This is a genomic window from Nocardioides baculatus, assembly GCF_016735675.1.
In the GTDB taxonomy this organism is placed as follows: Bacteria; Actinomycetota; Actinomycetes; order Propionibacteriales; family Nocardioidaceae; genus Nocardioides; species Nocardioides baculatus.
This window is the reverse complement of the sequence record NZ_JAERSG010000003.1, coordinates 513,091-625,296: the sequence shown is the minus strand read 5'-3', so window position 1 is coordinate 625,296 and position 112,206 is coordinate 513,091. Positions and strand designations below refer to the sequence as shown.

111 protein-coding genes and 1 pseudogene (2 of these 112 cut by a window edge) are annotated in these 112,206 nt (G+C 72.2%); 51 read left to right on the top strand and 61 right to left on the bottom strand.

The window, feature by feature from the left end; translation table 11 throughout:
• Nucleotides 1-457, bottom strand: the 5' portion of a protein-coding gene (locus JI751_RS12675) for a response regulator transcription factor (protein WP_201936779.1). It extends 245 nt beyond the left edge of the window; only the first 457 of its 702 coding nucleotides appear in the window; the start codon lies at nt 455-457; its stop codon lies beyond the left edge, outside the window.
• 101 nt (nt 458-558) lie between these two features.
• On the opposite strand from JI751_RS12675, the gene JI751_RS12670 reads away from it, so the two are divergent.
• From JI751_RS12670 to JI751_RS12630, 9 genes are all read left to right on the top strand, one after another.
• Nucleotides 559-987, top strand: coding sequence for a hypothetical protein (locus JI751_RS12670; protein WP_201936776.1), 429 nt, complete (start codon nt 559-561; stop codon nt 985-987).
• Nucleotides 988-1,061: 74 nt separating this feature from the next.
• Complete coding sequence (locus tag JI751_RS12665) at nt 1,062-1,670, top strand: hypothetical protein (protein ID WP_201936774.1); 609 nt, start codon at nt 1,062-1,064, stop codon at nt 1,668-1,670.
• Nucleotides 1,671-1,717: 47 nt separating this feature from the next.
• The gene (locus JI751_RS12660; RefSeq protein ID WP_201936772.1) at nt 1,718-3,064 is read left to right on the top strand and encodes a glutamine synthetase family protein; all 1,347 of its coding nucleotides are present in this window, start codon (nt 1,718-1,720) and stop codon (nt 3,062-3,064) included.
• Nucleotides 3,065-3,072: 8 nt separating this feature from the next.
• Nucleotides 3,073-3,786, top strand: coding sequence for a type 1 glutamine amidotransferase (locus JI751_RS12655; protein ID WP_201936770.1), 714 nt, complete (start codon nt 3,073-3,075; stop codon nt 3,784-3,786).
• Nucleotides 3,783-6,752, top strand: coding sequence for a bifunctional [glutamine synthetase] adenylyltransferase/[glutamine synthetase]-adenylyl-L-tyrosine phosphorylase (locus JI751_RS12650; RefSeq protein ID WP_201936768.1), 2,970 nt, complete (start codon nt 3,783-3,785; stop codon nt 6,750-6,752). The genes JI751_RS12655 and JI751_RS12650 overlap by 4 nt, the downstream gene beginning before the upstream one ends.
• A 43-nt stretch (nt 6,753-6,795) precedes the next feature.
• A complete protein-coding gene (locus tag JI751_RS12645; RefSeq protein WP_201936766.1) occupies nt 6,796-7,443 on the top strand; it encodes a SatD family protein in 648 nt (215 codons plus the stop codon).
• A gap of 24 nt (nt 7,444-7,467) precedes the next feature.
• Nucleotides 7,468-8,202, top strand: a complete 735-nt coding sequence (locus JI751_RS12640; RefSeq protein WP_201936764.1) for a hypothetical protein — start codon at nt 7,468-7,470, stop codon at nt 8,200-8,202.
• Nucleotides 8,203-8,288: 86 nt separating this feature from the next.
• Nucleotides 8,289-9,560: a hypothetical protein gene (locus JI751_RS12635; RefSeq protein WP_201936761.1), complete on the top strand. Its 1,272-nt coding sequence runs from the start codon at nt 8,289-8,291 to the stop codon at nt 9,558-9,560.
• Between the two features lie 418 nt (nt 9,561-9,978).
• A complete protein-coding gene (locus JI751_RS12630) occupies nt 9,979-10,545 on the top strand; it encodes a TerD family protein (RefSeq protein ID WP_201936759.1) in 567 nt (188 codons plus the stop codon).
• 12 nt (nt 10,546-10,557) lie between these two features.
• On the opposite strand, the gene JI751_RS12625 is transcribed toward JI751_RS12630, so the two are convergent.
• Nucleotides 10,558-11,469, bottom strand: a complete 912-nt coding sequence (locus JI751_RS12625; RefSeq protein ID WP_201936756.1) for a glutaminase — start codon at nt 11,467-11,469, stop codon at nt 10,558-10,560.
• Nucleotides 11,466-12,728 carry a sulfatase family protein gene (locus JI751_RS12620; protein WP_201936754.1) on the bottom strand — a complete coding sequence of 421 codons (1,263 nt, stop codon included), beginning with the start codon at nt 12,726-12,728 and terminating at the stop codon, nt 11,466-11,468. Before JI751_RS12620 ends, JI751_RS12625 begins: the two co-directional genes overlap by 4 nt.
• Before the next feature lie 34 nt (nt 12,729-12,762).
• Between JI751_RS12620 and JI751_RS12615 the strand changes: the two genes are divergently transcribed.
• The 3 genes from JI751_RS12615 to JI751_RS12605 are packed head-to-tail and all read left to right on the top strand — an operon-like array spanning nt 12,763 to nt 15,639.
• Entirely contained in the window at nt 12,763-14,316 is a 1,554-nt protein-coding gene (locus tag JI751_RS12615) for an adenylate/guanylate cyclase domain-containing protein (RefSeq protein WP_201936752.1), read from the top strand.
• 10 nt (nt 14,317-14,326) lie between these two features.
• Nucleotides 14,327-15,304: a hypothetical protein gene (locus tag JI751_RS12610; protein WP_201936750.1), complete on the top strand. Its 978-nt coding sequence runs from the start codon at nt 14,327-14,329 to the stop codon at nt 15,302-15,304.
• Nucleotides 15,292-15,639, top strand: coding sequence for a hypothetical protein (locus JI751_RS12605; protein ID WP_201936747.1), 348 nt, complete (start codon nt 15,292-15,294; stop codon nt 15,637-15,639). Before JI751_RS12610 ends, JI751_RS12605 begins: the two co-directional genes overlap by 13 nt.
• 169 nt (nt 15,640-15,808) lie before the next feature.
• Here JI751_RS12605 and JI751_RS21855 read toward each other — a convergent pair whose 3' ends face one another.
• Genes JI751_RS21855 through JI751_RS12590 form a run of 3 tightly spaced genes read right to left on the bottom strand, consistent with a single transcriptional unit; the run spans nt 15,809 to nt 17,074 of the window.
• Nucleotides 15,809-16,228, bottom strand: a complete 420-nt coding sequence (locus tag JI751_RS21855) for an aldolase/citrate lyase family protein (RefSeq protein ID WP_201936744.1) — start codon at nt 16,226-16,228, stop codon at nt 15,809-15,811.
• A complete protein-coding gene (locus JI751_RS21850) occupies nt 16,147-16,533 on the bottom strand; it encodes an HpcH/HpaI aldolase family protein (protein WP_201936741.1) in 387 nt (128 codons plus the stop codon). Before JI751_RS21850 ends, JI751_RS21855 begins: the two co-directional genes overlap by 82 nt.
• Before the next feature lie 13 nt (nt 16,534-16,546).
• The gene (locus JI751_RS12590; protein WP_201936739.1) at nt 16,547-17,074 is read right to left on the bottom strand and encodes a bifunctional adenosylcobinamide kinase/adenosylcobinamide-phosphate guanylyltransferase; all 528 of its coding nucleotides are present in this window, start codon (nt 17,072-17,074) and stop codon (nt 16,547-16,549) included.
• A 53-nt stretch (nt 17,075-17,127) separates the two neighbouring features.
• Here JI751_RS12590 and JI751_RS12585 point away from each other — a divergent pair, with 53 nt between their 5' ends.
• A complete protein-coding gene (locus tag JI751_RS12585) occupies nt 17,128-17,397 on the top strand; it encodes a hypothetical protein (protein WP_201936737.1) in 270 nt (89 codons plus the stop codon).
• 40 nt (nt 17,398-17,437) lie between these two features.
• On the opposite strand, the gene JI751_RS12580 is transcribed toward JI751_RS12585, so the two are convergent.
• Genes JI751_RS12580 through JI751_RS12570 form a run of 3 tightly spaced genes read right to left on the bottom strand, consistent with a single transcriptional unit; the run spans nt 17,438 to nt 19,728 of the window.
• Nucleotides 17,438-18,202, bottom strand: coding sequence for an adenosylcobinamide-GDP ribazoletransferase (locus JI751_RS12580; protein WP_307814165.1), 765 nt, complete (start codon nt 18,200-18,202; stop codon nt 17,438-17,440).
• Between the two features lie 10 nt (nt 18,203-18,212).
• Nucleotides 18,213-19,244, bottom strand: a complete 1,032-nt coding sequence (gene cobT, locus JI751_RS12575) for a nicotinate-nucleotide--dimethylbenzimidazole phosphoribosyltransferase (RefSeq protein ID WP_201936734.1) — start codon at nt 19,242-19,244, stop codon at nt 18,213-18,215.
• A 28-nt stretch (nt 19,245-19,272) separates the two neighbouring features.
• Nucleotides 19,273-19,728 (bottom strand): VOC family protein, encoded by a 456-nt coding sequence (locus JI751_RS12570; protein WP_201936732.1) that lies wholly within the window; start codon nt 19,726-19,728, stop codon nt 19,273-19,275.
• A 102-nt stretch (nt 19,729-19,830) separates the two neighbouring features.
• On the opposite strand from JI751_RS12570, the gene JI751_RS12565 reads away from it, so the two are divergent.
• Genes JI751_RS12565 through ctlX form a run of 5 tightly spaced genes read left to right on the top strand, consistent with a single transcriptional unit; the run spans nt 19,831 to nt 23,717 of the window.
• Complete coding sequence (locus JI751_RS12565; RefSeq protein WP_201936730.1) at nt 19,831-20,817, top strand: helix-turn-helix transcriptional regulator; 987 nt, start codon at nt 19,831-19,833, stop codon at nt 20,815-20,817.
• Between the two features lie 14 nt (nt 20,818-20,831).
• Nucleotides 20,832-21,353: a 2'-5' RNA ligase family protein gene (locus JI751_RS12560; protein WP_307814163.1), complete on the top strand. Its 522-nt coding sequence runs from the start codon at nt 20,832-20,834 to the stop codon at nt 21,351-21,353.
• A gap of 24 nt (nt 21,354-21,377) precedes the next feature.
• Entirely contained in the window at nt 21,378-21,581 is a 204-nt protein-coding gene (locus JI751_RS12555) for a hypothetical protein (RefSeq protein ID WP_201936726.1), read from the top strand.
• 13 nt (nt 21,582-21,594) lie between these two features.
• A complete protein-coding gene (locus JI751_RS12550) occupies nt 21,595-22,689 on the top strand; it encodes a threonine aldolase family protein (RefSeq protein WP_201936725.1) in 1,095 nt (364 codons plus the stop codon).
• Nucleotides 22,686-23,717: a citrulline utilization hydrolase CtlX gene (ctlX, locus tag JI751_RS12545; protein ID WP_201936723.1), complete on the top strand. Its 1,032-nt coding sequence runs from the start codon at nt 22,686-22,688 to the stop codon at nt 23,715-23,717. The genes JI751_RS12550 and ctlX overlap by 4 nt, the downstream gene beginning before the upstream one ends.
• Before the next feature lie 17 nt (nt 23,718-23,734).
• On the opposite strand, the gene JI751_RS12540 is transcribed toward ctlX, so the two are convergent.
• From JI751_RS12540 to JI751_RS12530, 3 genes are all read right to left on the bottom strand, one after another.
• The gene (locus JI751_RS12540) at nt 23,735-25,537 is read right to left on the bottom strand and encodes a bifunctional metallophosphatase/5'-nucleotidase (protein WP_201936717.1); all 1,803 of its coding nucleotides are present in this window, start codon (nt 25,535-25,537) and stop codon (nt 23,735-23,737) included.
• Between the two features lie 62 nt (nt 25,538-25,599).
• Entirely contained in the window at nt 25,600-26,403 is an 804-nt protein-coding gene (locus JI751_RS12535) for a ceramidase domain-containing protein (protein WP_201936715.1), read from the bottom strand.
• A 19-nt stretch (nt 26,404-26,422) separates the two neighbouring features.
• Nucleotides 26,423-28,429: a PhoX family protein gene (locus JI751_RS12530; RefSeq protein ID WP_201936713.1), complete on the bottom strand. Its 2,007-nt coding sequence runs from the start codon at nt 28,427-28,429 to the stop codon at nt 26,423-26,425.
• Nucleotides 28,430-28,519: 90 nt separating this feature from the next.
• Here JI751_RS12530 and JI751_RS12525 point away from each other — a divergent pair, with 90 nt between their 5' ends.
• Nucleotides 28,520-29,113, top strand: coding sequence for a DUF6198 family protein (locus tag JI751_RS12525; RefSeq protein ID WP_201936711.1), 594 nt, complete (start codon nt 28,520-28,522; stop codon nt 29,111-29,113).
• A 55-nt stretch (nt 29,114-29,168) separates the two neighbouring features.
• On the opposite strand, the gene JI751_RS12520 is transcribed toward JI751_RS12525, so the two are convergent.
• Nucleotides 29,169-29,600: an Hsp20/alpha crystallin family protein gene (locus tag JI751_RS12520; RefSeq protein ID WP_201936709.1), complete on the bottom strand. Its 432-nt coding sequence runs from the start codon at nt 29,598-29,600 to the stop codon at nt 29,169-29,171.
• Between the two features lie 112 nt (nt 29,601-29,712).
• On the opposite strand from JI751_RS12520, the gene JI751_RS12515 reads away from it, so the two are divergent.
• Entirely contained in the window at nt 29,713-30,024 is a 312-nt protein-coding gene (locus JI751_RS12515) for a MerR family transcriptional regulator (protein WP_201936707.1), read from the top strand.
• On the opposite strand, the gene JI751_RS12510 is transcribed toward JI751_RS12515, so the two are convergent.
• From JI751_RS12510 to JI751_RS12485, 6 genes are all read right to left on the bottom strand, one after another.
• Entirely contained in the window at nt 29,972-30,970 is a 999-nt protein-coding gene (locus tag JI751_RS12510; RefSeq protein ID WP_201936704.1) for a 5'-3' exonuclease, read from the bottom strand. The two genes, JI751_RS12515 and JI751_RS12510, sit on opposite strands and share 53 nt — an antisense overlap.
• 29 nt (nt 30,971-30,999) lie before the next feature.
• Nucleotides 31,000-31,698: a glycosyltransferase family 2 protein gene (locus JI751_RS12505; RefSeq protein ID WP_201936701.1), complete on the bottom strand. Its 699-nt coding sequence runs from the start codon at nt 31,696-31,698 to the stop codon at nt 31,000-31,002.
• Nucleotides 31,695-33,005 (bottom strand): bifunctional PIG-L family deacetylase/class I SAM-dependent methyltransferase, encoded by a 1,311-nt coding sequence (locus JI751_RS12500; protein WP_201936698.1) that lies wholly within the window; start codon nt 33,003-33,005, stop codon nt 31,695-31,697. The genes JI751_RS12505 and JI751_RS12500 overlap by 4 nt, the downstream gene beginning before the upstream one ends.
• Nucleotides 33,002-34,051, bottom strand: coding sequence for an acyl-CoA dehydrogenase family protein (locus tag JI751_RS21845; protein ID WP_201936695.1), 1,050 nt, complete (start codon nt 34,049-34,051; stop codon nt 33,002-33,004). The genes JI751_RS12500 and JI751_RS21845 overlap by 4 nt, the downstream gene beginning before the upstream one ends.
• Nucleotides 34,044-36,116, bottom strand: coding sequence for a catalase (locus JI751_RS12490; RefSeq protein WP_201936692.1), 2,073 nt, complete (start codon nt 36,114-36,116; stop codon nt 34,044-34,046). The genes JI751_RS21845 and JI751_RS12490 overlap by 8 nt, the downstream gene beginning before the upstream one ends.
• A 102-nt stretch (nt 36,117-36,218) precedes the next feature.
• Nucleotides 36,219-37,760: an AAA-type ATPase lid domain-containing protein gene (locus tag JI751_RS12485; RefSeq protein ID WP_201936690.1), complete on the bottom strand. Its 1,542-nt coding sequence runs from the start codon at nt 37,758-37,760 to the stop codon at nt 36,219-36,221.
• 174 nt (nt 37,761-37,934) lie between these two features.
• On the opposite strand from JI751_RS12485, the gene JI751_RS12480 reads away from it, so the two are divergent.
• The 6 genes from JI751_RS12480 (at nt 37,935) to JI751_RS12455 (ending at nt 42,635) form a co-directional block, all read left to right on the top strand.
• Nucleotides 37,935-38,978 carry an amidohydrolase family protein gene (locus JI751_RS12480; RefSeq protein ID WP_201936687.1) on the top strand — a complete coding sequence of 348 codons (1,044 nt, stop codon included), beginning with the start codon at nt 37,935-37,937 and terminating at the stop codon, nt 38,976-38,978.
• Nucleotides 38,978-39,787 (top strand): iron-sulfur cluster assembly protein, encoded by an 810-nt coding sequence (locus tag JI751_RS12475; RefSeq protein WP_201936685.1) that lies wholly within the window; start codon nt 38,978-38,980, stop codon nt 39,785-39,787. The genes JI751_RS12480 and JI751_RS12475 overlap by 1 nt, the downstream gene beginning before the upstream one ends.
• The gene (locus JI751_RS12470) at nt 39,784-40,821 is read left to right on the top strand and encodes an NAD(P)-dependent alcohol dehydrogenase (RefSeq protein WP_236666082.1); all 1,038 of its coding nucleotides are present in this window, start codon (nt 39,784-39,786) and stop codon (nt 40,819-40,821) included. The genes JI751_RS12475 and JI751_RS12470 overlap by 4 nt, the downstream gene beginning before the upstream one ends.
• A 12-nt stretch (nt 40,822-40,833) precedes the next feature.
• Nucleotides 40,834-41,337, top strand: a complete 504-nt coding sequence (locus JI751_RS12465; protein WP_201936683.1) for a DUF1097 domain-containing protein — start codon at nt 40,834-40,836, stop codon at nt 41,335-41,337.
• A 34-nt stretch (nt 41,338-41,371) separates the two neighbouring features.
• Nucleotides 41,372-41,695, top strand: coding sequence for a putative quinol monooxygenase (locus tag JI751_RS12460; RefSeq protein WP_201936681.1), 324 nt, complete (start codon nt 41,372-41,374; stop codon nt 41,693-41,695).
• Between the two features lie 67 nt (nt 41,696-41,762).
• The gene (locus JI751_RS12455) at nt 41,763-42,635 is read left to right on the top strand and encodes a universal stress protein (protein WP_201936680.1); all 873 of its coding nucleotides are present in this window, start codon (nt 41,763-41,765) and stop codon (nt 42,633-42,635) included.
• A 13-nt stretch (nt 42,636-42,648) separates the two neighbouring features.
• Here the strand turns inward: JI751_RS12455 and JI751_RS12450 are convergent, their stop codons facing one another.
• A complete protein-coding gene (locus JI751_RS12450; protein WP_201936677.1) occupies nt 42,649-43,626 on the bottom strand; it encodes a zinc-binding dehydrogenase in 978 nt (325 codons plus the stop codon).
• Between the two features lie 126 nt (nt 43,627-43,752).
• On the opposite strand from JI751_RS12450, the gene JI751_RS22075 reads away from it, so the two are divergent.
• Nucleotides 43,753-44,127, top strand: coding sequence for a DUF3253 domain-containing protein (locus JI751_RS22075; protein WP_372440566.1), 375 nt, complete (start codon nt 43,753-43,755; stop codon nt 44,125-44,127).
• Nucleotides 44,128-44,585: 458 nt separating this feature from the next.
• Here JI751_RS22075 and JI751_RS22070 read toward each other — a convergent pair.
• From JI751_RS22070 to JI751_RS12400, 9 genes and pseudogenes are all read right to left on the bottom strand, one after another.
• Nucleotides 44,586-44,954 (bottom strand): annotated as a pseudogene (locus tag JI751_RS22070) (mechanosensitive ion channel family protein); the annotation flags it as partial.
• Nucleotides 44,955-45,163: 209 nt separating this feature from the next.
• Nucleotides 45,164-45,901 carry a TetR/AcrR family transcriptional regulator C-terminal domain-containing protein gene (locus tag JI751_RS12435; protein WP_201936672.1) on the bottom strand — a complete coding sequence of 246 codons (738 nt, stop codon included), beginning with the start codon at nt 45,899-45,901 and terminating at the stop codon, nt 45,164-45,166.
• Between the two features lie 57 nt (nt 45,902-45,958).
• On the bottom strand, nt 45,959-46,252 hold the full coding sequence (locus tag JI751_RS12430; protein ID WP_201936668.1) for a hypothetical protein: 294 nt from the start codon (nt 46,250-46,252) through the stop codon (nt 45,959-45,961).
• Nucleotides 46,253-46,275: 23 nt separating this feature from the next.
• The gene (locus JI751_RS21840) at nt 46,276-47,124 is read right to left on the bottom strand and encodes a PaaX family transcriptional regulator (RefSeq protein WP_307814160.1); all 849 of its coding nucleotides are present in this window, start codon (nt 47,122-47,124) and stop codon (nt 46,276-46,278) included.
• A complete protein-coding gene (locus JI751_RS12420; RefSeq protein ID WP_201936664.1) occupies nt 47,112-49,481 on the bottom strand; it encodes a bifunctional salicylyl-CoA 5-hydroxylase/oxidoreductase in 2,370 nt (789 codons plus the stop codon). Before JI751_RS12420 ends, JI751_RS21840 begins: the two co-directional genes overlap by 13 nt.
• On the bottom strand, nt 49,478-51,121 hold the full coding sequence (locus JI751_RS12415; protein WP_201936662.1) for an AMP-binding protein: 1,644 nt from the start codon (nt 51,119-51,121) through the stop codon (nt 49,478-49,480). The genes JI751_RS12420 and JI751_RS12415 overlap by 4 nt, the downstream gene beginning before the upstream one ends.
• Entirely contained in the window at nt 51,118-52,050 is a 933-nt protein-coding gene (locus JI751_RS12410) for an acyl-CoA thioesterase (RefSeq protein WP_201936659.1), read from the bottom strand. Before JI751_RS12410 ends, JI751_RS12415 begins: the two co-directional genes overlap by 4 nt.
• Nucleotides 52,047-52,532 carry a cupin domain-containing protein gene (locus tag JI751_RS12405; RefSeq protein WP_201936655.1) on the bottom strand — a complete coding sequence of 162 codons (486 nt, stop codon included), beginning with the start codon at nt 52,530-52,532 and terminating at the stop codon, nt 52,047-52,049. The genes JI751_RS12410 and JI751_RS12405 overlap by 4 nt, the downstream gene beginning before the upstream one ends.
• Nucleotides 52,533-52,552: 20 nt before the next feature.
• The gene (locus JI751_RS12400) at nt 52,553-53,221 is read right to left on the bottom strand and encodes a fumarylacetoacetate hydrolase family protein (RefSeq protein ID WP_201936652.1); all 669 of its coding nucleotides are present in this window, start codon (nt 53,219-53,221) and stop codon (nt 52,553-52,555) included.
• Nucleotides 53,222-53,278: 57 nt separating this feature from the next.
• Here JI751_RS12400 and JI751_RS12395 point away from each other — a divergent pair, with 57 nt between their 5' ends.
• The gene (locus JI751_RS12395; RefSeq protein ID WP_201936648.1) at nt 53,279-53,710 is read left to right on the top strand and encodes a RidA family protein; all 432 of its coding nucleotides are present in this window, start codon (nt 53,279-53,281) and stop codon (nt 53,708-53,710) included.
• 3 nt (nt 53,711-53,713) lie between these two features.
• Here the strand turns inward: JI751_RS12395 and JI751_RS12390 are convergent, their stop codons facing one another.
• Complete coding sequence (locus JI751_RS12390) at nt 53,714-55,150, bottom strand: short-chain fatty acid transporter (protein ID WP_236666081.1); 1,437 nt, start codon at nt 55,148-55,150, stop codon at nt 53,714-53,716.
• A 38-nt stretch (nt 55,151-55,188) separates the two neighbouring features.
• Between JI751_RS12390 and JI751_RS12385 the strand changes: the two genes are divergently transcribed.
• The 4 genes from JI751_RS12385 (at nt 55,189) to JI751_RS12370 (ending at nt 59,231) form a co-directional block, all read left to right on the top strand.
• Nucleotides 55,189-56,796: an amidohydrolase gene (locus JI751_RS12385; RefSeq protein ID WP_201936645.1), complete on the top strand. Its 1,608-nt coding sequence runs from the start codon at nt 55,189-55,191 to the stop codon at nt 56,794-56,796.
• Between the two features lie 72 nt (nt 56,797-56,868).
• Nucleotides 56,869-57,483, top strand: coding sequence for a ClpP family protease (locus JI751_RS12380; protein WP_201936642.1), 615 nt, complete (start codon nt 56,869-56,871; stop codon nt 57,481-57,483).
• Nucleotides 57,480-58,082 carry a ClpP family protease gene (locus JI751_RS12375; RefSeq protein WP_201936639.1) on the top strand — a complete coding sequence of 201 codons (603 nt, stop codon included), beginning with the start codon at nt 57,480-57,482 and terminating at the stop codon, nt 58,080-58,082. The genes JI751_RS12380 and JI751_RS12375 overlap by 4 nt, the downstream gene beginning before the upstream one ends.
• Before the next feature lie 39 nt (nt 58,083-58,121).
• Nucleotides 58,122-59,231, top strand: coding sequence for a hypothetical protein (locus JI751_RS12370; RefSeq protein ID WP_201936638.1), 1,110 nt, complete (start codon nt 58,122-58,124; stop codon nt 59,229-59,231).
• A gap of 10 nt (nt 59,232-59,241) precedes the next feature.
• Here JI751_RS12370 and JI751_RS12365 read toward each other — a convergent pair whose 3' ends face one another.
• Nucleotides 59,242-59,529, bottom strand: coding sequence for a helix-turn-helix domain-containing protein (locus JI751_RS12365; protein ID WP_201936636.1), 288 nt, complete (start codon nt 59,527-59,529; stop codon nt 59,242-59,244).
• A 90-nt stretch (nt 59,530-59,619) separates the two neighbouring features.
• Here JI751_RS12365 and JI751_RS12360 point away from each other — a divergent pair, with 90 nt between their 5' ends.
• Entirely contained in the window at nt 59,620-60,216 is a 597-nt protein-coding gene (locus JI751_RS12360) for a hypothetical protein (RefSeq protein ID WP_201936634.1), read from the top strand.
• Between the two features lie 7 nt (nt 60,217-60,223).
• Here the strand turns inward: JI751_RS12360 and JI751_RS12355 are convergent, their stop codons facing one another.
• From JI751_RS12355 to JI751_RS12345, 3 genes are read right to left on the bottom strand one after another with little or no spacing between them, the layout of a single operon-like run.
• Nucleotides 60,224-61,669 (bottom strand): protein adenylyltransferase SelO, encoded by a 1,446-nt coding sequence (locus tag JI751_RS12355; protein WP_307814157.1) that lies wholly within the window; start codon nt 61,667-61,669, stop codon nt 60,224-60,226.
• A 31-nt stretch (nt 61,670-61,700) separates the two neighbouring features.
• Complete coding sequence (locus JI751_RS12350; protein WP_201936632.1) at nt 61,701-63,266, bottom strand: peptide chain release factor 3; 1,566 nt, start codon at nt 63,264-63,266, stop codon at nt 61,701-61,703.
• 9 nt (nt 63,267-63,275) lie between these two features.
• Entirely contained in the window at nt 63,276-63,575 is a 300-nt protein-coding gene (locus tag JI751_RS12345) for a sigma factor (RefSeq protein ID WP_201936630.1), read from the bottom strand.
• 109 nt (nt 63,576-63,684) lie between these two features.
• Between JI751_RS12345 and JI751_RS12340 the strand changes: the two genes are divergently transcribed.
• Nucleotides 63,685-64,125 (top strand): MarR family winged helix-turn-helix transcriptional regulator, encoded by a 441-nt coding sequence (locus JI751_RS12340; RefSeq protein WP_201936626.1) that lies wholly within the window; start codon nt 63,685-63,687, stop codon nt 64,123-64,125.
• Nucleotides 64,122-64,472 carry a DNA polymerase ligase N-terminal domain-containing protein gene (locus JI751_RS12335; protein WP_201936625.1) on the top strand — a complete coding sequence of 117 codons (351 nt, stop codon included), beginning with the start codon at nt 64,122-64,124 and terminating at the stop codon, nt 64,470-64,472. The genes JI751_RS12340 and JI751_RS12335 overlap by 4 nt, the downstream gene beginning before the upstream one ends.
• Nucleotide 64,473: 1 nt before the next feature.
• Here the strand turns inward: JI751_RS12335 and JI751_RS12330 are convergent, their stop codons facing one another.
• Complete coding sequence (locus JI751_RS12330; protein ID WP_201936622.1) at nt 64,474-65,676, bottom strand: thiolase family protein; 1,203 nt, start codon at nt 65,674-65,676, stop codon at nt 64,474-64,476.
• Between the two features lie 81 nt (nt 65,677-65,757).
• Between JI751_RS12330 and JI751_RS12325 the strand changes: the two genes are divergently transcribed.
• Nucleotides 65,758-66,969 (top strand): glycoside hydrolase family 16 protein, encoded by a 1,212-nt coding sequence (locus JI751_RS12325; protein ID WP_201936621.1) that lies wholly within the window; start codon nt 65,758-65,760, stop codon nt 66,967-66,969.
• A 3-nt stretch (nt 66,970-66,972) separates the two neighbouring features.
• Here JI751_RS12325 and JI751_RS12320 read toward each other — a convergent pair whose 3' ends face one another.
• Complete coding sequence (locus tag JI751_RS12320) at nt 66,973-67,284, bottom strand: hypothetical protein (protein ID WP_201936619.1); 312 nt, start codon at nt 67,282-67,284, stop codon at nt 66,973-66,975.
• Between the two features lie 95 nt (nt 67,285-67,379).
• Between JI751_RS12320 and JI751_RS12315 the strand changes: the two genes are divergently transcribed.
• Nucleotides 67,380-67,850, top strand: a complete 471-nt coding sequence (locus JI751_RS12315) for a hypothetical protein (protein ID WP_201936617.1) — start codon at nt 67,380-67,382, stop codon at nt 67,848-67,850.
• Nucleotides 67,851-67,861: 11 nt separating this feature from the next.
• On the top strand, nt 67,862-68,395 hold the full coding sequence (locus JI751_RS12310; protein WP_201936615.1) for a DUF1990 domain-containing protein: 534 nt from the start codon (nt 67,862-67,864) through the stop codon (nt 68,393-68,395).
• A 106-nt stretch (nt 68,396-68,501) separates the two neighbouring features.
• Here the strand turns inward: JI751_RS12310 and JI751_RS12305 are convergent, their stop codons facing one another.
• The 5 genes from JI751_RS12305 to JI751_RS12285 form a co-directional block, all read right to left on the bottom strand.
• Complete coding sequence (locus JI751_RS12305; protein WP_201936611.1) at nt 68,502-68,651, bottom strand: hypothetical protein; 150 nt, start codon at nt 68,649-68,651, stop codon at nt 68,502-68,504.
• The gene (locus JI751_RS12300; RefSeq protein WP_201936609.1) at nt 68,648-68,890 is read right to left on the bottom strand and encodes a DUF1801 domain-containing protein; all 243 of its coding nucleotides are present in this window, start codon (nt 68,888-68,890) and stop codon (nt 68,648-68,650) included. The genes JI751_RS12305 and JI751_RS12300 overlap by 4 nt, the downstream gene beginning before the upstream one ends.
• A 4-nt stretch (nt 68,891-68,894) precedes the next feature.
• A complete protein-coding gene (locus JI751_RS12295) occupies nt 68,895-70,181 on the bottom strand; it encodes an RNA polymerase sigma factor (RefSeq protein WP_201936606.1) in 1,287 nt (428 codons plus the stop codon).
• Nucleotides 70,182-70,195: 14 nt separating this feature from the next.
• Nucleotides 70,196-70,543, bottom strand: coding sequence for a YciI family protein (locus tag JI751_RS12290; protein ID WP_236666079.1), 348 nt, complete (start codon nt 70,541-70,543; stop codon nt 70,196-70,198).
• Nucleotides 70,544-70,652: 109 nt separating this feature from the next.
• Nucleotides 70,653-71,288, bottom strand: coding sequence for a DUF4396 domain-containing protein (locus tag JI751_RS12285; protein WP_236666078.1), 636 nt, complete (start codon nt 71,286-71,288; stop codon nt 70,653-70,655).
• Nucleotides 71,289-71,401: 113 nt separating this feature from the next.
• Here JI751_RS12285 and JI751_RS12280 point away from each other — a divergent pair, with 113 nt between their 5' ends.
• Entirely contained in the window at nt 71,402-72,928 is a 1,527-nt protein-coding gene (locus tag JI751_RS12280) for an ArnT family glycosyltransferase (RefSeq protein WP_201936602.1), read from the top strand.
• Nucleotides 72,925-74,148, top strand: coding sequence for a polysaccharide biosynthesis protein (locus tag JI751_RS12275; RefSeq protein WP_201936599.1), 1,224 nt, complete (start codon nt 72,925-72,927; stop codon nt 74,146-74,148). The genes JI751_RS12280 and JI751_RS12275 overlap by 4 nt, the downstream gene beginning before the upstream one ends.
• Here the strand turns inward: JI751_RS12275 and JI751_RS12270 are convergent.
• Genes JI751_RS12270 through JI751_RS12255 form a run of 4 tightly spaced genes read right to left on the bottom strand, consistent with a single transcriptional unit; the run spans nt 74,129 to nt 77,707 of the window.
• Complete coding sequence (locus tag JI751_RS12270; protein ID WP_307814156.1) at nt 74,129-74,851, bottom strand: class I SAM-dependent methyltransferase; 723 nt, start codon at nt 74,849-74,851, stop codon at nt 74,129-74,131. The genes JI751_RS12275 and JI751_RS12270 overlap by 20 nt on opposite strands.
• Nucleotides 74,848-76,011, bottom strand: a complete 1,164-nt coding sequence (rffA, locus tag JI751_RS12265; RefSeq protein WP_201936596.1) for a dTDP-4-amino-4,6-dideoxygalactose transaminase — start codon at nt 76,009-76,011, stop codon at nt 74,848-74,850. Before rffA ends, JI751_RS12270 begins: the two co-directional genes overlap by 4 nt.
• Nucleotides 76,008-76,763 (bottom strand): sulfotransferase domain-containing protein, encoded by a 756-nt coding sequence (locus JI751_RS12260; RefSeq protein ID WP_201936594.1) that lies wholly within the window; start codon nt 76,761-76,763, stop codon nt 76,008-76,010. The genes rffA and JI751_RS12260 overlap by 4 nt, the downstream gene beginning before the upstream one ends.
• A 5-nt stretch (nt 76,764-76,768) precedes the next feature.
• Nucleotides 76,769-77,707: a glycosyltransferase family 2 protein gene (locus JI751_RS12255; RefSeq protein ID WP_201936592.1), complete on the bottom strand. Its 939-nt coding sequence runs from the start codon at nt 77,705-77,707 to the stop codon at nt 76,769-76,771.
• Between the two features lie 116 nt (nt 77,708-77,823).
• Here JI751_RS12255 and JI751_RS12250 point away from each other — a divergent pair, with 116 nt between their 5' ends.
• From JI751_RS12250 to JI751_RS12240, 3 genes are read left to right on the top strand one after another with little or no spacing between them, the layout of a single operon-like run.
• Nucleotides 77,824-80,898: an FtsX-like permease family protein gene (locus JI751_RS12250; RefSeq protein WP_201936589.1), complete on the top strand. Its 3,075-nt coding sequence runs from the start codon at nt 77,824-77,826 to the stop codon at nt 80,896-80,898.
• On the top strand, nt 80,898-81,740 hold the full coding sequence (locus JI751_RS12245) for an ABC transporter ATP-binding protein (protein WP_201936576.1): 843 nt from the start codon (nt 80,898-80,900) through the stop codon (nt 81,738-81,740). The genes JI751_RS12250 and JI751_RS12245 overlap by 1 nt, the downstream gene beginning before the upstream one ends.
• On the top strand, nt 81,737-82,405 hold the full coding sequence (locus JI751_RS12240) for an ABC transporter ATP-binding protein (RefSeq protein ID WP_201936573.1): 669 nt from the start codon (nt 81,737-81,739) through the stop codon (nt 82,403-82,405). Before JI751_RS12245 ends, JI751_RS12240 begins: the two co-directional genes overlap by 4 nt.
• Nucleotides 82,406-82,411: 6 nt before the next feature.
• Here the strand turns inward: JI751_RS12240 and JI751_RS12235 are convergent, their stop codons facing one another.
• From JI751_RS12235 to JI751_RS12175, 13 genes are all read right to left on the bottom strand, one after another.
• The gene (locus tag JI751_RS12235) at nt 82,412-83,164 is read right to left on the bottom strand and encodes an energy-coupling factor ABC transporter ATP-binding protein (RefSeq protein WP_236666076.1); all 753 of its coding nucleotides are present in this window, start codon (nt 83,162-83,164) and stop codon (nt 82,412-82,414) included.
• Complete coding sequence (gene cbiQ, locus JI751_RS12230) at nt 83,161-83,841, bottom strand: cobalt ECF transporter T component CbiQ (protein ID WP_201936570.1); 681 nt, start codon at nt 83,839-83,841, stop codon at nt 83,161-83,163. Before cbiQ ends, JI751_RS12235 begins: the two co-directional genes overlap by 4 nt.
• Before the next feature lie 2 nt (nt 83,842-83,843).
• Nucleotides 83,844-84,173: a PDGLE domain-containing protein gene (locus JI751_RS12225; protein ID WP_201936568.1), complete on the bottom strand. Its 330-nt coding sequence runs from the start codon at nt 84,171-84,173 to the stop codon at nt 83,844-83,846.
• Nucleotides 84,170-84,853, bottom strand: a complete 684-nt coding sequence (locus JI751_RS12220; protein ID WP_201936567.1) for an energy-coupling factor ABC transporter permease — start codon at nt 84,851-84,853, stop codon at nt 84,170-84,172. Before JI751_RS12220 ends, JI751_RS12225 begins: the two co-directional genes overlap by 4 nt.
• An 85-nt stretch (nt 84,854-84,938) precedes the next feature.
• Nucleotides 84,939-86,516 carry a HoxN/HupN/NixA family nickel/cobalt transporter gene (locus JI751_RS12215; RefSeq protein WP_201936565.1) on the bottom strand — a complete coding sequence of 526 codons (1,578 nt, stop codon included), beginning with the start codon at nt 86,514-86,516 and terminating at the stop codon, nt 84,939-84,941.
• Nucleotides 86,513-87,820, bottom strand: coding sequence for a tetratricopeptide repeat protein (locus JI751_RS12210; protein ID WP_201936563.1), 1,308 nt, complete (start codon nt 87,818-87,820; stop codon nt 86,513-86,515). The genes JI751_RS12215 and JI751_RS12210 overlap by 4 nt, the downstream gene beginning before the upstream one ends.
• Nucleotides 87,821-87,938: 118 nt before the next feature.
• Nucleotides 87,939-89,441: a DUF4331 domain-containing protein gene (locus tag JI751_RS12205; RefSeq protein WP_201936560.1), complete on the bottom strand. Its 1,503-nt coding sequence runs from the start codon at nt 89,439-89,441 to the stop codon at nt 87,939-87,941.
• Nucleotides 89,442-89,589: 148 nt separating this feature from the next.
• The gene (locus JI751_RS12200; protein WP_201936557.1) at nt 89,590-93,012 is read right to left on the bottom strand and encodes an error-prone DNA polymerase; all 3,423 of its coding nucleotides are present in this window, start codon (nt 93,010-93,012) and stop codon (nt 89,590-89,592) included.
• A gap of 12 nt (nt 93,013-93,024) precedes the next feature.
• Nucleotides 93,025-94,602: a Y-family DNA polymerase gene (locus tag JI751_RS12195; RefSeq protein ID WP_201937172.1), complete on the bottom strand. Its 1,578-nt coding sequence runs from the start codon at nt 94,600-94,602 to the stop codon at nt 93,025-93,027.
• A 5-nt stretch (nt 94,603-94,607) separates the two neighbouring features.
• Nucleotides 94,608-95,285 (bottom strand): DnaE2-dependent mutagenesis accessory factor ImuA', encoded by a 678-nt coding sequence (gene imuA', locus JI751_RS12190; protein ID WP_201936555.1) that lies wholly within the window; start codon nt 95,283-95,285, stop codon nt 94,608-94,610.
• Nucleotides 95,286-95,316: 31 nt separating this feature from the next.
• On the bottom strand, nt 95,317-95,937 hold the full coding sequence (locus tag JI751_RS12185; protein ID WP_201936554.1) for a 2'-5' RNA ligase family protein: 621 nt from the start codon (nt 95,935-95,937) through the stop codon (nt 95,317-95,319).
• A 94-nt stretch (nt 95,938-96,031) separates the two neighbouring features.
• The gene (locus tag JI751_RS12180) at nt 96,032-98,050 is read right to left on the bottom strand and encodes a sensor histidine kinase (protein ID WP_201936551.1); all 2,019 of its coding nucleotides are present in this window, start codon (nt 98,048-98,050) and stop codon (nt 96,032-96,034) included.
• The gene (locus JI751_RS12175; protein ID WP_201936549.1) at nt 98,047-98,925 is read right to left on the bottom strand and encodes a response regulator; all 879 of its coding nucleotides are present in this window, start codon (nt 98,923-98,925) and stop codon (nt 98,047-98,049) included. Before JI751_RS12175 ends, JI751_RS12180 begins: the two co-directional genes overlap by 4 nt.
• 110 nt (nt 98,926-99,035) lie before the next feature.
• Between JI751_RS12175 and JI751_RS12170 the strand changes: the two genes are divergently transcribed.
• A complete protein-coding gene (locus JI751_RS12170; RefSeq protein ID WP_201936548.1) occupies nt 99,036-99,386 on the top strand; it encodes a response regulator in 351 nt (116 codons plus the stop codon).
• A 181-nt stretch (nt 99,387-99,567) separates the two neighbouring features.
• Here the strand turns inward: JI751_RS12170 and JI751_RS12165 are convergent, their stop codons facing one another.
• Genes JI751_RS12165 through JI751_RS12155 form a run of 3 tightly spaced genes read right to left on the bottom strand, consistent with a single transcriptional unit; the run spans nt 99,568 to nt 102,679 of the window.
• Nucleotides 99,568-101,211 (bottom strand): ABC-F family ATP-binding cassette domain-containing protein, encoded by a 1,644-nt coding sequence (locus tag JI751_RS12165; RefSeq protein ID WP_201936544.1) that lies wholly within the window; start codon nt 101,209-101,211, stop codon nt 99,568-99,570.
• A gap of 33 nt (nt 101,212-101,244) precedes the next feature.
• Nucleotides 101,245-101,691, bottom strand: a complete 447-nt coding sequence (locus tag JI751_RS12160; RefSeq protein WP_201936542.1) for a pyridoxamine 5'-phosphate oxidase family protein — start codon at nt 101,689-101,691, stop codon at nt 101,245-101,247.
• 10 nt (nt 101,692-101,701) lie between these two features.
• Nucleotides 101,702-102,679: an Acg family FMN-binding oxidoreductase gene (locus JI751_RS12155; RefSeq protein ID WP_201936539.1), complete on the bottom strand. Its 978-nt coding sequence runs from the start codon at nt 102,677-102,679 to the stop codon at nt 101,702-101,704.
• A 192-nt stretch (nt 102,680-102,871) separates the two neighbouring features.
• Here JI751_RS12155 and JI751_RS12150 point away from each other — a divergent pair, with 192 nt between their 5' ends.
• From JI751_RS12150 to cydD, 7 genes are all read left to right on the top strand, one after another.
• Nucleotides 102,872-104,635 carry a GAF domain-containing sensor histidine kinase gene (locus JI751_RS12150; RefSeq protein WP_201936536.1) on the top strand — a complete coding sequence of 588 codons (1,764 nt, stop codon included), beginning with the start codon at nt 102,872-102,874 and terminating at the stop codon, nt 104,633-104,635.
• A gap of 184 nt (nt 104,636-104,819) precedes the next feature.
• Nucleotides 104,820-105,041: an MBL fold metallo-hydrolase RNA specificity domain-containing protein gene (locus tag JI751_RS12145; RefSeq protein WP_307814154.1), complete on the top strand. Its 222-nt coding sequence runs from the start codon at nt 104,820-104,822 to the stop codon at nt 105,039-105,041.
• Nucleotides 105,042-105,145: 104 nt separating this feature from the next.
• Nucleotides 105,146-106,087, top strand: a complete 942-nt coding sequence (locus JI751_RS12140; protein WP_201936534.1) for a universal stress protein — start codon at nt 105,146-105,148, stop codon at nt 106,085-106,087.
• A gap of 22 nt (nt 106,088-106,109) precedes the next feature.
• On the top strand, nt 106,110-107,060 hold the full coding sequence (locus JI751_RS12135) for a universal stress protein (protein ID WP_201936532.1): 951 nt from the start codon (nt 106,110-106,112) through the stop codon (nt 107,058-107,060).
• Between the two features lie 129 nt (nt 107,061-107,189).
• Nucleotides 107,190-108,629 (top strand): cytochrome ubiquinol oxidase subunit I, encoded by a 1,440-nt coding sequence (locus JI751_RS12130; RefSeq protein ID WP_201936530.1) that lies wholly within the window; start codon nt 107,190-107,192, stop codon nt 108,627-108,629.
• An 18-nt stretch (nt 108,630-108,647) separates the two neighbouring features.
• Nucleotides 108,648-109,661, top strand: coding sequence for a cytochrome d ubiquinol oxidase subunit II (gene cydB / locus JI751_RS12125; protein ID WP_201936528.1), 1,014 nt, complete (start codon nt 108,648-108,650; stop codon nt 109,659-109,661).
• Nucleotides 109,658-112,206, top strand: partial view of a thiol reductant ABC exporter subunit CydD gene (gene cydD, locus JI751_RS12120; RefSeq protein WP_201936526.1) — the 5' portion only. It continues 763 nt past the right edge of the window; only the first 2,549 of its 3,312 coding nucleotides appear in the window; the start codon lies at nt 109,658-109,660; its stop codon lies beyond the right edge, outside the window. Before cydB ends, cydD begins: the two co-directional genes overlap by 4 nt.

Genomic DNA, 112,206 nt, shown 5'->3' with positions numbered 1-112,206 from the left:
TCAGCTCGACCTCGGCGCCGTCGAGGTGCACCCGCCGACCGGTCAGGTCGACCGACAGCCCGCCGACGGTGAGGGTGGAGGGTCGCTCGCGCCCGGCGGCCGTACGCCGGAGCACCGCACGCACCCGGGCGTCGAGCTGGGCGCTGGTGAAGGGCTTCACGACGTAGTCGTCGGCACCGGCGTCGAGCGCGCCGACGAGCGACGGGTCGTCCGCGCGGGCGCTGGCGATGATCACCGGCACCGCGCTGACCGCGCGCAGCATCGACAGGACCTGGGTGCCGTCGACGTCGGGCAGGCCGAGGTCGAGCACGACGAGGTCGGGGGAGGAGTCGACGGCGAGCTGGAGGCCGCTCATCCCGGTCGGCGCGGAGGTGACCGTGTGGCCGCAGTCGCGCAGGCCACGCACCAGCAACGGCCGGATCCGGTCGTCGTCCTCGATGATCAGCACCTCGGCCACGCGGTGACCGTACCGCCCGCACCAGCCGCCGCTGCCCGCCTTATCCATCCCTTAACCACCTCCTGACCTCACGCTGAGCCGAGACGCGGCACGATGGTCCGGTGAGGCGTCGGATGATCTATGTGGGCCTGTGGGCCGCGACCACGGCCGTGGCCGTGCTGGTCGGCGTGCTCGCGGTGTCCACGGTCGGCGCGACGATCCGTGACCGCGGCCCGGTCGGCGCCGAGGTCATCCGCGACACCGACACGGACCGCACGTCGGTCCCGTCGCCCGACGGCCCGGCCGTCCGTGACGAGATCGCCGGCGAGTGGGGGGCCTTCGACGTGGAGTGCCGCGACACGTGGGCCTACGGCGTCGGCGTACGCCCCGACGAGGCCAACGGCTGGCGGATCGTCAGCTGGGAGAAGGGGCCCGACGACGACGTGGACGCGGTCTTCAGCGACGGCCAGAACTCGGTCGACCTCGAGGTGTTCTGCAACCGCGGTCGGCCGACGCTCGCCGAGCTCGAGCGGAACACGCTGGGCGACTAAAAGTCCGTTGCAACCTGCGTGAGGGGGATGGCGTCCTTGTCATCGACACCCACCTCACAGAGAAGCAGAGAACCATGTTGATCCGCACCACCGCCCTTGCCGCGCTCCTCGCCGGACTGCTCGTCCCGAGCGCGTCCGCCGCCGCGCCGACCTCCGCCTCGACCGAGCGCAGTGCCCAGCCGCGTACGGCCCTCACCTTCACCGTCGACGACTGCGAGGGCTGCGAGGTCCAGCTCTCGAGCGCGCTCGGCACGTACCCCCAGGCTGACGCCGGCAAGGTCGACTTCTGGAACAGCAGGGTGAAGGAGGTGGAGGGCGGCGCGGTCACCTTCCGCGTCCCGACCCGGCGCACGGCCGGCATGTCCGTCGCGATCGAGGCGCCGTGGGAGGGCCACACTGGCTACCGCACGACCCTGGCGTGGCGCTACAACGGCATGCACGTCGGCGACGAGATCACCCTCGACGAGGCGATCACCAAGACGAAGGCCTCGGCCTGCTGGGAGGGCGTGCGCAGTCGCGAGGTCACCGTGCCGATCGTCGTGGAGAAGGTCCGGGTCCGCGGTGTGAGGAAGATGGTCGACGGGAGCATCGCCTTCGTGCCCACCACGCAGAGCTGGCTCAGGCCGATGCGCGAGGTCTGGGACGGCGTCCTGGGCTCGCAGGACGTCAACATCTGCCACTGAGCGAGCGGTGTCCGGGAAGGCCTCTTGCTTGCCCCTAGGCTGGTGCCATGGGCAAGCAAGAGGACTTCGTACTCCGCGCGCTCGAGGAGCGTGACGTCCGGTTCGTCCGGCTCTGGTTCACCGACGTCCTCGGCTTCCTCAAGAGCGTGAGCGTCGCGCCGGCCGAGCTCGAGAACGCCTTCGACGAGGGCATCGGGTTCGACGGCTCGGCCATCGAGGGCTTCGCCCGGGTCTACGAGTCCGACATGCTCGCCCACCCCGACGCGTCGACGTTCCAGCTCCTGCCGTGGCGCACGGGCGACGACGGCGGCCCGGCCACGGCCCGCATGTTCTGCGACATCGTGATGCCCGACGGCAGCCCGTCCTACGCCGATCCGCGCCACGTCCTCAAGCGCACGCTGAGCGCGGCGGCCGACAAGGGCTTCACCTTCTACACCCACCCCGAGATCGAGTTCTACCTGTTCAAGGACGTGCCCGGGAAGGGCGACGAGCCGGTGCCGGTGGACCGCAGCGGGTTCTTCGACCACACCGCGCAGTCGCGCGGCGCCGACTTCCGGCGCGAGGCGATCACGATGCTCGAGGCGATGGGCATCTCGGTGGAGTTCAGCCACCACGAGGGCGGTCCGGGCCAGCAGGAGATCGACCTGCGCTACGCCGACGCGCTGACCACCGCCGACAACATCATGACCTTCCGCACGGTCATCCGTGAGGTCGCGCTCGGCCAGGGGATCTGGGCGTCCTTCATGCCCAAGCCGTTCACCACGCACCCCGGCTCGGGCATGCACACGCACGTGTCGCTCTTCGAGGGCGACCGCAACGCGTTCTTCGAGGCCGGTGCGGAGTACCAGCTGTCGAAGACCGGGCGCCAGTTCATCGCCGGCATCCTGCGCCACGCCAGCGAGATCAGCGTCGTCACCAACCAGTGGGTCAACTCCTACAAGCGGCTGCTCGGCGGCGGCGAGGCGCCCTCCTCGATCTGCTGGGGCCACAACAACCGCTCGGCCATGGTGCGCGTGCCGATGTACAAGCCCAACAAGGGTCAGTCGACCCGCATCGAGCTGCGCACGATCGACGCCGCGTGCAACCCCTACCTCGCCTTCGCCGTGACGCTCGCGGCCGGCATGAAGGGCATCGAGGAGGGCTACGAGCTGCCCCGCGAGGCCGAGGACGACGTCTGGTCGCTGACCGAGCGCGAGCGCAAGTCGCTCGGCATCTCACCGTTGCCCAAGAGCCTGCACGACGCCATCGGCGTGGCAGAGGAGTCCGAGCTGCTCGCCGAGGCCCTGGGCGAGCACGTCTTCGACTTCTTCCTGCGCAACAAGCGCTCGGAGTGGGAGGAGTACCGCACCCAGGTCTCCGCCTACGAGCGCGACCGGATGCTCCCGGTTCTCTGAGCCCACTCGTGAGCGCCCGGATCCTCGTCGTCGAGCACCAGGCGTCGTGCCCGCCGCACCTCGTCGGCCGCTGGCTGGAGGAGGCCGGCTGCACGCTGTCGGTGTGCCGGCCCTACGCCGGTGACGCGTTCCCCGCCGTGACGGCGTACGACGCCGTGCTGGTGATGGGCGGCGACATGGGGGCGTACGACGACGACCGGGCGCCGTGGCTGCCCGCGCTCAAGGCCCTGCTGCGCGACGCGGTCGCCGCCTCGGTGCCGGTGCTCGGGATCTGCCTGGGCCACCAGGTGCTGGCGGTCGCGCTCGGTGGCGAGGTCGTGAAGAACCCGCGTGGCCAGACCGTCGGGCTCCAGCCGGTGGGCTGGAGCGCGGACGCCGCCGACCTGCTCTTCGGTGCCCACGCCGGCGGCGAGGCGGCGATCCACTGGAACAACGACATCGTCGCGACGCTCCCGGACGACGGGGTGGTCCTCGCCCGGACACCCGGCGGTGAGGTGCAGGTGGCTCGCTTCGCGCGACTCGCGTGGGGCGTCCAGGCGCACCCCGAGGTCGACACCGACGTCGTCACAGGCTGGGCGGCCGAGGACCGCGACGACCTCGTCGCGCTGGGCCTCGACGAGCACGTCGTGCTCGCGGAGATCAAGGACGCCGAGCAGTCGCTCGAGTCGCACTGGCGGCCGCTGGTCCAGCGGTTCGCGGAGATCGCGAGGGACGAGCGATGACCACGACCAGCGGGGACTTCGTACGGATCGGCTTCGTCGACGGGCCGGCGGCCAAGCAGGGCATCGAGCGGCTCGGTGCCGCCGCGAAGCCGCTGACCGCCAAGCTGGCCGTCACCGCCGACCCGGACGCGGCGCTGGAGGGGCTGCTGCGGCTGGTCGACGCCCAGTCCGAGGCGGACGGCGCCACGATGCTCGCCGCGCTCGCCGACGACGAGGGCACGGCCATGCGGTTGTGCACCGTGCTCGGGGCGAGCGCCGCGCTGACCCAGCACCTCGTGCGACACCCCGGGCACTGGCGCGAGCTCACCGACCCGACGCTCGGCAGCACCCGCGCGGCGGCGTACGCCGTCCGGGAGTCGATGCTGACCGCGGTCGGCGCGGACGCGCGCGCGGACGTACCCGTCTCCGAGATGGCCGACGCCGAGGCGGTGGACGCGCTACGGGTGGAGTACCGCCGGATCCTGCTCCGCCTCGCCGCCCGCGACCTCGCCCACCACGTCGGCGTCGACGACGCCGCCGCCGAGATCTCCGACCTCGCCGCCGCCACCCTGGAGGCGGCACTGGCCATCGCGCGCGCCCGCGTGGAGTCGTACGACTCCGTCCGGCTGGCGGTGATCGCGATGGGCAAGTGCGGTGGGCACGAGCTCAACTACGTCTCCGACGTCGACGTGATCTTCGTGCACGAGGCCGTCGACGGAGCCGACGAGGGCACCGCGCTGCGCGCTGCGACCCAGCTCGCGTCACACCTGATGCGGATCTGCTCCGACCACACCCGCGAGGGCACGATCTGGCCGGTCGACGCCAACCTGCGGCCCGAGGGCAGCCAGGGACCGCTGACCCGGACCCTCGGCAGCCATCAGGGCTACTACGAGAAGTGGGCCAAGACCTGGGAGTTCCAGGCGCTGCTCAAGGCACGCCCGGTGGCCGGCGACCTCGCGCTCGGTCGCGCGTACGTCGAGATGGTCGAGCCGCTGGTGTGGAGCGCCGCCGAGCGCGACGGCTTCGTCGGCGACGTGCAGGCGATGCGGCGCCGCGTCGTCGACAACATCCCGGCCGCGGAGGCCGACCGCCAGATCAAGCTCGGCTCGGGTGGCCTGCGCGACGTCGAGTTCGCGGTCCAGCTGCTCCAGCTCGTGCACGGTCGCGCCGACCGGACGCTCCGCGCTGGGGCCACGCTCAGCGCGCTGGCCGAGCTGATCGACGGCGGTTACGTCGGCCGTGAGGACGGCGAGAAGCTGCACGAGGCCTACTCCTTCCTCCGCACCCTCGAGCACCGGATCCAGCTGCACCAGCTGCGGCGTACGCACGTGCTGCCCGCCGACGACGCGTCGCTGCGCCGGCTCGGACGGTCGCTCGGGCTCTTCTCCGAGCCGGCCGTCCAGCTCGACAAGCAGTGGAAGTACCACCGCCGCGAGGTCCGTCGGCTCCACGAGAAGCTCTTCTACCGGCCGCTGCTCGGCGCCGTGGCCAAGCTCCCCGGTGCCGAGGCGCGGCTGTCGCTCGAGGCGGCCGAGGCCCGCCTGGCCGCGCTGGGCTACCTCGACCCGAAGGCCGCGCTGCGGCACCTCGAGGTCCTGACGAGCGGGGTGTCGCGCACCTCCGACATCCAGCGGACGCTGCTGCCGGTGCTCCTCGAGTGGTTCGCCGACTCGCCCGACCCCGACGCGGGCCTCTTCGGCTTCCGCCGGATCAGCGAGAGCCTCGGCCGGACACCGTGGTACCTCACGATGCTGCGCGACGAGGGGGAGGTCGCCCAGCGGCTGGCCCACGTCCTTGGCACCTCGCGCTATGCCACCGACCTGCTCGAGCGCGAGCCGCAGGGCGTGAAGATGCTGGGGGAGTCGCTCGTCCCGCTGAGCGCCGAGGCCGCGCTGGCGGAGATGCAGGCGCTGACCGTGCGGGCCGAGACGGCGGAGGCCGCGGTCGTGGCGGTGCGGGGCGTACGCCGTCGCGAGCTGCTGCGGATCGCGTGCGGCGAGCTGGTGGCCGGGACCGACGTGGCGCTGGTCGGGCAGGGGCTGAGCCGGCTGACCGATGCGACGCTGCAGGCGACGCTCGACATCGCGTGCTACGCCGTCCGGACGCAGCGCGGGCTGGAGTCGGACCCCGCACGCCTCGCCGTGATCGCGATGGGTCGCTACGGCGGCTTCGAGCTGTCCTACGGCTCCGACGCCGACGTGATGTTCGTGCACGAGCCGGTCGAGGGCGTGGAGCCGCAGGTCGCCTCGTCCTTCGCCACGGCGGTCGTGGCGGAGGTCCGGCGGCTGCTGTCGCTGCCGGCGAGCGACCCGCCGCTGGAGGTCGACCCCGACCTGCGCCCGGAGGGCAAGAACGGCCCGATGGTGCGCACGGTCGAGTCCTACGCGGCGTACTACGAGAAGTGGTCGCACGTGTGGGAGTTCCAGGCACTCCTGCGTGCCGATCCCATCGCCGGCGACGCGGACCTGCGGGCGCGGTTCACCTCGCTCATCGATCCTCTCCGTTTTCCGGTCGAGGGGATCTCGCAGGACGACGTGATCGAGGTACGCCGGATCAAGGCGCGCGTCGACAACGAGCGGCTGCCGCGTGGGGCCGACCGGCAGACGCACCTCAAGCTCGGTCGCGGGGGACTGGCCGACGTCGAGTGGACCGTCCAGCTGCTCCAGATGCGGCACGCCGGCCGGGTCGAGGAGCTGCGGACCCCGCAGACGCTGCCCGCCCTGGAGGCCGCGGCCGAGGCGTCGTTGATCTCGTCGGACGATGCGGCCACGCTCGCCGAGGCGTGGCGGCTGGTGTCGCGGGTGCGCAACGCCGTGACGCTGGTCCGGGGCAAGCCGGCCGACCAGCTGCCGCGCGACGCGCAGGAGCGGGCGGCCGTGGCGCGGGTGCTCGGCTACCCGCAGGGCTCGTCGGACCAGATGGTCAACGACTACCTCCGCACCACGCGGCGGGCCCATGCGGTGGTCGAGCGGGTGTTCTGGGAATGAATCTCATCGCTTCATCTGATCTGAAATAAGTTATGCTCTTCATATGGATGAAGTGAAGACCGATGCTTCAGTCACCGTGATCGGTGACCTGGTCGGTTCGCGCCGCAGCGTCGACCGGCCGGCCATCCACGCGCGCTTCGAGCAGGCGGTGGCGTCCGTCAACGAGGCGTACGCCCCGCCGGTGCCGCTGCGGATCGGCACGGGCGACGAGTTCCAGGGCATCTTCGCGACGCTCGGCGACGCGATCGCGGCAACCCTGCGGATCCGGCTGGCGCTGCTGCCGCACGTCGACGTGCGCCAGGGCATCGGCTGGGGTCGGGTGCTCGTGCTGGCCGAGGAGCCACGCGTGGAGGACGGTCCTGGCTGGTGGGCCGCCCGGGCGGCGGTGGAGGTCCTCGAGGGCTACGAACGCAAGGCGCCGCTGCGCGCCGTGCGGACGGCGTACGTCGCCGCGGACGGGGAGCCGGGGCCGTCACCCGAGCTGGTGAACGCTGCGCTGATGGCGAGGGACCAGATCGTCTCCGGCCTGTCGGAGCGGTCGATGTCGGTACTGGATGGTCTGCTGAGGGGGCGGATGCAGCAGGTGATCGCCGACGACCTGGGCATCAGCCCGTCAGCGGTCTCCCAGCGGATCCGGGCGGACGGGATCGGTGTGGTGCTGGCGGTCGACGAAATGGTGCAAGGACTGTGAGAGGACTGTGACGAGGGTGATGCGATGAGCTGGCTCGGGATCCTGCTGATCGGCTTCGCGGTCACCGACCTGGTGCACTCCGCGCGCAAGGTCAAGCTGCTGCCGCAGATGATCGGTGCGCTCAGCGTGCTCGTGCTCGGCATGCTCGCGGACATGACCTCCGGGCGCGACGTGGTCGCGCTCCTGGTGATCGCGGTCGTCGTGCTGGCGTGGGGCTTCGCGGTGACGTGGGGATTCGGTCATCCCGCGCAGACCGCGGCGTGGGTGCCGCTGGCCCTCTTCGGCGTCGCGCTCACGGCGGGCGTCGCCTGCTCCGGCCTCGCACCCGCGGCCGACGGTCCGCTGGACAGGTGGCTCGGCTCGATGTCGTTGCCGGCCGTCGACGGACTCAGCGCCGACAGGTTCCTCCTGCTGCTCGGCGCCTTCGGTCTCCAGCTCTCCACCGGCAACGTGCTCGTCCGGCTGGTGCTGAAGTCGACGGGCACGATCAACCCCGGCAAGGACGGCGCGATGCCGGAGACCAAGCTCAAGGGCGGCCGCCTCCTCGGCCCGCTCGAGCGCGTCTTCATCCTCGCCCTCGCCATGGGCGGGCAGGTGACGGCGGCCTCGATCGTCGTCGCGGCCAAGGGGTTGCTCCGCTTCCCCGAGCTCTCCTCCCGCCAGGAGCAGGCGACCGTCCACGAGATGACGGAGTACTTCCTGCTCGGGTCCTTCATGTCCTGGCTGGTGGCGCTGGGCTCCTACGTCCTGCTGGTGTAGCACGGACCCCGCTCCCGTCAGCAGGTCGTCACAACCTTCTGGGTCGACGCCTCGTCATACTGGTTCGTCCACGATCAAGGGGAACCATGAGGACCATCAGTCTGCCCGCCGTCGCGCTCCTGGGTGCGGCGCTGCTCGCGCCAATGGGCACGGCCACCGCTGCGGGCGAGACATGTGAGGGGCAGGCGGCGACCATCGTCGGGACGCCCGGGGGCCAGGTCACCGGAACGGAGGGCGCGGACGTCATCGTCACGAACGACGCGACGCGAGTCGACGCGCTCGGCGGCGACGACCTCGTGTGCGCGACCGGCGAACGCAGCAGCTACGACTCCGCCACGGGCACCTCCACTTTCGTCCCCGCCGTCCTCGGCGCGGGGGCCGACACGTTCATCCCCTCCGAGCGCGTCGGATACACGGTCTACGCGGGCACCGTCGATGGCACCGACACCGAGGCCGACGTCATCCGCCTCAGCTGGACCGGTGGCCTCGTCATCTCCGGCATGCCAGGCCAACCGAACGCCGACGTCATCGACCTCGGCGTCTTCGGCGACGTCAGGTGGAGCGGTATCCACACCGCCCCGGCCGCGGTGTCCGCGGCCAGCAACGGCATCGGCAGCCTGAGTGTTCGATCCGCCAACGGCGACGTCACCATGGACGCCAGCGGCACGGTGACGGGGGTCGACACCGCGCTCACCTGGACGGGCCGGTTCGCCCGGCTCGGGTTCACCACGTCGGCCAAGCACGGACGGTTCACGTTCCGCGGAACCGACCGCATTGAGCACATCAAGGTCGACGCGCCGAGGACGTATGACCGCGACATCACGCTCGGCAGCGGCAACGACCTCTACGAGTCGAACAGCCTGGGCGGAAAGGCGACGCGGATCAAGGGCGACATCGGGCGCAACACACTGCTCCTCGACCTCAAGAGCCACGACCGGGTGCGCGCCGACCTGAGCCGTTCTCGGGTGACGGCCACCAAGGGGGGCGTCGAGGACTCGATCCGCGTCAGCGACTTCAGTGGCCTCGCCGTGACCGCCAAGCGCGCCGTCGTCATCGGCACCGGCCGCACGGACTACATCAGGGTCGCCGCGTGCCGGACGGCTATCAAGGGAAAGAAGGGCGGGGACCTGCTCTACGTCGACTACCAGCGCAAGAGCTATGGCGCAGACTCCTTGACCCCGCCTCGGTGCTCCGACCACGAGGCCACGATCGACGGCGGCCCTGGCAACGACTTCATCACCGGGAACTACGGCGATGACCGCCTCGTCGGCGGCCCGGGCAGGGACAACGTGAACGGTAAGAAGGGGCGCGACGTGTGCCAGGGCGAGACGATCCGGCGATGCGAGAAGCGCATCTGACCGCACGGAGCATGCTGCGACGCGACGGCGTATACCTGTTTGCGCTGCCTGGGGTGGGGCTGACGAACGAGCCGCGCCGGGTACGCGGTCACCCAGGTCAACAGTTCCCGGGCGAGGCCGTGGTGCGGAAGGCCACTTACCCGCTGCCTCCAACGTCCGGATCTGCCGCAATCAGTGCGGTAGCTGTGGTGCGGCTGGTGAACCGAGGCAACCGCACAGCGCCACCGAGCTGACGTCCGGATCTGCCGCGATGAGGGCGTTCATGCGCGCGCCTACCTGAACAGCGTGTTGATCTCAGGCGGGATAGAGGTCGACTCACATTGGTGCGTTCGCCGACGCTCCTCGCACCTCGACCACTGAGGACTGCGGGGGCGGGGATGTACCTTCGACACCGACCAGTCCAGCGAGGGGAGCGACCGTGATCGAGCTGACCGAGGGCCAGGAGCTGACCCTCGCCGCCGACGCCGACAAGCCGCTGGGCATGGTGCGGATGGGTGTCGGGTGGGACCACGCGCCCACGGCGGGTTTCATCGGGAGCGGGGCGGCGCCGATCGACCTCGACGCCTCGGCCGTGCAGTTCGCGGGCGGCCAGCTCTTCGACCTCGCCTTCTTCAACAACCTCGCCACCCGCGACGGCTCGGTGGTCCACCTGGGTGACAACACCACCGGCAAGGGCGACGGCGATGACGAGGTGATCACGGTCGACCTGACCAAGGTCTACGCCAGGGTCGACTCGATCCTGTTCCTGATCAGCAGCTACCAGGGGCACTCGCTCGAGTACATCCGCAACGCCTACTGCCGGCTCGTCGACGACGCCGACACCGAGCTGGCCCGCTTCACCATCACCCTCGGGGTCCAGAACACCGGGCTCGTCATGGCCAAGCTGTTCCGCGACGGGACCGACTGGAAGCTCGCCGCCATCGGCACCGGCGTCGCGTTGCGGACGCCGACGGACTCGATCGACGCGCTGCTGCCGTTCGTCTGAGACGCCGAGGCGTCAGAACACCGTCCAGTCGGAGTACGTCGTGAACGCGTCGAGCGCGGCGAGCCCGGCAGCCGACGAGCCCGACGGCCCGAGCGCGGGGCTCCAGACGCAGGCGACGCCGCGGTCGGGGATGACGGCGAGGATGCCGCCGCCGACGCCGGACTTGGCCGGTACGCCGACGCGGTAGGCGAACTCGCCCGCGGAGTCGTACGTCCCGCAGGTGAGCATCACGGCGTTGACCCGCTTGGTCTCGCGCGGGCTGAGCAGCGGGGTGCCGTCGGAGAGGACGCCGTCGCGGGCGAGGAAGAGCCCGGCGAGGGCGAGCTCGCGGCACGTCATCGACAGTGCGCACTGGGCGACGTACTCGTCGATCACCTCGTCGACCGTCGACTCGAGGTTGCCGTAGCTGGCGAGCAGGTGCGCGACGGCCAGCGTGCGGTGGCCCGCTTCGCGCTCCGAGCGCGCGACCTCGGGATCGCTGTCGACGGACGCGCGGCCGCTCTCGCGCCGCATCAGGTCGCGCAGGGTGCCGCTGGCGTCCCCGCTGAGCGACTGGAGCCGGTCGGTCACGACGAGGGCGCCGGCGTTGATGAACGGGTTGCGCGGGCGCCCGGCCTCCTGGTCGAGCTGGAGGAAGGAGTTGAACGGGTTGCCCGACGGCTCGCGGCCGACGCGCTTCCAGATCGCCTCGCCCTCGGCGGCGATGACCAGCGCGAGCGTGAAGACCTTGCTGATGCTCTGCACCGAGAACGACACGTCCGCGTCGCCGATGACGTGCACCTCCCCGTCGCACGACGCAATCGCCATCCCGAACTGGTGCGGGTCGACGTTGGCCAGGCTCGGGATGTACGTCGCCAGCTGGCCGCGGCCGACCTCGGGCGCGGCTGCCTCCTGCGCGCGCCGCAGCGCATCCTCGATCCTCACGAGCGCTCGAGCCTGCGCAGCGCACGACCCCGCGAGCCGACGAGCTCGCCGGTCTTCCGCGCCCACGCCGTCACGTCGGCGTCCCCGATGCTTGCCAGCTGGTGGGGGTCGGTGTCGAGGTCGTAGAGCTCCCACTCGCCCGCGGCGTCGCGGTGCTCGATGTAGGCAATCGAGCCCTCGCGGAGCATCGCCCAGTCGAGGTGGGTGTTCTCGACGAGCAGGCGCTGTCGCCAGTCCGACCAGTCGCCGGTCCTCAACGGCTCGAGCAGCGAGCGTCCGTCGAGCTCGCGACCGGCGTCAGGGTCGAGGCCGGCGATGTCGAGGGTGGTCGGCATCAGGTCCACCTGCGAGACCAACGCGTCGGAGGTCGCCGGCGCGACACCGGGACCGCGCACCACGAAGGGGACGCCCGCTGCCTCCTCGTAGGGCTGGCTCTTGCTCAGCAGGCGGTGCTCGCCCAGCAGGTAGCCGTTGTCGGAGACGAAGAAGATCCAGGTCCGCCTCAGCTGGCCGGTAGTCCGGAGCACGTCGAGGACGCGGCCGACCTGGTCGTCGACGTCCTGCAGCTCCTCGAGCTTGCCCTCGTAGATCTTCTGCATCTTGCGCCGGTCCTGGGGAGGCAGGTCCTGCAGCCACGTGGGCTTGTCGGCCATGTCCGCCTCGTTGAACGACGCGGGATCCCACTCCACCCCGTCGAAGTCGTCGGCGTGCTCGGCGCTCGGTGTGTACGGCCCGTGCGGGGCGGTCGGCGAGAAGACGGCGAACCAGGGAGTGTCCTCGTGGCGACGGATGAACCGGCGCAGCCGCTGGGCGGCGAACCGGTCGAACGCCCGTTGCGACGCGACCTTCCGGACCTCCCCGTCGACGCTGACCCGCGGGTCGTCGATCATGCCGTCGAGCAGCGTGACCCAGCGGTCCCAGCCCGGGGCGACGTAGGTCGGGTCCTGGCCGATGCCGTTCATGTACTTGCCGAAGTAGCCCGTGTCGTAGCCCGCGCCCTTCATCCGGGTCGCGGCCGTGTCGCGGTCGAGGCCCTGCGCCACGAAGGGCTGGTGGGTCATGTTGGTGTCGCACCCGTGGTTGTGCGGGTAGAGGCTGGTCTGCATCGACGCACGCGCGGGACCGCACAGCGGCATCGCGCTGTAGCCGTTGCGGAAGCGCACCCCCTTCGTCGCCAGCCGTCGCCAGGTCTGCTCCATCGACCTCAGCGTCGAGCGCATCTGGTCGTCGGTGATGATCCACAGGACGTTGTCAGCCACGCGCCCGACCCTACGGGCCACTACGCTCCGGCCCATGGCTCGACGCTGGCGGACCCGCGCGCCGTACGGCTCCTGGGTCCTCGGCCGCCCCGGTCAGTCGCCACGCGCTGTACGCATCCGGGTGCAGCTGCTCCTGACCGCGCTGCTCGTCGTCACGAACCTCGTCGGCGCCGGGGTCGTGGTGGTCATCGCCACCGTCGTCCTGCCGCTCCCGCCAGCCAGCGGCTCGATGGTGGTCGCCACGGCGGTGGCCGTCCCGATCTACGTCGGCGTGGCGATCCTGCTCGGGACCTGGATCGGCACCGCCTCGTCGTTGCGCGCGCTGCGCTGGCAGTACGACGACGAGCCGCCGGACGCGCGGACCGTACGACGTACGCTCCGGGTCCCGCTGCGGCTGACGGTCCTGCAGTTCGCGCTGTGGGCCACCGCCACCGTCCTCTTCACCTTGCTGGCTGCGATCCTGCAGCCGGAGCGCGCACTCGGCGTCGGCCTGACGGTCGGCACGGCCTCGATCGTCGTGTCGGGCATCGCCTTCCTGCTCTCCGACTTCGCACTGCGACCGCTGGCCGCGCGTGCGCTGGCCGGGGCGGACCTGACCCGGCGACCCAGCCTGGTCGGGGTCAAGGCGCGCTCGGTCATCTTCTGGGTCGTCGGCACGGCCGCGCCCGTCGTGGCCCTGATGGTCGCCGGCGTCGTCGCTCTCGTGGACGACACCGTCACCGTCACCCGGCTCGGTGTCACCACCATCGTCGTGGGTGCCGTCGTGCTCGTCTTCGGCCTGCTCGTCACGGTGCTGTCGGCGGGCGCCGTGGTCGACCCGGTCCTCGCGGTGCGCGACGCGCTGCTCGACGTCGAGCGCGGCCGGCTCGACCGGGAGGTCGTCGTCTTCGACGGCACGGAGGTCGGCCTGCTGCAGGTCGGCTTCAACCGGATGGCGACCGGGTTGCGCGAGCGCGAGCAGCTGCGCGACCTCTTCGGACGCCACGTCGGTCGCGAGGTGGCGCAGCGTGCCGCGGAGACGGCCGGGGAGGTCGAGCTCGGGGGAGAGGCACGCGAGGCCAGCGTCCTCTTCGTCGACCTCGAGGGCTCCACGACCTACGCCACCGAGCACGAGCCCGCCGAGGTCGTCGCGCTGCTCAACCGGTTCTTCGCCGTCATCGTCGAGGAGGTGGACCGACGCGGTGGGCTGGTCAACAAGTTCATGGGCGACGCCGTGCTCGCGGTCTTCGGCGCCCCGGTCCCGGTCGAGGACCACGCCGGCCACGCCCTCGGTGCCGCCCGCGCGATCGCCCAGCGGCTGGCCGAGGACGTCCCGGAGCTGTCGGCCGGGATCGGGGTGGCCACTGGCGAGGTGGTCGCCGGCAACGTCGGTCACGAGGAGCGCTTCGAGTACACCGTCATCGGCGACGCCGTGAACTCCGCTGCCCGGCTCACCGACCTCGCCAAGTCGGAGGACGGCCGGGTCCTCGTCTCCCTCGCCAGCGTCGAGGCGGCACACCACGACGAGGCCGGGCGGTGGGTCGAGCACGGAGCGGTCACCCTCCGCGGCCGTGCCGGGGAGACCGCGCTGGCCGTGCCGCGCCGGTAGCGTGCCACGCATGACGGGGGTCGGGAGGATCGCGGCGGCGGCGGCCCTGCTGCTCGCGAGCGGGTGCACGATCCCGCGCTACGAGCCCGACCCCGTGCCGCTGAAGGGCTGCGGACCCGTGGGGTACGCCGACGTGATGGGGCATCGGCCGCCCTACGGAGCGGTCCAGCTCGCGTCGTTCTCCAACGACCACGCGATGTGCGCCGGCCGCTGGGTGCCGGGCGCGGACGAGTGGCTGGTGCCCCAGGGGATGACGATCGCGGGCGGGACGGCCTACGTCGCGAGCTTCGACGGGACCAAGCTCGCCGGTCAGCGGCTCTGCACGATGCAGTCGATGGACCTGAAGTCCGGGGAGCTGATCAGGGCGAGGTACCCGGTGGTCGGCCGGGTCGGGCCGCGGAAGCCGACCGAGTGCCGGCACGGCGGGGGAGTCGTCGTCGACGAGCACGGCGTGTGGCTCGCGGAGACGCTGCGGCTGTGGCTGCTCGACCCCGAGACCCTCGAGCCGAAACGTGGCTGGGCGCTCACCGACCCGGTGCGCGGGTCGTTCGCCGTGTTCGGCAAGGACGGCCGGCTGGGACTGGGACGCTTCCGGGCGGACAACCCCGCCCGGCTGTGGTGGTTCGACGTCGACGCGATGCTCGCCTCGTCGGCGTACGTGCTGGACGAGGGGGACGCCGTCGACGCGGTCCGGATCCCGCCCGACACCCAGGGCGCGCTGTGGGCCGAGCTGGGCGGCGTCGGTCCCGGCCTCTGGCTGGCGCGGTCGAACACGTCGTGCGGGGTGCTCGTCGGGCCGGACGGGATCAGCCGGGGCTTCCTGCCGGGCGCCGAGGGCATGGCGCTCACCGGCCCCGACCACCTGTGGGTCGTCAGCGAGTCTGGGTCGCGGCTCTACCAGGAGAAGGGGCGACCGATGACGCCGATGCTGGCGCGCTTCGACACCTCGGAGATCTCCGAGTGGCGGGAGCCGACGTGCAGTCCCTGATCTCACGGCTGCCCGTGGCCCTGGCGCTCGCGGTCTTCGCGGCCGCGATGTGGTTCGTCTGGTTCGGCTGGGACGACGTGCCGTACGACGTGTGGCAGGTGCTCGGCTGCGGGCTGTGCGTGGTCGCCGGCTCGGTCGCCGCGCTCACGCGTGCCGGCAGGGGCGTCGTGCTCCTCGCAGCCGCGGCGACCGTCGGCTTCGCCGTGCCGTGGGCGGCGTACGCCTCGTCGTCGGACGACTCCGGACTCTGGGTCGTCGGGCTCGTGCTGCTGCTCGCGGGCGTGTTCCCCGGGCTGGTGGTCGTGCTGACGATCGCTCGGCTCGTGCGCCGCTGACCCGGCGACATGTCGGAGCGGTGCGTTCACCGAGCTACGGCCACCAACGTCGTACACGTGTCCGCGATGTTGCCCTCGATCGGTCGGAACGAGGGCAACATCCCGGACACGTGTCGAGGTGGGCCGCGATGAGCGCGCATCGGGCGTCGGCCGCCTTCCCAACGCAAAGCTAGGAACCCCCGCGCTCCCGAGCGAGGTCGAGGTGGCGGGACATGGCGTCGCCGAGCGTGACCGTGTCGACCGCGACGGTGACGAGCGTGGCGCCCTCGTCGGCGTACGCGCGGGCGTCCTCGCCGCTGTAGGCGTGGACGCCGACCGGGACCCCGGCGGCGACCGCCCGGGCGATGATCGACGACAGGACCTCGCGGAACTCGCCGCGGTGCTCGTCGCCGCTCAGCCCGAGGGACAGCGACAGGTCGCCGGGGCCGACGTAGATGCCGTCGAGCCCGTCGACCGCGAGCAGGGCGTCGAGGTCGTCGAGCGCGGTCGCCATCTCCACCATGAGGATCACCAGTGGGACGTCGGCGCTGCCCACGAGCCTGCCGATCGAGCGAGTGCCGTCGGGTGCGTACCTCGCCGAGTCGACCACCTCGCGGGCGTGCTCGGCGTCGCGGACGTTGGGGACATCACCCCGTGCGCGCCGAGGTCGAGCGGTCGGCCGACGTCCGGGAAGGACGAGCTCCGGGTGCGCACCAGCGGCACCGCGGCCGCCGCACGGATCGCTGCGGTGATGCCGGGCAGGTCGGCCTCGCCGACCGCACCGTGCTGGAGGTCGACGACCACGTGGTCGGCCCCGGTCCGCGCGAGGACCTCTGCGGTCACGGCTCCCGGGAGCAGGCTCCACAGACCGTGGGTCGGGCGGCCCTCGGCCCAGTGCTGGCGCAGGTCTTTCACGGCAGGAGTCCTCTCAGAGCCGGAGCACGCGGCCGGCGACGACGAGGTGCACCTCGTCGCAGGCGGCGCCGACGCGCTGGTTGACGATGCCGAGGAGGTCCCGGAAGAGCCGGCCGGAGCGGTGCTCGGGGACGATCCCGAGGCCGACCTCGTTGGTGACGACCACGACGTCGTGGTCGCACGCGCGGAGCGCCTCGACGACCTCGTCGGTGCGGGCGACCACCATCTGGTGGACGGTGTCGCTGTCCTGCTCCCAGGCGGCTGCATCGTCGACCAGCGCGGTGAGCCAGGTGCCGAGGCAGTCGACGAGGACGGGCAGGTCGGCGTCCCGGAGTGCCGTCGCCACGTCGCGGGTCTCGAGCGTCGACCACGACGCCGGACGCCGGGCGAGGTGGGCGGAGATGCGAGCAGCCCAGTCGGGGTCGGCCTCGGCGTCCGGGGTGGGTCCGGGCGCCACGTAGGTGGCGGGCTCGTCGCCGAGGAGGGCCTCGGCGTGGGTGGACTTGCCGGACCGGACGCCGCCGGTGACCAGGATCCGCATGGTGCCGATCCTGTCAGAGGCGGATGGCCGTCCGACGGGCGCACACTGGAGGGATGGACGACGACCTCGACGAGATGACGCGCGACCAGCTGGTGGCGGAGGTGGTGAAGCTGCGCACCGCGGTGCGCGCCCACCGTGACACCTCCGGGCACGACCTCTGCTGGCACCACCCGGACCTCTGGGACACGCTGCCCGAGCGGACCGCCCCCGACATCGCCGTGCCACCGTGGCCACGCTTCATGCGCGGGTGTGTCGCCTACCGGCAGTCGCTGGACGAGCAGGCGCCGGACGCCCGGACCCACGATGCGGAGTACGACGCCTGAGGTCTCGGCACGCCCGTGTTCCTCGCGGCCGCTCGACCGGCTAGCTGGTGGCGGCCGCCAGCACGAGCACCGCGAACGAGACCTCGACCGCGGCGCCGAGGACGTCGCCCGTGATCCCGCCCAGACGGCGTACGCAGCGGAAGACCAGCGCGACGACCGCCGCCAGCATCAGCGCCAGGCCGACGAGCAGGGGCCACACCGACCCGAGGACGAAGCCGGCCAGCGCCACGAGCACGATCGTGAGGGCGAGCGAGAGGAGTGCGCCGACGTCCGGGACCGAGCCGATGTGGGTCGCGCCGAGCCCGTCGGCGCGGGCGGCGGGGACGCCGCTGACGCAGGCGATCGCCAGGCAGGCGCGGGAGGCGCACACGAGGAGGCCGACGGCGACCCAGCCGTGCTCGTGCCGGATCACCGATGCGAGGGCCGCTGCCTGGAGGCCGGCGACCAGGACCACCGCGACCACCCCGGCCGGTCCGACGGGTCCGGTGCGCATCACCTCGAGCGAGCGTTCGGGGGAGTAGGACGCGGTCAGGCCGTCGGCGGTGTCGGCGAGGCCGTCCCAGTGGAAGGCTCGCGTGCCGAGCGCGAGGGCAAGCAGGACGACGTACGCCGTCGCGAGCGGAGCGAGGCCGAACCGGTCGCCCAGGAGGGCGAGGATCGCAGCCACGACGGCGAGTGGCAGGACGGCCACCGGTGCGAGGACCATCGCCAGGCCGGCCACCGGGCGGTCGACGCGCGACGGCGGCGGCACGCGGACGGCTGTCAGGGTGCCGGTCGCGAGGAGCCAGGCGTCGCGCAGGATCACGGAGGCAGCCTCACTCGGGGAGGATCTCGGACAGCAGCGCGACGTCGCGCATCACGGCGATACCGGAGCGGAGAAGCGGAAGGGCGGCGACTGCACCGGAGCCCTCCCCGAGCCGCATGCCGACGTCGAGGAGCGGTTCGAGGCCGAGGGACTTGAGCGCGTGGGTCTGGGCGGGCTCGGTCGAGCGGTGCCCGGCGACCCACCAGGCGGACGCGCCGGGCGCGAGGGCCTCGGCCACCACGGCGCACGCGACGGACATCAGGCCGTCGAGGACGACGGGCGTGCCCCGGCGGGACGCCTCGACGAGGAGGCCGACCGTCCCGGCGAGGTCGGCGCTGCCGAGCGCGGTGAGCAGGTCGACCGGATCCGCGGCGCGGCCCGAGGCGCGCGCCAGCGCCGCCGCGACCACGTCGCGCTTGCGGGTCCAGCCCGCGTCGTCGACGCCGGTGCCGCGCCCGGTCACCTCGTCGGCCGGCAGCCCCAGCGACGCGGCAACCAGGGCTGCGGCGGGAGTGGTGTTGCCGATCCCGAGGTCACCGGTCATCAGCACCTGGGCGCCGTCGTCGACCAGCTCGGCCGCGACCGACGCCCCGAGGGCCACGGACTGCGCGGTCTCGTCCGCGGTGAGCGCGTCCTCGAGGTGGATCGCCCCCGACCCGCGGCGGACCTTCCGCGCGGTCACGGCAGCGGGGAGGTCGGAGAGGTCCGCGTCGACCGCCACGTCGAGGACGGTCACCGAGACGCCGTGCTCGCGCGCCAGCGCCGAGACACCTGCGCGGCCGGCGACGATCGTGCGCACCATCGCCTCGGTGACGGCGGCCGGGTAGGCCGACACCCCGTGCGCGGCCACGCCGTGGTCGCCGGCGAGCACCACGAGGCGTACATCCGTCAGCGGCTCGGGAGGCACCGCACCCTGGGCCGCCGCCAGCCAGACGCCGAGCTCGCCGATCCGGCCGAGTGCGCCGGGCGGCGTGGCGAGACCCACGAGTCGCGCACGGGCGAGAGAGAGGACGTCGGGGGAGGGCGGTGCTATGCGGTCCATGGCGGCGCCAGCCTAGGGGGCCGTGCGATCAGCCGGCGGTGACCCCGACGCTCCACGTCACGCCGAAGCGATCGGTCAGCATGCCGAACCCAGGGCTCCACGCTGACGCGGCGAGCGGCTCGACGACCGTCCCGTCGGCGGCGAGCGCGTCGAAGTAGCCCTGCGCCTCGTCGAGGGTGTCGGCGCTGATCGAGACGAAGAGCGCTTGGTCGGTGAGCGTGGTGCCGTTGTCGCGGCGGGTCGACGACCCGCCGACCAGCGTGCCGCCGGTCTCCCCGGGGACGTCGTACGCCATCACACGGAAGCCGGAGTCGGACGCGACGAGGCCGAAGACGACGCGGTCCGCGCCGGGCACGTCGGCGGGCATCCCGAAGTCGGCGTAGGTGTTGATGACGAGGTGCCCACCGAACACGGACTGATAGCTCTCGAGCGCAGCACGCGCATCGCCGCGGAAGTTGAGGTGGATGGTCGTCTGGATGGTCATGACGTGCTCCTCGTGGTCTGCGCGGCCCGGATGGCCTCGCACGACCCACCGTCGCAGCCGAGTAGGACCGTTCCTGTCCGGGACTGCGACTAGCCTCGAGACATGTCGAACACGTTGCGGTTGCTCGAGCTGCTGTCGCTGCTGCAGGCGCGACGCGACTGGCCGGGCCCGGTCCTCGCCGAGCGCCTCGGCACGACCGACCGCACGGTGCGGCGCGACATCGAGCGACTCCGCGAGATGGGCTACAGCATCCGGACGACCATGGGGCCGGACGGCGGCTACCGGCTCGGCGCGGGAAGCGAGCTGCCGCCGCTGCTGTTCGACGATGACCAGACGGTCGCCGTAGCGGTAGCGCTGCAGACCGCCCCGGCTGCGGGAGTCGGGATCGAGGAGGGCGCGATCCGGGCGCTCGCGACGATCCGGCAGGTGATGCCGTCGCGCTTGCGGCACCGGCTCGACGCCCTCGAGGTCACCGCGATCACGGGACGGGCCGGCAGCGGGACGCCGGGCCTCGTGGCCGCCGACGTCCTCGTCTCGCTGGCCAGCACGATCCGTGCGCGCGAGGTCCTGCGCTTCGACTACGCCGCGCGCGACAGGGACCCGGACTCCGGTCCGATGCCGGACGACCCGCCCCGACGGGCGGAGCCACACCACATCGTGACCTCGTCGGGCCTCTGGTACCTCCTCGCCTGGGACCTCGACCGCGACGACTGGCGTCTCTTCAGCGTGGACCGGGTCACCCCGCGCACGCCCACCGGTCCTCGCTTCGCGCCGCGCGAGGTGCCTGGAGGTGACGTGCACGAGTTCGTGTCCGCACGGTTCAAGGGGCGCGACGTCAACGAGTGGCCGTGCCGGGGGACCGTGATCCTCGACCTGCCCGCCCGCGACGTCCTGCCCTTCGCCGGCGACGGCACGGTCCGGCGCGTCGACGCGCACCGCACCAGCCTCGAGGCGGGAGCGTGGTCATGGCGGGCGCTCGCCGCGTCGTTCGGACGCTTCGACGTCCCGATGGAGGTGGTCGGCCCGCCCGAGCTCACCTCTGCGTTCGCCGAGCTGGCGGCGCGGTACGACGTCACCGCCCGTGGATGACGCATCCTTGGCCCGTGCCCGGTCACTCCGTCCTGCAGCTGCCGGTCCCGGAGCTGGAGGACTGGGTGCAGGCGAGGACGGCGCACTACGACACGGGTTTCGTGTCGACCGACCCGCGCTTCGGGCACGCGCACATCACGGCACTCGGGCCGTTCGACCCTGATCCGTCCGAGACGACCCTGGCCGTCGTGGCGGACATCGCGAGGACGACACCAGCCGTCCGCACGCGGCTCCAGCGCCTCGGCCAGTTCCCCAACGGGATCATCCACCTCGTCCCGGAGCCCGCCGAGCCACTGCGGGCCCTCACGCAGCGGCTGGTCGCGGCCTTCCCCGGCTTCAGGCCGTACGCCGGCGAGTTCGGCGACGACGTGCAGCCGCACCTCACCGTCGACGCGGCCTCCGACACGGTCAGCCTGGCGTCGACCGCCGAGCTGCTCCGCGACGTCGTGCCCGTCGACGTGGTGCTCGACCGGCTCCAGCTCGCGTGGTGGGAGTCGGGTCGCTGCCACGTCAGGGAGGAGTGGGCGCTCGGCTGAGTGGCGGCATGGCAGGATCGCGGCATGGCTGCATGGGCACACCTCGAGATCACCGTCGACGACCAGGGCAACGTGGAGGTCGGCGGCTACAACGCCGACCCGGAGGCGCTCGTCGCCGACACCGAGTCCTGGGAGGACCTGCTGACCTCCCTCGGCCAGCACGGCTGGGAGCTGGTGCAGGTCATCGCGGGCGTCGAGACGACGTACTGGTTCAAGCGCCAGATCTGACCGGGCCGGTCCGATGAGCGAGCTCCACGACCGCTTCCGGGCGGCGATGGCGGGCGCGGAGACGATCTTCTGGCGACCGCAGTCGTCGCCGGCGGAGATGTTCCGCGACCTGGCGGCTCACGCCGAGGAGCACGGGACCGAGTGGGACAGGTACGGCGAGCGTGGGCCGGTCGCGGAGCTCGAGGGCCGGGTCGCCGAGCTGCTCGGCAAGCCCGCCGCCGTGATGTTCCCCAGCGGCGTGATGGCGCAGCAGGCGACGCTGCGGGCGTGGTGCGACCGCTCCGGCTCGCGCCGCGTCGCGCTGCCCGACCTGTCGCACCTCCTCCTCTACGAGCAGGACGGACCCCGCCGGGTGATGGGCCTCGAGCTCGAGCCGCTCACCCACGGCCGTGAGACGCCCACCAAGGAGGCGCTCGACAAGGTCGGTGGCCGGCTCGGTGCGGCAATGGTCGAGCTGCCGCTGCGCGACGCCGGCTGCCTGCTGCCGACGTGGGACGAGCTGGTCGAGCTGTCCGGAGCCGCCCGCGAGCGCGGCGTGCCGCTACACGCGGACGGCGCCCGGATCTGGGAGTCCGTGCCCCACTGGGACAAGACCCTCGCCGAGGCGGCCGACCTCTTCGACTCGATCTACGTCTCGCTCTACAAGGGTCTCGGCGGCTCGAGCGGCGCGCTCGTGGCCTGCCCCGAGGACCTTGCCGGTGAGCTGCGATCGTGGCGCCAGCGGATGGGTGGCACGCTCTTCTCGATGACCACCGCGGCGGTGGGCGGGCTGATCGGGCTCGACCAGCACCTGACGAGGTTCGGCGAGTATCGCCAGTGGGCGATCGACGTCGCCGCCGAGCTCAACGCGAAGGGCATCCGCACCTTCCCCGAGGTGCCGCACATCGCGACCTTCCTGGCCTACGCCGAGGGCACGGTCGACGAGGTCAACGAGCGGGTCGTCGCCTTCACCGAGCAGCGCGGCGTCGTGCCCTGCGGCCTGTGGCAGTCCGCCGAGGTGCCGGGCTGGGTGGTGACCGAGCTGACCTGCTACGACACCGCCGTCGACAAGGACCCTGCCGAGGTGGCCGGGCTGGTGGCCGACGCACTCGCTATCGTCCTCCCGTGAGTGCACAGGCCCCCTCCGCAGTCATCCTCGTCCGCGCGACCAGCTTCGTCCCCAATCCGGCGACCGCCGCGGACAACGCGTTCCAGTCCGACGCCCCGGACGGCCAGTCCGACGAGGCGACGTCGGCCAAGGCGCTGGCCGAGATGGACGCCCTCGCGGCGGCCCTCCGCGCGGTCGGCGTACGCGTCCACGTGTTCGACGACGACGACCACACCCGCCCCGACAGCGTGTTCCCCAACAACTGGCTCTCGACCCACGCCGGCGGCACGGTCGCGGTCTACCCGATGTATGCCTCCAACCGGCGCCACGAGCGCCGTCTCGACGTGCTGGAGATGCTCAAGTCGGAGTACCGCGTCCAGGCGATCGTCGACTACTCCGGCCTCGAGCCCGACGGCATCTTCCTCGAGGGGACCGGCGCGATGGTGCTCGACCACGTCTCCCGGGTGGCCTACACCGCGCGCAGCCACCGTGCCGACGTCGCCGTGCTCGAGCGCTTCTGCACCGACTTCAACTACGAGCCGATGGCCTTCGACGCGGTCGACTCCGACGGCGTGCCGGTCTACCACACCAACGTCATCGCGTGCGTCGGCACCGACGTCGCGATGATCGCCCTCGAGATGATCCCCGACGAGGTCCGCCGCGAGCAGGTGCGCGAGCGCCTCGCCGTCACCGGCCGCACGATCGTCGAGCTGACCGAGGAGCAGATCCGCCAGTTCGCCGGCAACGCGGTCGAGCTCTGCGGACGTACGCCGGAGGGCAAGCGCCGCTACGTGATGGCGATGTCGGCCCGGGCGAGGGCGTCGCTGCGCCCCGACCAGGTAGCGGCGATCGAGGAGTCGTGCGAGATCGTCGCCGTCGACATCCCCTCGATCGAGCTCGCCGGCGGGTCGGTGCGCTGCATGATCGCCGGGGTCCACCTCGACCACCGCCCCGAGAAGCTGCCCGAGCCCGGCGAGAACGTCGTCGCGATCAACGAGGACAACCCGGTCACGCCCGACGGGCGCTTCGTGGCGAAGGACTACGCCTAGCCCGAGACCCGCCCGCGTCAGCCGACGGTGATCGGCTGGCCGCCGGAGACCAGGCGCCAGTCGACCGAGGCGAACTGCGCCGGGTCGATGACCCCGTGCTCGGTCACCCAGTCGATGATCAGCTGGCGGATCTCGTTCTGCCGGTTGTAGACGACCGGCGCCGTGCTGACGTGCGGGAAGCCGCCGCCGCCGGACTGCCGGTAGTTGTTGACCGCCATCGCGAACTCCTGGCCCGCCGCGACCGGCACGCCGTCGTAGGCGAGCCCGACGATGCGTGAGCCGGCCGGCTGCGCGACGTCGATGTCGTAGGTCAGGGGGGCGTCGAGACCGGCGACCGAGTCGAAGTTGTAGTCAGGGATGCTGGGGGTGCCGGCGTTGGTCAGGTCGGCCATCGTGAACGGGCCGGTGCCGGAGACATGCTTGAAGTAGCGGACGGAGTACTCCAGGTAGTCCTTGACCTGCGCGCCGGTGACCTTCACCCCGAGCAGCGTGTTGTCGTAGATGTATAGACCGGCCACGTCGCGCACCGACACCTGGCCCGCGGGGAAGGACGCCGAGCGGTTGAAGGGCGCCGCGATCGACAGCACCGGGAGCGCTGCGTCGGCACCGGTGAGGCCGGCCTTGACCGCGTCGGCCTGGACGTACTGCACGAAGTCGATGATCGGCACGTCCTCGACGACGGCGCGTGAGGCGGAGAGCGCCGTCGTGGAGGTGCCGATGGGCGAGTTGACGTAGGTCACGACCGTGTCGTGCTGCTTGCGCACGGCGGCCAGGACGGCGGCGTCGCCCGACACGGTGCTGGAGTCGAGCAGCTGGCCGGCCGATCCGACGACCTTCCAGCGACCGCGGTCCAGCTCGAGGTCGAGGTCCATGACCGCGACCCGCATGCCCCAGTAGAGCGGCTCGACGAGGAGGACGTCCCGCTCGGTCTTCTCGTTGGTCGCCGTCGCGACGAGGTCCTTGTGGGCGTGCCCGACGAGGATCGCGTCGATGCCGGGGACCTGCTCGGCGAGCAGCGTCGACGCGTTCTCGACGTAGGGCAGCGCGTCGCCGTAGGACGAGCTGCCGTCCGTCCCGCTGTGCGCGCTGACGACGACCACGTCGCACCCGCGCCTCCTCAGCTCGGGGACGAACTTCTTCGCCTGCTCGACGAGTCCGGGGAACTCGAGCCTGCCCTCCACGTTGGCCCTGTCCCAGATCGCGATGCCCGGGTTGGTGAGCCCGAGCACGCCGACCTTCAGGTCGGGGCCGCCGCGCATCTTGTAGCGCTTGATGATGTAGGGCGGGAACACCGGACGACCGGTGGCGGCGTCGACGGCGTTGGCGCCGAGCAGCGGGAAGTCGAGCTGGGACTCGAACGTGCGCAGGGTGTCGAGGCCGTAGTTGAACTCGTGGTTGCCGAGCGCGGCCGCGTCGTAGCCGACGAGGTTCATCGCGTTGGCCATCGGGTGGATCGAGCCGCCGGTGATCGGGTCGATGCGCGCGTAGTAGTAGGCGAGCGGGGTGCCCTGGATGGTGTCGCCGGCGTCGAGCGTGAGCATCAGGTTGTCGGGGTGCTGCGCGCGGTGCGCCTTGATCAGGGTGGCGGCCTTGGCGAGCCCGATGTCGTTGTGCTTGGAGTCGTCGTACTCGACGTTCTTGAAGTAGTCCCAGTTGAAGACGTTGCCGTGCAGGTCGGTCGTCCCGAGGACGGTGAGCCGGGTCTGGCGCCGGCCGGGCTTCGCGAGGGCCGGGAGCGGCTGGGCCACGAACCCGGCGGCGGCGAGGGCGGCCGCGCCGGTGAGCACGGTGCGACGGGAGGTGTGGGGCTGCGAGGTCATGCGGGAACCACTTTCCGAGAGAGATCCGAGAGCGTCCGGTCACCCGGAGCCGGTCCATCTACCTACACGACGGTGGGTCTGGTCAACCTCGCCGGGGTGGACACCGCACGACTTTCCGAGGCATACATCCGGAACAGCCAGTAGGCCGACACCGCGCACAGCAGGTGCCACACGGCGTGCCCCTGCAGCTGCGAGTGCGGGTCGCACATGCCGGCGTTGGTGAGCAGCCAGATCGTGAAGGCGACGAGCATCGCGACGAGGGCGACGACGCCGTGGCGGAAGACGATCGAGGTCTCGCCGCGCCTCCAGAGCACGGTCTCCAAGGCCACGGCCGCGACGAGCAGCAGGCCGAAGGCGAGGTTGCCGGAGTAGTGCACGACGGGGACCGGCTCGGGCCAGAGCCCGACGAGCTCGCAGGCGGCCACGCAGGCGACGTACGCCGTCACGAAGGCGGTGGTGCCACGACGGGCCCAGCGGACCCAGGCCCACGCCGCGGCGAAGCCGGCGACGAGGTACATGCTCAGCATGTCGAGGTGGCCGCCCCACTCGCTCTGCGTGGCGTGCATGGCCGCCGACGCGGGCCCGAGGAGCACGACGACGCAGACGAAGAAGGTGGCGACGGTCGGCGACATCACGGCGTCGGCGGGCAGGCGTCCGGCCCGGCGCGCGACCAGGAGCCCGGCCACCACGAAGCCGAGGTTGGAGAAGGTGTTGGCGGGCTGGCGGACCAGCCCGTCGCGCGCGGCCTCGCAGAAGTTCGCGCCGCGCCCGACGTCCGGACCGAGCCAGCCCTGCGCGACGGCGACTGCGAGCAGGACGACCGAGCCCGCCGCCACTGCGCTGGCAGTGGCGACGGGGCGGGTCATGTGCCGATCGTAGGGACCCTCAGCGTCGCGTCACCTGCACGACCGTGGGGCGCGGTCCGGCGAACTGGCCCGCGGACGCCGTGCTGCCGGCCGGGACGAAGTCGGGGAAGCGCGACTGCGGTGCCGCCCACGAGCCGTCCTCTCCGGGGTGCTGGACGGCCACGAAGACCGACCCGTCGCGGTCGTGGACGACCGGGCCGCAGGTCTCGGCGCCCGACGGCACGGCGAGGAACTGCTGCACGTGGCCGCGCTCGGCGCCCTCGACCGGCACCTTGAAGAGACCGTCGCTCTTCTTGATCGCGCTGGGCTGGCCGTCGGTGGAGACCCAGAGGTTGCCCTCGCTGTCGAAGGCGACGTTGTCCGGGCAGGAGATCGGGGACACGGGCCCGGTCCAGCCGCCGAAGTAGCGACCGGCGGACGCCTCGTCGCCGCAGATGAGGAACAGGTTCCAGGTGAACGTGTCGCGCCTGTGGTCGCCGCCGTCGGGCACGAGCTCGACGACGTGGCCGTCCTTGTTGGCCGGTCGCGGGTTGGCCTCGTCGACCTGGAGCGCGGTGCGCGCGGTGTTGTTGGTGCACGCGACGTAGATCCGACCGTTGTGCAGGCTGGGCTGGACGTCCTCGGGGCGGTCCATCTTGGTGGGCTGCACGACGTCCGCGGCCAGGCGCGTGTAGACGAGGACCTCCTCGGTGCTGAAGCCCGGCACGACCGACTGGCCGTCGCGGGTCAGCGGGATCCACTGGCCGGTGCCGTCGTTGACGCCGTCCTCGGCGCCGTCGCCGGTGAGACGGGCGACCGACAGGTCTCCGGCGCTCAGCAGGCCGAGGTTGTGTGCGCGCGCCTTGCGGCTGTTGCCCGGGCGGAACGTGTCGCGGGAGACGAAGCGGTAGAGGTAGTCGAAGCGCTCGTCGTCGCCCATGTAGGCGACGACGTGTCCGTCGTCGTTGATGATGACGTTGGCGCCCTCGTGCTTGAAGCGGCCCATCGCGGTGTGCTTCACCGGCGTCGACGTCGGGTCGGTGGGGTCGACCTCGACGACCCAGCCGAAGCGGTTGGGCTCGTTGCGGTAGTCGGCGGTCGTGGCGTCCCACCGCGGGTCGATCGAGCGCCAGTTGCGCGAGTCCTGGTTGGCGGCGAGCCCGTAGCGCGACTCCGTGCGGTCGGTGCCGGTCGCGCGGAAGTACTGGTTGAAGTTCTCCTCGCCCGACAGGACGGTGCCCCACGGCGTCGTGCCGCCGGAGCAGTTGTTCATGGTGCCGCGCACGGTGCGGCCGGTCGGGTCGGCGGCGGTCTTCAGCAGGTCGGAGCCGGCCGCGGGACCGTCGACGGCGAACGGGGTGTCGAGGGTGATCCGGCGGTTGAGGCGGGCACCGGGGACGTACGTCCACGCGTCCCCGCGCTTGCGGCGGGTCAGCTCGACGACGCTCATGCCGTGCGCCGCCCACACCGTGCGGATGACGGTCTCGGCAGGGGTGCCGGGCGGGAACATGATGTTCTCGTTGGTGTACTCGTGGTTGCACACGAGGAGTGCGCTCGTGCCCGAGCGGCTGGTCTCGATGATGTCGAGGTAGTCGTTGTTGTAGCCGAACTGGCCGGCCTGGGCCTCGGGCGTCTGCCGGGTCGCGTCGAAGGCCGGGGCGCCGGGCAGGATCGGGTCGCCCCAGCGCAGGATCGCGTCCCAGCGGTAGCCGGCGGGCACGGTCACGTCGTCGACGGTGGTGGCCACGGGGCCGATCGGCGCGAACGGGAGGGCCTCGGGCCTGCCGCGGCGTACGGCCCTGGCGGGTGCTGCGGCGACCGGGCTCGAGGACACCGCGGCGAGCGCGGCGACCGTCAGGCCGGTGCCGACGACCGAGCGGCGACTGAGCGCCGTGGCGGCGACGTCGCGGAAGTACGACGTGTCGGTGGTGTTGGGCGCGGCGATCGAGCACGCGTCGCCGCAGCGCAGGTGGCAGGTGACCGCGCTGCGGTTGCCGTGGGTCTTGCCGGCCATCGGGAGGAGGGGGAGGTCGAGACGTGGGGTCATGCGCCCGACCCTCGTCCCGCTGGTCGCCGCGCAAGGGGCCGGCAGGTGGCCGGCGGATGAACGGTCGCCGACTGCTGAGATGCTGGCGCGGTGATCCCCAGCCCTCGCCGTACGGCGATGCTCCTGCTCGGCTGCGTCGTCCTCGGGACGGGAGTCGCGATGCTGCTCGCCGCGGACCTCGGTTCCGACGGCTACTCGACCTTTGTCAACGGGATCTCGCTGACGTCCGGGACGGAGTTCTGGATCGCGAACGCCATCGTGGGCGCGGTCCTGGTGGTGCTCGCCGCGCTGCGGCACGTCCGGCCCGGCGTCGGCACGGTCGTGCAGGTCGTCCTCGTGGGCGTGGTCGTCGGCGTCGTCCTCGACCTGCTCGAGACGCCTGATGCGCTCGTCTGGCGCGGGGTGCTGCTGGTGGCGGCGTTCCCGGTCATCGCGATCGGGATCGTGCTCTACCTCGGCAGCCACACCGGCGCCGGTCCGGCCGAGGCCGCGGCACTCGCGTGGGACCCCCCGGTGCCCTTCAAGTGGAGCTACAGCGTCGTCCAGGGCGGGGGAGCGCTGGGCGGGTGGCTGCTCGGCGCCACGATCGGCGTCGGCACGCTCGCGGTGATCTTCCTCCTCGGTCCCGCGGTGGACCTGACGGCCCGGATGTTGCGGGTGGACCTCCACCAGGCGGACACGTAGGCCGCGAGGTCGCAGCGCACTGCGCAAGGGCTGCGACCCCGCGACCGGGTGGGCGTCAGCTGGTCAGCTCGGCGTGCTGGCCGGCCCCGCTCGTCCCCTTGATCTCGATCTTGCGCGGCTTCGCCTTCTCGGCGACCGGGACCACGAGCCTGAGCACGCCATCGGTGTAACCGGCCTCGATGCGCTCGAGGTCGAGGTTGTCGCCGAGCACGAGCTGGCGGCTGAAGGCACCGCGCGGGCGCTCGGAGGCCAGCGGCTCCCAGTCGCCGTTGCGGGCGACCCGCTCGGCGCGCACGGTCAGCACGTTGCGCTCGACGTCGAGGTCGATGCTGTCGGCGTTGACGCCCGGCAGGTCGAACTCGATGACGAAGCGGTCGCCCTCGCGCCAGGCGTCCATCGGCATCACCGCGGGACGGTTCGTCGTGCCCATGAGCTGCTGGGTCAGGCGGTCGAGATCACGGAACGGGTCGGTGGTTCGAAGCAACATCGTCTCCTCCTGGTTCAGCCGGGTGGACCGGAACCGGTCCACGACCTGTATTGATGGTTACAGGTTTCTTATAGCCAATCGATCAGGCAAGATCAAGGCCGTGGAGCGAGAAATGTCGACGGTCGGTGTCTACGCCATCTCGGTGGCCGCAACGATGGTCTCGATGGAGATCCAGAACCTGCGCGTCTACGAGCGCCGGGGGCTGCTGACGCCCGACCGCACCGACGGCGGCACCCGCCTCTACAGCCCTGACGACGTCGACCGGCTCGGGCGGATCCGTGACCTCCTGGCCGAGGGGCTCAACCTGGTGGGCATCGCGCGCGTGCTGGAGCTCGAGGACGAGGTCAGCGACCTGAAGGCTCGACTCGAGGTCAGCGCGACGCAGGGAGGCTCGTCAGCACGCGCACCGCGAAGTCGGTCGTGAAGTCGTTGTCGAGGAACCGGACGACGTTGGTCACCCGCTCGACGTCGAGCGGCAGCAGCCCCCGCGAGCCGGGGACGTCGGGTGTGAGGCCGAGGTCGAGGTCGTGGCGGCCCGACATCATCGTCACGTTGAACTCGTAGCGCTCGCGCGCGCCGTCGGCCTGCAGGCGGCGTACGACGGTGGGGCCGATGCGGCGACCGCCGGTCTCGGTCGCCCAGTCCTCGAAGGCCCCGAGCAGGGCCTCGCCGCCGTTGTGGTCGATGTCGGCCCAGACGGCGTCCATCGAGCCGGCCACGTCCAGCAGGACGGCGGCGGTCTTCTCGCCGATGCCCTGCACGCCCGGGAGGTTGTCGCTGGAGTCCCCGCGCAGGGCGGCGAAGGCGAGGTAGTTCGTCGCGCGGACGCCGTACATGTTGAAGAGCCGCGCGGGGTTGAGCATCGGGGAGCCGTGGATGCCGCCGTCGATCAGGCGCAGCACCTGCGTGTGGGGGCTGATGTGGGCGAAGGCGTCGCGGTCGGAGGTGATGATGACGCAGTCCCAGCCGTTGGCCTCGGCCCAGGTCGCGCCGGAGGCGTTGACGTCGTCGGCCTCGAGCCCGGCCGGGGTGACCGTGTGGAGCCCGAGCGCCTGGAGCAGCGCCTCGGCCCGCTCCAGCTGGTCGACCAGCTCGGGGTCCTTCTGGGCGCGCCCGGCCTTGTAGTCGGGGTAGAAGTCGCGGCGCACCGATCCCGTGCGGTCGTCGAGGCCGAACACCACGGCGTCCGGGGCGAACGAGTCGATCGACTCGAGGATCTGGCGCAGCATCCCGTGCAGCGCCCAGATCGGGCGACCCTGCCGGTCGCGGAGCTGGGTGTGCGCCCGTGCGTGGTGGTTGCGGTGCAGCAGCGACGGCGCGTCGACGACGAGCAGCAGGCGGCGGGGGTGGGTCTGGGTGCTGGTGGCCATGGTGATCGCCGCCAGCCTAGACGGCCCGCTCAGGCGCCCATGTCCTCGAGGTAGCCGGCGAAGCCGCCCGGCGTACGACCCGCGCGGCGCCCCGATGTCGTCACCTCGATCCGACCGGATGCGATCCACCGAAGGCCCGCGCGCCGCATCGCCGTGACCAGCTCGACGTCCTCGTGCTCGACGATGGGGGCGAACCCGCCCACCGACTCGTAGGCGTCCCAGGCGAACCCGAGGTTGGCGCCGTGGACGTGGACGTGGCCGTCGACCGAGCTGTGTCGCTCGCGCCAGCGCTCGAGGTCCTCCGCGCTGAGGTCGCCGGGCCGGGGCCGGACGGTGCCGATGACGAGGTCGTGTCCAGCTGCTGCCAGCTCCACCTGGGTGCCCAGCCACGAGCGGGGCACGGCGCTGTCGCCGTCGGTGCAGGCGACCCAGAGCGAGCCACCACCGGAGCCCGCGGCCCAGTCCGCGGCCGCGGCCACCCCCGCTGCGCGGGCCACGCCGACGTTGCCGGCACGGGTCACCACGGCGGTGACACCCCGCCACGAGGCGACGACCTCGGACGAGCGGTCGGTGCAGGCGTCGAGCACCACGAACACCCGGGCCGGCAGCCCCGGGTGCGTCTCGGAGAGGGCGACGACGGCGTCAGCGAGCGAGTCGAGGCAGGCGGGCAGCAACGCCTCCTCGTCGCGCACCGGGACCACGACCGCGAGCGCGGTGGGCCGCGTCATGCCGGCCGGCCGAGGACGTGGAGCAGGAAGTCGGGCTCGTGGTGCTCGACCAGGACGGGTGCACCGGTGGTGAGGAAGGCGTCGTGCACGGCGGGTCCGGCCAGCGGCCAGCCGACGGGCTGGTGCCGCCAGTGGCACAGCAGCAGGTGCCCGTCGTCGGTCAGGGAGCCGAGGGCGAGCGCGACGACCTCGTCGAGCTCGTGGGGGCTGAGGAAGTAGCCGATCTCGGAGATGCAGACCAGGTCCCGGGACCCCGACGGCCACTGCCACGGCACGCGCGCCAGGCTGACGGCGAGGTCGGCGATGCCGGACGTACGCCGCTGGGCGAGCTCGACGGCGGCCGCGCTGGCGTCGATCGCCAGCAGGCGGTCGCAGCGCGCGGAGAGGTCGACGGCGAGGGCGCCGATCGAGCAGCCCACCTCGAGGGCGTCCCCGTAGTGCTCGCGCGGCAGGCTCGCTAGCGTCAGGGCGCGCTTGCGGCGCTCGTAGGCCGAGTCGACCCGCCACGGGTCGGGCTCGTCCCGGTGCACCCGGTCGAGGGCGTCGTCCTCGGGCGGCGTGGCGTCGCTGAGGAAGACCTCGTCGGCGCGCTCGAAGTGGGCGAGCAGGTCGGGGCCGAGCATCACCTCGTCGCCTGGCGCCTCCGACAGGGCACCGACCTGGCTGGCATGCGCAGCGACGGCCGCCTGCTTGGCGGCGCGATCGGCGGCCTCGAGCGGCAGGCGTGACGCCGGGACCGGGAGCGCGCCCGGACTGCCCCAGTGCCACCACCAGACGGGGTACTCCCAGAGCACCGCGTCCGTGCGGGCCGCGGCGACCGCGGCCGCCCGGCCAACCGCGTCGTGGTCGGGGTGTCCGTCGCCGCGCCACGGTGCGCAGAGCACCACGTCGTCGCCGTCCGTGCCGATGGTCTCGACCAGGGCGGCGACGACCTTGTCGACGTGGGCGGCGACGTCGCCGTCGGGGACGTCCAGGCACCGCACGTCCGCGTCCGGAGCCAGCTCGCCGATGGCAGCGCGCAGCTCGGCGCGACGGACGTCGGCCAGGACGTCGCGCGGATGGGTGGGGGACGACGGGTGGGACCCTTCACCGGCTGTCGCGGTGACGACCTGGATCCGACCCCCGCCGAGGCCGACGCGGCGGATGAGCCCGCCGGCGCCCAGCGTCTCGTCGTCCGGGTGGGCGCCGGCCACCACCAGTCGGGATCGCGACGTCAGCAGCTCCAGTACCGGTAGCGCGGCGACGGTCGCGTCCCACGCCGCCGCGGGGGTGCCGACGCGGTCGTGGCGGAAGTCGGGCGCGCTCACCACCCGCGCGCACCGTGCTGGAGCAGCTGCTCGCCCAGCGCGGCCTGGTCGCGCTCGGCGTGCCACTGGCGCAGGTAGAGCTGGAGGTCCGCGACCCGGCGGGCGTGGTCCTCGTCGGTGGCCAGCGGGCCGGGGCCGAGCCCGTGGGCGGCACGGGACAGCACGTCCTCCGCAGCGAGAGCGACGACCTCGCGCACCCGCAGCGCCGCGCGCCATCCGTCGGCGCCGGTGAGCCGGCCTGCGTCGACGTCGTGTGCCGCACGGGCGAGCACGCTGCCCGCCGCGTGCAGCGCGGCGTCGGCCGCGCCGAGGTGCATCAGTGCCACCTGGTCGGGCAGCCGGGTGCCTGCGGCCCGCACCATCCGCCGGGCGACGCCGACGGCGCCGCCGAACCAGACCGCGGCCACGCCGATGCCACCCCACGCGAAGCCCGGCCGCTCGAGGTACCACCCGGGCTCGCCCACGGCGTACGCGGTCGCGTCGGCGAAGTCGATCGGCCCGGAGTCGACCGCGGTGAGGCCGCGGGCCACCCAGGTCCCGGCCACGGCGGTGGCGCCGGGCTGCGTGAGGTCGACGGCGAAGAGCTGTCGCTCGTCACCCACCCACGCGCTGACCAGCGCCCGGTCGAGCGAGCCACCGAGGGAGCACCAGTGCTTGCGGCCGTCCAGGACGTGGTGGTCGCCGCGTGGCTCCGCGCGCAGCGGCTCGCCGGGGCCCTCGGCGGCGAAGACACCCCACGTCCCGGGCTCGGGCGTGCGACCGGCCTGGTCGAGGATCGCCAGCGCGTCGAGGTGCGGCTCGAGCGTGCGGGCCACCGTGAGGTCGACGGCCGCGACGCTCGCCAGCGCCGACCACAGGTGGGCGGTCCCACCGGATCCGGGGACGGGCAGCTGCATGCCCACCGACCCGGCGAGGTCGAGCGCGGCGGCGGCGTCGCCGCTCGCCTCCACCGCGCGGTCGACGAGGTCGGCGAGCTCGTCCTGCTCGTCGTCACGGTGCTTGTCGTCGCTGTGCCCGCCGAGCAGGACGGGTCCGCGGTCAGGCACGGACGGCACGCTCCCAGTGGCGCAGCGAGGCGCACCGGGTGACGAACACCGTGGCGTCGTCGGCCGACGCGAGGTCCACGAATCCCTCGTCCGGCTCCACGCCCGCCGCGGCGAGGAGGGCCGTCGCGTCGGCCCCCGTCCCGACCAGCTTGTGGTGCGCGAACGCGTCGCTGACGAAGTCCTGCGCGCTGGCGCGGGTGGCGAGGTCGGCGGCACCGTCGGCCGAGGGGAGCAGCGCCACGGCGTCGAAGAGCACCGACGGCCCGCCGTCGATCGCGTGGTCGGGGGTCAGCGTGCCGCCGCCCCGGAGCTTGATCGGCCCGATGGCCGGGGCGACGTACTCCACGACCGCACCCGCGTCCTCGAACGCCGACGCGACGGCTCGTACGACGGCCTTGTCGCTGCCGTCGGTCACCAGCACGCCGAGCTTGCGTCCGGCGAACGACTCCGGGCCGTTGCGCAGGATGCTCAGCGCGGGCGACTCCGGCAGGTCCGTGCGCGTCGGCACCGCGGCCTCGGAGGCCTCGGGCAGCGGCGTCGCGAGCTTGTCGGCCACGGACTGCGCGAGGTCCTCGTGGACGTTGCGCAGGTTGCCCAGCATCCGGGTGCGGATCTTGGGGTCCTCGACCTTGGCGAGCTCGAAGGAGAACGCGTCGACGATGTGGCCCTGCTCCACCTCGGTCTGGCTGAGGAAGAACTGACGGGCCTGGCTGTAGTGGTCGGCGAACGACTCGGCCCGCAGACGACGGGTCGGACCGGCCTCCTCGCGCATCACGCTCTGGTAGCCCTGGACCACGTCGGCCCGCGGACCGCGGTCGTCGCCGGTGAGGGAGTTGGGCTCGTAGGTGCCGCGGCCGAGCTGGGGGTCGGTCTGCATGTGCCCATCGCGCTGGAAGTGCATGACGGGACAGCGTGGGGCGTTGACCGGCAGCTGGGTGAAGTTGGTGCTGCCGAGCCGCTTGAGCTGGGTGTCGAGGTAGGAGAAGTTGCGGCCCTGGAGCAGCGGGTCGTTGCTGAAGTCGATGCCCGGGATGACGTTGTGGGTGCCGAAGGCGACCTGCTCGTTCTCGGCGAACATGTTGTCGACGTTCCGGTCGAGGGTCAGCCGCGCGATGATCCGCACCGGCAGCACCTCCTCGGGGATCAGCTTGGTCGCGTCGAGGACGTCGAAGTCGAACTCGTCGGCGAAGGTGTCGTCGAAGACCTGCACGCCGAGGTCCCACTGGGGGAGGTCGCCGCTCTCGATCGCGGCGTGGAGGTCGCGGCGGTGGAAGTCGGGGTCAGCACCGTTGATCTTGAGCGCCTCGTTCCACACGACCGACTGCATGCCCTGGCGCGGCTTCCAGTGGAACTTCACGAACGACGCCTCGCCGTCGGCGTTGACGAAGCGGTAGGTGTGGACGCCGAAGCCCTCCATGAAGCGGAACGACCGGGGGATCGCGCGGTCGCTCATCGCCCACAACAGCATGTGCGTCGACTCCGGCATGAGGGACACGAAGTCCCAGAAGGTGTCGTGGGCCGAGGCAGCCTGCGGCCAACCGCGGTCCTGCTCCTCCTTGACCGCGTGCACGAGGTCGGGGAACTTCATCGCGTCCTGGATGAAGAAGACCGGGATGTTGTTGCCGACCAGGTCCCAGTTGCCCTCCTCGGTGTACGTCTTGACCGCGAAGCCGCGCACGTCACGGGCGAGGTCGGGGGAGCCGAGGTTGCCGGCGACGGTGGAGAACCGGACGAAGGCCTCGGTCTTCTTGCCCTTGCGCTGGAAGGGCGCGGCCCGGGTCAGGTCGGGGATGGCGTCGAGGCACTCGAGCGTCGCGTGGGCGCTGTAACCGCGCGCGTGCACGACCCGCTCCGGGATCCGCTCGTGGTCGAAGTGGAACATCTTGTCGCGGAAGGCGAAGTCCTCGAGCAGCGTCGGCCCGCGCTCGCCGACCTTCAGCGAGTTCTGCCCGTCTCCCAGCGGCGTACCGGTCGCGGTGGTCATCCGCTCGCCGCGCTTGACGCCCTGGTGGAGCTCGTCGCCCTCGCCGCGCTCGTCGTTCGTCGTGCTCGGTCGTGTGGCCATGGAGGCTCCCAAGAAGGTGGGCGGGACGCCGTGTTGCGCCCGCCTGTCGACGCTAGGACGGGTCGCCGGGGTGCGGTCACCTCCCGAAGGGCGATCGGGCAGTCAGGCCCCGACCCGCGGGACGTGGATGTCGTACTGGGCGATCTTGCGGTAGACCGTCGACCGGCTCATGCCCAGCTCCTCACCGGCCTCCTGCATCGAGATGCCGGGCCGGGTGAGCACCCGGACGATCTCGTCCCGTTCGAAGGCCTCGATCCGGGTCAGCCGGCGGGAGGTGCCGGAGAGCACGTCGGCGGACAGGTGTCGTACGTCGAGCACGTCGCCGTGGCCGACCGCACGGGTGACCTCGTCGACGAGCTGGCGGACGTTGCCCGGCCAGCCGCAGCCGCGCAGGGCGGTCTCGGCGGCGCCGGCGATGGTCACGTCGCGCCCGCGTGCCCGTCGAGCGACGTGGTGGGCGATCGGCATCACGTCCTCGAGGCGCTCGCGCAGCGGCGGCACGGCCACCACCACTTCGACGAGCGGGGCGAGGGCTGCAGGGATGGACTCGAAGCGGCTCGCGGTCACGCAGAACGGCACGCCCTCGGCCCCGGCCGCGCGGACCCTGGCCTGCAGCACCAGGTCGCGGATGTGCTCGGTCACCCAGGCCGGCAGCCGGTCGACGTCGCGGACGAGGATGCCGGTGTCGGGCTTCCCGAGCTCGGGGGTCCACAGCCCGATCCAGGCCTCGCTGTCCTGGGGCGCCGGCGGTGACGCCGCCAGGATCCGTTCACGGGGGTACTGCTGACGCATGGCCTGGGCGAGCAGCGTGGCCCGACCAGTGCCGTCCTCGCCCACGGCGGCGACGATGCGGCCGGCGGCGATCGCGGCGCCCGCCTGCCCGAGCGCGTCGGTCCAGGCAGGACCGAGCGTGGTGAGCGTCCCCGACCCAGGCTCCAGGCGTGGCGTCTCCACCCGGAAGACCTCGCCCCGCTGGGCCGGCCGAGGCCGCTGCCCTCGCGAGCGTGCCAGCATCAGGGCCGAGGTGTTGCTGGCGGCCGACTGGGCCAGGGCCAGCAGCAGGTCGCTGGACTGGCTGGACCAGGTCGTGAGGTTGACGCAGCCTTCCAGCTGACCGGTCAGCGGATCGAGGACCGGCACGGCGGCGCAGGTGTAGGTGGTCAGGTTGAGGGCGTAGTGCTCCTCGGCCCGCACGACCGTCGGCACGCGGTCGGCGATGGCGAGCCCGAGCCCGTTGGTGCCGACGGTTCGCTCGGCGTAGGCGAAGCCCGGTGCGAGGTGGACCGCGTCCAGTGCCCGCAGCAGCGCCGCGTCCCCGCTCATCCGGTTGAGCACCAGTCCGTCGGCGTCGGTGAGCATGAGCGAGACAGGCTCGTTGGCCAGAGTCCTGTGCAGCCCGCTGAGCACCTCGCGCCCGCACTCGAAGAACAATGACTCGTTGTCGAAGGTGCCGACGAACGACGGGTCGATACCCTCCAGCGGCACGCCGTAGTCCTCGCTGCGCTGCCAGGACGCGACCAAGCGGTTCGACAGTCGTGCGGGCGCATGGGGCAACGGTCCGCCGACCCGCGCCTGCTGGAGCTCCCGGTGCCGCCGGACGCGCTCAGGGACAGCCTCGGCCGTGGGGTGCACCCCCTTCGTCATGTGACCGACGTTACATCCGCGGGCCGGTTCCAAGGGGCCCGGTGGCGTCCCAAATTGGGACGAGCCCAGATCTCAAAGTGGGACGTCGGCGAGGGCGGCGACGGCCACGTGACGGCCTAGCGTCGAGAGCCGGACGTGACCCCCGTCACTCGACTGCCAGCACCGGAGGACCACATGTACAGCAAGGACGGCGAGAACTACTTCATCGTCGACGCCCACATCGCCCTGTGGGACGCGCGGCCCGAGAACATCAAGAACGTCCAGGGCCAGCAGTTCATCGACTGCTTCTACGACTACCACCGCAACCTCTCGCCGGAGTCCGAGGTGTGGTCCATGGAGGACTACGCCTACCAGGGTGGCGAGCGGCTCATGAAGGACCTGTTCACCGACGGCTACGTCGACCACGCGATCTTCCAGCCGGCCCACCTCGGCGAGTTCTACCACCGGGGCTTCGGGCAGACCGAGGAGGCGTCGGCGCTCGCCGCGAAGCACCCGGACAAGCTGACCTACAACCACAACTTCGACCCCCGCAACGGCGAGGCCGGCCTGGACCAGCTCCGGGCGGACGCGGAGCGGTTCGGGCTCAAGGGCGTGAAGCTCTACACCGCGGAATGGCACGGCGACTCACGCGGCTGGAAGCTCGACGACCCGATGGCCTACCGCTACTTCGAGCTGTGCCGCGAGCTGGGCATCACGAACATCCACATCCACAAGGGCCCGACGATCCGCCCCCTCGACCGGGACGCCTTCGACGTCGCGGACGTGGACCACGTCGCGACCGACTTCACCGACCTCAACTTCGTCGTCGAGCACGTCGGTCTGCCGCGCCTCGAGGACTTCTGCTGGATCGCGACGCAGGAGCCCAACGTGCACGGTGGCCTCGCGGTGGCGATGCCGTTCATCCACACGCGGCCGCGCTACTTCGCGCAGATCATCGGCGAGCTCCTCTACTGGATCGGCGAGGACCGCATCCAGTTCTCCTCTGACTACGCCCTGTGGACCCCGCGCTGGCTGATCGAGCAGTTCGTCGACTTCCAGATCCCGGAGGACATGAGCGAGTACGCACCGATCAGCACGGACACGAAGAAGAAGATCCTGGGCCTCAACGCCGCCAAGATGTACGACATCGAGGTGCCGGCCGAGCTCCGGCTGCCCGAGGCCGACGAGACCGAGACGGGTCCGCGCCAGCCCGAGGCCGCCGACCTGGCGAGCGTGTGATGACCACCCTCGCCGCGGCCCCGGCCCACGAGGTGACGCAGGACGCCGTACGCCGCGCGCTCGACGTGGTGTTCGACCCCGAGCTCGACGAGCCCATCACCGACCTCGGCTTCGTCCGGTCGGTCGACATCGTCGGCCGCGACCTGGAGGTGCACCTGCGCCTGCCGACGTCGTTCTGCTCGCCGAACTTCGCCTACCTGATGGCATCGGACTCCCAGGACGCGTTGCGCGCGCTCCCGGGCGTCGGTCGGGTCGTGGTCGAGCTCGACGACCACCACGACTCGGCGATCATCAACCACGGGCTGGCCACCGACGCAGGCTATCGGGGCACGTTCCGGCACGAGGCCGAGGACAGCCTCGACGAGCTGCGGCACACGTTCCAGGTCAAGGCCCACACGGCCGCGATGGAGCGGTGCCTGACGGCGCTGCTCCGATCCGACGTCGACCTCACGGAGGCCGAGCTCGGGCGAGTGGTGCTGGCCGACCTGCCGGACGGGCACGAGAAGGAGTCGCTGCTGCGGCGACGCACGACGCTGGGCCTCGGCTGCCAGGCGTCGGCGCAGGTCATGGTCGACCAGCACGGCGTCGGCTACGAGCCCCGGCAGGTGCCGATGGCGCTGCGGCGCGCGAGGTCCACCCGGATCTCGATCGACGGCAACGCTCACTTCTGCCGCGGCCTGCTCCGCACCCGCTACCCCGGCTCGGGTGACGACCAGACCCGTCGCGCGGACGGCGAGGAGCCGTCGGACCCCACGTTCGTCCCCCTTTCAGCGCTGCTGCCCCGATCCCAGAAGGAGTCAAGCCCATGAGCACGAAGATGCGAGCCGTCCAGGTCGTCGGCTACCACCAGGACCTCGAGATGCACGAGGTCGACGTCCCCGAGGCCACGGGACCCTTCGACGTGATCGTCCGGATCGGCGGCGCCGGCGTCTGCCGCACCGACCTCCACATCCTCGAGGGGCAGTGGGAGGAGAAGTCCGGCGTCACGCTGCCCTACACGATCGGCCACGAGAACGCCGGTTGGGTACACGAGGTCGGGTCGGCGGTGACCAACGTCCGCGAGGGCGACAAGGTGATCGTGCACCCGCTCATCACCTGCGGGCTGTGTCGCGCGTGCCGCACCGGCGACGACGTGCACTGCGAGAACAACCAGTTCCCCGGGATCAACACCGACGGCGGGTACGCCGAGTACCTCAGGACCTCGGCGCGCAGCGTCGTACCCATCGACGACTCGCTCGAGCCCGCCGACGTGGCAGCACTGGCAGACGCCGGCCTCACGGCCTACCACGCGGCCGCCAAGGCCGCGCGCCGGCTGACGCCGCGCGACACGTGTGTCGTGATCGGCGCAGGAGGCCTCGGCCACATCGGGATCCAGGTGATGAAGGCGCTCTCCCCGGCGAACCTGGTCGTCGTGGACCGCAACCCCGATGCCCTCAAGCTCGCCCTCTCGATCGGCGCCGACCACGGCGTCGTCGCCGAGGGCAAGCAGGTCGAGGAGGTGCTCGAGATCACCCGCGGCCTCGGCGCCGAGGTCGTCATCGACTTCGTCGGCGAGGGCGGCTCGACCGCCCAGGGCCTCGCGATGACCCGCCAGGCCGGTGACTACCACGTCGTCGGCTACGGCGAGAACATCGACGTCCCCACCATCGACCTCATCTCGGCCGAGAAGAACATCATCGGCAACCTCGTCGGCTCCTACAACGACCTGTGCGACCTCATGGCCCTCGCCGCCCGCGGCGCGGTCACCCTCCACACCCAGAAGTACGCCCTCGACGACTTCCAGTCGGCCATCTCGGACCTCGACGCCGGCCGTGTCCGCGGTCGCGCGATCCTCACCCCCTAAGGAGCACCCCCCATGAACGCTGTGAAGCCCTTGTTGGGCATCGGGATCTCGGTCGGCGTGCTCGCCGGCATCTGGACCTTCGCGAGTGTCGAGCTGACCCTCATCACCTGGGTCGCCTTCGTCGCCTGGGCCTGCTTCTTCGCTTCCGGCGGAGGCACCACCGGCCTGGCCAAGGGACTCGCCGCCAACCTCGCGGGGATCTTCTGGGGCTGGGCGATCAGCCAGGGCCTCGAGACGATCGGCGCCTCGACGCTCGCGCTGGCGCTGATGGTGACCGTGGTCGGCTTCGTCCTGTGCGTCGAGGCGGCCCTCCCGCTGCTGTCGTTTATCCCCGGAGGGTTCGCAGGCACCGCCGTCTTCTTCGGCACCGGCTTCGACCTGTCGGGGGTGCTGGTCGCAGTGGTCGCCGGGGCGGTGCTCGGTATCGTCTCGGAGCGGCTCGGTGCGATGGTCCAGTCGGCGATCGACGGGTCCTCGCACCCGGCCCGCACGGCTGACGCGGCACCCGCCAGCTGACCCGGCACCACCCGACGATCCACGAGGAGACACCTTGATCTTCATCACCGCCAAGTTCGCCATCAAGCCGGAGCACGCGGAGGACTGGCCCGATATCTCGCGAGCCTTCACCGAGGCCACCCGCGCGGAGGAGGGCTGCCTGTGGTTCGAGTGGTCGCGCAGCCTCGACGACCCGAACGAGTACGTCCTGGTCGAGGCGTTCCGCGACGGCGACGCCGGCGGCGCCCACGTCTCGTCGGACCACTTCAAGGCCGCCCAGTCCGAGCTGCCGCCCTACCTCGCGTCCACGCCGAAGATCGTCAGCCAGTCCGTCGACCAGGACGGCTGGAACGAGCTGGGCGAGATGAAGGTCGACTGACGCAGGTCCCGCGGCGCCGGGACCAACGACCCTGCCGTCGGGCGGTCGACGCCACCACGCTGGAGGCATGACCACGACACTGCCCCTCCTGCTGGCGTACGACGGCTCGGTCGACGCGCGACGCGGCCTGAGCTGGACCGCCCACGAGTCCCTCCGCACCGGCCTGCCCGTGCACGTGATGGCTGTCGACGAGATCGCACCGCAGATGTGGGGCGGGCTCGGCGGGATCGGAGCGGTCGGCGGCACGATCGTGGTCACCGAGGGCTACGTCCTCGACTGCGCCGCACTGCTGGACGAGGCCGCCAAGCTGCTGGCCGACGAGGGCGTGGCCGACGTGACGACCGAGAAACGCGCCGGCCCGGTGGTGGCGGAGCTCGTCCAGGCCTCGGCCTCCGCATCGATGATGGTCGTCGGCAGTCGCGGTCACGGGGCAGCGGGGGAGGCGCTGATCGGCTCGGTCAGCCAGCACCTGGCCCGGCACGCGGCCTGCCCGGTCGTCGTCGTCCGCGAGCCGCGCGATCCCGACGCGCGACGCATCGTCGTCGGGATCGACGGCTCCGGCTCGAGCGAGGCGGCGCTGGAGCAGGCCTGCCGGCGTGCCGAGGTGACCGGCGAGACCGTGCTGGCGATCCACGGGTTCCACGCGCACGTGCCGTCCACCGACGTGTGGGCGGCCGCGCCGCGGAGCGTGGACACCGCGGACCGTGAGCGCCTCCTCGCCGAGGCGGTCGCCGGCATCCGTGAGGACCACCCCGACGTGCACCTCGAGCAGGAGGTGGTCGCGGTGCCGCCGGAGCGCTGCCTGGCGGACGCCTCGGCCAGCGCGTCGCTGGTCGTGGTCGGCTCGCGCGGACTCGGCTGGTTCAGCGGCCTGCTGCTCGGCTCGGTGAGCCAGGCCGTGCTGCACCGCGCGGAGTGCCCGGTCCTCGTCGTGCGCTGACCGCTGTCGCGGGTCAGGGGCGCAGCAGGACCTTGCCGCGGCGACCCGGCTCGGCGCTGGCGCAGGCCGCGTCGGATATCTCGTCGAGCCCGTAGACCTTCTCGACCGGCAGCGTCAGCGTTCCGCCAGCGATGCCGGACACGAGCTCGCCCATCAGGCGGGCGCGCTTCTCGTTGTCCATGGCGGGGAAGACCTTGCTGCCCCAGAAGCCCTTGACCACGACCTGCTTGAAGATCACGTCGCCCGACGAGATCTCGAGGGTCGGCGAGGCCATGGCGCCGAAGACGACGAGCAGGCCGTCCTCGGCGAGCAGCGAGACGACGTCGCCCGCGGCCGAGCCGCCGACCGAGTCGACGCCGGCGACGATCGGGGCGTCGCCCACGATCTCGCGGACGCGGTCGCGCCAGCCGTCGTCGTCGGTCGCGACGACGTCGCCGATGCCATGCTCGGACAGCTCGGTGACGCCGTCGGCGCGACGCACCAGCCCGAGGACGCGTACGCCACGGGCGACCGCGAGCTGCGCGACGAGCCGGCCGACGGCACCGTTGGCGGCGTTCTGGACGATCCAGTCGCCCTCGGACACCTCGAGGAAGTCGAGCAGCGCGATCGCGCTGAACGGCATCGACACCAGCTGTGAGGCGGCCTCGTCGGAGATCGCGTCGGGCACCGGGACCAGGCCGGCAGCGGGCGCCACGATGAGCTCCGCCCACGCACCGAACGATCCGCCGGTCGCGACCCGTTGGCCGACCTCGAGGTGCTCGACGCCCTCACCGATGGCCTCGACGACGCCGACCGCCTCGGTGCCCGCGCGGGCAGGCATCTCGGGCTTGAAGCCGTAGCTGCCGCGCACCGTCCAGAGGTCGTGGTTGTGGATCGGCGAGAGCAGCACGCGCACGAGCGCCTGGCCGGGACCGGGCTCGGGGGCCGGGACGTCCTGGACCGAGAGGACCTCGGCCGGGTCACCGAACCGGGGCTGGACGAGTGCGCGCATGGGGGTGCCTTTCCATCGGGTGTCTGGGTTGCTCCCGGCACAACGGTCATGGACCGCCGACTATGCCGTGAACCGTGCCGATGAGCGTGAGGTCACAGGTCAGGGAGCGGGCGGCACACTGGTGACATGCCTCCCGAGCCCAAGACCTGCCAGTCCTGCGGGCGCACCATCGAGTGGCGCAAGAAGTGGGAGCGCGACTGGGACCAGGTGCGCTACTGCTCGACCTCGTGCCGCAAGCGCGGCGTGAGCGACGTCGACCGCCGCCTCGAGGCGACCATCCTCGACCTGCTGGCCCAGCGCGCCCGTACGGCCACGATCTGCCCCTCCGACGCCGCCCGGGCCGTCGGCGGCGACGACGAGGAGACCTGGCGTGGGCTGATGGAGCCGGCCCGCCGTGCCGCGCGGCGCCTCGTCGACCGCGGCGAGGTCGTGATCACCCAGAAGGGCAAGGTCGTCGATCCCTCGACAGCGAAGGGCGCGATCCGGATCAGGAAGGCGTGAAGGGGCGCTCCGGACCGGAGCGCCCCTTCACCATGCGGATCGATCAGTACGTGCCGGTCGTGCCACCCGAGGCCAGCGGGGTGGTCGAGGTGCTGCTGGTCGCGTGGGCACCGGCCTGGCGGGCCTGGTCCGTCACGCTCGGCGCGTTGGCCGCGTGCTCCTTGATGCGGGGTGCCTCCTCCTCCGCCTTGGTGAGGTATCCCTCCCAGGTGCTGCATCGGCTTGATGAGCCCGCCGCCCACGCCGACGATGATCACGCCGGCCACGGTGGCGAGGATGGCGACGAGCACCGGGGTGGTCACGGTCGTGGCGACGCCGACCTGGTTGAGCGCGGCGACGATGCCGAGGAACAGGATGAAGATCGAGGCGATGTTGGCCAGCGTCCGGCCGTACGACAGCCCGCCCAGGGTGTTCTCGACCAGGACCTTGACGGCTGCCGCGATCGCCGAGGCGACGACGAGGATGATGATGCCGACCACCAGGCTCGGGATGAACCGGATGACCTCGGTCAGCAGGTCGCTGATCGGGTTGGGCCCGAAGACGCCGAAGGCGAGCTGCAGCACGAAGAGGGCGAGCGCGTAGTAGACGAGCTTGGCCACGATGTCGCTGGCGTCCATCTTCGATCCGGCCAACGCCTTCTTGACCCCGCCCCGCTCGACGGCGCGGTCGAATCCGGCCTTCTCGAGCAGCGCGTTGGCGGCCTTGCTGATCGCCTTGGCGATGAGCAGGCCGATGATGAGGATGACCAGGAAGAGCACGAGCTTGGGCAGGAACGCTGCGATCGTGCTGATGCCGTCGCGCAGGCCGTTCTCGAGGTTGTTTCTCATGTGGTGCGGTCCTTCTCTATTCGGGTCCGGGCAGCACGCAGCGCGGCATCCGGGCAGGCCGAAGTGCGCGCGGACATCCCTCGCGTGGCGCCCTGGACCGTGTCACTGGAGCGGGATGTTTACGTTGTAAACGTAGGGCGGGCCGGAGGGGATGGGAAGTCGGGCACACCCCTTGGAGTGGCCTGCGGGGTCCCGGGATCGGGCGGGTGTCAGCGCTCGAGGTGTTCGGTGCGCACCAGGGTCAGCCGGTCGAGCAGCGACTCGAGGGACTCCTCGAACTCGACCGACGCGCGGTCCTCGGACAGGCCCGGGCGCAGTCGTCGTACGAGCGGGAAGCCGTCGAGCGACGCGTCGTCGTCCGCCGGCTCGAGGACGTCCAGGGGACCGACGTCGGCACCCCGCAGCGAGACCTCGAGCAGCAGGTGGCCGAGGAGGAAGCTGGTGAAGGCGCGGTAGGCCGCGACGGCTGCCTCGTCGGTGAAGCCCTCCTCGGTCAGGCCGCGGAGGAAGACCTCCACCCAGTCCAGGCTGCGCAGCGGAGGTCGCAGCCACGGTGCCTCGGTCGGTCGGGAGGCCACCAGCGGGAACGCCTTCGGGTGTGCGAGGGCCACCCGCCTCACCCCGTGGGCCAGCCGCTGGAGGAAGTCCTGCCAGCCGTGGACCGGCTCCTGGGTGATCTCCTCGTCGCGCCACATGCTCGCCATCAGGTGCTCGACGACCGCGTCGAGCAGCTCCTCCTTGCCGGCGACGTGGCGGTAGAGCGCCATCGCCTCGACACCGAGGGTGGAGCCGAGGCGCCGCATGGACAGTCCGGCGAGACCTTGCTCGTCGATGTGGGTCAGCGCCGCGTCGACCACGCGCTCACGGTTCAGCCGCTCGGTGTGGGACGGCGGCTTCTGGCCGGCGACGAGCGCCGCGTCGGCGTCGACCACGTCGTCGTCAGCCACGTCGACCCTTCCTCCGCCCTCGTCGTCCAGGAGCACCACCGTAGCGAGCCCGGACACTCAGCCGTCGAACAACCGGTCCTCGGCCTCGGCGGACGTGACCTCCATCCGCAGCCGCATCACCATCTCCGGCGGCACGTTGAGCCGGGTCAGCATGGTCTGCACCTGCGGCAGGACCCAGGCGTACGACTCCACGGCGACGCGCGACGCCTCGTCCTTCACACACACCCAGACCACCGGTTCGCCCGCGCGGTCGGGCAGCCAGTGCGCCGAGATCACGCCGGCGGGGCCGAGCGAGGCGACGATCGGGAGCATCGCGGCGTCGACCGCGCTCCGCAGCTGTTCCTCGCCCATGTCCCGACGCTACGCCCAGCCTCCTAGGCGGGTGACCAGTGCGCCCGGGCGTGGTCGAGCGCAGGTGCCTCGAGGCCGGCCACCAGCCGCTCGAAGACCGACACCGCCCGGGGTGCGGCCCAGTCGGGGGCCAGCACCTCGGCGGGCAGGCCCGGGTCGCGGAACGGCAGCCGGCGCCACTGGTCGAGGATCGCGAGGTAGGTCGGAAAGGCCTGCGCGGGTGCGGGTCGTTCACGCTCGACCGAGGTCGCGAGCTTCTCGTGCGCGGAGACGAAGTCGCGGTAGCTCCGGTCGATCCCGGCCAGGTCCCAGCTGTCGTAGAGCAGGCCGGTGAGGTCCTGGGTGCCGTGGTAGTCCCCGACGAACACCGCCGTGTGGGCCTCCAGGTCGAGCTCGGCGACTGCGCGCTGCGCCGCGTCGCGCATGCGGGCGGGGGCGATCCACAGTGCGGTGCCGACGTTGCCGAACCCGAGGTGGGTGAGGTGGGCGCGCAGCTGCTGCCGCTTGGACCGCATCGACTCGGGCACCCCGAAGTGGACGATGCACCACCCGTCGTCGAGCACGGCCGGCGTACGGGCGTGCCAGATCACCTCGTCGCCGGCGGCGAGCGTCTCCAGCGCGGCGGCGGTGAGGGCGTACCCCCGTGCCCCGTCGCGCGCCTCGGACTCGAGCCACCCGTTGCCCTTGAGCCGGTGCACGGCCGTGCGGACGCTCGGTGCGTCCAGCCCGGCCTGCACGAGCAGGTCGACCGCGCCCGCGATCGGCATCCAGCTGCCCATCGGTCTCACGACGGCGCCGAGGAAGGTCACCACGGTCGTGCGCGACTGCCGGTTGTGCGTGCCCGACGGCCCGGTGTCGATCACGGCGTCCACCGGACGTGCACGTCGTCCGCCACGCCCTCGCGCAGGAGCTGGAGGCGCGGCGGGACCTTGTCGGTGCGCGAGGTGGGCGGCTTGCGGCGCCCCGCCTCCCACGGCGTCGGCCAGTCGGCGCCGGGGCCGGCGTAGTCCTGCTCGGCGGCGGCGTGCAGGGTCCAGCTCGGGTCGTAGAGGTGCGTACGCCCGAGCGCGCAGACGTCGGCGCGACCCGCGAGCAGGATCGAGTTCACGTCGTCGTAGGAGGAGATGGCTCCGACCGCGATCACCTTCGCGCCCGCCGGATCGGCGACGCGGTGGCGGATCTTGTCGGCGAACGGGGTCTGGTAGGACCGGCCGAACGCCGGCTTCTCGTCCTTGCCCACCTGGCCCGACGACACGTCGATGGCGGCCGCGCCGTGCTCGATGAAGGCGCGCGCGATCTCGACGGCGTCCTCGTCGGTGTTGCCGTCGGGCAGCCAGTCGGTGGCGGAGATCCGCACGGTGACAGGGATCTGGTCCGGTACGACGGCGCGCACGGCGTCGAAGACCTCGAGCGGGAACCGCAGCCGGTTGTCCAGCGAGCCCCCGAGGTCGTCGGTGCGACGGTTGGAGACCGGCGAGAGGAACGAGCTCAGCAGGTAGCCGTGGGCGGCGTGCACCTCGATCAGGTCGAAGCCCGCCTCGACCGCGCGCCTCGCTGCGTCGGCGAAGTCGGCGACGACCTGGTCGAGATCGGCGCGGGTCGCCTCGCGGGGCACGTGGCAGTCGTCGCCGTAGGCCAGGGCGGAGGGGCCGATGACCTCCCAGTTGCCGTCGTCGAGCGGCTCGTCCATCCCCTCCCACATCAGCTTGGTCGAGCCCTTGCGACCGGAGTGGCCCAGCTGCATCCCGATCCGCGCGGTCGACCTCGCGTGCACGAAGTCGGTGACGCGCTGCCAGGCGTCGCGCTGGTCGTCGGTCCAGATGCCCGGGCAGCCGAGGGTGATCCGGCCCTCGGGGGACACGCAGGTCATCTCGGTCATGACCAGACCGGCGCCGCCCAGCGCCTTGCCGCCGAGGTGGACGAGGTGGAACTCGTCGGGCATCCCGTCCGTGGCGACGTACATGTCCATCGGGGACAGCATCACGCGGTTCTTGAGCTGGAGCTCCCCGATGCGGATCGGCTGGAACATGGCGGGTGCGGTCTCGTCGCCGCCCTGCGAGCGGCCGAACTCGGCCTCCATCCGCGCAGCGAACTCGGCGTCGCGCTCGGCGAGGTTGTCGAAGGTGATCCGGCGCGATCGCGTGAGCAGGTTGAAGACGAACTGCGCCGGCTCCTGGTCGGCGTACATGCCGATGTTCTCGAACCACTCCATCGAGGCCTGCGCCGCTCGCTGCGTCGACTCGACGACCGGCTTGCGCTCGGTCTCGTAGGCCTCGAGCGCGTCCTCGAGGCTCGGGTGCTCGTGCAGGCACGCGGCCAGCGCGAGGGCGTCCTCCATGGCCAGCTTGGTGCCGGAGCCGATGGAGAAGTGGGCGGTGTGCGCGGCGTCGCCGAGCAGCACCACGTTGCCGTCGTGCCAGTGCTCGTTGCGCACGGTGTGGAAGTTGAGCCACTTGGAGTTGTTGGTGAGGACCTCGTGGCCCTGGAGCTCGTCGGCGAAGATCTCCGTCACGCGCTCGACCGCGTGGTCGTCGGAGACCCCGGGCGGGAAGGTCTCGCCCTCGGTCCGGTCGAAGCCGGCACGGCGCCACACGTCCTCGTGCATCTCGACGATGAAGGTGGAGCCCGCGTGCGAATAGGGGTAGCCGTGGATCTGCATCGTGCCCCACTCCGTCTGCTTGACGAAGAACTGGAACGCCTCGAACACCAGGTCCGTGCCGAACCAGATGTACTTGTTGTCGCGGCGGTCGAGCGACGGGCCGAACTGGTCGGCGTACTTCGTGCGGACCTGGGAGTTGAGCCCGTCGCACGCCAGCACCAGGTCGTACGACCCCCGGAGCTCGTCGGGATCGGGCGCGGCCGTGCTGAAGTGGACCGTGACGCCGAGCTCCGCCACGCGCTCCTGCAGGATCTGGAGCAGCTCTTTGCGCGACATCGCGGCGAAGCCCTGGCCGCCGACGGTGAACGCGTGCCGCTCGCCGTCGCGGTCCGTGAGGGCGACGTCGATGTCGGTCCAGCGGGCGAAGCTGCGCTCCATCCGATCGTGGACGACGCGGTCGGCGCCCTCGATGCTGCCGAGGGTCTCGTCGGAGAAGACCACGCCGAAGCCGAAGGTGTCGTCGGGCGCGTTGCGCTCCCACACGGTGATCTCGTGCGCCGGGTCGAGGGTCTTCATGAGGGTGGCGAAGTAGAGCCCGCCCGGGCCGCCGCCGACGATCGCGATCCTCATGAGCCGGCCTCCGCTTCCGCGATCTTCCTGAGCTTGAAGTGCTGGAGCTTGCCGCTGGTGTTGCGGGGGAGTGCGTCGACGAAGCGCACGGCGCGGGGGTACTTGTAGGGCGCGAGCCGGCCCTTGACGTGGTCCTGGAGCTCGGTGACCTTGGCGGCATCGCCCTCGACGCCCTCGCGCAGCACGACGAACGCGCACACGATCGACCCACGCTGCTCGTCGGGCGCGGCGACCACGCCGACCTCCGCGACGTCGGGGTGCGTGCCGAGCGCCTCCTCGACCTCGGGCCCGCCGATGTTGTAGCCCGACGAGACGATCATGTTGTCGGTGCGCGAGCGGTACCAGTAGTAGCCGTCGTCGTCGCGCAGGAACGTGTCGCCGGTGACGTTCCACCCGTTGACGACGTAGCCGCGCTGGCGCTCGTCGTCGAGGTAGCGGCAGCCGACCGGGCCGATCACGCCGAGCCGGCCCTCGACGCCGGCGCCGACCTCGTTGCCGTCGGCGTCGAGGATCGCGGCGCGGTAGCCCGCCACCGGCTTGCCCGTCGCGCCGGGGCGGATGTCGTCGCCGGCGGCGGAGATGAAGATGTGGAGCATCTCGGTGGCGCCGATGCCGTCGATCACCTTCAGCCCGATCGCGTCGCGGATCCCCTCCCACGTCGCCTGCGCCATGTGCTCGCCGGCCGACACCGCGACGCGGAGCCCGGCGAGGCGGTCGACGTGGCCGGACGCCACGATCTGCTTGTACGCCGTGGGCGCGGTCGCCAGTACCGTGACGCCCTGCTCGGCGACGAGGTCGGCGAGCTGCACCGGGGTGGCGGCCTCGGTGAGGAGGGCACACGCACCGGCGCGGAGCGGGAAGACGACGAGCATCCCGAGCCCGAACGTGAAGGCCAGCGGTGCCGTGCAGGCGACGACGTCCGCCTTCTCCAGCCGCAGGGTGTCGCGGCCGAAGGTGTCGTCGATGGCCAGCACGTCGCGGTGGAAGTGGGTGGTGATCTTGGGGACGCCGGTGGTGCCCGATGTGGGCCCGAAGAGCGCGACGTCGTCGGCCGCGGTCCCCACCGCGTCGAAGTGGGTGGGCTTGCCGGCGACCCGACGGGTCAGGTCGTCCTCGGCCCCGCCGCCGTACGCCACCACGACGAGGTCGGGAGCGGCGCTGTCGCGCACGGCGTGGACGTCGTCGACGAAGCGGTGGTCGACCAGCGCGACCACCGGTCGGGTCTTCTCGACGATCGGGGTCAGCTCGGTGGCCCGGAGTGCGGCCATCGTGGTCACGACGACGCCGCCGGTCTTGAGCACGGCCAGCCAGGCGACGACGGTCCACGGGTTGTTGGGGGAGCGGAGCAGCACCCGGTTGCCGGGGACCACGCCCAGGTCGTCGACGAGCACGTGCGCCACCTGGTCGACCCGCTCCTTGAGCTCCCCGTAGGTCCAGGCGGTGCCGTCGGGCGTCCGGAGCGCCGGTCGGTCGGGGCCGTGCTCGGCGATGACGGCGTCGAGGAGCTCGTGTCCGGCGTTGAGCCGCTCGGGGTAGCGCAGGGCAGGGGTCGTGAACTCGAGCACCGGCCACTGGTCCGCCGGCGGGAGGTGGTCGCGGGCGAAGGTGTCGACGTGGCCGGTGGGCGCCAGGTCGGTCATGAGCGTCCCCCCTGGTCGGGCACGGCCGTTCGCAGCATGCCCTCCTGGACGACCGTGGCGACGAGCTCGCCGGCAGTCGTGAAGAAGTGCCCGACGGCCGAACCGCGACCGTCCTGCACGGACCACGCCTCCTGCGCGTAGAGCAGCCAGTCGTCGAGCACGACCGGCCGGTGGAACCACATCGCGTGGTCGAGGCTCGCGGTGACCAGGCCCTCATCGGCCCAGGCCAGGCCGAGCACGCGGAGCGTCGGCTCGAGGATCGTGTAGTCGCAGACGTAGGCGAGCGCGGCGGTGTCGCGCTGTTCCCGCGTCAGCCCGGCGACCTCGCGCAGGGCGTCGTACGGCTTCACCCAGACCGCCTGCTGCGGACTCTGCCCGCCCTCGACCTCGAGGTAGACCGGGCCGGGCACGTGGCGCATGTCGAAGCTGCGGCCACCCGACCAGTAGGCCTTCGACGTCTCGGTCATCGTGCCGCCACTGCGCTCGTGGAGGTAGCCCGCCGACGTCGGCAGCGAGTCGGGCGCGGGCACGTCGGTCGGCATCGTCGCCGCGAAGCTGCCGCTCGGCTCGCCTGCGGCGAAGCTGGCCAGGCAGACGTAGACGGGCTTGCCGTTCTGGAAGCCGCGGACCTGGCGGGTGCTGTAGCCGCGGCCGTCGCGGAGCACCTCGACCTCGTAGCGGACCTCCGCGCCGATGTCGACGGGCCGCATGAAGTAGGAGTGCATCGAGTGCATGGACTTGCCGCCGGTGCCTGATGCCGGGACGGTGAGCGAGGCGGCGACGAGCGCCTGCGCGACCATGTCGCCCCCGTAGGCCTTGGGCCACGGGCACGGCTGGGTGGTGGCGGTGAAGGCGCGGTCGAAGACCTCCGCCTCGCACTCGGTGAGGGCGATCGCGTCGGTGACGGTCTGCGACGTGGGCGTGGTCACGGGCGCTCGGCCCAGTCGCGGAGGTCGGTGTCGTCGACCTGGGGCAGATTGACCACGATGTTCTCCGGGGTGCGGGTGGTCATCCAGGTCAGCGGGTTGTTGCGGTCGAGGTTGCACTCGACGTGCGGCATGAACGGCGGCACGAAGACCCAGTCGCCCTCGGACATGTCGAGGTAGTCCTCGAACCGTTCGCCGAAGTAGATCCGCGCCCGGCCTGACAGCACGTAGCCACCGGTCTCGGCCTCGCCGTGGTGGTGGGGGACCGAGCGGTAGCCGGCGAGGTTGTGCACCTTGCCGAACCACAGCCGGGTCGCGGGCGTGTGCTGGATGCTGATGCCGCTGATCCGGCTCGCGCCATCGCTCTGACCGGTGCGGTCCGGTTCGTCGCCGGCCCGGGTCACGAACGGCATGACGATGCCCGCCTCGTCGGCGTACGCCGACGGGTCGCCCTCCAGGACGTAGTGGTCGAAGTCGGGGTCCATAGTGGCCTTCTCTCGCTCGGTCAGTCGGTGATGCGGATCGTGTTGGTCAGGGTGCCGATGCCCGGGATCTCGGTCTCGACGACGTCGCCGTCGCGCAGGTACGTCGGCGGCGTCATCGCCATCCCGACCCCACCGGGCGTGCCGGTGAGGACGACGTCGCCGGGGCGCAGCACGGTGAAGGTGGAGACGTAGGCCAGCAGGTCGGCGCAGTCGAAGACGAGGGTGCTGGTGTCGCCGCGCTGTCGCTCGTCGCCGTTGACCCGGCAGAGCACGTCGACGCCGGCCTTCGGATCGATCGCGTCGGGCGCGACCACGACCGGGCCGATCGGGGTGGTCGCGTCCCAGGCCTTGCCCTGGAACCACTGGAGCGTGCGGCGCTGCCAGTCGCGCACCGAGATGTCGTTGGCGACGGTGTAGCCACCGATGGCGGCCCCGGCCTCCTCGCGGGTCGCGCCGCGCAGCTCGGTGCCCACGACGACGGCGAGCTCGGCCTCGTAGTCGACCTCGAGCCCGGCGGGCAGCACGATGTCGGCGCCGTCGGGCAGCAACGTGTCGGCGTACTTGGCGAAGAGGGTGGGGTGCGACGGCCGCTCGCGGCCCGTCTCGTCGATGTGGTCGCCGTAGTTGAGGCCGCAGCAGATGACCTTGCCGGGAGGAGCGAAGGGAAGGCCTCGGACATCGACTGGCATATTTCAGTTTTCGCACGAACGTTGTCAGGTTGTCAATAGACCTCTAGGGTCACGGGCATGAGCACCGACCTGACTCCCGTCGCCGTGAACCCCGCCTCGCTGGCCGCTCCGAGTGGCTACTCGCACGGCACGCTGAGCGGCAACACGCTCCACCTCGGCGGCCAGACGGCGCTCGACGCTGACATGCGGATCGTCGAGGGCGGGATCGTCGAGCAGTTCAGGCAGGCCTTCGGCAACGTGCTCACCACCCTCCGCGAGGCCGGCGGCGTGCCCGAGGACCTGGTGTCGATCACGATCTACCTCACCGACATCCCGGACTACCAGGCGCACGGCCGCGAGATCGGCGCCGCCTGGCGCGAGCTCGCCGGGCCGGTCTACCCGGCGATGGCCGGCATCGGCACGACCGCGCTCTGGCAGCCCGAGGCGCTCATCGAGATCCTGGGCGTCGCGGTGATCCCGGACGACAGGCTGGTGCGTCCGGCGCCCTGACGGCTACGGCGCGACCGGCGGGACGAACTCGAACGTCATCCCGAGCAACCACAGGAGCAGCAGCACCACCGGCAGGTGGAACAGGAACTGCAGGAACGTGAACCCGACCAGGTCGCGCGCCCGTACGCCCAGCACCGCGAGCAGCGGCAGCATGAAGAACGGGTTGACCAGGTTGGGCAGCGCCTCGGCGGCGTTGTAGATCTGCACGGTCCAGCCGAGGTTCATCCCGACGTCCGTCGCGGACTGCATGACGTAGGGCGCCTCGACGAGCCACTTGCCGCCGCCGGAGGGGACGAGCAGGCCGAGCAGCGCGGTGTAGAGGGCGATGACCACGGCGAAGCCACCGCCACCGCCGATGCTGGTGAACAGGTCGGCGAGGTGCTCGGAGACCGTCACCCCGCCGCGACCCTCCGCGCGTGTCAGGACCGCGGCCATGGCGGCGTACAGAGGGAACTGGACGAGCACGCCGGCGGTCGTGGGGACGGCTTTGGTGACCGCGTTGAGGAAGCCGCGCGGGGTGCCGTGGAGGACGAGACCCAGGATCAGGAAGACCATGAGGTAGCCGTTGAGGCTGCTGATCACCGACAGGAACGGCAGGGTCGCGAGCTGCTGCACGAGCCAGCCGAGGGTGAGCAGGCCGATGAGGATCGGCAGCATGCGGGAGTACTCGAGCCACTCGCCCGGGCGGCTGCGCTCGGCCATCGGCTGGACGTCGTCGGAGAGGTCGACGTCCATGTCCTCGGCCGTGCGGATGGCCTTGCCCTGCGGGGCGGACGCCCAGGCGATCACGACGCTCAGCGCGATGAGGACGGCCGCCAGGACGAGCGACTGCCAGGTCAAGATGGTCGTGCCGAAGTCGAGCACGCCGGTGATCTCGAGCAGCTCGGGTGGCAGCGACTCAGGAGTGGCCTGGAGCTGCGCGGCCGACGACGAGAGGCCGAGGGCCCAGACGGCACCGAGGCCGAGGTACGCCGCCGCGCCGAGTGCGCGGTAGTCGGTGCGCAGGTCGCTGCGACGCGCGATGGCGCGGGCGAGCAGCCCGCTGAAGACCAGGCTGAGTCCCCAGTTGAGCATCGAGACCAGGCACGACAGCAGGGCCACGAACGCGACGGCCCCCCGCGGGGTCGAGGGGTAGAGCGCGATCCGCTCGATGACCCGGGCGACCGGCGGCGAGGTCGCGACGACGTACCCGCTGAGCACGACCATCGCCATCTGGAGGGTGAAGGTCGCGAGGTCCCAGAAGCCGCCGCCGAAGGTCTCGGCGACGTGGACCGGGCTCGAGCCGTTGGCCATCGCCGCCACCGACACGAGCACGACGCCGGCGAGCGCGAAGACGTAGGCGTCGGGGAACCACTTCTCCGTCCAGGCCGCGCTGCGCTGGGCGAGGCGGGCGAGACCGCGCTCGTTCTGGTCGGTGCCCGAGATGGTCGACATGGTCATCGAACGTATCGGAGATCGCCGGGGTGCAGGATGACCGGGTGAGCACGACGGTCTTCCGCAATGCGTCGGTCTTCGACGGCACCACCCACCTCGGGCGGATCGGCGACGTCGTCGTCGCCGACGGCCGGATCGCATCGGTCGGGGAGGGCGCGCCGGTCGGTGCGACGGTCGTCGACGTCGACGGTGGCCTGCTGCTCCCTGGCTTCACCGACGCGCACGTCCACCCGGTGCAGGGTGGTCTCGAACGGCTCGCGTGCGACCTGAGCGGGCTCCCGGTCGACCGCGGTGCCTACCTCGCCCACATCGCGTCGTACGCCGCGGCGCACCCCGACCTTGAGTGGATCCAGGGCGGTGGCTGGGCGATGGCGGCCTTCCCCGGTGGCCTCCCCACCGCGGCCGAGCTCGACGAGGTCGTGCCCGGTCGTGCGGTCGCCCTCGCCAACCGCGACCACCACGGCATGTGGGTCAGCTCGCGCGCGCTCTCGCTGGCCGGGATCACGGCCGCGACCGACGACCCGGCCGACGGCCACGTCGAGCGCGACGAGCACGGAGTGCCGACCGGGATGCTCCACGAGGGTGCGATGGCGCTGCTGTCCGGCGTGCTGCCGGCCGCGGACGACGACGAGATGTACGCCGGTCTGCTGGAGGGCCAGCGCCACCTGCACTCGCTCGGCATCACCAGCTGGCAGGACGCGATCGTCGGCGCCTACGCCGGCATGCGCGATGTCGGCCCGACGTACGCCCGGGCGGCCGCTAGCGGCGATCTCCTCAGCGCGGTCGTCGGGGCGCTGTGGTGGGAGCGCGACCGGGGTGAGGAGCAGATCCCCGACCTCGTCGCCCGACGAGGTGACTGGTCGGTCGGCCGGTTCGCGGCGACGGCGGTCAAGGTGATGCAGGACGGTGTGGCCGAGAACGGCACCGCCGCGCTCGTCGAGCCCTACCTCGACCGCTGCGGGCACGCGATGACCAACACCGGCCTCTCCTTCGTCGATCCGCACGCGTTGCGCGGCTTCGTCCGCGAGCTCGACCGCCTCGGCTTCCAGGTGCACGTCCACGGCCTCGGCGACCGCGGGGTGCGGGAGGCGCTCGACGCCTTCGAGGGCACCGACCCCTCGCGACGGCACCACATCGCCCACCTCCAGCTCGTCCACCCCGACGACGTCGGCCGCTTCGGACCACTCGGGGTCGCGGCCAACATCCAGGCGCTGTGGGCCTGTCTCGACGACCAGATGACCGACCTGACGATCCCGTTCCTCGGCGAGGAGCGGGCCGGCCGGCAGTACCCGTTCGGCGACCTGCACCGCGCGGGCGCGCGGCTGGTCGCCGGCAGCGACTGGCCGGTGAGCACTCCCGACCCGCTCGCCGCGATCCACACGGCCGTCCACCGGACGGCGTACGACGAGCCCGCACCGGCCGGCACCGACCCGTTCCTGCGCGAGCAGGCCCTCGGCATCGACGTGGCGTTTGCGGCGTACACGAGCGGGTCGTCGTGGGTGAACCACCGCGACGACGCCGGCCGGATCGCACCGGGAGCCGTGGCCGACCTGGTGGTCCTCGACCGCGACCCCTTCGGGACGCCCGACGAGATCGGCGCGGTACGCGTGCGCTCGACCTGGATCGACGGGGAGTGCGTCTACGAGGCCTGACTCCGCTCGCAGCGGATCCGCTGCCGGCAGAACGCCCTGTGGCGGGCCCGTCGCCCGAGACACCGTGGGGGCATGAGCATCCAACCCACGTCAGAACGCATCGAGGACGAGCTGGTCCGCCGCCTCATGCACCAACGCATCATCGTGCTCGGCGAGGAGCTGCGGGAGGGCAACGGCAACCGGCTGATGCACCAGCTGCTCCTCCTGTCGGCCGAGGACCCGCGCGCCGACATCAGCCTCTGGATCAACTCGCCGGGCGGCTCGGTCTCGGCGATGCTTGCCATCCACGACGTGATGCGGCTGATCCCCAACGACGTCAGCACGCTCGCGATGGGGATGGCCGCGAGCGCGGGGCAGTTCCTGCTGTCGGCGGGGACGCCCGGCAAGAGGTACGCCCTGCCGCACTCGCGGGTGCTGCTCCACCAGGGGTCGGCCGGCATCGGCGGCACGGCCGTCGACATCGAGATCCAGGCCGAGGACCTGCGGCTGACCCGCGACACCGTCATCGGCCTGGTGTCGGGGCACACCGGCCAGACCCGGGAGACGATCGAGCGCGACTCACGGCGTGACCGGTGGTTCAGCGCGGAGGACGCGCTGGCGTACGGCTTCGTCGACCAGGTCATCACCTCGGTCGACCACGTGACCCCCTCGCAGGGTCGCCCGGTCGGTCTGGCGGGTGTGCGATGAGCAGCTACACCATCCCGTACGTCGTCCAGCAGACCCCGCGCGGCGAGCGGACCCTCGACCTCTACTCCCGGCTGCTGTCGGAGCGGATCGTCTACCTCGGCACCGAGATCGACGACGGCGTCGCCAACGCGGTGATCGCGCAGCTGCTGCACCTGTCGTCGGAGAACCCCGAGCTGCCGATGAGCCTTTACATCAACTCACCGGGTGGCTCGATCTCGGCGATGCTCGCGATCTACGACGCGATGCAGTTCGTGAAGCCGCCGGTCGAGACGGTGTGCGTCGGGCAGGCGGCCTGGACGGCGGCGGTGCTCCTGGCCGGGGGAGCGGCGGGCAGCCGCGCGATCCTTCCGCACGGCCGGGTCGTGCTGCACCAGCCCGCGACCCAAGGCCGCGGCACGATCCCGGACCTGATCCTGGAGGCCGACGAGGTCGCCCGCGTGCGGCTCGAGCTCGAGGAGGTGCTGGCCCGGCACACCGGTCGTACGCCCGAGCAGATCCGGCAGGACACCGACCGTACGCTCGTGCTGCCGGGGTCGGCGGCGGTCGACTACGGCATCGTCGACGCCGTCCTGACCGACCAGGTGCCGGTGATCGCGTAGCGCACACGTGGCGAGCAGGCGACTGTCTACGCTGACGACGTGATCGTCTCGGAGAGTCGGGTGGTGCTGGGATCGGACGAGGGCGTGATCCTCGTCGAGGGTGGCGTCGGGGAGCCCTGGTCCGGCAGCACGCTCCTTGCCGTGCAGGAGGAGGGTGCCGTCGAGGAGGAGGGCAGTGACGTCTGGATCCTCACGGGGGACCAGTGGGGGCCGTTCGAGGTGGTGGCGCGCGTCCTGGACAGCGCTCCGGGTGAGCCTGAGGAGGCGTGGCAGGACGTCGCGGAGGTGAGTCTCGAGTCGGCGTCCGGGTTCTACGTCACCGAGCTGGTCAGCCAGGACGTCGGCACGGTCATCGACCTCGCACCCGGGATCTACCGGGTCCGGGTGAGTGCGCGCGGACGGTCCGCCGAGGCGGACCTCGACGAAGACGGCGAGGTCGTCGAGCGGGGCGGGGAAGAGCCTCCCGAGCACTACCTGCTCGAGATCTGGGCGGCACCGCCCACCGCGCCTGTCGACCTGCGGGAGACGAGCTCTCTCGCGCAGGAGAGGCGAGCAGGTCCGCCCGCTGTGCCTGTCCTCCCGGAGGCGGCCGACGGTCTCGCCGCGTCGAGGCGCATCGGCCGCGACGTGGACGGCGCGCCGGGGGCGCGCACGCTGTCCGGGGAGGTCGGCGAGCTGACGGTGAGCGGCCGGGCACGCGGGTCGCGACGGAAGAGGTTCAGGTGGCTGAACGGTCCGATCAGCCTGGCCCCTCACACGTCGAGCTGGATGTTCATGAGCGGGAACGATTGGCAGCAGGTCGGAGCCGCCACGTATGGAGCGGCCCACGAGGACCACCCTGACCAGCTCGCCGGGAGCCGGGGCCTGCTTCGTGACGTGCTGATCGAGGAGGTGCGACCTGCTCGGCGGGTCCGCACGTGGGCGTGGTTGGTCCCACCGCCGGGGACGGCAGGCGCACCTCCGGAACAGTGCACCCCGCTGTTCGAGTCCGACTCCACCATCGTCACCACGTACGACGAGAGCAAGGACGCAGGCGGCGACCCCTGGACGACGATTGTCGTCCGGCACGCGGGGCTACCTGTGGAATGGCTCGACGACATGCACGCGTGGTGGACCTACCAGTTGGCACTCGTGGCGTCGTACGACTGACCGGCAGCCGTCAGGCAGCGAGCGCCAGCGCTTCGGGGCGCGCAGTACGGGTGGCGAGCTCGCGAACGCTGAGGTCGAGCGCCCCGGCGATCGCCTGCAGCATCTCCGAGGAGGGGTCCTTGAGGCCGCGCTCGACCTCGGAGAGGTACTGCATCGAGACGCCGGCCCGCTCGGCCACGTCCTTCAGCCGCTCGCCGCGCGCCGACCGCTCGCGGTGGAGCTCCTCGCCGACCAGCTCGCGCCACAGCCGCTCCGGCTCGTCGTCCGACCGTGCCGGGAACCGCAGGACCTCACCCATGGACCGAATCTAGCCACGGGTGGGCGGCCGTGGCCCGTCGTTCTGCTGACAGCAGAACCGCCGGAACCGCCGTCCCGCGCGGAGCGTCGCATGGACATGCGCCTCCTCGCCTCGGTCCTGCTGACGGTCCTCGCGTCATTCGGCATCGTGGTCACCGGGGGAGCCGGGCCGGCCCTCGCGTGCTCGTGTGCCTTCCAGCGCGTCCCGGAGTACGTCGCGTACGCCGACGCGGTCTTCGTCGGCACGTTGGCCGGGATCGAGGGACCCGCGAAGCGGCAGATCATGAGCAGCACCGACCCGGTCACCTACACGGTGACCGTCGACGAGGTGTACGAGGGCACTGTCGGCTCGACGACCGTCTTCGAGTCGGCGATGTCCGGTGCCTCGTGCGGCCTGGACGGCATGGTCGTCGACCGCCGCTACGTCTTCTTCACCACCGCGGAGGGTGGCGTCCCGACAGCGAGCTCGTGCGGTGGCACCGCGCCGGTCACCCCTCGACGGCTGGCCGCGGTCCAGCGGTTGCTGGGTGACCCGACGGCACCGTCGGTCGCGGTGGTCGAGGCCGTGCGGGCCGACGACGACGTTGCGTCGTCGTCCGGCGTCCCGGGGTGGACCGTCGCGGCGGGTCTGGTCGGCGTCGTGGCCCTCCTCGCCGCCGGCCTGCGCGTCCGTCGCCGCTCGGCCTGAGCTGCGCCTAGGTTCCGCAGAATGTCGTGTACTGACCGAAGGAGTCCGGCGCAGGTTCGAGGTAGCGCTCGAGACCGGGGCGTACGTCGTACGGTGCGGCGAGCACGGACAGCAGCCGCTCGACCGGGGCGAGGTCGCCGCCCGTCGCGGCGGTCAGCGCCTCCTCGACGAGGTGGTTGCGCGGGACGTAGGCGGGGTTGACCCGGTCCATCGCGTCGGCGTCGGGGGAGAGGGCGAGCCAGCGGGACGCCCAGGCGTCGAAGGCGGCGAGGTCGAGGACGAGGCTGCGGGCCGGCTCGACGTCGCCGCGGGCGGCGGTCCCCAACGCGCGGAAGAACGACGTGTGGTCGACGTGGTTGTCCTGCATCAGCGAGACCAGGTCGGCCACGAGGGAGGGGTCGGCGTCCGCGAGGCCGAGCTTGGCGCGCATCCCGTCCGACCAGGCGGCGGAGTAGCGGTCGCGGAACGTCTGCAGCATCGACGTCGCGACGGAGACCGCCTCGTCCTCCGTGTCCGCCAGGAGCGGCAGGATCGCCTCGGCGAAGCGGGCGAGGTTCCACTCCGCGACGATCGGCTGGTTGCCGTAGGCGTAGCGGCCCTGCTCGTCGATCGAGCTGAAGACGGTCGCGGGGTCGAACGCGTCGAGGAAGGCGCACGGGCCGTAGTCGATGGTCTCCCCGGAGATCGTCATGTTGTCGGTGTTCATCACGCCGTGGACGAAGCCGACGAGCATCCACTGTGCGACCAGCGACGCCTGCACCTGCATGACCGACTCGAAGAAGGCGACGTAGGGCTGGTCGGCGAGGGCCGCCGAGGGGTGGTGCCGCTCGATCGCGTGGTCCGCGAGCCGCTTCAGCAGGTCGTCGTCACCGGTGGAGCGGGCGTACTGGAACGTGCCCACCCGCAGGTGGCTGCTCGCCACGCGCGCCAGCACCGCGCCGGGCAGCACCGCCTCGCGGCGCACCGGGCGTCCGGTCGCGACGACCGCGAGCGATCGGGTGGTGGGGATGCCGAGGGCGTGCATCGCCTCGCTGACGACGTACTCCCGCAGCATCGGGCCGACCGCGGCGAAGCCGTCGCCACCACGGGAGAACGGCGTACGCCCCGAGCCCTTGAGATGGAGGTCGTGCGCCCCCAGCTCGCCGAGGAGCAGCGCACGCCCGTCACCGAGGCGCGGGGAGTAGCCGCCGAACTGGTGGCCGGCGTAGGCCTGCGCGACCGGCACCGCGCCCTCGGGTACGACCGTGCCGGTGAGCAGTCCGATGCCGTCGGCGCTCCGCAGCCAGGACGGGTCGAGGTCGAGGTCGGCTGCCAGCGCCTCGTTGAGCACGAGCAGCTCGGGCTCCGGGGTCTCGGCGGCCTGCCACGGCAGGGCGAGGTCGGCGAGCTCGGTGGCATAGCGGGTGCCCAAGGTGATCGTGGGGGAGACGGACGTCGACACGGGCAGGTTCACTCCCTCGACGATACGCGGCGACGCACGCTGCTCAGGCGCCGCCGGCGGGGAGCGCCTCGAGCATGATCTCCGGGTTGTCGCGGGCGGTGACCATCGCGCGCCACTGGTCGACGAAGAGCGCCATGTGCGTTCCGTCGCTGCGCTGGAGGACCTCCACGCCTCGCATGCCCCGGAGCGCGGCCGCGCCGTCCGCGTCCGTGCGCCGCGCGACCTGGTAGTCGAGGCGGGAGAACCGGATCGGTGAGTTGAACTCGTTGGTCATCCGGTCCTCGACGACCTCGAACTGCATCGGGCCGACGGCCGCCAGGACCGGGTTCTGGTCGCCGCGCAGGTCGGAGCGCAGCACCTGCACCACGCCCTCCTGGTCGAGCTGCTCGATCCCGCGGCGGAACTGCTTGTAGCGACCGATGTCGCCCGCGCTGGCGGTCACGAAGTGCTCGGGCGCGAAGCTCGGGACCGGCGGGTACTCGATCGCGTCGCCGACGTAGACCGTGTCGCCGACCCGCAGCGCCTGGGCGTTGACGAAGCCGACGATGTCGCCCGGCTCGGCCGTCTCGACCGACGAGGTGTCGCGGCCGAAGACCGACTGGGCGAACTTGGTGGCGAACGGCTTGCCGGTGCCGGCGTGCGTGACGACCATGCCGCGCTCGAACGTGCCGGACACCACGCGGGCGTAGGCGAGCCGGTCGCGGTGCTGGTTGTTCATGCCCGACTGCACCTTGAAGATGAAGGCGCTGAAGTCGTCGGCCACGTCGCGCACCGACCCGTCGACGCCCTCGGTCGGGCTCGGGTCCGGGGCGATGTCGAGCAGCAGGTCGAGCAGCTGCGCGACGCCGAAGTTCTGCAGCGCCGAGGCGAACATGACGGGTGTGGTCTCGCCGGCGAGGAAGCGCTGCTGGTCGTGGTCGGCCTCGTCGAGGGTGAGCAGCTCGTGCTCCTCGACCGCGTCCTGCCACAGGCGTACGTCGTCCGCCTCGACCTCGTCGGACGCCATCCGGCGCTCGGGGGCGCGGGTCGCGCCGCCGGCCGTGCGGGTGTACTTCACGAACTCGCCGGTCCGGCGGTCGAGCACGCCGCGGAAGTCGCCGGCCTCGCCGACCGGCCAGGTCAGGGGAGTGGGCCGGAGGCCGATCTTCGCCTGGATCAGGTCCATCAGCTCCAGCGCCGACAGGCCGGGCCGGTCCCACTTGTTGATGACCGTCATGACCGGGATGCCGCGCAGCGCGCAGACCTTGAAGAGCTTGAGCGTCTGCGGCTCGAGTCCCTTTCCGGCGTCGACCAGCATCACGGCCGAGTCGACGGCCGAGAGCACCCGGTAGGTGTCCTCCGAGAAGTCGCTGTGGCCTGGCGTGTCGACGAGGTTGATCACGTGGTCGCGGTAGACGAACTGCAGCGCGGCCGAGGTGATCGAGATGCCGCGCGCCTTCTCCATCGCCATCCAGTCCGACACCGTCGCGCGCCGGTCGCCCTTGCCGTGGACGGCACCGGCCTCGGTGATCACCCGCGCGTGCAGCGCGAGCGCCTCGGTGAGGGTCGACTTGCCGGCGTCGGGGTGGCTGATGACGGCGAAGGTACGGCGGGGGCGGGCGTCGGGCACCGCGCGAATCTACCGGCCGGGCGCCGGCCGGCTCTCATCGCCGCGAGACCGCAGGGCCACGCTGCAGGCGAGGACCATCACCCAGTCCTCGGCGCCCGACCTCGTCGGGTCGTAGGACGGCGCCCGGCGCCACGCCTCGAGGAAGGCCTCCTCCGTGACGGCCTCCGCGGCGGCGGGGGCGCGGTGCAGACGGGTGGAGAGGCCGTGCACCCGCGGAGCCAGCTCGTCGTACACGCGGGCGAACGCGTCGGCATCACCGAGCCCGGACAGGAGCAGCAGCTCCTCGAGTCCTCGGCGCTCGCTGCGCACGCTCGATCGTGTGGCCACAGGCGCCCTCCCAGACTCCCGCCGCGGCTTCATGCCTTGCGCACAAAACAATTGTGCACAACATAGCGGTTCGTAAGGCAGAATGTGCGACATGGAGTCGATCCAGGCGCCGCCGCTGGCCGAGCAGCTCTGCTTCGACCTCTACGCCGCCTCCCGCGCGGTGACCGCGGCCTACCGCCCCGCCCTGACCGAGCTGGGGATCACCTACCCCCAGTACCTCGTGCTGATCGTGCTCTGGGAGCACGAGAGCCTGACGGTCCGTGAGCTGGGCGACGAGCTGAGACTCGACCACGGGACCCTGACGCCGCTGCTCAAGCGGATGGAGTCCTCCGGGCTGGTCGAGCGTCGTCGCGACAACGTCGACGAGCGCTTCGTCGTGGTCTCGCTGGCCGGCAGGGGAGAGTCGCTGCGCCAGCACGCGGAGCGGATCCAGTGCGACATGAAGGACCAGCTCGGCCTCGACCCCCAGGATTTCGAGGACCTCCAGACGACGCTGCGGCTGCTGACGTCCAGGGTGTCGCCCCAGTCGTGACACGGCCGCGGTTCGTGCTGCACGACCACCGGAAGCCGAGCCCGCACTTCGACCTCCGGCTCGAGGAGGACGGCGTGCTGCGCAGCTGGGCGGTGCCGAAGGGGCTGCCGGACGACTCCGCGCACGACCGGCTGGCGATCGCCGTCGACGACCACGAGCTCGACCACGTCGGATTCGAGGACGAGCACAAGTCCATCGCCGATGACGGGACGTGGGAGGAGCACGATCGCGACGACCGACGGCTGGTGTTCTCGCTGCACGGGCGCGACGGCGTACGCCGCTATGCGCTGATCCACACGGGCGGGACGCAGTGGCTGCTGCACCTGACGAAGGAGCAGCGGGTCTAGGTCAGGCCTGCTCGTTCTCCAGCACCACGGCGAGGCCCTGTCCGACGCCGATGCAGATCGCGGCGACGCCCCAGCGGTGCCCGTCGGCGCGCAGGGCGGCGGCGAGGGTGCCGATCACGCGACCGCCAGAGGCGCCGAGGGGGTGGCCGAGGGCGATGGCGCCGCCGCGGGTGTTGACCACCTCCGCGTCGCGGAGCCCCTGGGCCAGCCAGGCATCGACGCACACGAGGGACTGGACGGCGAAGGCCTCGTTGAGCTCGACGAGGCCGACGTCGGCCCAGCCGATGCCGGCACGGGCCAGCGCCCGGTTGGCTGCCTCGACGGGGGCGTAGCCGAAGCGGTGGGGCTCGACGGCGTGGGTGCCGCGGCCGGCGATGCGGGCGATCGGGTCGTGGCCGATGCGGTCGGCTGCCGCACGCGAGCCGAGGAGGACCGCGGACGCGCCGTCGCTGAGCGGCGAGGCGTTGCCGGCGGTGATGGTGCCGTCGGGGCGGAACGACGGCTTGAGGACGCCCAACGACTCGGGCGAGGCGTCGGGGCGGATGCCCTCGTCGCGGGTGAGGTCGACGCCGTCGACGGGGACGACGAGGTCGTCGTAGAAGCCGGACTCCCAGGCGGCGTGGGCGAGCTGGTGGGAGCGGGCGGCGAAGGCGTCCTGGCGGTCGCGGGGGACGTCGTGGAGCTCTTGGAGCTGCTCGTTGGACTCGCCGAGCGAGACCGTCCACTCGGCGGGCATGCGGGGGTTGACCAGCCGCCAGCCGAGGGTCGTGGAGACCAGCTCGGTGTTGCCGGCGGGGTAGGCGCGCTCGGGCTTGGGGAGCACCCACGGGGCGCGGGTCATCGACTCGACGCCACCGGTGAGCACGATGTCGGCGTCGCCGGTCTCGATGGCGCGCGAGCCGATCATCGCGGCGTCGAGGGACGACCCGCAGAGCCGGTTGACGCTGGTGCCGGGCACGGACACCGGCAGCCCGGCCAGCAGGGAGGCCATCCGGGCGACGTTGCGGTTGTCCTCGCCGGCGCCGTTGGCGTTGCCGAGCACGACCTCGTCGACGTCGGCCGGGTCGAGGTCGGTGCGGGCCAGCGCAGCCTCCAGCACGCCGGCGGCCAGGTCGTCGGGGCGTGTCGTGGCGAGGGCACCACCGAAGCGCCCGAACGGCGTGCGCACCGCGGTGTAGACGAAGGCCTGCGGGGGAGTGCTCATGACGAGGAGTGTGCTGCATCGCCTTCCGCGGCGCCGGGTGTGCCCCGACAACAAAACGCGCCGGCCCCGCGTCCCAGCAGCATGCCTGCCCGCCGCGCCGCCGCAACCCTCGCCGTCCTGCTGCCGCTCGGCCTGCTCGGGTGGGCAGCGCCGACCTCGGCGTCGTCCTCCGACGAGGTCCCCGCCGTCGCCGCGCCCAGCAACGTGTCGGTGCACGTCACCTCGCGCCAGCGGGTCCGGCTCGAGGCGTTGCCGCAGATCGTCCAGTACGGCGCCGGCGTGGCGAGCCCGGACGCCGCGAAGGCTGCCGTCATCGCCACGATGAGACCGGCGCGGGTGGGACGGCCCGTGCAGCTCCAGGTGCAGGACGGCTCGTCGTGGGTCGCCGTGACCACGGCCCGGCAGGACGCCCGCGGACGCGTCCAGGTCGCGGCCGCCGCGTCGTCGGCGAGCGGGGCACCGCTGACCTACCGGGTGAAGGCCCGCAGGTGGGGCGGCCTGGCGGCGGTAGCGAGCCTTCCCGTCAGCACCGAGCGCTGGCGGGACGCGACGTGGACCGACGAGTTCTCCGGCACCCAGCTGCGCGACGTCTGGGACCACCGCGGCCGCGACTACGTGCACTCCAACCGCCGCTCGTGCTCCAAGGGCGACCCGCGGGCTGCCCGGGTAGCAGACGGCGCGCTGCGGCTCAGCGTGCTCCGCGACCCGGACGCCACGACGACCTGCCGGATCCGCGGTCGCGACGCCACCGCCGGCAGGTTCGCCTACCGGCTCAACGGGCACGTCGGCACCCAGGGATCGTTCGGCTTCCGCTACGGCTTCGCGGCGGCGCGGGTGAAGTTCCACCGGCTGCGCGGCCAGCACGGCGCCTTCTGGCTCCAGCCGACGGCCGGCATGTACCCGGGCGCCGCTGGCAGCGAGATCGACGTCGTCGAGTACTTCGGTGACCGGCACCCGCAGGGCGGGCTCGCGTCCTTCACCCACCGCTACGACGGCCGGCGCCGCGTCTCGACCGGCGGCTGGGTCCCCGACTCGTCGTCGTACCTCCGGAGTCGGCGCGACGGCTGGTCGCGGAACTACCACGTCTTCTCGGTCGAGTGGACCCCCAAGACGCTGGTCTTCCGGATCGACGGCAAGGAGACCGCCCGGATGCGGGGAAACGTCTCGGCGGAGCGGCAGTTCCTGATCCTCAGCCTGATCGCCGCCGACTACGAGATCCCGAAGGTCGCGGCACGTCGGCTGCCCCAGCACATGTACGTCGACTGGGTGCGGGTGTGGGAGACCGGCGCCTGACGGTCAGCTCCAGCTCGGGTCGACCACCGGGTGCACGACGATGCCACCGAAGCGCGCCTCGCGCATGACGAACTCGGCGCCGTCGACGGTCACGGTGCCCTCGCCCGTGACCTGCTCGCACGTGTCGTCCTGGCGTCCGTCGTGGCAGGCCACGAATCCGCCGCTCAGCGAGGTGTTGAAGCCGACCACCTGGCAGTCATGGGCAACGCAGCGGGCACGGTCGGCGCACGCGAAGCACAGGTGGTTCCGGTACCGCTCGGACTGGTGCTGGTGGACGGTGCCGCAGACGGGGCAGGCGTAGGACGTCGTCTCCACGAGCACATCATGCCGCGACACGTCAGGTCGCCACTTGTGGGTACAGGGCAAGGTGGATCCAGCAGTCAGACCACGACCAGACCCCAGGAGAGACCGTGTCCCTCACCCAGATCCCGCTCCGCGTGACCACCGGCGCCTTCATCCTCAACGCAGGCATCGGCAAGCTCGGTGCCGACGAGGGGACCGCGCAGTTCCTCCACGGTGCGGCCGCGTCGACCTACCCCTCCCTCTTCAAGGACATGGAGCCGACGAAGTTCGCGCGGATGCTCGCGCTGAGCGAGATCGGCCTGGGCGCCGCCCTGCTGGCGCCCATGGTCCCCGCGACCGTGGCCGGTGCCGCGCTGACCGGCTTCGGCGGCAGCCTCATCGGGATGTACCTCAAGACGCCGTCCATGACGCTCGACGACGGCGTCCGCCCGAGCCAGGAGGGCACGGCCGTGGCCAAGGACGTCTGGCTGGTCGGTGCCGGGCTGACGCTGCTGAGCCAGGGGATCGCCGCGGCCGCGAAGTCCGGCGCCAAGTCCTCGCGACGGGCGTTGCGCAAGGCGTCACCGCTCAGCAGCTGACGTCCTTCGCCATGCGCGGAGCGGGACTGACCGATCACGAGGCTGCGGCGCTGCGCGGTGCGGAGCTCACCTATCCGTCGCCGGGCGCGACCACGGCGGGCACTCCGCCTCCCGCCTATCGCCTGATCGACCACGAGCGGTTGCTGGGTCATGGACGTGAGCGCTTCGACCGTGCCGCCCGGACGGTCATGAGCTGGGAGATGCATCGACGCGCGGGACTGACGGTGCGCGCCTCCAGTCGCGACGTCGTCGAGGGCTCGGTCGCCGTGATCCGCATCGGCACCAGGCACCTGGGTCTCGACGCCCCGGTGAGGGTCGTCTACGTCGTCGACGAACCAGGGCGGCAAGGGTTCGCCTACGGCACGCTGGCCGGGCACCCCGAGCGAGGCGAGGAAGCATTCGTGGTCGAGCTGCGGGACGACGAGTCGGTCGTGTTCACCATCTCGGCGTTCTCGCAGCCGGCGACCCGGCTCGCGCGACTGGGCGGACCTGTCAGTCGTGGCGTCCAGGCCTTCATCACCGAGCGGTACCTGCGCGCAGTGTGAGGTGGGGCCCCAGGTCCCGGGATAGTGCGGTGGCTGTGACGTACATGCCGCACCACAGCTACCGCACAACATCCGTGCCGCCACGCGAGCAGGAGGCCGAGATCGCTCACGCCCTGCCCAGCTTTCGCCAGCCGCCCCGCCGGTTGTGGTCGACGATCTCCGACAGGATCCCGATGATCGCGTCGCGGTCGATCGCGTCGTCGGCGTAGACCTGGATCGAGCGGCCCGTCGCGTTGCCGTGGCCCTGGTTGTTCACGCCGTGGGGGTCGGTGACGGTGGGGTCGTAGAGGAACAGGTTGACGTGGTCCTTCGTCGCCAGCGCGCGCAGACGGTGCCGTCGAGGACGAAGTAGGGCTGCACCGTCCGCTTGATCGTCTCCTCGATCCCGGGGGCGGTCGCCCAGACGACCTCCCGCAGCTCGGTGCAGATCGCCTGCTGCCAGTCGGGCAGCCCCGCGATGTAGGCGTCGACCTGCGGATGTGCGCGACCCGTCATGAGGTCACTCCGCCAACCGCAGCCGGCACTCGGCGGCCCGTCGTTCGAGGAGTGCGCGCTCTCCCTCGTTCCGGGTCAGCGAGGCGGCGACCTCGAAGGCCGCGGCCGCATTGGCGTAGGACCCCTCGCGCTCGAGCAGGTCCCCGCGCACGCTCGGGACGAGGGGTGAGTCGGAGAGGTCGGCCGGGTCGACTGCCGCCAGGACGTCGAGCCCGGCGGACGGGCCGTACGCCCTCCCGTGCGCCACGGCGCGGTTGACCTCGACGACGGGGCCGGGGGCGGCGCCGGCGAGGACGTCGTACAGCGAGGCGATGCGCACCCAGTCGGTGTCGGCCGCGGTGGCGGCGCGAGCGTGCTCGGCGGCGATCGAGGCCTGGAGGAAGTAGCGACCGACGGGCGTCCCGGACGCGGCGAGGGTGGAGGCGCGGGCGAGCGCGGCGAGCCCGCGGCGGATCATCAGCCGGTCCCACTGCGAGCGGTCCTGGTCCTCCAGCAGCACCGGCTCGCCGGTGGGGGACAGGCGGGCGCGGACGCGGGAGCCCTGGAGCTCGAGCAGCGCCTGGAGCCCGAGCACCTCCGGCTCGTCGGGTGCGAGCGACGCGAGCATCCGCGCCAGTCGGGTCGCCTCGAGGGCGAGGTCGGGTCGCATCCAGTCGTCGCCGGCGGTGGCGGTGTAGCCCTCGTTGAAGATGAGGTAGACGACGGCCATCACGTCGTCGAGCCGGTCGGTGCGCTCCTGGCCGGTCGGCAGCTCGAAGGTGGCGCCCGCCTTCGCGAGGGTCCTCTTGGCGCGCGAGATCCGCTGGCCGACCGTCGACTCGGAGGTCAGCAGGGCGCGCGCGATCTCGGCCGTGGTGAGCCCGCCGACGAGGCGCAGGGTCAGCGCGACCCGCGAGTCCGCGGTGAGCGAGGGGTGGCAGGAGAGGAAGACGAGGCGCAGGACGTCGTCCTCGATGTGGTCGACCTGGCTCTCGAGATCGGGCACCTGCGCCTCCTCTCCTCGGACTGCGGCCTCGAGCTCCGTGACCTTGCGACGGAGGTTGTCGGCGCGCCGGAAGTGGTCGATGCCGCGCCGCTTCGCGGTGGTCATCAGCCACGCGGTCGGGTTCTCGGGGACCCCGGTGACCGGCCACTGCTCGAGCGCGGCGACGAGCGCGTCCTGCGCGAGGTCGGCGGCGAGCTCGACGTCCCGGGTCATCCGGGTGAGGGCGCCGACGAGGCGGGCCGAGTCGGCCCGCCACGCGGCGTGGACGGCGTCGGTCGCGGCGTCCGTCGTGGTCTCTGCCGGCACGCGGCCAGCGTAGATCAGGCCTCGGGGGCCTCCGGCCCGCCGGAGACCTGTCGCAGGGTGGCGACGACGGTGACCTCGGGCCAGTGCTCGGCGTGCAGCCGGGCGAACTCCTCCTGGTCGGCGACGGCCGCCTCGAGGCTGGGGTACTCCAGCAGCGACCAGCCGCCGACGACCTCCTTGGCCTCGGCGTAGGGGCCGTCGACGCGGGTGACCTCGCCCTGGCGGACGACGAAGTTCACGGCGTCCTCCGTGCCGTAGAGGCCGCCGCCGTCGAGGAAGACGCCGTTGGCGGCCCGCTCGCCGATGTAGGTGTCCATCGCTGCGAACAGCGACTGCGGCGGCTCGCCGATGTTCTCTTCCATCCTGACGAATCCCATGAATCGCGGCATCGTGATCGCTCCTGTTGCTCGTGGCTGTTGGTTGCTCTTGCGCACGTACGTCGAACGGCTGCGGGCCGCTTCGACATCGACCCTAGAAGTTCTTCGCGGCGTGTCCGGGAGCGGTCGCGTCCGGCTCCACACCGGCGGCCACCGAGACGACGAGACCGCCGAGCATGAAGGCGAGGATCACACCGACGAGCGTGGTGGTCGACAGGGTCGGGATCCAGCGCCGCGCGCCGCCGGCCGGGGATGCCCCGTGGTGCTCGTGGGTCAGTGCGTGGCCCTTGCCGCGAGCCATCAGGTAGCGGTTCACCGGGTAGGCCGCGACGAACGCCACCGTGAGCGCGACCATCATCCCGATCCAGAACACCGGGTTGACCAGGCCGGCGTCCATGGCACCGGGGATGACGGCCATCACGGCGTTGTCGGCGACCTCCATCGCGGCGATCGAGAGGGTGTCGGCCGCCAGCACGAGCGACAGCGCGGCGCCGACGCCCAGGCCGCCCTTGACCAGCGGCAAGGTCGACAGCGTGAAGCCGAAGACGAACGCCAGCGCGACGGACAGCACGATCGTCGGTCCGTTGCCCAGGCCCAGCCCGGTCCCGATCATCAGGCCGGCGATCTCGCCGATGGCGCAGCCCGTGAGGCAGTGGAGCGTGGCGCTGAGCGCCATCGCGCGACTGGCCTGCCCGTGCCCGTGGGAGGAGGGGTGCTCGTGGGTGGTCATCGGGTGCCTCCGGTGTCCGGGGAAAAGGGTCGACCATGCGAACATATACCCTTGGGGGGTATATTCCGCGGGTCGTCCACCTCCTCGTCCTCCGAGGTCCGTAGGGTGACGTCGTGCCCGAGGTGATCCGTCGCGACCCCCTGGTGCTCCTCGTCGGGATCGTCTCCGCGATCGTCTACACGCTGCACGGCTTCCATGGCGCGCTCACGCGCGACCTCGGGATCTACAGCTATGCCGGCCAGCAGGTCGCCGACGGCGTGCCGCCCTACCTCGGCGTGCTCAACCGGGCCGGTCCGCTCGCCCACGTGATCCCCGGGGTCGGAGCGCTCGTCGCGCGCGTCGCCGGCACCGACGAGGTGGTCACGATGCGCGTGGTGTTCATGCTGATCGCCACGGCGGCCGTCTGCACGGTCTACCTCCTCGGCCGCGACCTCTTCGACTCCCGTGCGGCCGGCCTCGTCACGGCCGGCGCGCTGCTGTCGTTCCACGGTTTCGTCCAGTACGCGTCCAACGGGCCGCGCGAGAAGACCCCGATGGTGCTCTTCGTCGTCGTCGCGCTCTGGGCGGTCACCCGGCGCAGGTGGTTCACCGCCGGCCTCTTCACCAGCCTCGCGACGCTGTGCCTGCAGACCGCCTTCTTCAGCACGTTCGCCGCCGTCGCCGTCGCGGTGCTGCTGGTCGCCTCGGATGGCCGGGTCCGCGCCAGCGTGCGGGTCGCGCTCGGCGGGATCACCCCGGTCGTCGTGCTCGGGACGTGGTTCGCGCTCGCCGGGTCGCTGCGCGAGTCGATCGACGCGTTCTACGTCATCAACCGCCGCTACACCGTCCCCGACCCTGTCTCCGACGACCTCGAGCGGGTGTGGCTCGACCTCCAGGAGGCGTACGGCGTCACGGTATGGCTGCTGCTCGCCGGAGCGGTCGCCCTGGTGCTGGTCACCCTCGCCGCGGTCGTCCCCGCGGCCCGGCGTGGGTTCGCGGCGCTCGCGGTGCTGCCGGCGATGACGGCGGGGCTGCTCGCGGGACTCTGGTGGATCACGAAGGAGTACGACTCCTGGGCAGACCTGTTCCCCCTCCTGCCCTTCGCGGCGCTCGGGCTCGGCGCTGCCGCCGCCGTCGTCGTACGCCGGCTTCCTCCGCGTCCCCAGTGGGCGGTCGCCGGTCTCGCTGCGGCCGCGTGCCTGGCGCTGGCCCTGCAGTTCTCGCTCACCACCCGTGACGACACCCTCGACCTCCAACGCGAGGCGACCGATGCCGTGCTGGCGCAGCTCCCCGCGGACGCCACCATCACCTCGGTCGAGGGACCGCAGCCGCTCGTGCTGTCCGGCCGCACCAACCCCACGCGCTACCAGATGTTCCGCAGCGGCCTCCAGGACTACATGGAGGACACCTGGCCGGGCGGCTACGACGGCTTCAAGCGCGACCTGGTCGCCGAGCGGACCGACCTGGTCTCCACCGGCGAGACCGTGTCGCTCACGTGGCGGCGGGCACTCATGCCGGACTACGTCTTCGTGGGCAGGGCTCCCCAGTGGGAGTGGTACGCCCGCGCCGACCTCGGCGAGGAGACGATCGCCCGGCTGCGCGAAGCCGCCGGCTACGACCCCGACGACCCGTACGCCCGGCTCCAGGACGACCCGGGATGACCCGTCGGGCACCGGCGGCGCTCGCCGCCGGATCCGTCGTCACCGGGCTGCTCGCCTACGTCCTCTTCGCCCTGCTCACCCGCGGCCTCGGCGCGGAGGTGGCCGCCCCGGTCTCCGTGCTCTGGACCCAGTGGACCTTCGCGGCGGCGGCGCTCACCTTCCCGCTCCAGCACTGGATCACCCGCAGCACGGTCGCCGGCCACGAGGCCGCCGTCCGACGGGCCGCGCCCCGCGTGGCCGGTGTCGTGGTGGGGGTGGGGCTCGCCCTGGGCGTGGTCGCCTGGCTGCTGCGCGACCGGCTCTTCCAGCGTGACGACGCATGGTTCCCGGTGCTGGTCGTCGCCGTCACGCTGGCGTCGGCGGCGGTCGGCGTCATGCGCGGCGGTCTCGCCGGGCGCGGCCGCTTCGGTGCCGTCGCCTGGAGCCTCGTCGCCGAGAACGCGCTGAGGTGCGTCCTCGTGGCGGGCCTCCTGCTGGCCGGCGTCGAGGACCCGGTGGTGCACGGGGTGGCCCTCGTCGCCGGCGGGCTGGTGGCCCTGTGGCCGTCGGCATGGGCGTTCGGCCGCTGCAGCGACGACACCGGGGACGACACCGGCGACGGTGCCTTCGCGTTCCTCGGCGGAGCCGCGAGCGGGCAGGTCGTCGCCCAGGGCGTGCTCACCGGTGGAGCGGTCCTGCTCGCGCTGCTGGGTGGGTCCCCGGTCGAGGTGACCGCGATGTTCGCCGCGCTCGCCCTCTTCCGGGCGCCCTACATGGTCGCCCTCGGCATGCTGCCGCAGCTGACCGAGCGGGTCACGACGTACGTCGTCGCCGGTGCCGTGGACCGGCTGCGGTCGCTGGCGCGGGGACTGGCCGCCCTCACGGTCGTCGCGGTTCCCCTGGCCGGCCTGTTCGGCTGGCTGCTCGGACCGTGGCTGCTGCGCCTCGTCTTCGGCAGCACCGTCGACCTCGGCGCCGGGGTCGCGGCCGTCATCGCGGCCGGGTGCACCCTCGCGGTCGCCAACGTGGTCGTGATGGTGGCCGCCCTCGCCGGTGACCGCCCGCTCCGGGTCGCGGGCGCCTGGGGGGTGGCGGTCGTCGCTGGTGCGGTGGCTTGCGTCGTCCTCGCCGGGTCGGCACCGGTGCCGCGGACGGCGTGCGTCTTCCTCGTCACCGAGGTCGTCGCCACCCTCGCGCTGGCAGTCGTGGCGCGCCGGTCCCTCAGGCTCGGTCGGGCTTGACCGCCACGAGCAGCACCGACGAGCCGTAGGGCAGGTCGCGGCGGCGGAGCACCCGCGCGTCGGCGCGGCACAGGGCCATCAGCGCCCGGTCGGCACGGTCGGAGACCTGCGGGAGCCGGGTGTCGCCCGGCGGCGGGGGAGAGAGGCGACGGCGTGCGCGCTCGGCGACGAAGAGCGGGAACACCCCCGTGAAGGCGTACGACGCCCGCACGACGTGCATCCCGCCGCCCTCGACCAGCCGGACCAGCCCGGGGCGCGTGTAGCGCCGGTGGTGGCCGGCCTGGACGTCGTGGTCGCTCCACGCCCACTGGTAGGCCGGCACGGACAGCAGCATCCGGCCACCGGGCGTCAGCACCCGGGCGAGCTCGGCGACCGCGCGCGCGTCGTCGGCGCAGTGCTCGACGACGTCGAAGGCCGACACCACGTCGAAGGTCGCGTCGGCGAAGGGCAGCTCGGTCGCCGACCCGCACACGCCCTGACCGGGCACCAGCCCCTCGGGCAGGAGGTCGAGGCTGACGTGCTGCTGCTCGCCGCGCAGCCAGCCGACGCTCGGCGCGTCAGCGCTGCCGACGTCGAGGGTGCGCCGCGGTGTACCGAGGTGCGGCTGCATCACCGCGCCCAGCAGGTCGGCGCGCGCCCGGTGCCACCAGTAGCCCTGCGTGCGCAGCGAGGAGGAGCCCGGCTGCCGGGGTGCGGACGTCACCGGCTCTCGAGCGTCTCCGTGGTCGCCTCGACGAACGACGTCGTCACCCGGTCGAGGTCGGAGCGGGTGAGGTTGTTCCAGAACGGCAGCCGCAGCAGCCGGTCGGCGATGTCGCGGGACACCGGGCACTCCGTCCGGCGGGCCGCGAAGGTCCGGCCGGCGTCGGAGGCGTCGAGGGGCTGGTAGTGGAAGGTCGCCTGCACGCCGGACTTGCGCATCAGCTCGAGCACGTCGTTGCGCCGGTCGCGGTCGGGCAGCAGCACGTAGAACATGTGGTGCGCCGACGTGCGCTCCGGCGGCACGCGCATCAGCTCGAAGCCGAGCTCGTCGGCGTACGGCGTCAGGGCGCTGGTGTAGTGCTCGACGACCGCCCGGCGCTTGGCCTGGATGACGTCCCGCATCTCGAGCTGGGCGAGGAGGTAGGCCGCCAGCACGTCGGAGAGGCCGAAGGAGGAACCGGTGTCCTTCCAGGTGTACTTGTCGACCTGGCCGAGCATGAAGGCGTGCCGGTTGGTGCCCTTGTCGTAGAGCACCCGCGCGCGCTCGACGTCGTCGGGGTCGTTGAGCACGAGCGCGCCACCCTCGCCGCACACGAAGTTCTTCGTCTCGTGGAAGCTCAGCGTGGCGTAGCGGCCGAGGCTGCCGAGGGGCTGGTCGCGCCACGTGCCGAAGAGGCCGTGCGCGTTGTCCTCGACGAGCCGGACCTCGGGCCACTTCGCGAGCACGGCCCGGATGCCGTCGACGTCGCAGGCGATGCCGGCGTAGTGCACGATCACGACCGCGCGCACGTGCTCGTCGAGGAGCGTCTCGAGGTGCGCCGGGTCGAGGCCGAGCGTGACGGGCTCGATGTCGCAGAACACGAGGCCGGCGCCCTGGCGCGCGAACGCCAGGCCGGTGCTGGTGAAGGTGAACGACGGCACGATCACGGTGTCGCCGTCCTGGAGGTCGAGCAGCATCGCCGACAGCTCGAGCGCGGTGGTGCACGAGGTCGTCATCAGCACCTCGGCAGCGCCGGTCTCGTCCCGGAGCAGCTCGGCGGCGCGACGGGTGAACTCCCCGCCGGAGGCGAGGTGCCCGCCGCGCGCGGCGTCCTGGACGTAGTCGAGCTCGCGCCCCTCCATCGAGGGGAGGTTGAACACGACGTCGGGGAGCTCGCTCACCACGGCACCTTCCTTCCAAGCATGTCGGCCAGCGCGGCGTTGCTCGCTGCGAAGTACGTGTCCAGAGTTCCCCTCAGCTCCGTGCCCAATACAGGGCTTCCGGCTGAACTCTGGTTGACGGGTCGTCCCGCCGGCACCGACGTCAGGGCCGGTGCGGCGCCGAGCGCACCCACCAGGTCGGTGAGCACGTCCGCGTCGGCCAGCAGCTCCTCGAGGAACACCACGTGGGTCGCGTCGGGGAACTGGGACGTCCACGACGGCAGGTGGTCGGCGTACCGACCGCGGCGCAGGTAGGCGAAGGGCGACACGGAAGACGTGGCGCGGTCCCAGGGCTGCTCCTCGTCCAGGTCGGCACGCAGCGCCACCTCGAGGTCGCGCGTCTCGAGACCGTGGTCGGTGCTGAACCGCCAGTTGCTGACCGCGCGCTGCACCGGGTCGCGAAGCACCACCACGACGGAAGGCGCGCCCAGCGCGGTGGCTGCCCGACCGGGTGCGTCGGGGTCCTCCAGGTAGCTGGTGCTCTTGTCGAGGAGGAGCAGCTCGTCGGTCGCGTGGGCGAACCACGTCGCGTCGTACCACTCGTGGCCCCGTGCGGCGAGGTCCGCGTCGCACCACACCTTGGGCTCCGGGCGCGACGGCTGGGCCAGGGTGATCTGGGGGTGCGCGTCGAGGGCAGCGCCGAGGTACGTCGTCCCGCACCGCTGGGCGCCCACCAGCAGCACGTGCCGCGCCGGGTGGGTCACTGCCGTCATCCCGCTCAACTCGAGACCCGCTCGGAGACGTGGTAGGTGGTGACCGCGCTGACCGCGTTGAGGGTGCGGACGACGTACTCGCCCAGCATCGACAGCAGCATGATCACCACGCCGTTGAGCACGGCCAGCAGCACGGCGATCGTCGTCCAGCCGGGAACGGCGCTGTCCACGAAGAACGACCGGACCAGGTAGAAGCCGCCCAGCAGGAAGCTGATCGCCGCCACCCCGAAGCCGAGGGCCGCGGCCGCACGCAGCGGGAAGACAGAGTAGCTGAACAGGATCGTCAGGACCAGCGAGGTGATCCGGCGCAGGCCGTAGTTGCTCGTGCCGATCTCCCGGGGGTCGTGGCGGACCAGGACGTCGGCCGGGCTGTGGGCGGACATCAGCGCCTGACCGGTGATGTAGGGGTGGGCCGTGCGGGAGCCGCAGATCCGCTCGACCACGTCGCGGCGCAGGATCCGGAAGTTGGAGACGGCAAGCCCCCGCGGCTGCTCGAACACGCGCCGGTTGATGAGGCTGATCACCCTGCTGCCGAGCCGCCGGTGGCCGCTGGCCTGCTTGCTCTCGAACCGGCCGAAGACGAGGTCGTGGCCCTCCATCGCCTTGCCGATGAGCAGGAGCACCTGGTCGGGCGGGTTCTGGAGGTCGTCGTCCATGGTGATCACGTAGTCGCCGGTGGACTCGCGCAGGCCGGCGAGGTTGGCGTGGTGCTGGCCGTAGTTGCGCAGCAGGTCGAGCGCCACGACGTGGGGGGAGCGGCGCGCGAGGTCGGCGATCACGTCCCAGCTGCCGTCCCGGCTGCCGTCGTTGACGAGCACCACCTGGTAGCGCAGGCCGGCGGTCTCGAAGACCTCGACGACGCGCTCGACCGTCGAGCCGACGACGTCCTGGCTGTTGTAGACCGGGATCACGACGGAGTACGAGAAGTCGGTCGGGACGGTCACCCGAGCGAGCATATGGTCACCTCGCCTGCCGGGGGGAAGGCCGGTCCTCCCGCCCCACCCGCACGGGGGTGCGAGCCGATATCCTCCGGTTCACCGCACGACGACAGGACGTGACCATGAGGGGGAGGCGTTCCGCGCGAGCGCACGCCTGGTCGCCCGTGCGCCATGCCTGGAGCTCGGCGTGGGGCCACCGACGGGGCCAGGCCGTCGCGCTGGTCGCGATCTCCGTGCTGATCACGGCCTGCACCGCGTTCGCCCCGGTCTACGACCGCGCCATGCAGCAGGCGCTGGTCGACACCCTCCTCGCCGACGCGGCCCCCGACGAAGCGGCGGTCGTCCTGGTCTCGGAGAGCAGCCTGTATCCCGGCGGTTCGCTCGACTCGCGCGACCCGCGCGAGCTCGAGGACCTGTTCCCCGACGAGGTCGAGGCCCACACCGGCGCCGTCGTGCTGGGTCGTACGGCGTTCGTCACGCCCGCGACCGGGGACAACCCGCCGGCCGGCCAGCTCGTGTGGCGCGACGGCTCGTGCGACCACGTGCGCGTGCTCGTCGGCGCATGTCCTGGTGCTGCGGGCCAGGTGGTCGTCAGCCAGGACGACGCCGACAACTTCGACCTGCGGCCGGGATCGGTGCAGGAGGTGGGCAACGCCGTCGACGACACCACCGTGCGCCTGGAGGTGGTGGGGATCTACGCGCCCGTGGAGGACGGCTGGTGGCAGGGCGAGCGCATCACGGGCTACTCCGCCGTGGTCGGTGGGCTCGACCCGTCGGCCAGCCACGACGCCTGGCTGACGGTCGAGGAGACCTTCACCGACGCGCCGCTGCTGACGGGGGAGACCTCGCAGGCCGGAGCGCCCGTGCTGACCGCGACGGCCGACGTCGACGAGGTGCTGGAGCTGGCGGACGGCGTCCAGTCGGTGGCTGACGGCCTGGAGCTGGGGCGCGACGACGTCCAGCTGCGCACGGGCGTCGACGAGCTCGCCGAGAGCCTGCGGGCACAGGTGGCACTGGGCCACCGCATCGTTCCGCTGCTGCTTGCACCACTCGCCGTCCTCGCCCTCTTCGTGCTGTGGCTGGTGCTGACCGCGGCGACGTCGGCGCGGCGCGGGGAGGTGGCGGTCGCACGTCTGCGCGGGCGCGGCCCGGCCGGTGCGGCGTCGCTCCTCCTGCTGGAGCTCCTGCCCGCGCTCCTGGCGGGGGTGGTGCCCGGGGCGCTGGTGGCGATCGCCGGCGGGGCGCTCGCCAAGCGCCTGCTGCCCGGCAGGTGGCCCTTCGAGACCGGGCCGGGCTTCACGACGGCACTGCTGGTCGCCGTGGCGGCGATCGTGCTGACGGCGGTCTCCGCGGCGGTCCGCACGGCGCGCGAACCGTTGCACGACGTCGTGCGCAGCGGCCCCGTCCCGCCGGTCCGCTGGGCACTGGGCCCGGTCGAGGCGTTCGTGCTGGCGGGCGTCGGCACCGGGGTGGCCGCCTTCGCCACCGGCAGCCTGCAGGGGCCGCTCGCACTGGCCGGCCCGGCGCTGCTGGCCCTGCTGACCGGTCTCGTCCTCGCCCACGTGGTCGGCCCCGTCTGCCGGGGGCTCGGTCGCACCCTCCTGGCGCGCGGGCGGTTCATCTCCGGGTCCAGCCTGCTCGAGACCGGCCGACGACCCGAGGCACGCACGTCCATCGTCGTGGTGGTCGTCGCGTGCGCCCTGGCGGTCTTCGCCATGGACGCGCTCGCCATCGGCCAGCGCGTCCGCACCACTGCCGCCCAGCACGAGGCAGGGGCGCCGGTGGTGCTCCGCGTCACGAGCGGCGACCTCGACGGGCTCCGGTCGGCCCTGGGCGAGGCCGACGACACCGGACGGCGGGCGGCGCCGGTGCTGGTCTCGCGCGACACCCTCGCGGTCGAGCCGAGGTCGTTCCGGCGTGTCGCGTTCTTCCCGCGTGGCGGGCCCACGGCCGACCAGTGGCGCGCGCTCGCCCCGCCGGACCGTGAGCCGGTGGTCATCTCCGGCACGGAGGTGTCGGTCCGGGTCAGCAGCGTCGACGGGTTCAGGGTGAGCGACATCTTCGGGACCGAGCTCGAGGTGAACCTCGGGCTGCTCGTCACCTCGTCCACCGGCATCCGGCGCTCGGTCGCACTCGGGTCCCTTCCGTCCCCCGGCCGGTCCCGGACGTTGACCGGCTCGGCGACCGCGTGCGCCACCGGGTGCCGCCTGGTGGGGCTGCGCGTGAGCACCTCGCAAGGGGTCAGCGTCGCGGGCGACCTCGAGCTGTCCGGCCTGAGTGTCGACGGGCGGGCCGTCGACTGGGGCGCCACCGGGGCGGACTGGAACATCACGTCCAACGAGGACGCCGTGATGCAGGCGGACGGCAGCGGTGACGGGGTGCTGCGGGTGACCCTGAGCCTCGGCGGCAGCTATCCCGCCGACATGACGTCCGCGTGGGTCCCGGGCCTGGTGCCGGCGCTGCTGTCGTCGGGTCGCTACGACCCCTCCGACGAGCCACTCGCCGTGACCGGGCCCGACGGGGACGACCGCCTCGCCGAGGACGCCGGTGACCTCCTGCTCGTGCCGTCCATGCCCGACGACACCGCCCTGGTGGACCTCGACTCGCTCACCCGTGGCGCGGCGATCACCCCCGACTCCCACCTCGAGGTCTGGCTCGAGGACGACGACGAGCTGGAGTCCGCGGTGCGGGCGGCACTGGGCGACGAGGGGATCGCGGTCACCGAGGCGCGCCGCTTCACCGACGTCCGCCGGACCTACGACGACACCGTCGCCCGGTGGAGCCTGGCGCTCGGCGCGGCGGTCGCGCCGGCGGTGGGCCTCCTGGCCCTGCTCGTCCTGCTCGTGCTCGCGGTGATCGGGTGGCGGGCCCGTGCCCGCGACCTGGCGGTGCTGCGGCTCAACGGTGTCGCGCGCCGCACGACCCGCAGGCTCGCGGTGTGGGCCCAGCTGCCGCCGGTGCTGGTCGCCCTGGTCGGTGGCGTGGTCGCCGGGCTGCTGGGTGCGGAGGTGGCCATGCCCGACGTGACCCTGCTGCCGGCACCACCGGGCGTACCGGTCGTGGACCTCGCCACGTCGTGGCCGGCCGTCCTCGCCGTGGCCGCCGTCAGCCTCCTCGTGCTGCCGTCGACCGCGGCGCTGGCAGGCCTGGCAGTTGCCCGCCGGGCCCACGTCGAGCGCGTGAGGGAGGGCGGCTGATGCACGGACTCGCGATCCGCACCCGCGGCCTGGTGCACATCTACCACGCCGAGGGACATGACGTCGCGGCGCTGTCGGGGGTCGACCTCACCGTCGCGGCGGGGGAGATGGTGGGCCTGCTCGGGCCGTCGGGGTCGGGGAAGTCGACGCTCATGAGCCTGCTGGCGGGGATCTTCCGGCCCAGCGCAGGCAAGGTGTTCGTCGGCGAGCACGAGCTGTCCACGGCAGCGTCGCGTGACCTCGACCGGCTGCGCGCCACCGACGTCGGCCTCATGCTCCAGGGGGCGGCACGCAACCTGCTCCCGCAGGCCACTCCCGCCGACAACGTCCGCTTCGCCCAGCACCGGGCCCGCCGCGAGGGCCGCGACCTCGCGGACCCGGCAGAGGTGCTCGCGGACCTCGGGCTCGCGGAGCACGCCGACGAGCCCCTGGACCGGCTCACGCCCGGTGGCCTCCAGCTCGCGGCCGTCGCGGTCGCCGTCTCGACCCGCCCGGGGCTGCTGCTGTGCGACGAGCCGACCAGCCAGCTCGACCATGCGGCGCGAGACCAGGTGCTCGACGCGCTCGCCCACGTCAACGCGACCTACGGGACCACCGTCGTGCTCGTCACCCACGATCCGGACGTCGCCCGCGTGCTGCCCCGCACCGTCACGATCCGCGACGGCCGGATCGGCGGCGAGGGCCGCAGTGGCGAGGAGTACGCCGTCGTCACCGCAGACGGCTTCCTGCCGCTGCTCGGCCAGGTGCGCGACAAGCTGCCGCCCGGCACGCTCGTACGGATCCACGAGGTCGACGACCACTTCGAGCTGCGGGCCCAGCACGGCGAGGAGGGCCAGGCATGAGCGACCTGGTGGGCAGGGGACTCGGGGTGTCGTACGGCGACCTCGTCGCCGTACGCCCGCTCGACCTGCACGTGGCGGGGGGCGCGATGGTGGCGGTCACCGGACCCTCGGGGGCCGGGAAGTCGTCGCTCCTGTGGGCGCTCGCGTCCGCACTCCGCCCGGCGGTCGCCGAGGTGACCGGCACGGTGGAGGTCGACGGCCAGGTCGTCGGGGACCGGGGCGACTCGGCGCGGGCGGGTGTCGTGCTGGTGCCCCAGCGCAACGGCCTCAGCGCCACCCTGTCGGCGGAGGAGAGCATCCTCGTCCCGCTGCTCGCGCTCGGCGTTCCGGCCCGTGAGGCGTCCGGCCGCGTGGCCGAGCAGCTCGACCGGGTCGGGCTCGCGGAGTTCGGTCGTCACCTCGTCGACCAGCTCTCCGGCGGCCAGCAGCAGCGGGTGGCTCTGGCGCGAGCCTTCGCGCTGCACCCGCGGGTGCTGCTCGCCGACGAGTCGACGAGCGACCTCGACGCCGGCAACCGGGAGCTGATGATCGCCGCCCTGCGCGAGGAGGCCGCACGCGGTGCTGCGGTCGTCCTGGCCACGCACGACCCGGAGGCCGCGGCGCAGACCGACGCGGTCCTCGCGCTCGACGAGGGCGTGGCGACGTGGGTGCGGGAAGAAGCCTGACGCCCGTCAGCAGACGTGCGGGTCGAAGCCGAACGGCAGCTCGAGGCGGTGGGACTTCATCAGCGCGTCGTCGGTGAGGATGTCGAGGGTGCTGCCCTGGGCGGCGACCACGCCGTCGGAGAGCACGATCGATCGCGGGCACAGCTGGAGGGCGTAGGGCAGGTCGTGGGTGACCATCATCAGCGTGACGTCGAGCCCGGTGAGGATGTCGGCGAGCTCGCGGCGCGACGCCGGGTCGAGGTTGGAGCTCGGCTCGTCGAGCACGATGATCTCGGGCTCCATCACCAGGACCGTGGCGACCGCCACGCGGCGGCGCTGTCCGAACGACAGGTGGTGCGGCGGCCGGTCGGCGAAGTCGGCCATCCCGACGAGGTCGAGCGCGCGCATCACCTGTCGGTCGAGCTCCGCACCGCGCACCCCGAGGTTGCGGGGCCCGAAGGCGACGTCGTCGCGCACGCTGCCCATGAACAGCTGGTCGTCGGGGTCCTGGAACACGATGCCGACGCGGCGGCGGATCTCCTGGAGGTTCTCGCGCACCACGGGCAGCCCGGACACCGCGACGCTCCCCGCGCCGGGCTGGAGGATGCCGTTGAGGTGAAGCACGAGGGTGGTCTTGCCGGCCCCGTTGGGACCCAGCACGGCCACGCGCTCGCCGCGCTGCACCTGGAGGTCGACCCCGAAGAGGGCCTGGTGGCCGTCGGGGTAGGCGAACGCCACGGACCGGAGGTCGAGGACGGGGGTGGTCACGGGGGTGGTCATGGGCGGGCTCCCTGGCGGGCGCTGCCGTCGTAGCCGCGCGCGATCATCGCGAGGTGCACCCGCTCGCCACGCTCGAAGGAGCGGATGAACAGCGCACCCGCCGACCTCGCCACGACGGGCCAGTGACGCGGGTCGCGGGCGGTGAACCCGCGGGACTCGCGGGCCGTCCTCATCCGGCGCAGCTCGTCGGTCACGACGTCGAGGTAGCGGACCATGAACCCCATGATCTGCACCAGCTGGGACGGCACGCGGAGCCGCTCGAGCCCGGCGAGGAGGTCGCGTGGCTCGGTCGTGGCGGCGAGGAGCAGGCTGCCGAGCACGCCGAGGGTCGCCTTCGTCATGAGCCCGCCGGCCGCGACCAGCCCGGGCTCGCTCAGCCCGATGCCGAGGACGTCGACCTCGGGACCCGTGGCGACGAACGGCAGCAGCGCCGCGAACACCAGGACCGGCGTCTCGACGACCATCCGACGGGCCAGGTAGCCCACCGGCACGCCGGACAGCGCCACGAGGGCCGCGAGCACGACGGCGTACGCCACGAACGCGGGGACCCACGCATGGGGCGTCGCGACGACGACGAGCATGAAGGTGACGAGTGCGGCGACCTTGAGGTGGGCAGGCGCCCGGTGCAGCGGCGAGTGGGCGTGGAAGTGCAGGCGGTGACCGTGCGCGGCACCCATCGTCACTCGCCCCCGACGGTGGTCGGCTGCGCGGACCGGCGACGGACGAGCATCAGTCCCGTCGTGAGCGCCAGCACGACCAGGCAGCCGATGACACCGGCGAGCCCTCCCGACCAGCGTCCGTCGACACCGGCCGTCTCGTAGCCGGCCAGGGGGCCGTCCTGGGTGCGGGACGCCTGCTCGGCGCCGGCGAAGCCGAGGTCGCCGGCGACGCGGTTGAGCCCGTCGGGACTGGCGGAGGCGTAGTAGCTGACGACGCCCGCGAGGACCAGGGCGACGAGGAGGCCCACGACGAGGACGGTGCGGGTCGAGACCCTCCGTCGGGTGTTCACGCCGAGACCCGGGTCTCGAGGGGGCGTACGTCGAGCACGCGCCGCGCGCCGTGGACGAGGTCTGGGCGCACGGCCACGATGCTCGCCACCACGAGGAAGGTGATGACCGCCTCGCCGATGCCGATGAGCACGTGCACCCCGACCATCGCGGTCAGGAGGGTGTCGAGCGGGATCGGGACGGCGCCGCCGACCACGTAGAGCCCGACGAAGGTGGCCGCGGCCAGGACGACCGACACGAGCGCCCCGAGCGCCGCGGCCGGCGCGACCATCGACAGCCGCTTCGGCAGCACCAGCTGCGCGGCGCGGAAGACGAGGTACCCGACCACCACGGTGACCACGCCCATCAGCACGACGTTGGTGCCGAGTGCGGTGATCCCACCGTCAGCGAAGAGCAGCGACTGGACCGCCAGGACCACGGTCAGGCACAGCAGCCCGGTGTAGGGCCCGACCAGGACGGCAGCGAGGGCACCCCCCATGAGGTGCCCGCTGGTCCCGCCCGCCACCGGGAAGTTGAGCATCTGGGTCGCGAACACGAACGTGGCGACCAGCCCGGCCAGCGGCGCGATGCGGTCGTCGACCTCGCGACGTGCGCCGCGCAGGGCGATCGTGACGGCCACGGCTGCCACGCCGGCGGTCGCGATCGAGGTGGGCGCGTCCAGGAATCCGTCGGGAACGTGCATCAGCGGGCCTTCCGTTCCTTGTTGCACACGATGTGCAACAACCTGTGTTCGGCACCGCCGCGAGGACGGATGGGGGTCCGAGTCGTCAGAGCTGGATCAGGGTCCGGATGATCACGCCCGTGCCGACGGCGCAGATGCCGATGGCCGCGCCGTAGCGCAGGTAGGTGCGCACCTTGCCGGCGAGGAATCCCTTGGCCTGGGCGAGTCGCTCGACGCGGAGGACGACATCGCGGGCGAGCAGGCCGACAGCGGCCAGCGAGGTCGCCATCCCGATGCCGAACGCCACCACCAGTGCGAAGCCGAACCAGGCGCGCCCGAGGGCGGTGGCGGCGAGGAGGAGCAGGAGGGCGGACGGGCTGGGCACGAGCCCGCCCACGAGTCCCATCACCCACACGCCCCACCGACCGGGGGCGGTCTCCGGCTCCGCGGGTGCGGCTGCGGGAGCGTCGACCGGGACCGTTGCGACCGACACGGACCCACCGGCCGCCGCGTGCGCATGGTCGTGCGGGTGCGGGTGCGGGTGCGGGTGGTCGTGGTCGTGCCCGTGGTCGTGCCCGTGGTCGTGCCCGTGGTCGTGCCCGTGGTCGTGCCCGTGGTCGTGCCCGTGGTCATGGTCGTCGTGCGAGTGGGTGTACCCACCGTGCGAGTGGGTGTGGCCGCCGCCTCCCTTCGCCAGCCGGGCGAGCAGGTAGAGGCCGAGGCCGACGATGAGGAGGCCGGTGCCGAGGGTCAACCAGGGGTAGATCTGGGCCGGGACGAAGGCGCTGCTCACCGACACCAGGATCCCGAGCACGAGCACGGAGCCGGTGTGGGCGATGGTCACGGCGCTGCCCACCGCGAAGGCCGAGCGGACCGAGGAGCTGCCGCGCTGGGAGAGGTAGAACGCCATGACCGTCTTGCCGTGGCCGGGCGAGAGCGCGTGGGTGGCGCCGAGGGCGAGCGCGACGAGCACCGCCAGCCCCGCTGCCAGCCAGCCGCTGTCGCCGAGCAGTGCGGTAGCCTTGGCCGAGAGCCACGAGCCGTTCGCCGCGGTGGGTCCGTCCTCGTCGCTGCCGGGCAGCACGCCGGCCGGGCCTCCGGACGTCACGACGAGCGAGGCGCTGGTGACGTCGAGCGGGGACTGGAGCAGGTCCTTCGGGTAGGACGCGAGGCGGTCGCTCGTGCTCTCCGAGGGGACGTCCGAGCTGGTGAGGGTCATCCGGTCGCCGACTGCGGTGACCTCGCGCCACCCGATCGCGCCGGGGGCGGTGGAGTCCTGGAAGGTGATCTCGCCGGGCGCGACCTCGACGTCCGCGGCGTACTCGCACGTGATGCGGGTGATCGGCAGGCCACCCTCGCCGTCGCCCAGCGAGGCCGTGGAGCTGGCGAGGGCCAGGTCGACCCTGGTGCCGCCGACCGTCAGGTCCAGTCCGCGAGCGGTCGAGGCGCACTCCTTCGCGGCCAGCGTCGGCAGGTCGTCGACCTGGTCGCCCAGCTGCGCGGTCGGGATCTCGGCGAGGTCGACCACGTGGTCGACCTGGAGGCCGTCGGGGGAGACGAGGATGCCGGTGTAGCGGTTCACCGTGAAGTTGCCGAGCGGATGGGCCGATGCGGGAGCCGCGCCGAGGAGGACGGTGACGGCGACCGCCCCGAGGGCGAGCATCAGGCGCGCGAGGGTTCTCATCGGCTTCCTTCGATCTTCGAGAGGGTGGCGCTGGCCGCGTCGCGCTGCCAGGGCGACAGACCGGGGTCGGTGGCGAGACCGCGGCGCAGGTGGGTCCGCGCCTGGTCGGTCATCCCGAGAGCGGCCTCGATGGTGCCGCGGTGGATCCAGAACCTGGCCTCGGGCGAGTCGAGGCTGGTGGCCCGCCGGGCGATCGTGAGCGCCTCGCGGTCGCGGCCGTTGCGGTGCAGCGCCCAGGCGAGGGCGTCGGCCACGTGGACGCTGGTCCGCTGTCGCCACTCGGCGCGGGCCTGCTGGAGCGCCCGGGTCGCCGACCCGTGGTCGGCCTCGAACAGTGCGGTCTCGAGGTCGGTGCGTACGCCGCTGGCGTCGAGGAGCTCGATGGTGGTGCGGACGACGGCGAACTGGTCGTCGGCCTCGTCGGGCCGGCCCAGGTGGAGGAGCAGCTCGCCCAGCTCGGTGACGTACTCCGGGAGCGGCTGGCGCGCGACGACGTCCTGCCAGGTCGCGACTGCCCCCTCGAGGTCGCCCTGCGCGACCTGGAGACGGGCGGTGGACACGAGCGCGGGGAGGTAGTCGGGGGAGGCGTCCTGGGCCACCGCGAGCTGGCGTGCCGACGACTCCAGCCGACCCTGCTTGCGCAGGATGTCGCTGAGCAGGGTGAGCGTGTAGGCCTTGTCGGTGCGCGAACCCGCAGCGGCCGCACGGCGGAGGATGTCGGCGGCGCGGTCGAGGTCGCCGCGCAGCTCGTAGGCGTAGGAGTAGCGGGCCGCGATCGCGGTGCTGGGCTGGAGGCGGTCGGCCACGCGCAGCGCCTTCAGCTGGTCGTCGTAGCGACCGAGCTCGTTGAGGGCGTCGACGCGGATCGCGAGGGCGCCGAGGTCACGCGGGTTGATGGCGAGCGCCTGGTCGGCACTCGACAGCGCCTCGGAGAAGTCGTGGCGGGCAGCGGCGATCGCAGCCTGCGCGGCGAGGGCCGTGAAGTTCTCGTCCGGCTCGACCTCGAACGACCGGGCGGCCGCGTCGTCGGCCTTCTCGTAGTAGGTGGCGTTGCCCGTGAGACGGGCCTGCTCCACGTAGGCGACCGCGAGGTTGGCCCAGGAGGTGTAGTCCTGCGGGAGCCGACGCAGCGTGTTCTGGAGCGCGAGGATGCTCGTCTCGAGGTCCTGGCCGGAGTTGGGCACGACGCGGGGCACGGCGGCGGCCGGGGTGGGAGACGTCGGGTCGGACGAGGTGGCGAATCCGATGCCACCCGACACCGCGAGCACGAGGCCGACACTGATGACCATGAGGCTCTTGCGCATGTGGGGGTCCTTCCCGGAACGGGTACGGCTGGGGTGTGGCTGGGGTCTGGCTGGGGTGGGGCGGGGGTGTGGCCCGACCGCGCGACGTGTGCCGCGCGGCCGGGCCGGGTCGAGACGGTCAGGCCTTGCGGCGACGCACTGCGCCACCGATGCCGCCGACGAGGGCCAGGAGGCCCACACCGACGAAGGCTGCCGAGCTCTGGCGACCCGGGACGACGCGCTGGAGCACGCCTTCCTTGCTCGCCGACTGCTTGGCCGCAGCGCCCGTGGACGGGTGCGGGTCAGCGTCGCTGCCACTGGCCGGGAGGGCCAGGTAGGGGAACGTACCGCCGAAGGCGGTGTCGTTCGCGTCCACGCCGTCGCCGAGGTCGTTCGGCGATCCGACGAGCTCACCCTCGACCACCTGGAGCGCGATGTCGATGACATCGTCACCGAGACGGCGACCGTTGGGGAAGCCCTGCGTGTCTCCACCGATCACACCGAGCCGGTTGGGCTGGGCGGTCACGGGGGTGGACATGTTGAGGCGCAGCTGCTCGCTCGGGGTGATCTTGCCCTTGGGCATGTTGAGGCCCTTGACGCCCGTGAGGAACACCGACACGAGGTCGTTGCGCGGGGTCTTGGGAGCGTCGATGCCGTAGACGGCCTCGATCAGCTTCGGCAGCTCGGGGTTGGTCACGTACTTGAGCGCCGCTGCGTCACCCGTGGGCTTGAGACCGTTGAACGCGTCCTTGAGCTTGAGCGGGATGACGACCTCGTTGACCAGCGGGTTGCCCAAGCGCGAGACCTGGACGTACTTGCCGTTGGTCGACTTCTTCTGCGTCGTCGTCCACGTGCCGATCACCGGGTTCTTCTGCGGGTTGTTCTTCTTGGCCACCCACCGCTGCGGGACCTGCAGCGCCACCGACTGGACGTTGAAGCCGGCCAGGGTGTCGTCGCCGGCCTCGGAGAGGTCACCGCCGTAGAGCAGGTCGAAGACGCGCAGGTCGAGGAAGAACGGGTCCTCCGCCTGGCCGGCGAACGACTTCACGCCGGGCTTCGGGGTGGTCGTCGCCTGGGCACGCAGCGCGGCGTAGTTGGGCATGGACGCCTTGCCGATGTTGGACGGCGCGACGCGAGCCTTCCTGACGATCGTCTTGACCTTGTCCCGCTTGGCGCCGCGGTGGTTGATCCGCTGCAGCTTGTAGGTCTGGTAGTAGTTCAGGTTCTTGTCGGTCAGGGATGTGACCGGGCCGTTGGCGGCCAGGAACGTGTCCCCTGTGACGTAGTGATCCTTGAACGTCCACCGGAACGTCACGTCGGGCTTGGCGTCCGCGTTGTTGTCGACGTGGATGTCGTACTGCGCGTCGGTCGCGAAGCTGTAGAAGTTCGGACCGCCGGCCGGCTCCTCGAAGGGCAGCCAGTTGGCGATCAGGTTGACGTGGCTCGGAGACTCGGGAGCGCGGAACGCGTAGAGGTCCGTGCCGTCGTACTGCGGCGTCCCCGAGATGAGTGGTGCCTCCCGGTGGCTTGATGCGGTCGCGGCGAGCGGGCCGAGACCGGCGAAGCCGACTGCTGTCAGCAGGCCGCCGGTGCAGGCCAGGGCGATTGCCCCTTGCCGCTTGGTGGGTCGTGAGCGCTTCATCAGCAACTACTCCTTGTGTTGGCCCGGGGGTCGCCATCGTGCGTACGCCTGTTCCGGGCGCCCGCACTCCTTGGGTGAGCACGGGTGACCAGTGTTCGGAGTCACAGTGCGCCGTGGATTGGGCCGGTGGCCCCTCCTAGGGGTGGGATCACCGGAAGTCGCGGGACGAGGCTCTCGCCTGCAGCACGGCACCCGCCCCCGGGACGACGACGTCGATGGGCTCGACGCGGTCGGCGATCAGGTTGGTGACGCCCTCGTTGCGCTCCAGCTTGCCGCGGATGACGACGGCGACCCGGTTGCGGGCGGCCTGCCGGTGGGCCTTCATCACCCCGACGGAGCAGACGACGTTGAGCATGCCGGTCTCGTCCTCGAGGTTGAGGAAGGTGACTCCCATGGCCGTGCCGGGGCGCTGCCGGTGGGTGATCAGCCCGCCGACGTGCACCCGCCGGTTGGGCTCGGTGGTGGCGAGGTCCTCGACCGAGCGGATGCCGGCCCGTCGCAGCTCCGCGCGCAGGTGCTCGATCGGGTGCCGTTCGGGCGAGACCCCGGTGGCCCAGAGGTCGGCGAGGGTGAGCTCGGGCTCGCTCATGCCGGGGAGGGTGGGGGCCGGGGGAGCAGGCGTGGTGCCGGCCAGGTGGTCCGCACCCTCGGCGAAGCCGGCCGCCCAGAGGGCCTCGCGCCGGTCCAGGCCCCACGCGTCGAACGCCCCCGCGGTGGCGAGCGCCTCGAGCTGGGTGGGGGTCAGGCCGGCCCGGCGGGACAGGTCGGTGACCCCGGTGAACGGCGCCTCGTCGCGCGCTGCCACGATGCGGCGCGCCACCTCCAGCCCGATGCCGCGCACCGAGTCGAGCCCGAGGCGTACGGCGACGTGGCGGTCGCGGCGGTGCTCCGCCACCGGGTCGGGGGTGCCGGGCACCCACTCCACGCGGTCGAAGCGGGGACGGCAGCACTCGTCGGGCCCGGTGGCCGCGACGGGTCCGAGGGCACCCCCCTCGAGGCCGGGTTCGAGGTCGGCCTGCGCGGAGGACCGCGTGACGTCCGGACGGCGTACGTCGACTCCGTGGCGGCGCGCGTCCCCGACCAGCGACTGCGGGGAGTAGAAGCCCATCGGCTGGTTGCGCAGCAGCCCGGCGAGGAACGCCGCGGGGTAGTGGAGCTTGAACCACGACGAGGCGTAGACGAGCAGCGCGAACGACAGGGCGTGCGACTCGGCGAAGCCGAAGTTGGCGAAGGACAGGATCTTCACGTAGATCGAGTCGGCCAGGTCGCCGGTGATGCCGCGCTTCTCCATCCCCGCGTAGAGCTTGTGCTTGACCGACTCGATCCGCTCGATCCCGCGCTTGGACCCCATCGCCCGACGCAGCAGGTCGGCGTCGTCGCGGGAGCAGTCGCCGAGGGTGACCGCCATCGCCATCAGCTGCTCCTGGAAGAGCGGCACCCCCTTGGTGCGCTCGAGGACGGGCACCAGCTCGGGGTGGTCGTAGGTCACCTCCTCCTTGCCCGTGGCGCGGCGGACGTAGGGGTGCACGGCGCCGCCCTGGATCGGGCCGGGCCGGATGAGCGCGATCTCGATGGCGAGGTCGTAGAACTCCCGTGGCCGCAGGCGCGGCAGCGTGCCGATCTGGGCGCGGCTCTCGACCTGGAAGACCCCGATGGAGTCGGCGCGGCAGAGCATGTCGTAGACCGCGGGCTCCTCCTTGGGCATCGTCGCGAGGTCCCACTGCTCACCGAGGTGCTCGGCCACCAGCCGCATCATGTGGTCGAGCGCGCCGAGCATCCCGAGACCCAGCAGGTCGAACTTCACCAGCCCCATCGACTCGCAGCCGTCCTTGTCCCACTGGAGCACCGTCCGCCGGTCCATCCGGCCCCGCTCGATCGGGCACACCTCGCCGATCGGCCGCTCGGTGAGCACCATCCCGCCGGAGTGGATGCCGAGGTGTCGGGGCGCACCCATCAGCTCCTCGGCGAGGGCGACGACCTGCGGGGGTACGTCGTGGGCGTCGGGGTCGCCCTGGTCTCCCGCGACCACGGCCCCTGAATTGGATCGGGATGGCCAACCGTCGATCTGCTTGGACCACGCGTCCTGCTGGCCCTGGGAGAAGCCGAGCGCCTTGGCGGCGTCGCGCACGGCCATTCGCGGGCGGTAGCTGATGATGTTGGAGACCTGGGCGGCATTGCGGCGGCCGTAGGTGTCGTAGACCCACTGGATCACCTCCTCGCGCCGGTCGGAGTCGAAGTCGACGTCGATGTCGGGCTCCTCGTCGCGGTGCGCGGAGATGAAGCGCTCGAACGGCAGGCGGTAGAAGACGGCGTCGACGGCGGTGATGCCGAGGGCGAAGCAGACCGCCGAGCTGGCCGCCGAGCCGCGGCCCTGGCACAGGATCTTCCGACCGCGCGCGAAGGCCACGATGTCGTGGACGATGACGAAGTAGCCGGCGAAGTCCTTCTCGGAGATGACCCGCAGCTCGTGCTCCAGCCGCTCGCGTGCCTCGGCCTCGTGGGGGACGCCGGCGTACCTCTCGGCGAAGCCGCGCTCGGCCAGCACGCGCAGCCACGAGTCGGCGGTGTGGCCCTCGGGGATCTGCCGCTTCGGCAGGGCGGGGGAGGCCTTGTGCAGGTCGAAGGCCAGCTCGTCGGCCAGGCTCGCGCTCCGCTCGACGGCCCCCGGGTGGGCCGCCAGGGCGGTCGCCATCTCCTCGCCGCTGCGCAGGTGGGCCGAGCCGGACAGGTCGAGCCAGCCGTCGAGGTCGGCCAGGCTCCGCCGGGCGCGGACGGCCGCCATCGCCGACGCCAACCGGTGCCGCTGGGGGGTTGCGTGGTGGACGTTGCCGGCGGCGACCACGTCGAGCCCGTGCGTCCCGGCGAGCCGGGCGAGGGCGGCGTTGACGACGTCGGCGCCCGGTCGCGGGGAGAGCTCGACCAGCACGTGCTCGAGGCCGAAGAGCGAGGTCAGCCGGTCGAGGGCGTCCGCCGCCGCATCGTCGCCGATCTCCAGCGCCTGCCGGACCGTCCCCTTGCGGCACCCGGTGAGGACCGTCCAGTGGCCGCGACCGCGCTCGCCCAGCTCGTCGAGGTCGTAGACCGGGCGGCCCTTCTCGTCGCCACGCAGGTGGGCGTCGGTGATGGCCGCGGCGAGGCGGTGGTAGCCCTCGACGCCGCGGGCGAGCACGAGCAGGTGGCTGCCCTCGGGATCGGGTACGCCGTTCTGCGGGCCGCTGAGCCCGAGGGAGAGCTCGGCGCCGAACACCGTCGGCAGGTCGTAGGCCGCCGCGGCCTCGGCCAGCATCGGCGCTGCGTAGAAGCCGTCGTGGTCGGTGACGGCGAGCGCGTGGAGGCCGAGGCGCACCGCCTCCTCGACGAGCTCCTGCGGCGAGCTCGCGCCGTCGAGGAAGCTGAAGTGGCTGTGGCAGTGCAGCTCGGCATAGGGCGTGACCGTGACCGGCCGCTCGATCGGGCGTGCCTCCGTCGCCGCGTGCTTGCGTCGCGAGACCGGGGCGTCATCGGCACCGGGGAGGCCGCTGAGCCGTCGCTCCAGCTCCTTCCAGTGCATCTGCGGGTTGGTCCAGCCCATCAGTCGTCCCGCCTAGTCATAGCCGGCCTCCAGCGCCCACCCCTCCGGCGCCCGCAGCAGCAGCCACGCGCGACCGTCGGCGCCGACGACCTGGAAGCGGGCGCTCGGTCCGGCGCCGGCCGACCACCACCCCTCGTCGGTCGGCCACGGCCCGGCCCACGCGGTGACGGGCTGCCACGGCAGGGCCTCGGCGGCGTCACGCACGCGGAACCGGCACAGCTCGCCCGTGACGACGCCGCGGTCGGTCATCCGGACCTCGCGGCCCGCGTCGTCGACCACCTCGGCGGCCGGTGGCGTCGCGAAGACCCGCACCGGCGCCGGCCCCGGCACCCGACCGGGCCACGGCCGGTCGACCGGGCGCAGGTCGACGGCGCGCTCGCCCCACGGCACCAGCGCCTGCCGGGCCGCCGGACTGCGACCGCCCTGCAGCACCGGTCGGCGTACGGCCTCGAAGCCGACCATGCCCTGGACCCGGGCGACTCCCCGCTCCACGAGGTCGTCGGACGCCGTGCCCCAGAGTGCCTCGCCGTGGGCGGCGGCGGGCTCGACGGTCTCGGGGACGAAGCGCACCCGGTCGACCGGGGCGCGCACCTCGCCGGACTGCTTGCGCCCGCGCAGCGCCGCGCCGCCCCTGCTGGTCGACCCCGCTCCCTGCAGCTGCCAGTGCACCCGGTCGACGAGGTCGCGGGCGTTGAAGTGGCGCGGGTGCAGCCACGCGCGCGACGAGCAGACCACGCCCTCGGTCTCGGCCTCGACGCGCACGGCGGTCGCGACGAGCTGGTGGTGCGCGAGCTGGGTGATGAACCGCTCGGCGGTGGTGCGGACGCTGAAGGTGATCGCCTCGACGTTGTCGAGCGGGGTCTCGAAGACCACCTCGGCCTCCAGCTCGGGCGGGGGAGTGCGGGCGGCGAACAGGGCCTGGTCCTCACCCCGCGCGCGCCGGCGAACCGCTGCGCCGTAGGTGCCGAGCCGGTGCTCGACCGCGTCGCCCGGCAGGTCGGCGAGGTCGCCGAGGGTGCGGAGCCCGAGACGCGTCAGGAGGCTGACGAGCTCACGTCCGCGCGGTCCCTCGTCCTGGAGCACGTGGACCGGCAGCTCGCGCAGGAAGGCGGCGGAGCCGCCCTCCTCCACCACGACCCACGACTGGACGTCGGCGCTCCGCGCCGCCTGCTCGGCCGTGAAGAGGTCGTCGGCGATCCCGACGCGCACGTCCCAGACGCCACCCTCGACCAGCGCCTGGCTGGCGACGGCCGCGGCCTGGGTCTCGGTGCCGTACCAGCTGCCGGGAGCGCGTACGGCGAGCAGGCCGGGGCGCAGCGCGGCGACACCGGGCCGCAGGTCCTCGATGATCGCGAGCACCGGCTCGAAGGCGCGGGCGTCGCGGTCGGGGTTGGCCGGCAGCAGCAGGAGCTCCGGGCACCGTGCCTGGGCGTCGCGGCGGCGCTGGCCACGGCGTACGCCCTCGTCCCGGGCGGGGCCGTTGCAGACCTCGACGAGGTTGGCGTGCATCACGGCGGCGGGGGAGCGGAGCGACCGGTCGGACTCCTCCAGTGCGGCGACCACCGACCAGTCGGGGCACCACACGACCATCACCCTCACCCGGCTCTCCCGTCAGCGGGCTGCCGGATCCCGACCATCGGCCGGTCGACCCGCTGCACCCCCGGCCACGTGAGCTCGGCACGCACGGGAGGCCGCGCGCCACGCTGGACGGCGATGCTCGCGCGGCGCTCGACCAGCCGACCGGACCCGGACGTCGGCCCGAACCAGGTCGAGGACTCCACGCTGAGGCGGGCAGCCGCCCGAGGCCATGCGCCGTGCACGACGAGGACGGCGGATCTCGTGCGCAGGCGCGAGTCGAGGACGCCCGCGGCCCGGTCGGTGACGGACGCCGGCGGGCGCAGCACCACGACGCGCAGCACGTCGACGAGCGCCGCCGTCACCTCCAGCCAGTGCTCGCCGGGGTCGGGGACCAGCACCGTGCGCGCGAGCTCGATGCCCAGCTCGGACGCGGCCTCGACCCCGAAGTCGCCGCACCCGGCGAAACCCACCCACTCCCCGGCGCGGGAGGCGCCGGCCGCCAGGGCGAGCGCGAGGGAGGCGCTGTCGACGGCGTAGGTCGCTCCGGCCTGCATCGGCACGATGTCGGACAGGCCGGGCAGGGTGGGCACCGGTTCTCCGGCTACGGTCTGCTCCATCGCCGCGACCTTGGCCCGCAGCTGCTCGACCGTGGCCCGCTGCTCGTCGAGGGCGGCGACGGAGCGGGCGGAGGACATCTGCCCATCATCGAACAGGTGTTCGAACGCGTCAAGCGGAGAACGGCAGGTGGTCGAGCTCGATGGGCACGGAGTCGCGGCCGGAGAGCTGGCGGTGCACGAGGCCGATCGACGTGACGGTCCACGGGTCGGAGGCGTAGCCCTCGAGCGCCTCCACCGTGCGCACGAGCGCCCCCAGCTTGAGGCTGGGCCGGAACGAGAGCACGGGCAGCATCGGCCGGAAGCGACGACGGTCCCGGGCGAACCCCGCGCGGTGCACGCTGGCGTGGAGCGCGTCGACGACCTCCTCGAGGCGGTCCGTCTCACCCTGGAGCCCGACGAGGATCAGCTGGCGGACGTGGTCGACGTGCACCGACCCGCCCAGGGACACGGTGAAGGTGTCGTGGGGCGCGATCAGGTCGGCGACGAGCGACCGCACCGTGTCGACCTCGCCGGTGGCGACGTAGCCGAACCGTGCGAGCTCGGCGGCCATCCTTTCGGTCGGGAGGACCTCGTACGGGTTGCGCGACGACAGTGAGAGGACCTGGGCGCCACCCGGCTCACGCGTCGGCCTCTCCGGGTCGGCGAGCGCGGCGGCGCTGTTGACCGTGGCGAAGTCGTGGACATCGCAGGTGATCGCGTGCGGGGGAAGCAGGGAGGCGGTCAGGTACATGGCTCAACCATCGGCGCGCAGACGCCGTTTGCGGAGGCCTGTGCCGGGGGTAGGTGTGAAGACGTTGTGAGGTTTTGTGGATCTCTTGTGGATTTCACGGCCCGGTCGGTACGTCGTCCTCCGCGGCGGGCAGGTCGAACGAGAAGGTCGTGCCGATGCCGCCCGGTCCACTCGTGCACCTGATCGTGCCGCCGTGGCGCTCGACCACGAGACGGCACACGGACAGGCCGATCCCGGTCCCCACGACGGCTGCCGCCGACGACGACCGCTCGAAGCGGTCGAACACTGTCTCGCGGTCCGCCTCGGCGATCCCGCGCCCGTTGTCGGTGACCTCGACCAGCACCCGGCTGCCGCGGCGTCGCACATGGACGTCCACGGCGAGGGGACGCGCGGGGTCGGCGTACTTCACGGCGTTGCCGAGGAGGTTCGCGAACACCTGCCGGACCGCGCGCTCGTCACCCAGGACCGTGTGGCCTCTGACGGCGTGCACGGTCAGGTCCGGTACGGCGAGGAGGTCGGCGAGGTCGTCGACCAAACCGTCCGGTCCTGCGAGCTCGAGCGGCTCGAGGTGCAGCTCGGCGCCTTCCGCGAGGGCGTGGTCCAGCATCTCGTCGATCAGCTCGCCGAGCCGGGTGACCCCCGTCATCGCCTTGGTGACGAGGTCGTTGGCCCGGGAGATCGACGGGGCGTCCTTGGTCAGCTCGGTCGACGCCATCGAGGCCCAGCCCCGCACAGTCGTGAGCGGACTGCGGAGGTCGTGTGCTGTCGTCTCGGCGAACTCGGCCAGCCGTCGCGACTCCGCGCGCTCGGCCGTCACGTCCCGGAAGACCAGGAGAGCGACGGGCCCGGACGTGGCGTCGATGCCGTCCGGGAGCCGGGTCGCGGTCACGGTGGCCACCCGTCGCGTGCCGTCCTTGAGAGGCAGGATGATGTCGGTGGTCGGCAGGTGGCCATCGATCAGGGCTCGCCGAGAGGGAAGCTCGGCGGGTGGCAGGGGCGAGCCGTCGGTGCGCAGGAGGTCGTAGTCGGCGGTTGTCGGCCCTCCGGCCCCGGACAGCCGTGCCAGCATGGCCCGCGCGGAATCGTTGGCCTGCAGCACCGTGCCTGAGGCGTCGACCAGCATCAGCCCCTCGTCCATCGCCTGGTTCATGGCCAACAGCAGGCCGGCGCGTGCGGCAGCCGTGGCCTCCGAGCGAACCAGCCGCTCGAGGACGTCCACCCGCTGGTCGCGCACCGACCCCAGGACCAGCGCGGTCATCAGCACGACGATCGTGAACCCCTGCGCGTGGATCGCGGCGATGGGAAGGTCCCGGATGACCGAGAAGTCGCCGCGGCCGAGGAGGGTGAGCACGACCGCCACGCTGCCGAAGGTCGTCGCATGGATCGCAGCCGCGTAGGTGGAGAAGCGCACCGCGCACCAGATGGTGAGCGGGATGACGGCGAAGGCCGTCGGGAGGGGGCTGGTGAACACCCATCCGTAGACCACGGCGGTGACCAGCCACAGACCCGCCAGCTCGACGTAGGAGGTCTGCGGTCGCGGCCGTCGCGGTTGCGTGAAGTGCTCCCAGGTCAGGTGCCCGACGGGTGCGACGATCATCACGCCGCAGAACTGGCGGAGGAACAGCAGCACCACGTCGGTCCACGACTGCGAACCGTTGGCCCACAGCCCGATGGCGCCGAGAAGCGCACCCGATGTGCACCCGAGTGCGACGGAGCCGGTGCCGCGCATCAGGACCGGGAGCGAATGGATGCTTCCCTCCCCACCCGTCCCCAGCGCACCCGGCACCCATCGGCGAAGCAGCGCGACGATGGTTGCCGTCTGGACCATCGTGGCCACAGTCGCCGCAGCAGCGAGGGCCGCAGACGCACCGGTCACCAGCAGGATCACGGCGAGCTCGCCCCCCACCGCAGCGACCACCAGCACCGGACGACGCGACTGCATCAGCCACAGCACCGCGATCCCGGCCGCGGGAAGGATCAGGCTGATCCCTCCGCCCGGCCCGGAGAGGACGGTCGCCCGGCTCAGCAACGAGGCCGCGGCGTAGAGCACGGCGAACAGGACGAATGAGTGTCCATCGGTCCAGCGCGCCCCCCACGCGCCGCTCCTGGTCATGGCTCCTCGCGTCCGCTCTCGGTGGTGTCGTCGAGCAGCGAGGCCAGCTCGCCGGACGCCTCGTCGAGGAGGGCCATCAGGCGAGCCGCCCGGACGTTGCCGTCGGCCTGCCCGGCCAGTCGTCGTACGTCCTCACGCACGGCGGCGAGCCGGTCGCCGAGGTCCTCGCCCTCGTCGCTCGTCGGCGCGGCGGGCGACGGGATCCAGCGGTACCCCAGCCCCGTCTCGGTGCGGATGAACTGCGGGTCGCGCGCGTCGTCGCCGAGCTTGGCGCGCAGCGCTTTCACGTGCACCCGTAGGGACTGGTGTGTCTCGGCGCCCGCGTGGGGTCCCCACACCCGCGCGGAGAGCCATCGGTGGGTGACGATGCGACCGGGCTCGCGGCTGAGGCCCTCGAGGATCAGCCACTCGGTCTCCGTCAGTCGCACCTCCTCGCCGTCGCGGTGCACCAGGTGTTGGGTGTAGTCGACGGTCACGCTGCCGAAGACACGCGAGGTCGATCGCTCCTGGGAGGCGTCGATGCGCCGCTCGACGACCGCGAGCCGGGCCCGGAGCTCGCTGACGTCGAAGGGCTTGTCGATGAAGTCGTCGGCGCCCGCGTCGAGCGCATCGGCCTTGCGGCGCACCTGCTTGCTGCCCGAGACCACCACGATCGGGGTGTCGGTCCACTCGCGGAGCTTGGCGATCACGCTCGTGCCCGGCATGTCGGGCAGGCCGAGGTCGAGCAGGATGACGTCGGGACCGCGCGCGGCCGCCAGCTCGAGACACTCGCGGCCGGTCGAGGCGAGCAGCACCGTGTGGCCGAGTGACGGCAGGAGCTCCGCGAACATCCCCAGCGTCGCCCGGTCGTCCTCCACGACGAGAGCCAGGGCCATGCAGTGAACATACGTCCGGAAACGCCCGAGGTCGCGTCTTCACACCACCTTCACGACTAAGGATGGAGTGCTGTCGTCGGTAGCGATGTGATCCGGGCACCCTCGGACGCATGGTGCTCACCCTCGTCGTGGACGACGATCCTGCCGTCCTCGACCTCGTCGCATCCCTGTTGCGCGACGCCGGTCACGAGGTCACGACTGCCATGAACGGGGTCGCGGCGCACGATCTGCTCCTCGACGGCAGCTTCGACCTGTGCGTGCTCGACCACGACCTGCCGGGCATGACGGGACTGGAGGTTGCCGGCGCTGCGCGCAGTGCCGGCGTCGACGCTCGCTTCGTGCTGGTGTCCGGCCAGCGGTGGCTCGCGCACCAGCGCCTCGACCCCGTCGACGAGTTCGTCGAGAAGCCGTTCGACCCCGAGGAGCTCCTCCAGCTGATCGACACCCTGATGGCGCCGTGAGCACGACCCGCACGATCCCCGAGACCCGAGGCCCCTAGGGGCTTCGACACCTGGCTGCGACGTCCCCCGTCTCGCAGCGGCCTCTCGACTCCCCCGGTGGAGAGGCATGGTGAAAAGGGCGGGGCCGGAGGCTGACCCCCCGATCTACGACCTCCGGTCCCGCCCGAACCGCTCACCCGGGTCACACGTGTCGTACGACGACGCTGCCGGCGTCGACCTCCCAGCGCTGGTCCAGCCGGACGTTCTCCAACAGCCGTCGGTCGTGCGAGACGAGCAGGAGCGCGCCGTCGTACGACGCCAGCGCCTCCTCGAGCTGCTGGATGGCCGGCAGGTCGAGGTGGTTGGTGGGCTCGTCGAGGACGAGCAGGTTCACGCCGCGCGCCTGGAGGAGCGCCATCGCCGCGCGGGTGCGCTCGCCGGGGGAGAGGCGGCCGACCTCGCTCGTGACCTGGTCGGCCTTGAGGCCGAACTTGGCCAGCAGGGTGCGCACCTCGGCCTGCGTCATCTCCGGCACGACGGCCTCGACGGCGTCGCCCAGTCGCATGTCGTCGTCGAGCGTGGTGCGCGCCTGGTCGATCACGCCGACCGCGACCGAGGCCCCGAGCGACGCCGTACCGGTGTCGGGCTCGGTGTCGCCCAGCAGGAGACGGAGGAGGGTCGTCTTGCCGGCGCCGTTGGGTCCGGTGATCCCGATCCTGTCGCCGGCATCGACCTGCACCGACACCGGACCGAGGACGAAGTCGCCCAGCCGACGGGTGGCCTCGTTGAGGGTGGCGACCACGCCGCTGGACCGGGGCGCGGCAGCGATGTCGAACTGGAGCACCCACTCCTTGCGCGGCTCCTCGACCTCCTCGAGCCGGGCGATGCGCGACTCCATCTGGCGCACCTTCTGCGCCTGCTTCTCCGAGGACTCGGTGGCCGCCTTGCGCCGGATCTTATCGTTGTCGGGATTCTTCTTCATCGCGTTGCGCACGCCCTGCGAGCTCCACTCGCGCTGGGTGCGGGCGCGCTTCACGAGGTCGGCGCGGGTCCCGGCGTACTCCTCGTAGGCCTCGCGCGCGTGCCGCCGGGCGATCGCCCGCTCCTCGAGGAACGCGTCGTAGCCGCCGTCGTAGACGGTGACCTGCCCCTGGGCGAGGTCGAGCTCGACGATGCGCGTCACGCAGCGGGCCAGGAACTCACGGTCGTGCGACACCAGGACGACGCCGCCGCGCAGGCCCTGCACGAAGGACTCCAGTCGTGCGAGGCCGTCGAGGTCGAGGTCGTTGGTCGGCTCGTCCAGCAGCACCACGTCGAAGCGGCTGAGCAGGAGCGCGGCCAGCGCCACCCGTGCCGCCTGCCCGCCGGAGAGGGACGTCATGAGGGCGTCGGCGCCGACGTCGAGGCCGAGGTCCGACAGCACCGGCGCGACGCGGTCCTCCAGGTCCGCGGCTCCGCTCGCCATCCAGCGGTCGAAGGCCCCGGTGTAGGCGTCGTCGGCACCGGGACGGTCGGACCCCAGAGCGGCCGCGGCCTCCTCCATCGCCGCAGTGGCGTCGGTCGCGCCGGTGCGGCGGGCGACGTACGCCATCACGGTCTCGCCGGGCACCCGCTCGTGCTCCTGGGGCAGCAGGCCGACGAAGGCGTCGCGCGGCGCGCAGCTCACGGACCCCGCCATCGGCTGGGTCGCGCCACCCAGCAGCGACAGCAACGTGGACTTGCCGGCGCCATTGGCCCCCACGACGCCGATCACGTCGCCCGGCGCGACGGTGAGGTCGAGGTCCTCGAAGAGCACCCGGTGGCCGTGGCCGCCGGACAGGTCCTTCGCAACGAGCGTGGCGGTCACGGGCGGGAGCCTAGAGGGTCGGTCCCGCCAGGGTCACCGCGGCGCGTCGGGGATCATGTGCTGCCACGGACGGGACAGGTCGAAGGCGCGACCACTGATCTCGGTCACCTCGATCTCGACGACGTTCCACTTCGGGGTGTCCACCCACGGGTGCAGCGGGACGTTCTCCGCGCGGTGCTCCTCGTCCTCCTCGAGCCGACGACCGCGGCCGTGCAGGACGACGCTGGTGGCGTGCTCACCGTCCACCTGGTCGACCTCGAACGCGACGTCCGCGTTCATCACGACGCCGAGCAGCTTTGATCCCTCGGCGGTGCGGAAGAGCAGGGAGTGGCGCCCCGTGACGGGGTCGTGGTCGATCGCGTAGTTGATCGGGGCGATGTGCACCTCGTCGAGGAGGTGGTAGGCCATCCGACCCAGCTCGTGCTCGCGGAGGAAGGCCCAGCACTCTGCGGTGCTCAGGTGTCTGACCGGCTCGTCCATGTCGCGCCCCTCAGGCGATCTCGAGCACGTCGTCGACGGCCCGGCGCGGCGTGCGGACGAGCTCGCTGCGACCGATCGCCTGCCACCCGATCCGGGCTAGGATGATCGGGTGCGCGAGCCCGCCGAGCACCTCGAGCTGGAAGGCCTTGCGCGACTCGGGGACCTCGACGACCTGGCTCAGTGGCACGACCGACAGCCCGCCGGCCGTCGCGGCCAGCCAGAGTGCGCTCAGTCCCTCACCGGCCCGCAGCCAGGCCGTCGGGTCGTCCTCCACGTCGAAGATGACGACGAGTCCGTCCGAGCCCTCGACGACCGGTTCGTCGGGCTCGTCGAGGTCACCGTCGGTGAACCGTCCGGGGACACCGGCGCTGCCGGTGCGGCGGGGCACCACCGTCGACGGGACGCCGTCCACGGACGAGCGGTCGCGCCAGTCCTGCTGCTCGGCCGTCATCGCGTCGTCGGAGCGGTAGCGCTCGGTGGCCTGGAGCACGATGCGGTCGGCGCGGAACCGCTCGGACACGTCAGTGAGGGGCACGGCGCGCGTCCCGGCCTGGGTCGCGACCTGCGCGAGCCCGGCGAGACGCTCGTCCGGGACGGGCCACGACGTGAACCGGCGACGGTCGGTGCAGCGCGCGTCGATGGCCTCGAGCACCTCGGCGGCGTCGACCGGTGGCGGTGCGGGCGTGAGCTCCACGCGCGCCAGCAGGTCGGGGTCGGGGGAGTCAGGCAGCCGGGTCACCGCGGGCGACCACCCGAGGGCGGCGGACGCGACCGAGGCCTGGTGGAGCGCCGCCCCGCAGCTCACGAGCAGGTCGCGACCTGTGGGATCGGCCACCGGCAGCCGACGCCGTCGGTCGGCGTACAGCTCGAGCACCCGCCCGTGCGCGACCCAGCGCCACGGCTGGGTGTTGTGCACGCTGGGCGCGCGAGTCGCGAGCTGGACGATGCGGCGGATCGTGCCTGCCGGCACGGGCGAGCTGGTGGTCATGGTGGGTCCTCCGACCGCTCCGATGGGTGGGACAAAGCCTTCTTCGTCGACGCCGGTCATCACAGGGCCGTTGGTCACCCGCGGTCGGGACGTTGGGATCCCGACGTGGCCCTGGTCCGCCGTCGGGTCGCCGGGGCGCGAGAGCGACTAGCGTGTGCACTCTCGGGGCACGCCAGACGAGGGAGGCGCCCGATGGAGCACGGCCAGCACGCGGACCACAGCGACGATGCAGCACCGGTTGCCGAGCCGGCACTGGGTGCGGTCGCGTTCGACGACCTGTTGCGCGAGGTCCTGTCGCGCATGGAGGGTGCGCTGGACCACCAGGCGCGCCTGCGGCTCCTCCTCGACGCGGTCGTCACCGTGGCCGGCGACCTGACCCTCGACGGCGTGCTGGCGCGCATCGTGGCCGCTGCCGGGCAGCTGGTCGACGCGCAGTACGCGGCCCTCGGTGTCCTCGACTCGGGAAGTGGGCGGGGGCTGCGCACCTTCGTGCACCACGGCATGGACTCCGAGGTCGTGATGCAGATCGGTGAGCTCCCGACCGGTCACGGGCTGCTGGGACTCCTCATCGACGATCCGCGACCGATCCGGTTGCACGACATCTCGGCGCACCCGGTGTCGTACGGATTCCCACCGCACCACCCGCCGATGCGGTCCTTCCTGGGGGTGCCCATCCGCATCCGGGACAAGGTGTTCGGCAACCTCTACCTCACCGAGAAGGCGGGCGGAGCGGACTTCACCGACATCGACCAGGAGGTCGTTGTCGCACTCGCTGCGGCGGCGGGCGTGGCGATCGAGAACGCCACGCTCTACGAGGAGGCCGAGCACCGCCAGGCCTGGCTCACCGCCACCGCCGAGATTGCCGCCCTGCTGGCGGCGGACACGGGCGGCGACCTCGCGCTCCAGGCCGTGGCCGACCGTGCCCGGGCAGTGTCCGGGGCGGACGTGTCATGGGTGGTGACGGGGTCCGACGCCGCGTCGCTGCGCCTCGAGGTGGTCTCGGGGGCACCGGTGGACCCGGACGCCATGAAGCGGCTGCGGATGGAGGACTCGCTCGCGAGCCTGGTGGTGCACACCGGCCAGGCGGTCGCCGTCGAGGACGTCGCCGCGGACGACCGGGCGGTGGACCCGTCGTCGATCGACGGGTGGCCCCAGCTCGGACCGGTGATGGTGGTGCCCCTGCGCTCGGGGCGCGGTGTCGAGGGCGTGCTTTCGCTGGCGTGGACGAAGGCCAACGCCGAGGGCTTCCGCCGGGTCGACCCGGCCCTGCCGGCCAGCTTCGCCGAGCAGGCCACGCTGGCGCTCCAGCTGGCGAGGAGTCGCGCGGACCAGGCCCTCCTCACGGTGTTCGAGGACCGGGACCGCATCGGCCGGGACCTGCACGACCTGGTCATCCAGCGCCTGTTCGCGGTGGGTCTGGGCCTCCAGAGCCTCGCCCACATGAGCCACGACCCGCAGGTCGGTCCCCGGCTCGAGCAGGCCATCGACGACCTCGACGGGACCATCAAGGACATCCGGCGCGCGATCTTCTCGCTCGGAGCGATGGAGACGGCCCCCGACGTCCAGAGCGAGATCGAGCGACTGGTGGACCGCGCAGGTGCGACCATGAAGCTGCGTCCTCGACTGACCATCGACGGACCCCTGCGGACAGCGGTGACGCCGGCCGTGGCGCCCGACCTCCTCGCCGTGCTCGGCGAGGCGTTGACCAACGTGGCCCGGCACGCCCGGGCCGGCACCGTCGACGTGCACGTCCGGGCGGACGCGGCGACCGTGTCGTTGACGGTTGCCGACGACGGCCAGGGGATGGACCCGGCCGCGCCCCAGAGCGGGCTGGACAACATGCGCAAACGGGCGGTGAAGCACGGTGGCGAGGTCACGGTCGCGTCGGCACCCGGCAGCGGCACGACCGTCACGTGGAGCGTGCCGACCACGCCGCCGACCGGAACGTCCTGCTAGCAGTCAGTCGGCGGCGCGGCACCGGAGTGCCAGGTGCCGGCCGTTCCGACCGTGATGGCGGTGCCGGCGGCACGCGCGCCGTGGTCAGCCACCTTCGGCCGCTGCGACCGGTCGCGGAGGACGCGTCCGGGACGAAGGACAGCTGGCCGAGGGCGCCCGGCAGGTCAAGATCCACGGCCGCTACGTGCCCGTGCGTGCCGAGGTCGTGACCGTGCCCGACTTCTCGGTGCACTCCGACGGCACGGAGACCATCGAGTGGCTCGGTCATGCTCCCCGAGCGCCGCAGACCGTCTACGTCGTCCACGGCGAGCCCGCGTCGGCCCAGGCCCTCGCCGGCCGCATCGCCTCGGAGCTCGGCTGGACGGCTGTCGTCCCCACGCCCGGTGAACGTGTGCTGCTCGACTGATCGGGCCGTTCGTCCCTCGACCCACGTCCGTCCGGCACTGCCCTGCGGCTGCGGAGCGCCGCAGGCTGGTGGTGCACGAACGACACCCGGGAAGGGTCACCACCATGTCGAACGCGAGTCGCCCCACCCACCGCACGCACGACCTGGTGGTCGGCGTCGACGGAACGCCGGCAGGCGCCAATGCGCTCCGGTACGCGATGAAGGAATCCGCGCTCAGCGGTGGAACCGTGGAGGTCGTCCACGTGGTCCCCGACTACGCCCCCCTTGCGGGCATGTACCCCATCGCGGCGGCCGAGCTCATGGAAGCCGGCCGCGCGGCTCTCGAGACGACGCTCCGCGAGGTCGGCACCTCGACATCGGGCGCGAGGGTGGTGACGCTCCTCAAGCGCGGGGCAGTGGTGAAGACGCTGGCGACCGCCGGGGAGCACGCCCTGGAGATCGTCGTCGGGAGCGACCGTCGCCCCGTGAGCAGCCGGCTGTTCACCGGTAACGTGTCCACCGGCGTGGCCGCCAGTGCGGCCGTTCCGGTCGTGTCCGTCCCGGAGACCTGGTCGGCCGAGCGCGAGACGGGCACCGTGCTGGTCGGCGTCAAGCGCTACGACCAGAGCGACGCGCTGCTGGCCGAGGCGTTCGAGGTCGCCCGCCGTCGCGGCAGTCGACTCGTCATCCTGCATGCCTGGCGGTTCCCGTCGGCGTACGACGCCGTCATCGTGTCCGACCCGGCCACGCTCGCCGAGTGGGGTGAGCGCGCGCAGTCGGAGCTCGAGGACCACCTCGCCCCCTGGCGGCAGAGCCACCCCGACGTCGCGGTCGAGCTGCGGTGCCGGCACGACCACTCGGCGCAGGCCCTGGTGCATGCGTCCGCCGATGCCGACGAGCTGGTCATCGCGCGCAAGGCACACGGGTTCCCCGCGGCCGCGCACCTCGGGTCCACCGCTCGCACCGTCCTGCTGTACGCACACTGCCCGGTCCGGGTCGTCCCGCGAGTCCACCAGTCCGTGACCCCCGACCTCGAGCTCGAGGCGTCGGGCAGCGAGCTGACGTGACCACCCACGAAGGAGCACGATGATGAGCGCCGACGAGAACGCACCCACGCATCCCGGGCCAGGCTCGGTGGTGGTCGGGGTCACCGGCCCCGGCCGGGAGCGGGCCGCGCTGCAGTTCGCGGCCGACACCGCCCGACGGGAGGGTCGTGACGTCGTGCTCGTGCACGCCTTCCACCCCGCGCACCCGGCTCCTCCTCCAGGCGTCCTCCTCAGCTATGCCGATGCCGCGGAGGTGGGTGACTGGGTGGTCAGGGAGGTCGGCGACGAGTTCAGGGACCTGAGCGCGGGGTCCGTCCCGTTCACCTCCGTGGCCGTCGGCGGCGCTCCCTGGCGGGTGCTCGGTGACCTCGCCGTCGACGCCCGCATGCTGGTCGTCCAGCACCGGCACTCCCACGGCTTCGCCCGACTCGTCACCGGTCACACCGTGACGGGAGCTGCGTCGCGGGCTGCCTGCCCGGTGGTGTCCGTCAACGAGGACTGGGAGCTCGCGGGCACGGCCGGCGAGGTGGTCGTCGGCGTCCACGACGACGGCTCTCCGGCCGAGGCCCTGGCCGAGGCACTCGCCTGGGCCGAGGCCGCCGGCGCACCTGTGCGCGTCGTCCACGGATGGCGGCTCGACGCGGTCTACGACGACGTCATCACGGCCCGGGCCGCCGCCGAGTGGCGCGACGAGCGACGAGCCGTCATCACGGAGGCGGTCGGCGCCCTGCGCTCCCGCCACCCCGGCGTGGACGTCGAGGTCGAGGTGCGCCACCAGTGGCCCGCCGACGTGCTCGTCGACGACTCCCGGGTCGGCCGTCTCGTCGTCATGGGACGGCACGGCCGGGCCCCGTGGGGCCCGCACCACCTGGGAGCGGTCGCGCGAACGGTCCTGCGCGAGTCCCGGTGCCCCGTCATGGTCGTCCCGGTGCACGTCGCGGAGGTCGAGCCGGACTGGGGTCTCACGGCTGACGAGGTCTCACCGCAGACCTGACCACGGGACCAAGGTCCCGGGTCGAACGGGAACTTGGACCGTGCTGCGCCCCGCGAGCGATCCCTAGCGTGGAACCCGGCCGCGGATGTCCGCGACCGAGGACAGACGTGCCGACAGGAGACCCCGCCCGTGGACCCGACCGACATCGCCCGGTGGCAGTTCGCCATCACCACCGTGTACCACTTCTTGTTCGTCCCGATCACGATCGGGTTGTCGGCGATCATCGCGGGGTACGAGATCACCTGGCTCCGCACCGGCAACGACCAGTGGCTCCGACTGACGAAGTTCTTCGGCAAGCTCTTCCTGATCAACTTCGCCATCGGCGTGGTGACCGGCATCGTGCAGGAGTTCCAGTTCGGGATGAACTGGAGCGACTACTCCCGCTTCGTCGGCGACGTCTTCGGGGCGCCGCTCGCGGTCGAGGGGTTGCTCGCGTTCTTCCTGGAGTCCACCTTCCTCGGCCTGTGGATCTTCGGCTGGGACCGGCTGCCGGCCAGGCTGCACGCGGCCTGCATGGTGCTGGTGCACCTCGGCACGCTGTTCTCGGCGTACTTCATCCTCGCCGCCAACTCGTGGATGCAGAACCCCGTGGGCTTCGCCTACAACCCCGACACCGGTCGCGCCGAGATGAACGACTTCGCGGCCGTGCTGCTCAACAAGGTGCAGCTCGTGACGTTCCCGCACGTGGTCCTGGCGGCGTACATGACGGGCGCGGCCTTCGTGGTCGGCGTCGCGATGTGGCAGCTCGGGCGACGCTCCTCCGACGGCGACCGCCCGATGTACCGGCTGGCGGTCCGCACCGGTGCGGCGATCGTGCTGGCGTCGGGCATCGGCGTCGCGATCACCGGGGACTTCCAGGGCAAGATCATGACCGACGTGCAGCCGATGAAGATGGCGGCAGCCGAGGCGCTCTACGACACCGAGGCGCCCGCGGACTTCTCGCTGTTCACCCTCGGCACCCTGGACGGCGAGAAGGAGACCTTCTCCGTCACCGTGCCCGGACTGCTGTCCTTCCTCGCGACCGGGGACACCCAGGGTGAGGTGAAGGGCATCAACGACCTCCGGGCCCAGTACGAGAAGACCTACGGCCAGGACCCCGGTGCGGCCTACTACTCCGAGGACGGCTACACACCCGTCATCCCGGTCACCTACTGGACCTTCCGCCTGATGATCGGGCTCGGCGTCCTGGCGTCCGTCATCGCGGCATGGATCCTGTGGATCACGCGGGCCGGGCGGTCGCCGGCCGGCAGGCGGACCGTGTGGGTGGCGATGGCGCTGCCCTTCCTCCCGCTGTTCGCCAACTCCTTCGGCTGGATCTTCACCGAGCTCGGCCGACAGCCGTGGGCCGTCTTCGGGCTGATGACGACCGATCGAGCAGTGTCGCCGGGCGTCAGCACCGGTGAGGTGCTGACCTCGCTGATCGTGCTGACCGCCGTCTACGGCGTGCTCGCCGTGATCGAGGTGCGCCTGCTGCTGACCTACATCGCCCGCGGCGCCGACCCCCTGCCCGAACCCACCTCCGACGTCGACGAGCCCGGCAACGACCGCCCGCTCGCCTTCGCCTACTGACCCGAGAGCGAGATCCCCGTGGAGCTCACGACCGTCTGGTTCATGCTGATCGCCGTCCTCTGGATCGGCTACTTCGCCCTGGAGGGCTTCGACTTCGGCGTCGGCCTGCTGCTGCCGGTGCTGGCCAGGAACGACACCGAGCGCCGCGTCATGATCAACACGATCGGACCCGTCTGGGACGGCAACGAGGTGTGGCTGCTGGTGGCCGGCGGTGCGACCTTCGCCGCCTTCCCCGAGTGGTACGCCACGCTGTTCAGCGGGTTCTACCTGCCGCTGCTGCTCATCCTGGTCGCGCTCATCGTGCGCGGGGTCGCGTTCGAGTACCGGGCCAAGCGGGACGACGACCAGTGGCGCAGCCGGTGGGACGTGGCGATCTTCGTCGGCTCGCTGGTGCCGTCGGTGCTGTGGGGCGTGGCGTTCGCCAACATCCTGCGCGGGGTCCCGATCGACTCGGACCTGGAGTACGTCGGTGGCTTCTTCAACCTGCTGAACCCCTACGCGCTGCTCGGCGGTGTGATGACGCTCCTGCTGTTCCTCACCCACGGCGCGCTGTTCATCGCGCTGAAGACCGACGGCGAGATCCGGCACCGGGCGCGTGCCCTGGCCCTGCCGGTGGGGGCCGCGGCCGCGGTCGCCGCCGTGCTGTTCCTCGGCTGGACGCAGCTCGAGACCGGGACCGTGGGGTCGGCCGTGGCCTTCCTCGGTGCGGCGGCCGCGCTCCTCGCGGGGCTGGCGGTCACGGTCCGGGGTCGTGAGGGATGGGCGTTCGTGGGCACCTTCGTGGCGATCGCCCTCGGGGTGGCCGGGCTGTTCCTCGCCCTGTTCCCCGACGTGATGCCGACGTCCCTGGCCACCGGGACGAGCCTGACGACCACGAACGCGGCAGCCACGGCGTACACGCTCCGGATCATGACGGTCGTCGCCGTCATCTTCACCCCGCTCGTCCTCGCCTACCAGGGGTGGACCTACTGGGTGTTCCGCAAGCGGATCGCCACCCACCACATCCCGGCAGCCGTCGGCGCCGGGCGGTGAGGCCGGCCGACCCGCGCGTGCGAACCAGGCTCGTCCCTGCGCGTGGGCCACTGGCCGGCGTGGCCGCGACCGGTCTGGTCTCGGGGCTGCTGGTCATCGCGCAGGCGTGGGTGGTGGCGGGTCTCGTGGTCGCTGCCCTCGACGGGGACCAGGTCCGGGAGTGGGGGGCGGCAGTCGTCGTCGTGCTGCTGGCACGCGGCCTCGTCGGAGCGGCGGGTGAGTGGCTGGCTGCGCGCGCCGCCGCGGCCGTGGGCACCTCCTTGCGGAGCGACCTCGTGGCCGCGGCCGTGCATCGTCCCCGATCCGGCAGCAGCGGCGAGGTGGCCGTCCTGGTGACCCGCGGGGTCTCGGCGTGCGAGCCGTACCTCACCCGCTACGTGCCGGCGCTCGTGCTGGCCGCGGTGCTCCCACCGCTGGCAGTGGTGGCGATGGCGACGCAGGACCTGCTCAGCGCGGTCATCGTCCTGGCGACGCTGCCCCTCGTCCCGGTCTTCGGCGCGCTCGTCGGGCTCGCGACCCGTGACCGGGCGGCCGAGCAGTGGCGCGCGATGGAGGCGCTGTCGGGCCACTTCGTCGACGTGGTGCGCGGCCTGCCGACCCTGGTGGCGCACCGCCGAGAGCGGGTGCAGTCGGGCCGCATCGCCGAGGTCACCGACCGCTACCGCATCGCGTCGCTGCGCACCCTCCGCATCGCCTTCGCGTCCTCGGCCGTCCTGGAGCTGGTCGCCACGTTGTCGGTCGCACTCGTCGCGGTGACGGTGGGGGTGCGGCTCGCGCAGGGATCGCTCGACCTGGGCACCGCGCTGGTCGTCCTGCTCCTCGCGCCCGAGGCGTACTGGCCGCTGCGCCGGGTCGGCGCGGAGTTCCACGCCGCCGCCGAGGGAGCCGCCACGTTCGAGGCCGCGGACCGGCTGCTGTCGGCCCAGGGCAGCGGGGACCTCGACGCACCGGCCGAGCCGGGCGCGCCCCTGGTCCTCGACGGGCTGACGATGACGTATCCCGGTCGCACCGTGCCTGCGCTGGCACCGGTCGACGCCCGGATCCCGGCGCGCGGGGTGACGGCTGTGACCGGCCCGTCCGGGTGCGGCAAGTCCACCCTGCTGGCGGTCCTCGCCGGGCTCGAGCCCGCCACGGACGGCACGATGACGTCCCACGGATCTCCCGTCGGCGGCGCATCGTGGCAGTCCCAGGTCGCCTGGCTGCCGCAGCAGCCGCAGTTCGTGGCGGGGTCCATCGCCGACAACCTGAGGATCGTCCGTCCGGACGCGACCGACGCCGACCTGTGGGCCGCGTTGCGCGAGGTGGCGCTCGAGCTGCGGGTCCACGAGCTCCCTCGCGGCATCGAGCAGCCACTGGGCGAGGACGGCGCCACACTGTCGGCCGGTGAGCGCGCCCGGCTGGCGCTCGCGAGGATCGTGCTCGCGGACCGACCGTGGGTCCTGCTCGACGAGCCCACGGCACACCTCGACGAGCTCACCGAGCGGGTGATCGCCGACGCCGTCCTCGCGCTCGGCCGTCGCAGCTCGGTGGTCGTCGTGGCACACCGCCCGATGCTGGTGGCGCTGGCCGATCGACGGCTCGAGCTCGCCCCGCCCGCCGCCGGGCCGCGCGACCGGGTCGCCCGGCCCGCGGTCACCGCGGCCGCTCCCGCCGGACCGGCCCCGGACACGTCGTCCAGATCCGACGAGGAGCCCGCGGCAGCGGGGTTCGCCGCCAGCACCGTCATCGGTGCCCTCGCCTCGATGTCCGGTGTGGCCCTCACGGCGACGGCCGGCTGGCTGATCGTCCAGGCCGCCAGCCAGCCGCCCGTGCTGACGCTGCTGGTCGCCGTGGTCGGCGTGCGCGCCTTCGGCCTGGCCCGACCCGTCCTGCGCTACGTCGAGCGGCTGCGCGCGCACGACGCCGCGCTCCGGCTGCTCGGCCGCCGTCGAGTCGAGGTGTACGACGCCCTGGTCCCGCTGGTGCCCGCCCGGCTGGGGCGACGACGCGGAGACGTGCTCAGCGCCGTGGTCGACGACGTGGACAGCGTGGTCGACCGTCAGCTGCGGGTGCGGATGCCTGTGCGCCAGTTCGTCCTCGTGGCCGCGGTCGCCGCGCTCGTCGCGACGCTCGTCCTGCCGGTCGCGGGCGCGATCGTGCTCGCGTGCTGCGCGATCACCGGATCGGTGGGCTACCTCCTGCCCCGGTGGGGCGCACGCCGTGCCGAGCAGATGCTCGTGGAGCTCCGGTCCCGGCTGTCGACCGAGGTGCTCGAGTCCGTCCAGGTCGCCGAGGAGCTGCTCATGTGGCAGGCCACCGCACGCGCCACGGACCGGATCGCCCGTACCGCCCGTGCTCTCGGTCGAGCAGGAAGTGGCGCGGCCGCCTGGACGGGCGCTGCGCGGGCCGCCGCCCTGCTCACGACGGGTGTCGCGATGGCCTTCATCGCAGCGCTCGCCTCGTCCGCGGTCGCCGGCGGATCGCTGACGGGTCCGATGCTGGCCCTGCTCGTGCTGCTGCCGCTCGCCCTCGCCGACGTCGCCCTCCCGCTGACCGACGCGGGCGC

Coding starts and splice junctions, on each gene's coding strand:
- JI751_RS12665 (WP_201936774.1), top strand. CDS start 1,062: ATGTTGATCCGCACCACCGCCCTTGCCGCGCTCCTCGCCGGACTGCTC.
- JI751_RS12660 (WP_201936772.1), top strand. CDS start 1,718: ATGGGCAAGCAAGAGGACTTCGTACTCCGCGCGCTCGAGGAGCGTGAC.
- JI751_RS12650 (WP_201936768.1), top strand. CDS start 3,783: ATGACCACGACCAGCGGGGACTTCGTACGGATCGGCTTCGTCGACGGG.
- JI751_RS12645 (WP_201936766.1), top strand. CDS start 6,796: ATGGATGAAGTGAAGACCGATGCTTCAGTCACCGTGATCGGTGACCTG.
- JI751_RS12640 (WP_201936764.1), top strand. CDS start 7,468: ATGAGCTGGCTCGGGATCCTGCTGATCGGCTTCGCGGTCACCGACCTG.
- JI751_RS12635 (WP_201936761.1), top strand. CDS start 8,289: ATGAGGACCATCAGTCTGCCCGCCGTCGCGCTCCTGGGTGCGGCGCTG.
- JI751_RS12615 (WP_201936752.1), top strand. CDS start 12,763: ATGGCTCGACGCTGGCGGACCCGCGCGCCGTACGGCTCCTGGGTCCTC.
- JI751_RS12610 (WP_201936750.1), top strand. CDS start 14,327: ATGACGGGGGTCGGGAGGATCGCGGCGGCGGCGGCCCTGCTGCTCGCG.
- JI751_RS12590 (WP_201936739.1), bottom strand. CDS start 17,074: ATGCGGATCCTGGTCACCGGCGGCGTCCGGTCCGGCAAGTCCACCCAC.
- JI751_RS12585 (WP_201936737.1), top strand. CDS start 17,128: ATGGACGACGACCTCGACGAGATGACGCGCGACCAGCTGGTGGCGGAG.
- cobT (WP_201936734.1), bottom strand. CDS start 19,244: ATGGACCGCATAGCACCGCCCTCCCCCGACGTCCTCTCTCTCGCCCGT.
- JI751_RS12570 (WP_201936732.1), bottom strand. CDS start 19,728: ATGACCATCCAGACGACCATCCACCTCAACTTCCGCGGCGATGCGCGT.
- JI751_RS12565 (WP_201936730.1), top strand. CDS start 19,831: ATGTCGAACACGTTGCGGTTGCTCGAGCTGCTGTCGCTGCTGCAGGCG.
- JI751_RS12555 (WP_201936726.1), top strand. CDS start 21,378: ATGGCTGCATGGGCACACCTCGAGATCACCGTCGACGACCAGGGCAAC.
- JI751_RS12550 (WP_201936725.1), top strand. CDS start 21,595: ATGAGCGAGCTCCACGACCGCTTCCGGGCGGCGATGGCGGGCGCGGAG.
- JI751_RS12540 (WP_201936717.1), bottom strand. CDS start 25,537: ATGACCTCGCAGCCCCACACCTCCCGTCGCACCGTGCTCACCGGCGCG.
- JI751_RS12535 (WP_201936715.1), bottom strand. CDS start 26,403: ATGACCCGCCCCGTCGCCACTGCCAGCGCAGTGGCGGCGGGCTCGGTC.
- JI751_RS12530 (WP_201936713.1), bottom strand. CDS start 28,429: ATGACCCCACGTCTCGACCTCCCCCTCCTCCCGATGGCCGGCAAGACC.
- JI751_RS12520 (WP_201936709.1), bottom strand. CDS start 29,600: ATGTTGCTTCGAACCACCGACCCGTTCCGTGATCTCGACCGCCTGACC.
- JI751_RS12515 (WP_201936707.1), top strand. CDS start 29,713: ATGTCGACGGTCGGTGTCTACGCCATCTCGGTGGCCGCAACGATGGTC.
- JI751_RS12510 (WP_201936704.1), bottom strand. CDS start 30,970: ATGGCCACCAGCACCCAGACCCACCCCCGCCGCCTGCTGCTCGTCGTC.
- JI751_RS12505 (WP_201936701.1), bottom strand. CDS start 31,698: ATGACGCGGCCCACCGCGCTCGCGGTCGTGGTCCCGGTGCGCGACGAG.
- JI751_RS12490 (WP_201936692.1), bottom strand. CDS start 36,116: ATGGCCACACGACCGAGCACGACGAACGACGAGCGCGGCGAGGGCGAC.
- JI751_RS12485 (WP_201936690.1), bottom strand. CDS start 37,760: ATGACGAAGGGGGTGCACCCCACGGCCGAGGCTGTCCCTGAGCGCGTC.
- JI751_RS12480 (WP_201936687.1), top strand. CDS start 37,935: ATGTACAGCAAGGACGGCGAGAACTACTTCATCGTCGACGCCCACATC.
- JI751_RS12475 (WP_201936685.1), top strand. CDS start 38,978: ATGACCACCCTCGCCGCGGCCCCGGCCCACGAGGTGACGCAGGACGCC.
- JI751_RS12470 (WP_236666082.1), top strand. CDS start 39,784: ATGAGCACGAAGATGCGAGCCGTCCAGGTCGTCGGCTACCACCAGGAC.
- JI751_RS12465 (WP_201936683.1), top strand. CDS start 40,834: ATGAACGCTGTGAAGCCCTTGTTGGGCATCGGGATCTCGGTCGGCGTG.
- JI751_RS12455 (WP_201936680.1), top strand. CDS start 41,763: ATGACCACGACACTGCCCCTCCTGCTGGCGTACGACGGCTCGGTCGAC.
- JI751_RS12450 (WP_201936677.1), bottom strand. CDS start 43,626: ATGCGCGCACTCGTCCAGCCCCGGTTCGGTGACCCGGCCGAGGTCCTC.
- JI751_RS22075 (WP_372440566.1), top strand. CDS start 43,753: ATGCCTCCCGAGCCCAAGACCTGCCAGTCCTGCGGGCGCACCATCGAG.
- JI751_RS12430 (WP_201936668.1), bottom strand. CDS start 46,252: ATGGGCGAGGAACAGCTGCGGAGCGCGGTCGACGCCGCGATGCTCCCG.
- JI751_RS12420 (WP_201936664.1), bottom strand. CDS start 49,481: ATGAGGATCGCGATCGTCGGCGGCGGCCCGGGCGGGCTCTACTTCGCC.
- JI751_RS12415 (WP_201936662.1), bottom strand. CDS start 51,121: ATGACCGACCTGGCGCCCACCGGCCACGTCGACACCTTCGCCCGCGAC.
- JI751_RS12405 (WP_201936655.1), bottom strand. CDS start 52,532: ATGGACCCCGACTTCGACCACTACGTCCTGGAGGGCGACCCGTCGGCG.
- JI751_RS12400 (WP_201936652.1), bottom strand. CDS start 53,221: ATGCCAGTCGATGTCCGAGGCCTTCCCTTCGCTCCTCCCGGCAAGGTC.
- JI751_RS12395 (WP_201936648.1), top strand. CDS start 53,279: ATGAGCACCGACCTGACTCCCGTCGCCGTGAACCCCGCCTCGCTGGCC.
- JI751_RS12390 (WP_236666081.1), bottom strand. CDS start 55,150: ATGACCATGTCGACCATCTCGGGCACCGACCAGAACGAGCGCGGTCTC.
- JI751_RS12380 (WP_201936642.1), top strand. CDS start 56,869: ATGAGCATCCAACCCACGTCAGAACGCATCGAGGACGAGCTGGTCCGC.
- JI751_RS12375 (WP_201936639.1), top strand. CDS start 57,480: ATGAGCAGCTACACCATCCCGTACGTCGTCCAGCAGACCCCGCGCGGC.
- JI751_RS12365 (WP_201936636.1), bottom strand. CDS start 59,529: ATGGGTGAGGTCCTGCGGTTCCCGGCACGGTCGGACGACGAGCCGGAG.
- JI751_RS12360 (WP_201936634.1), top strand. CDS start 59,620: ATGGACATGCGCCTCCTCGCCTCGGTCCTGCTGACGGTCCTCGCGTCA.
- JI751_RS12340 (WP_201936626.1), top strand. CDS start 63,685: ATGGAGTCGATCCAGGCGCCGCCGCTGGCCGAGCAGCTCTGCTTCGAC.
- JI751_RS12330 (WP_201936622.1), bottom strand. CDS start 65,676: ATGAGCACTCCCCCGCAGGCCTTCGTCTACACCGCGGTGCGCACGCCG.
- JI751_RS12325 (WP_201936621.1), top strand. CDS start 65,758: ATGCCTGCCCGCCGCGCCGCCGCAACCCTCGCCGTCCTGCTGCCGCTC.
- JI751_RS12310 (WP_201936615.1), top strand. CDS start 67,862: ATGCGCGGAGCGGGACTGACCGATCACGAGGCTGCGGCGCTGCGCGGT.
- JI751_RS12300 (WP_201936609.1), bottom strand. CDS start 68,890: ATGACGGGTCGCGCACATCCGCAGGTCGACGCCTACATCGCGGGGCTG.
- JI751_RS12290 (WP_236666079.1), bottom strand. CDS start 70,543: ATGGAAGAGAACATCGGCGAGCCGCCGCAGTCGCTGTTCGCAGCGATG.
- JI751_RS12285 (WP_236666078.1), bottom strand. CDS start 71,288: ATGACCACCCACGAGCACCCCTCCTCCCACGGGCACGGGCAGGCCAGT.
- JI751_RS12275 (WP_201936599.1), top strand. CDS start 72,925: ATGACCCGTCGGGCACCGGCGGCGCTCGCCGCCGGATCCGTCGTCACC.
- JI751_RS12260 (WP_201936594.1), bottom strand. CDS start 76,763: ATGACGGCAGTGACCCACCCGGCGCGGCACGTGCTGCTGGTGGGCGCC.
- JI751_RS12250 (WP_201936589.1), top strand. CDS start 77,824: ATGAGGGGGAGGCGTTCCGCGCGAGCGCACGCCTGGTCGCCCGTGCGC.
- JI751_RS12245 (WP_201936576.1), top strand. CDS start 80,898: ATGCACGGACTCGCGATCCGCACCCGCGGCCTGGTGCACATCTACCAC.
- JI751_RS12240 (WP_201936573.1), top strand. CDS start 81,737: ATGAGCGACCTGGTGGGCAGGGGACTCGGGGTGTCGTACGGCGACCTC.
- JI751_RS12235 (WP_236666076.1), bottom strand. CDS start 83,164: ATGACCACCCCCGTGACCACCCCCGTCCTCGACCTCCGGTCCGTGGCG.
- cbiQ (WP_201936570.1), bottom strand. CDS start 83,841: ATGGGTGCCGCGCACGGTCACCGCCTGCACTTCCACGCCCACTCGCCG.
- JI751_RS12220 (WP_201936567.1), bottom strand. CDS start 84,853: ATGCACGTTCCCGACGGATTCCTGGACGCGCCCACCTCGATCGCGACC.
- JI751_RS12215 (WP_201936565.1), bottom strand. CDS start 86,516: ATGAGAACCCTCGCGCGCCTGATGCTCGCCCTCGGGGCGGTCGCCGTC.
- JI751_RS12210 (WP_201936563.1), bottom strand. CDS start 87,820: ATGCGCAAGAGCCTCATGGTCATCAGTGTCGGCCTCGTGCTCGCGGTG.
- JI751_RS12205 (WP_201936560.1), bottom strand. CDS start 89,441: ATGAAGCGCTCACGACCCACCAAGCGGCAAGGGGCAATCGCCCTGGCC.
- JI751_RS12200 (WP_201936557.1), bottom strand. CDS start 93,012: ATGGGCTGGACCAACCCGCAGATGCACTGGAAGGAGCTGGAGCGACGG.
- JI751_RS12195 (WP_201937172.1), bottom strand. CDS start 94,602: ATGGTCGTGTGGTGCCCCGACTGGTCGGTGGTCGCCGCACTGGAGGAG.
- imuA' (WP_201936555.1), bottom strand. CDS start 95,285: ATGTCCTCCGCCCGCTCCGTCGCCGCCCTCGACGAGCAGCGGGCCACG.
- JI751_RS12185 (WP_201936554.1), bottom strand. CDS start 95,937: ATGTACCTGACCGCCTCCCTGCTTCCCCCGCACGCGATCACCTGCGAT.
- JI751_RS12180 (WP_201936551.1), bottom strand. CDS start 98,050: ATGACCAGGAGCGGCGCGTGGGGGGCGCGCTGGACCGATGGACACTCA.
- JI751_RS12175 (WP_201936549.1), bottom strand. CDS start 98,925: ATGGCCCTGGCTCTCGTCGTGGAGGACGACCGGGCGACGCTGGGGATG.
- JI751_RS12170 (WP_201936548.1), top strand. CDS start 99,036: ATGGTGCTCACCCTCGTCGTGGACGACGATCCTGCCGTCCTCGACCTC.
- JI751_RS12160 (WP_201936542.1), bottom strand. CDS start 101,691: ATGGACGAGCCGGTCAGACACCTGAGCACCGCAGAGTGCTGGGCCTTC.
- JI751_RS12155 (WP_201936539.1), bottom strand. CDS start 102,679: ATGACCACCAGCTCGCCCGTGCCGGCAGGCACGATCCGCCGCATCGTC.
- JI751_RS12150 (WP_201936536.1), top strand. CDS start 102,872: ATGGAGCACGGCCAGCACGCGGACCACAGCGACGATGCAGCACCGGTT.
- JI751_RS12140 (WP_201936534.1), top strand. CDS start 105,146: ATGTCGAACGCGAGTCGCCCCACCCACCGCACGCACGACCTGGTGGTC.
- JI751_RS12135 (WP_201936532.1), top strand. CDS start 106,110: ATGAGCGCCGACGAGAACGCACCCACGCATCCCGGGCCAGGCTCGGTG.